Raw genomic sequence first — 110675 nt, 5'->3', positions numbered from 1 at the left:
GGGGTCCGCGCCGTGCCGCAGGAGGGCGGCCACGGTGGCGGCGTGGCCGTGGTAGGCCGCGAGCATGACGAGGGTGTCGCCCTTGTCGTTGGTGAGGTCGGCCGGCACACCGGCGTCCACGTACGCCGTCAGGGTCTGCGTGCCGCCCCGGCGGGCGAGGTCGAAGACCTCGGCGGCGAGTCGCAGGACGCCGGGGTCCTGGGCCGGGTCGTTCTGCGGGGTCGGCTCGCTCATCGTTCCTCACTGGAGGTGGCTGGTCGCCGTGCGCGGGAGGGGCCTTCGTGATCCACCCTAAGCGGCCTCAACGGCCCTGGCCTCGCCGGGCGGGCCGGCGCTGCGTGCCACGGCGGGGACGTGGACGGGACAAGAAGCCATGGCCGAAGCTTAACGATTTTGATCACTCGAACGGGCGACTTCGCTGCTCCGTCGGCGGGGCCTGCCACATGACACGCCGGACGACCGGCGAGGATCACACCGTAAGAAACAGTTCGGCAGAGCCGAAAGGGTGAACTTCCCTACAAATCACCCATTCGCCTCTTTTCAGAACATATTACTAACTGTAATTCTGGAACAACTCATGGTGACAGTCCCCATCACACAGGAGTAGCCCCCATGATCCTGTCCATCTCAGGCGTCGTCCTGCTCGGCATCATCGTCTTCCTGTTCTTCCGCAAGGACGGACTCAAGGCGTCCCACGCGCTCGTCTGCGCCCTCTTCGGCTTCTACCTCGCGGGCACCGCCATCGCCCCGAGCATCAAGGCCGGCGGGGCGAGCCTGGCGAGCCTCCTGGGCGGGATCAAGTTCTAGCGCGGCCGTTCCGCACGGCCGAACCACCACCGGGCCCGGCGCCGCTCCGCACCGGGCCCTTCCCGTCCGGTCCCGTCCCCTCCCTCCCGTCGTACCGTCCCCGCAACGATCCTCTGGAGCTCCCCGTGGTCCGGCGCACCCTCTCCGCCCTCCTGAGCAGCCGCCCCTCGCTCACCCGCGGCCGTGAGCTCGCGCGGGCCGCCGTCGACAGCACCACGGACGTCCTCCACCCGCTCTTCGTCATCGCGCGCGGGCTGCGCCGGCAGGCCGGCTGGGCACGCGAGTGGTGGGGCAGCACCCCCAAGGACCGCCGCGGACCGGCGCTGATGGCCTCCGTGGGCGCCGGGTTCCTCGTCCTGGTCCTGCTCCCCTACGGCGCCTACCTGCTGGTCGCCGCGCTGATGGGCTCCGCCGGCTGGATGGGCCGCGACCGCACCCCCGCACCGACCGGGCCGAGCGGCGCCGAGAACGACCGGCTGACCGCGCTGTACGAGGCCCTGGTGCCGTACCTGTCCGTGGCCGACGACCCCAGCCCGCTCTACGCCCACGACGGCAGCTGGGAGAACGCCTTCGGCGACCACGCCTTCGAGGACGGGCGGCTGGTCCGCCTGCACCTCAAGTACCCCGCCTACTTCACCGACGGCGAGCCCGCCGCCCGGGCCCGCGTCGAGCACGTGCTGCACGCCAAGGTGGGGCGGGGCCGCGAGTACCGCTTCGAGTGGAACGAGGAGGAGAACCACCTCACCCTCACCGCGCTCCCCCCGCTGCCCACGGACATCGCCGCCCAGCGCTTCGTCACCTCCCCCGGCGAGACGGTGCTCGGCTTCACCGACCCCGAGGCCGTGCAGCGCACCGTCCCGGTCGGGGACGGCGAGGACGTCAGGGACGCGCCGCCGGTGGTCTGGCGCACCGGACCGCGTTCCACCGAGCCGCACCTGCTCGCCCTCGGCCAGCCCGGCACGGGCACCACGACACTGCTGCGCTCCATCGCGCTCCAGGCCCTGCCGGAGGGCGACCTCGTGGTCGTCGACGGCAGCGGGACGGGCGAGTACGCGTTCCTGAGCGGGCGGCCCGGAGTGATGGCCGTCGAGAGCGGCCTCGCGGGGACGCTGGCCACCCTGGAGTGGGCGGCGCACGAGACCGAGCGCCGGCTGATCGCCGTCAACCGCGCCCGGCAGGCCGGCCGGACCGCTCCCGACGACGTACGGCGCCCGCTGTGGATCCTGGTCGACCGGCCGACGGTGCTCAGCCACCTCGCGCACGCCGAGAACCGCCCCGACCCGCAGGAACTGCTGGACACCCCGCTCCGGCACGGCCGCGCGGCCGGGGTGACCGTCGCCGTCGCCGACCACCTCGACGGCGCCGAGGCACTCGCCCAGGTGGTCGTCGCCCACACCAGGGCCCGGATGCTGCTGGGCGCGGTCACCGCGGAGCAGACCCAGGCGGTGCTCGGCGCGCCGCAGTGCTCGACGTCCGCCGCCGAGGTGCCGCCGGGCCGCGGTTACGTGCGGCTGGGCTCGGGCCCGGTGCTCCGGGTGCAGGTGCCGGCCACCCCGGACCCCTTCGACGAGGACGCCGGCGACGCGCACCGCCGGGCCGTCATGGCGCTGCTGCCGCCCGTGGACGCCGGCGGCGGCGCGGAACCCCGGGAGCGGGAGGCGGAGGCCGCCGAGGCCCCCGGTGCGGTCCGGCTCTCCGGGCACCCGGGCGCGGTCCGGCCGGCCGGCGACCCGGCGCTGGAGCACTAGAACCCCGGCGCCCCTGCCCGGGTCGGCGCCTCGGTCGGCGCCCCCGTCAGCGCCGCGGCAGTTCGTGCAGACGTACCTCGGTCAGCGCGCCCGCGGCCGCGACGGCGGTGAGGTAGGTGCCGTACGGCTGGCGCCTGCGGTCCGTCGGCGAACCGGGGTTGAGCAGCCGCAGCCCGCCCGGCGCCGTGCTGTCCCAGGGGATGTGGCTGTGCCCGAAGACCAGGACGTCGAGGTCGGGGAAGCGCTCCTCGCAACGGCGTTCGCGTCCCTGCGCCGGGCCGCTGTCGTGGACGACTCCGAAGCGCAGGCCGCCCAGCTCCGCCCGGGCGACCTCGGGCAGCCGCGCCCGCAGCCCCGGGCCGTCGTTGTTGCCGTACACGCCGATCACCCGGCGGGACCGCGCCTGCAGCAGGTCGAGCGTCGCGTCGTCCACCCAGTCGCCGGCGTGGAGGACGGCGTCGGCCTCGGGAATCCGGTCCAGGAGTTCGGCCGGAAGCTCCTTGGCACGTTTGGGCAGGTGTGTATCGGACATCACAAGAAGACGCACACGTCCACGCTATCCGCGCGGGGGGACGGGAGCGGTGCCGGGCACGGCGGCCGGAAGGGAGGCCGACGTCGCGGCGTGCCGCGCGGGGCGGCGTGGCCGGTGGGGCGACCCCGCGGTCGCCGGGACCGCGGGCCTCATCGATGAAGGGCCCACACGTCATGTGCGGTGACACCACCCCCACCCGTTCGGCGGAACTCGTGCAGCCCGCGGAGGCCGCCTACGTCGGCGCCGCGCGCCACTTCGCGTCCGAGCTGCTGGGGCTCTGGGGACTGGCCGCGGAGGACCGCATCGCCGCCGAGCTGATCGTCGACGAGCTCGCCGCGAACGCCGCGCGCCACGGCAGGGCGCAGATGTCGGTCCGGCTGTGCCTGCACGACGACGGCCTGGTCATCACCGTCACCGACAGCGGCGAGGCCCGGCACCACGACGGGGCCTCGCCCGACAGCACCCCGCCGGACGAGCACGGCCGCGGGCTGGAGATCGTGCGCAGGCTGGCCGGGTCCACCTGCATCCACGACGACGAGCGCGGCCGCCGCGTGGTGACCACGCGCCACCTCGCCCCGCTCCAGCGGTCCGTCGCGGGGGTCACCAGCCCGGCGTCGTAGGTGCCGGTGGACATGGGCGAGAATGACGGGCCGGACAGCGACGGGCGGTCCCAACGTGCCCGGGACGCGGCCCACATGGGTGCCCGCGGCCGTTCCGCCGGACACCCGCCCGCTCCAGGAGGAACGACCGTGACGTCCCGTGTGAAGCCGTCGGTGCCGCCGGGGGCCGCGTCGGTGGTGGCGCCGCACCGGGTGCTGGTGCTGCTGTTCGAGGGCCTGCAGTTGATGGACGTGACGGGTCCGCTGGACGTGTACACGGCGGCAAACGAGTACGGCGCCCGGTACGTGACGCGGACGGTGTCGCTGGACGGCCGGCCGGTGACGACGACCGCGGGGCTGCGGCTGGTGCCGGACCTGTCGCTGGAGGAGGTCGACTTCCCGGTCGACACGCTGCTCGTCCCCGGCCGCCCGGACTGGTGGGCGGCGGTGGCCGACACCGCGCTGGTGGACGGCATCACCCGGCTCGCGGACCGCTCCCGTACCGTCGCCTCGGTCTGCGCGGGCGCGTTCCCGCTGGCCGCGACCGGGCTGCTGGACGGACGCCGGGCCGCCACCCACTGGCGGCTGGCCGACGACCTCGCCGCCCGCTACCCCAAGGTGGAGGTCGACAGCGACGCGATCTTCGTCAGGGACGGCCGCTTCATCACCTCCGCGGGCATCAGCGCGGGCATCGACCTGGCCCTGTCCCTGGTCGAGGCCGACCTGGGACCGGACATCGCCCGCAAGGCCGCCAAGTTCCTGGTCGTCTTCATGGCACGTCCCGGCGGCCAGTCGCAGTTCAGCGTCCGGCAGAGCCCCCGGCACCCCGCCCACTCGGTGCTGCGCCGGGTCCTGGACCAGGTCGCCGCCGACCCCGCCGCCGACCACAGCCTGCCCGCCCTGGCCGCCCGGGCCGGGGTCAGCTCCCGCCACTTGACCCGGCTCTTCCGCACCGAGACCGGCGGCACCGCCGCCCAGTACGTCGAACGCGCCCGCGTCGAGGCCGCCCAGGCCCTGCTGGAGGCCGGCGACGAAGCCCTCGACACCGTCGCCCGCCGCAGCGGCTTCGGCTCCGAGGAGACCATGCGCCGCGCCTTCCGCCGCCGCCTGGGCGTCAGCCCCGGCGCCTACCGCGACCGCTTCCGCACCACCCGCCCCCACGGCACCCGCGAGTGACGGCCGCGGGCACCGGGGGACACCGGCGCGGGGTCACTCCGCCCAGGGGGACTGCAGGATGGTGTCCACGAAGTTCCCGCGGACGAAGCCCGGCACGAAACGCTCCAGCACGTCGGCCTTGACGTTGCCGAACGTCGTGTCGGGGCGCGGCGCGATGCCGTGGGTGAACTCCTTGAGGATGTTGTTCTTGAAGTCGGGCCGCGGGTGGACGGCCACGACCGCCTCGCGCTCCTCGGGCGTGATCTCGTCGTACCCGATGCCGAGGACGTCGACCTCGACGCCCGAGGTGACCAGCGCGATCTCGGGCGCCATGTGCCACGGGATCTCCGGGGTGGTGTGCAGCGCGATCGCCTCCCACACCAGCCGCGCGCGGTCCGCGGGGACGTCGTGCTCCAGCAGGAAGCGGCGGGCCTCGTCGGCGCCGTCGATCTCGAAGCGCTGGTCGGTCCTGGCGTAGGTGTCGGTCAGCCCGAGGTCGTGGAAGAGGGCGCCGACGTACAGCAGCTCGGGGTCGACGTCCCACCCGCGGTTGCGGCCGCGCATCGACGCCCAGAAGTACACCCGGCGGGAGTGGTGGTAGACCACCGGGTCGGCGGCCTTCCGCACCAGTTCGGTCGCCTCCGCCACGAGCCGGGTGTCGGGGACCTCGATGTCCGCGATGATTTCAGCCACGTCGAATCTCCTGACAGGATTCCGGGTTCCGCCGGCCTCCGGGCGGGGCGCCCGGTGCCGATGGGTCCATCCTCGGACGGGACGGCCGGGCCCGCCGGACGCGGTACGGACGCGCGACCCTCGGATCGGGACACGCGGCCGCCGGGGCGGAATCAGGCGGCGTCGGCGAGTTCCGCGATGACCTGCGCGTGGCACGGTTCGGGCACGCACCAGCAGCCGAGCCTGCGGCCGCGCAGCGCGGGCAGCATCGCGAGCAGGTCGGGGCGGCCCAGCAGGTGTTCGCGGTACTTCTCCAGCACCTCCCGGCGGGTGCCGTCGGGCCCCGGCCGGTAGGGGCTGGCCAGCGGGGATCCGGGCAGGTGCCATCCGCCGCGGTGCATCGGGCGGCCGACGTAGACGACGTCCGCGTACGCCGGGTCGTCGCGGTGGCCCTTGAGGTTGACGACGGTGGTCCGGGGCTCGGTGTCGCTCATGGCCTGTTCCTTCCTGGGCGCCGGGTCCCGGGCGCCGGTGCGGGCCGCGTCAGGGGCGGACGTAGCGCAGCACGCCGAGCATGGCGTCCTCGGCGAGTTCCTCGCCCGGGCCGGCGACGCACGCGTCGAGCCCCTTGCGCAGGGCGCCGGCGTCGAGCCCCGCACCGATCATGACCAGGCGGGTGGCGCGGGACTCGCCCCGCGACCACGGGGACGGCAGGAAGCGCAGGAAGCCACCGACGGCGTGCAGCGTGTACTTCTGCCGGTGGGCGGGCGGGGCGAAGCGCACGAAGCCCTTCATCCGGTAGAGCCCGGCGGGCCTGCCGTCGAGGAACTCCATCAGCCGGCGCGGGTGCAGCGGCGCCTCGGAGGTGAACTCCACGCTGTCGTAGGCCGCGTGGAGGTGGCCGGTGTGGTCGCCGTCCGCGGGGTGCCCGTGCCCGTCGTCCGCGTACAGCTCCTCGAAGGTCAACTGGCGGGCGGCCGTGCCGTCCTCCGTACGCGGCCGGGGCTCGAAGAGGAGGGCGGGGTCCACCCGTCCGTGGGCGGCCTCGACGAGTGGCGTACCGGGGGCGAGGGCGGTCAGCGCCTCGCGGACCCGCCGGCGGCCCGCGGCGTCCACGCGGTCGCCCTTGTTGAGGACGACGAGGTCGGCGGCCCGCACGTGGCGGTCGAGTTCGGGGTGGCGGGCGCGCACGGCCTCGAACTCGGCGGCGTCGACGACCTCGACCAGCCCGCCGTAGGTGACGGCGCTGCCGGTGCCCGCGAGCAGCAGCCGGATCATGCCCTGGGGCTCGGCGAGGCCGCTCGCCTCGATGACGATGACGTCGATGCGGGCCTGCGGGCGCGAGAGCCGGGCGAGCATCTCGTCCATCTCCGTGGCGTCCACCGCGCAGCACAGGCAGCCGTTGTCGAGGGCCACCATGGAGTCCACCTGGCCGGCGACGGAAAGCGCGTCGATGTTGATGCTGCCGAAGTCGTTGACGATCACGCCGATGCGGGTGCCGCCGCTGTTGCGCAGGAGGTGGTTGAGGAGCGTGGTCTTTCCCGAGCCCAGGAATCCCGCGATGACGACGACCGGAATCCGTTGCTTGGCCAAGGCTTCCTCTCCGGGTCGGGCTGCCGGGCCCCTCATCGTAAGCCCCGCGCACCCCGGGATGCTTCGTGCGGGTGAACCGGCGCCGGGCGCAGAACCGCGGCGGGGGCGGTGGGGTCTTCCGACGCGTCCACGGGGATGGCCTGACGACGAAGGAGGCGCCCATGGCGGAGCAGGAGGCGGACCGCGGCACGGTGCTGGTGTGCATCGCGGCGGAGGACGAGGAGACGGCCTACCGCATCGTCGACCTGATCTCCGGGCGGCACCCGGCGACGGAACCGCAACTGCGGCACACCCGCGAGGGCGTGGTGGCGTGCGCGCTGCGGGCCCAGACGCTGCGGGTGCTGGGCGACGCGTGAAAGGCTCGGCGGGCCGGTCCGGCCGGCCCGCCGAGCGAGGGGAACGACACGCCCTAGCCGAACTCGCCCTCGCGCACACCCTCCCGGAACGCCGTCCACTCCCGCGCGGTGAACCGCAGGGGCGGCAGGTCCTTGTTCTGGGAATCACGGATGGCGACGGCCCCGTCGCCGAGGTCCGCGACCTCGACGCACTCCGGCAGATAGCCGCTCTTGCTGCTCTTGACCCAGCGCGCTGCAGTCAGGTCCCGCGCGTACAGGTCGGCCTTTCGGTCGTGCATGGGGAACCTCCGTTCGAGGTTCGGTCTCGCTTACCCTCCCCACCCTCGCCCCGGCCCCTCCCGTGACGCAACCGCCGAAGCAGGTGGTTGCCTGAGGCAACCGTATGCCCGAGGCTCCGCGGTCCGCGACCGGCCCAGTGACCGCATCGGCCCGGCCCGCCGGAGCGGTCGTGCGACCCCGGCGGACCGGCCCGTCAAACCGGTGTCAACGCGGCGGCCTAACCGAACTCACCGTCGCGCACACCCTCCCGGAACGCCGTCCATTCCTCCGCGGTGAACCGCAGCGGCGGCAGGTCCGTGTTCTCGGAGTCACGGATCGCGACGGCTCCGCCGGCGAGTTCCGCCACCTCGACGCAGGTTTCCCGGTAGGGGCTCTTGCTGCTCTTGACCCAGCGCGCCTCCGCGAGGTCGCGCCTGTACAGGTCGGCCTTTCTCGCTTGCATGAGAAGCTCCGTTCGATGCCCGATCGGATGTTCCCCCTTCCCACCCTCGTCCCGCAGCACCCGCCTCGCAACCGGCGCCGCGCCCGGGATCGGCGCGGAGCACCGTGTCGGTTCAAGTGCGCACGGGCACAGGCATTCTGACGGTCCGTCGAGCACCGGTTGCGCCCTGTCGCGAAACGCCGCGACGCGGCAGTATCGAACGCATGGCGGCATCATCGGGGTGCGAGGTGTGCGGGCGGGAGGACGACACCGTCCGCGACTGCGGCATCCGTCATCTCCCGCTCGCCGTGTGCGACGCGTGCTTCGGGGACATGGCACGAGCCCGGCGCGGACCGCTGCCGCGTCCGCTGGACGGCGCGGAGGTCATGGCCGCCGTACTGGAGGCGCTTCACGAGGACAGCCGGCGCTCCTCCTGAGCGGTGCCGGGCGCGGGCGGATCCGCGAAGGTCGACGGCAGCACGGCCCGGCCGCGGCCCGCACCGACCGGCACGGCGCGCGCCCGGTACGGATCGGCCGCGGACAGCCCCTCGGCGCGCAGGGCCACGGCCCGCACGGGGGCGCCGTGCGGGCCGAGGGCCTCGTGCATGGCGAAGGCGGCCTCGGCGAGTTCGCCGGGGTCGGAGGTGGGCTCCGGCAGGGTGCGGCTGCGGCTGACGGACGAGCCGCCGGCGAGCCGGACGGTCAGGGTGAGCGCGGTGGCGGTACGGCCGGTGCTGCGGAGCCGGTCACCGAGGCCCAGCCCGAGTTCGAGCACGGCCCGGCTCAGCGCGCCGCGGTCGATGGGGTCGGTGGTGTCGGCGGTGAAGAGCCGGTCCGCGGCGAGTGAGCCCGGCGGGTGCTCCGGGGTGATCGGCGCGGGGTCCAGGCCGTGCGCGCGTTCCCACACGCCACGCCCCGGAACGGCGCCGAGGAGGGCCTGGACGTCGGGCAGCGGCGCGGCGGCGACCTTGCCGACCGTCTCCAGCCCGGCCGCGGCCAGCGTCCGGACGGCCTCCGCGGTGATCCCGGGAAGGGCCGCGACCGGCTGGACGCGCAGGAAGTCGGCGACGGCCCGCGGATCGGAGTCGACGGCGCGGATCCGGCCGGCGAGGACGTCGTGGGCGGCCATGGCGGCGACCGTGCGGCTCCCGGCGACGCCGATCGTCGGGCTCACGTCGTACAGGGCCGAGGCCCGGGTGCTGATCATGAGGGCCAGCTGCTCGGGCAGCAGCCCGTAGAAGCTCACCGCGGAGCGCACGTCCGCCACGACCGCGTCCGGCGGCTCGGCGCGGACGACGGGGGTGAACTGGCCGACGAGAGCGGTCAGCGCCGCGAGCGTCGCCGGGTCGGCCCCGCCGCAGCGGATGTACAGCACGCAGGGCCCGGGGTCCTGGTGCGGCTCGGCTTCGACCATGGTGTGTCCGCCTCCACCTCGTTCGAACAACTGCTCGATTTCGAGTGTAGGGCATTCCGGCTGCCCGCGTCCGGCTCATAGGGTGCTTCGCATGACACTGACCGCCGTCCAGCGCCGCGCCCTGCTGGAGTCCGACGCCGACACCGGCCAGCTGAGCGCCCGCGAACCGACCTGCGCCGCGCTGACCAGGCAGGGTCTCGCCGTGCGCTACGGCCGTACCGGCGGCTACTACCTCACGCAGGAGGGCCGCCGGGTCCGCACCGAACTGGCCCGCGGGGAGATCCCCGAGGCGGGGACGGGGACGGCGGCGGAGGAGGCGCCGGCGGAGGCGCCGGCCCGGGACGCCGAGCGCGGCTTCGCCGCCGACGACGGGCACGGCACGGCCGGCGCCGCCCCCGGCCGTGCCGCCGAGGTCGCCTCCGCCTGGTCGGGGCTGCTGGAGATCCGCCGCGTCCTGCAGGACGGCGACACCGCGCGGCCCGCGCCCTGGGAGCGCGAGCGCCTCGTCCACGCCGTCGCCCTGGCCCTGGAGGCGGACGGCCGGCCCCCGTCCGCGCGCGACGCCGCCGGGCGCCCGTCGGTCACCGGCTACGCCGTCGGGCCCTCCGCCCAGAGCGGGGTCGCCGAGGTCTCCTGGCACTCCCCCGCCGGGGCCGCCCCGGGCACCGCCGAGGCCGAACTGGACCGGTGCCGGCGCGTCCTGGAGGCGTACGGCTGGCAGAGCACGCTCCACCACGACCGCCGTCGGAGGGCGTTCCTGCTGGTCTCGCCCCGCCGGGCCTGAGGGAGCAGGATGGAGGCAGCGACCGTAGGAGGTCCGCCATGAAGTCCACGTCCTCGGACGCCGATCCGTACCTGTACGCCGGGACCCCCTCCCAGGCGGAGGGCGAGCGGATCTACGACGACGCCGAGCGCAGCACGATGGAGATCCACCCGGACGTGCCCCGGACGACCCCCTCCCAGGCGGAGGGCGAGCGCACGGACGACCTCCCGCCCGGATGACCCGGGGCGGGGCGCGGCCGCCGGGCAGGCCCGTGCGTCAGCGATCCCTGCCGGAGAGCACCGCCAGGGCGAGGACGAGGACGGCCAGTCCCGCCCAGGACAGCGGCGTCGGCCGCTCCCCCAGCACGGCCACCCCGAGCAGGGCGGCCACGGCGGGCTCGGCGAGGGTGAGCGTGGTGGCGACGGACGGCGGTGTGTGCCGCAGGCCGTGCCCGAAGAGCCGGTAGGCCAGGAAGGTCGTCAGCACCGCGAGGTGCAGGACGACGCCTGCGCCACGGGGTGTGGCGAGCCAGACCACACCCGTGATGACCACCACCGGCAGGGTCAGCAGCCCGGCGGAACCGAAGAGCACCCCCATCACCGCGCCCGGCGCCTGCCCGCGGCCGATGAAGTGGCCACCGACCAGGGAGTACACCGCGTACGAGAGCCCGGCCAGGGCTGCCAGGGCCACCCCCGCGGCGTCCGTGCGCGCCGCGGGGCCCGCGTCCGCGCCGCCCAGCACCAGCAGCCCGCAGCCGAGCACGGCCACGGCCGTCGCGGCGGCCCAGCGGCGGCTGGGGCGGTGTGCGCCCGCGGCCCAGGCCAGCAGTCCGGTGAAGACCGGTGCGCTCCCCAGGGCGATGACCGTGGCCACGGCGACCCCGGTACGGGAGACGGCCGGGTAGAAGGCGAGGGGGTAGCCGGCGACGGCCAGGGCGCCGACGGCCAGCAGCGCGGCTCCGGAGCGGCCCGCGGCGCGCAGCAGGGTCCGCGCCCCGCGGGCGCCCGCCAGGAGCAGGAGCCCGCCGAGGGTGAGCCCGGCGCCGCCGACCGCCGCGGGCGGGGCGCCTGCGGGCGCGAAGGAAGCGGCGGTCCCGGTGGTGCCCCACAGCAGGGCGGCGGTGAGGATCGGCAGCGCGCCGTGGACGGAGCGCTGCCGGGCGGCGGCAGCGGGCGCGAGCGGGCGTCCGGGGGCGAGGGAGGGGGTGTGGTCCGGCACGGGGGCGGCCTTTCGTCACGTCACGCATCGAGGGAAGCGGATCCGGGACGGGCGCACCCTGGACCGCCCCTGGTGGCCGGGCGGCCTGCCGGGGACGGTGGGTCGGGTCCTTCAGTGAGTGCGCCCGGTCAGGCGCACAGCGGCGGAAGGACGACGTGCCAGTGGGAATTCACCCGACGATCCTACCGAAGGGCGGGCATGGCAGGGTGAACGCATGCCGATCACTGATGTCACCGATGAGCAGCCCGGACGGGTCATCGACCTGCGGAGCGACACCGTCACGCGGCCCGGCGCGGCCATGCGCCGCGCCATGGCGGAGGCCGAGGTGGGCGACGACGTCTTCGCCGACGACCCCACCGTGAACGCCCTCCAGGACCGGATCGCGGAGCGGCTCGGCTTCGAGGCCGCGCTGTTCGTCTCCTCCGGGACGCAGAGCAACCTGTGCGCGCTGCTGACGCACTGCGGCCGCGGTGACGAGTACATCGCCGGGCAGTCGGCGCACGTGTACCGCTGGGAGGGCGGCGGCGGTGCCGTGCTCGGCGGGATCCAGCCGCAGCCGCTCCCCCACCGGGCGGACGGGACGCTGGACCCGGCCGACATCGCGGCCGCGGTGAAGCCGGACGACCCGCACTTCCCCCGCACCCGGCTGCTGTGCCTGGAGGACACCATCGGCGGCCGGGTCGTCCCCGTGGACTACCTGCGGGCCGCGACGGGGCTGGCGCGCGAGCACGGGCTGGCCACGCACCTCGACGGCGCCCGGCTGTTCAACGCCGCGGTGGCCGCGGGCGGCGACCCGTACGAGCAGGCGCGGCTGATCGCCGGCCACTTCGACAGCGTCTCGGTCTGCTTCAGCAAGGGCCTGGGCGCCCCGGTCGGCTCCGCGCTGCTGGGCAGCCGGGAGTTCGTGGCGCGGGCGCTGCGCTGGCGCAAGGCGCTCGGCGGCGGGATGCGGCAGGCGGGCATCCTGGCCGCGGGAGCGCTGTACGCGCTGGAGCACCAGGTGGTGCGGCTCGCCGAGGACCACGCGAACGCGGCGCTGTTCGCGGAGGGGATCAAGGGCGTGCCGGGCCTGCTGGTGGGCGACGCCCAGACCAACATGGTCTTCGCCGAGCCGGCGCCGGGGGTCTCCGCCGAGCAGGTCCAGGAGCGCCTCGCGCGGCACGGGCTGCGCTGCGCCGGCTACCCCGGACTGCTGCGCTTCGTCTTCCACCTGGACGTGTCGCGGGCCGACACCGAGGAGGCCGTCCGCATCGTGCGTGCGGCCCTGGAGGACGCCCCGCGGGGCTGACGGGCCGTCACCGCCACTTCCCGCACCGGCCGTTCCGCAACCTCCGGTGCCTCCCGGTTGTCCTAGGGGGTGAGGCCGTCGCGCGACGGCCTCACCGGGGAAGGGGAAGCGATGAGAGCGGGAGCGTCAGCGGGACGACGGGCGGGGGCCGCCCTCGCGGTGGCGGTGATGGCCGTGACACCGGTCGTGGCGGGGGGCGGCACGGCACAGGCCGCGTCGTGCACGACGAGCAAGGGGCCCTACCAGAAGCAGGTGGAGAAGTTCCTGGGCCGGCCGGTGGACGGCAAGCAGTCGGCGGCCGACTGCAAGGCGACACGGGCCTTCCAGACGAAGTACGGGATATCCCCGAACATCGGCTACGCGGGCCCGGTGACCTGGGGCGTCATGAAGATCATGAACTCCCAGAAGGCCGCGGGCAGCAATCCCAACAAGGCCGGCAAGTGCCCCACCAACAAGGGGCGGATCGCGTGCGTGGACCTCACGCGGCAGCTGAGCTGGATACAGGACGGCAAGAAGCTGACGTTCGGGCCGGTCCCGGTGCGGACGGGCCGCAACGGCTACGAGACCCGCACCGGTTCCAAGAAGGTCTACTGGCGCCACAAGGACCACTGGTCGACGCTGTACAACGTGGCGATGCCGTACAGCCAGTTCTTCGACGGCGGGCAGGCGTTCCACTCGATCGCGGGGAGCGTGTGGTCGCCGCCGGGGTCGCACGGCTGCGTCAACATGCGCAGCGGCGACGCCAAGAAGTACTGGAGCCTGCTGAAGAACGGTGACGACGTGTACGTGTACGGGCGCAAGCCCGGTACGTGACGCGTCGCGGCGCCGGCGGGTGGGGGCGGGCGGGACCGGGCCGGGGGGATCCCCGGTCGGGACCGCCCGCCCCTTCTTGGTCCAGACCTCTTGACGGGGTCAGGGGGCGGCAGTTCAATCACGGCGTGAACTAAGGCTTGAACGAAGGCGGACGGGAATCCTCGCGCCCCCACGCACGAGGGTTCAAGACATGTCAGGTGCATGACTGACATAGCGCACCCCGTCCGCCACCCCCCGCGACCGCCCCGAAAGGCAGCGCCCTGTGAAGGCACTCCCCCCACGCCCCCGCCCGCTCCGGCGCCCGCGCGCCCGCGGCCTGTTCGCCGCCGCCACCGCCGGGCTCCTCGCCCTCGCGGCCCTGACCACCACCGGCCCCGCCGACCACCCCCTGCCCGCGGCCCCCGCCGCCACCGCCGCCGTCACCACCTTCGCCGACGAGTTCGACGGCGCGGCCGGCAGCGCCGTGGACGGCGGCAAGTGGCAGGTCGAGACCGGCGACAACGTCAACAACCACGAGCGGCAGTACTACACCGCCGGGAACCGCAACGCCGCCCTCGACGGCCAGGGCCACCTCGTCATCACCGCCCGCAAGGAGAATCCCGCCGGCTACCAGTGCTGGTACGGCAGTTGCCAGTACACCTCCGCCCGGCTCAACACCGCGGGCCGCTTCACCACCACCTACGGCCACGTCGAGACCCGCATGAAGGTCCCGCGCGGCCAGGGCATGTGGCCCGCGTTCTGGATGCTGGGCAACGACATCGGCGACGTCGGCTGGCCCGCCAGCGGCGAGATCGACATCATGGAGAACGTCGGCTTCGAGCCCGGCACCGTCCACGGCACGATCCACGGCCCCGACTACTTCGGCTCCGGCGGCATCGGCGCCGGCTACACCCTGCCGGGCGGCCAGGCCTTCGCCGACGCGTTCCACACCTTCGCCGTCGACTGGAACCCGGACTCGATCACCTGGTCCGTCGACGGCACGGTCTACCAGCGGCGCACCCCGGCCGACCTCGGCGGCCGCCGGTGGGTGTTCAACAAGCCGTTCTTCGTCATCCTCAACCTCGCGGTGGGCGGCTACTGGCCGGGCGACCCCGACGGCAGCACCGCCTTCCCGCAGCAACTGGTCGTCGACTACGTCCGTGTCACCACCTCCGACGGCGGGAGCGGGGGCGGCACGACCGGCCGCATCACGGGCCTGGCCGGCAAGTGCGTCGACGTCGCCGGGGCCGGCACCGCCAACGGCACCCCCGTCCAGCTCTACGACTGCAACGGCACCGCCGCCCAGCAGTGGACCGCCGCGTCCGACGGCACCCTGCGCGCCCTGGGCAAGTGCCTGGACGTCAAGGACTTCGGCACCGCCGACGGGTCCCAGCTGCAACTGTGGGACTGCGCCGGGAGCACCAACCAGAAGTGGGTGCTCAGCGGGGCCCGGGACATCGTCAACCCGGCGGCGAACAAGTGCCTGGACGTCGCGGGCAACAACTCCGCCAACGGCACCAGGCTGCAGCTGTGGACCTGCACCGGCGGCGCCAACCAGAAATGGACGCTGACGCCCTGACCTCCTGACGCCCTCGCGCCCGGGGCCCGGGCCCAGAACCCCCGGGCCCCTGACGTCGACCCGCCGGTTCCCGGTACCACCCCTGGAAACTGACGGGCCGTCATGGGACCGTCGCCCCATGACGGATCCCCTCCCGCTCGCCGGACGCGCGGCGCTGGTCACCGGCGCGTCCGGCGGCATCGGACTGGCCGTCGCCGCGGAGCTGACCGCCGCGGGCGCCCGCGCCCTGCTCACCGCCCGCGACCCGGTCCGGCTGGAGGCGGCGGCCGCAGGGCTGCGGGCCGCCGGGCACACCGTGGTCACCCTGGCCGGCACGGTGGCCGATCCCGGCCACCTCGCGGCATGCACGGCGTTCGCGGTCCGCGCCCTCGGCGGCCTGGACGTACTGGTCAACAACGCCGCCACCAACCTCCCGTACGGGCCGCTCACCGAGGCGGACCCGGACCTGTGGCGCACCGCGTTCACGGTCAACGTCGAGGCGCCCCTGCGGCTGACCCAGCTGGCGTGGCGGGCCTGGATGCGCGAGCACGGCGGCGCGGTGGTCAACGTCTGCACCGAGGGCGCCGGGCACGTCGGCCCGAACGTCGGCGCCTACGGCACCAGCAAGGCGGCGCTGCTGCACCTGACGAGGCAGCTCGCGGGGGAACTCGGCCCGGCCGTGCGGGTCAACGCGGTCTCCCCCGGCCTGGTGCGCACCGAGATGGCGCGCTTCGTCTGGCAGGACGCCGAACACGCCATCGCCGCCGGGCTGCCGTTGGGACGGATCGGCGAGCCCCGCGACGTGGCCCGGGCGGTGCGCTGGCTGGTCTCGGACGAGGCCGCCTGGATCACGGGCGCCGAGCTGGTGGTGGACGGCGGGACACGGGTCCGCGCCGCCCACACCGGCGCCGCGGACGCCCCGGGCGGCACGGGGCGTCCGGGCGGCACAAACGCCCCGCGCGTCGGCCCCGGCGGAGGTGCCTCCACCGCCGGGGCCGACGCCGTGCGGGAGCGGCTGCTCGGCGGCCGGCCCGCTCCGGAGGGCTAGGCCGTGTCGTCAAATGCCCGCCTGCTCGCTGTCTCCGGAGTTGTGCGTCAGAACTGCACGTCGGAGCAGGCGTAGAAGGCGTTGCCGGTGTCCGCGACGGACCAGACGGCCAGGATGATGTGCCGCCCGGTCCGGTTGGGGATGGTGCCCTGGTGGGTGACCGTGGCGGGCGGCCTGGCGCCGTTGTAGTTGACGGTCAGGAACGGCGTCAGGGTCAGCGCGGAACGGGTGAGCGGCCGGCTGGGGTCGAAGCCCTGCTTGGTGATGTAGTACTTGAAGTCGCTCGTCGCGTGGGAGGCCGTGAACTGCCACCGGAAGCTGTAGTTCTGACCTGACGTCACCTTGGTGGTGGGCCATCCGGTGCCGCCGCGCGGGTTGTCGAGCTGGGCGAACCGGCTGTTGCCGCCGGCGCAGAGGGTGCCGTCGGAGGGACCGGAGGACGGGAAGCCCTTGGGGCCCTCGACGCTCTGCGGCTCCCACTGGATGTCGCCGCAGTTGGTCACGGTGCCGTTGGCGCAGAGCTTCTGACGGCTGATGGGGGCGTCGGTGTAGCCGTGGCTCCAGGCGCTGCCGGTGCCGAGCACGGACAGCCCGACGAGGCCCAGGCCGATGGCGGCGGCACGGAATTTCCTGTGCATGCTTCGCTCCTCGGAGAACGTGGGGGAGTTCTGAGAGCAGTGCGCAGCCCGCGGGCAGTAGGTCTAGACCAACAGCGAAGGTACTCCCATGAATTGGTCATGTCCAGACCAAGAACAAGGGAAAGCCCCGGCCAGGACGGGGGGATCTGGCCGGGGCAGCAAGGGAGTTCGTCGCGGACGCTCAACCGGGTCCGCCGGACGATCTGGAATTAGTTTAACAGTGAAAGAGGACTGCTCCTCACCACTCCAAACCTGTCAGCGCTGTGGTGTCCCGCACATGCGCGGGTCCAGGACGCGCTGCAACCGGTACGCCACCGGCCTGAAGCCCACCGCCGGCCAGTGCCCGGCCGACACCGGCGAACCCGCGGGCCAGCTGGCCGTGATGTGCCGGTAGCCGCTGTCGTACGCCCACGCCAGCGCCGTCGCGAGCAGCACCCGGCTGATGCCTTCGCCGCGCGCCGCGTGCGTCACGTACGCCTCGACCAGTTCCACGCACCCGTCGGGCACCACCGGGCCCGGCGCCGCGGGGGTCAGCACCACCATGCCGATCTCCTCGCCCCGGCGGGCCGCGACCCACGCCCCGCAGCGGCCGTCGGTCAGGGCGTCGGCGTAGTGCGTCCGCAAGGTCGCCAGCGCGCCCTCGGGTTGGGGCCGGAACACCGCCGTACCGCGGTCGGCGCGTGCCGCCTCCGCCGCCATCCGCCCGATCCGGTCCAGGTCTCCGGGTCCCGCGCGGCGCACCGACAGCGCGTCCACCCCGCGCGGCTGCCGCCCGCGCGGCCGCACGGCCATCAGGCCCCGCACCCGTTCCAGGCCGAAGCCGGAGCGGAACCACGCGGAGGCCACCGCCTCGTCGGCCGGGAGGTCCACGTAGTGCACGTGGCGGCGCTCCGCGACCAGGCGCGCGGCGACCGCCGCGTACAGCCCGCGCAGCACGTCCTCGCGCACCCCCTCCCGGCCGCCGCGCAGCGCGTGCCCGCCGTAGGCGACCAGCGCGGAACGCGGATGGGCACGCAGCACGGCCCGGTCGTCGTCGGCGAGGTCGAGCGGGGTGGTGACGAGGTAGCCGGTGACCGACCCGTCGCCGTCCCGGGCGAGCACGGCCTCCACGCCGGGCCCGGAGAGGATCTTGCCCAGCAGTTCCTCCCCCGGCGGCGGCGCGGTGCTCCGGCCCGACTGGTGGGGCAGCGCCTTGCGGGCCCTGGCGTACCAGCGGTCGAGGAGGGCCGCTGCCTCGGGGACGTGCTCGGTGGTCAGCGGAGCGATGGCGACAGTCATGGTGCTCCGGGACGCTAACGGTCGCGGCGGGGCGGCGGCAAGGGCCGCCGGGTCACCCGGTCCAGGCCGGGTGCCGTGGGTCGTCGGTGTGCACCAGGACGTCCGCGGTCCCGCCGGGTGCGGTCTCCCGCTCGTAGCGGGCGTACGCCGGGAGCGTCCAGCGCTCGTCCTCAGGCGTGCGGCGCGCCAGGGCCGCCCCCGACATCCTCAGGTGGACGCAGAGGTCGAAGGGGAAGCCGTAGCCCTGCAGCAGCGCGCCGTCCAGCAACAGCACTCCCCCGGGCGGCAGTTCCTCGTAGGCCGCGCGCGTCGCCCGGTCGGTCAGCGGGTCCCACAGCGAGGGCAGCACGCGCCCGGTGCCGCCCGGGGCGAGCGGGTCGAAGACCTCCCGCCACAGGGCGCCGGTGTCCAGCCAGCGCTCGTAGAAGGCGTCGGGGTCGTGGCGTCCCAGCTCGTAACGCTGCGAGGCGGGCCGCCAGTAGGTCTCCGCCCGTACCCGGACGACCGGCCGGCCCCTCAGCCGCAGCGCCTGCGCCAGGGCCTCCCCCAGCGCGTCCGGGCGCGTGGCCGGTGCCCCGTCGACCGCGACCCGCGGGCGCTCGCCGCCGTCGTCCGGCTCCAGTTCGAGCACGCGGTCCGCCACGGCGTCGGTCAGCCGTTCCCAGGTCACAGGCGTGAGTCGCACGCCCCCATACTGCCGGTCGGGATCCGCGCCCGCGCAGGCGGCCCGTGCTCACCCGGCCCGTGGTCAGTCAGCCCCTGATCACTCAGCCCGTGGTCACCCGGCCCGCGGTCACTCCTCGCCGGTGACCCGCCCCGGCGCCAGCGGCACCCGCAGGTCGACCGTGGTGCCCTCGCCCGGGGCGCTGCGGACGGCGAGCCGGGCGTCGATCAGCTCGGCGCGCTCGCGCATCGCCGACAGGCCCATGCCCCGGGTCTGCGGCGAGGACGGCTCGGCGGCGCGCGGGGTGCCGCGTCCGGCGGCGGTCGCGGCGGCCATGCCGTGCCCGTTGTCGGTGATGGCCACGTGCACGGCGCGCTGGTCGCTCTCCAGGCTGACCACCACCCGGGTCGGCTCCGCGTGCTTGGCCGCGTTGGTGATGGCCTCCTGCACGATCCGGTACATCTGCGCCTGCGTCTCGGCGGTGAGCCGGCCGCATTCGGTGTCCACCTGCGGGCCGAGCCGCAACTCGGTGCGGATGCCGTACGTCTCGAACGAGCGCCGGCACAGCGCCTGCAGGGCCGGCTGCAGGCCCAGTTCGTCCAGGACCACGGGCCGCAGGTCGACGATCAGGTGCCGCAGCGAGGCGATCTGGTTGCCGACCAGGCCGCGCGCCTGGTCGATGGCCTCCCGCATGGCCTCCTGCCGGCCGTCCGCGGCGGCGGTGGACAGCACCACCTGGACCGCGCCGAGTTCCTGCAGGGTGTCGTCGTGCAACTCGCGCGCCCAGCGGCGCCGCTCGCGCTCCTCGCCGTCGTGCCGTGCCCTGACCCGCTCCCGGCGCAGGCCCGCCTCCCGGCGTGCCGAGGAGCGGACGGCGAGGAGGGCGTAGGCGACCAGCAGCAGCGGCAGCACGTGCAGGACGTTCAGCGAGGGCTGCTGGGCCATGCGGACCGTCCCGGCCACCGTCAGCATCAGCGCGAACGCGATGGCCACCACGAGCCACACCCGCTGCCGCGGCGGCACCATGGGCGTGAGCGGCAGATAGCAGACGGCCGCTGCCAGCGCCAGGGCGAGCTCCCAGCTCTGCGAGCGGTCGGTGACCTCCATGACGGTCGCCGCCGCCAGGAGACAGGTGCCCAGCCCCTCCAGGGCCAGGCGCGTCCCGGTCCTTCCTGGGCCGGACGGCGTCATGCCACCAGCCCTCGCTCTCTGGCCGCGGCGATCAGCTCGGCCCGGCTCTCCTTGCCGAGCTTGTCCCGCAGCCGCGACCGGTGGGTCTCCACGGTCCGTACGGAGACGAACAGGCGCCGGGCGATCTCCTGGTTGGTGTGGCCCAGCGCCAGCAGGGTCAGCACCTGCGCCTCCCGGTCGGTGAGCGGCTCCTCGTGGTGCCGCTCCGCCAGATCCAGGTCCTCTACGGCCAGCCGCGCCCCGAGCGAGGGCTGCACATAGGTGGCGCCGCCGGCGACCTGGTGGGCGGCGGCGAGCAGTTCCTCGGCGGCGGCCTCCTTCAGCAGGTAGCCGGCCGCTCCGGTGCGCAGCGCCTCACGGGCGAACGCCGGGTCCTCCTGCATGGTGAGCACCAGGATGCGCGTCCTGGGCGAGGCGTTCAGCAGCGCCGGGATCGTCGGCAGGCTGGACCTGCCGGACATCGTCAGGTCCAGGACGAGCACCCGCGGGTGGTGGCGCTCCACGGCCTCCAGCGTCTCGGGAACGGAGCACGTCTCGGCGACGATCTCGAAGGCCGGGTCCGCGGCCATCAGCAGCCGCATGCCGGCCCGGACCACCAGGTGGTCGTCGGCGAGTACGACGGAGATGGCAGGGTGCGGCTGACTGCCGTCGGGGCGGCTGAGGACGTCCATAGCACACACGGTAGATCGGGCGCGCGCGGGGGGCAGCCCGCGCCGGCGGTGTTGCGGGAAACCCGCAGTCACGTCTACGGCACATCCCTGGTGACGTCTGCGGCGGTGCAGCGACCCGTTCGCCCTGGTGGGGAGGCAGCCTCGGAAGTGAGTGCTTGAAAGGCACACCAACCGCCGACCCCGAACCTCACCCGAGGCGAATCCCATGCTCTGTGCCACCCTCCCGCCCCAGGCCGGCCCCGCCGACCGGCCGTGGTCCTACGACGCAGCCCAGCAGCTCGTGGATTCAGCCGTGCCGACGGTGGCCGACTTCGCCGCCGTCGAGGTGTCGGACGCCACCGTCTCGGAGCGGGCCGCCGTCTCGGGGCTGCCCGCCACCGGGCTCGCCTTCCGCCGTGGGGCGTTCCGCGCGGCCCGCGGCTCCGCGATCCCGCGGGCCTACGAGGTCGGCGAGATCAGCACCCTGCCGGCCAGGACGCCCTACCACGCGTCGCTGACCGACCTGCGGCCGCACCTGGTGATGAACCTCCGCCCGCAGACGGGGTGGCTCTCCCGGGACCCCGTGCGCGCGCCGCTGCTGCGGATCAGCGGCACCCACTCCCTGCTGGTGATGCCGCTGGACGTCAGTGGTGTCGTCCTCGGCATCGCGGCCTTCTACCGCACGGCGGGCTCCCCCGCCTTCTCGCGGGCCGACCTGGTGGCGGCCGGTCACCTGGCCCGCAGGGCCGCCCGGCTGCTGGACTGCGCCCGCCGGCGCCTGATCCAGAACGCCGCCGGGCGGATCCTCCAGGAGGCCCTGCTGGCGCCGCAGGGCCCGCCGGTCAGCGCGATCGAGGCACCCCGGGGGCACCTGCCGTCGTCCGCGGCCCCGGGCGCCTGGGTCGACGTCATCCCGCTGCCCTGCGCGCGGGTGGCCCTGGTGACGGGCGCGGTGCGCGGGCACGGTGTCACCGCGGCGACCGCGATGAGCCAGCTGAAGGCCGCGGTGCGGGCGCTGGTGCTGCTCGACATGAGCCCCGGCGAGGTCCTCTCCCGGCTCCACCGGCCCACCGCGACCCCCGTCGGCGACGAGGCCGACCAGTGCCTGATCGTCGTCTACGACCCGGTGGCCTGCCGCTGCACGGTGGCGTACGTCGGCTGGACGGCGGCGCCCCGGGCGCTGCCCCCGGCGCCCCCGGCGGCGGACGACGACGTCCCCGCGCCGGGCGAGCCGGAGGTCCTGGAGTGCGACGTGCCGCCCGGCAGCGTGCTGCTGCTGAGCTGCGGCACGGACGGCGTCCCCGACGGAGCGGAGGCCGCCGGCCGGGTGACCGGGCTGCGCGTGCTGCCCGCCGACGGCGCGCCGGCCGCCGAGCCGGCGACGGTGCTCGACGGCGTCCTGCGCACGCCCGCGTGCGGCGCGGACCCGGTGCTGCTCGCCGCCCGCACCCGCGCCCTGGCCGCCGACGACGTCGCGACCCGCGAGGTGCCCAACGACCCCGCCGCGGTGGCGGAGGCGCGGGCCTGGACGGACCGTCTGCTGACCGAGTGGAAGCTGACGCAGCTGGCCTTCACCACCACCCTGGTCGTCAGCGAACTCGTCACCAACGCCGTGCGGTACTCCACCGGACCGATCCGGTTGCGCCTGATCCGCGACCGGGTGCTGGTGTGTGAGGTGTCGGACTGCTGCAGCGCCGCCCCGCACCCGCGCCACGCGGCGCCCAGCGACCAGGACGGGCGGGGGCTGTCCATCGTCGCCCAGCTGACCGACGCCCAGGGCACCCGCTACACGGAGACGGGCAAGACGGTCTGGGCGGAGCAGCTCATCACCCCGCCGCTCGCCGCGTAGGCCCGGACGCGCCGGGCCCTACGCGGCGCGGACGTCAGGCGGGGTTCTCCGAGCGGTCGCCGCCCCACAGCGTGTGGAACGAGCCGGACTTGTCGACCCGCTTGTAGGTGTGCGCCCCGAAGAAGTCGCGCTGCCCCTGGACGAGCGCGGCCGGCAACCGCTCCGCGCGCAGGGCGTCGTAGTACGCGAGCGCCGCGGAGAAGCCGGGCGCGGGGACGCCGAGCTGCGCCGCGGTGGACACGACCCGCCGCCAGGCCGCCTGCGCGTCGCCGAGTGCCTCGGCGAAGTGGTCGTCGGTCAGCAGCGTGGGACGGCCCGGCTCGGAGTCGAACGCCTCCTTGATGCGGTTGAGGAAGCGTGCCCGGATGATGCAGCCGCCGCGCCAGATCGTCGCCATCGAGCCCGCGTCGATGTCCCAGCCGAACTCCTTGCTGCCCGCCTGGATCAGGTTGAAGCCCTGGGCGTACGCGACGATCTTCGAGGCGTACAGCGCCTGCTCGACGTCGTCGGCGAAGCGGTCGCCCGCCGCGCTGTCCAGCCAGGTCTCGGCCGGCCCCGGCAGCCCGTGCGAGGCGGCCCGCAGCTCCGCGCTGCCGGACAGCGAGCGCGCGAACACCGCCTCGGCGATGCCGGAGACGGGGACGCCGAACTCCAGGGCGTTCTGCACGGTCCAGCTGCCGGTGCCCTTCTGCCCGGCCTGGTCCAGCACCACGTCGACGAACGGCTTGCCGGTGTCGGCGTCCGTGTGGGCCAGCACCTCCGCGGTGATCTCGACGAGGTACGACTCCAGGCGGCCGGAGTTCCAGGTGCGGAAGATCTCCGCGATCTCGCCCGGCCGCTTGCCGGCGGCGTGCCGCAGCAGGTCGTAGGCCTCGGCGATGAGCTGCATGTCGGAGTACTCGATGCCGTTGTGCACCATCTTGACGAAGTGTCCGGCACCGTCCGGGCCCACGTGGGTGCAGCAGGGCACCCCGTCGACCTTGGCGGCGATGTCCTCCAGGATCGGGCCCAGGGACTCGTACGACTCCACCGAGCCGCCCGGCATGATCGAAGGGCCGTTGAGGGCGCCCTCCTCGCCGCCGGAGATACCGGTACCGACGAAGTGCAGGCCCTGTTCGCGCAGCGTCTTCTCCCGGCGCCGGGTGTCGCGGTAGTCGGCGTTGCCGCCGTCGACGACCATGTCGCCGGGCTCCAGCAGCGGCACCAGTTCGTCGATCACCGCGTCGGTGGGGGCGCCGGCCTTGACCATGATGATGATGCGCCTGGGCCGTTCGAGCGACTCGACGAACTCCTTCAGGGACTCCGCCGGATGGAACTCGCCCTCGCCGCCGAACTCCTCCACCAGGGAGCGCGTCCTGGCCGGGGTGCGGTTGTACAAGGCCACGGGGTGGCCGTGCCGCGCGAGGTTCCGGGCCAGGTTGCGGCCCATGACCGCGAGTCCGGTGACGCCGATGCGGGCCTGCTCCGCCATCTGCGGGTCCTCTCTGTGCTGTGGTGCGGGGGGCACGTACGGCGTCCAGCCTGTCAGCGAACCGGCCGGGTGGCCGGGATTCCGGCGGATCCGTCAGCTGCCCGTGCCGATCCGGCCCTGACCTGCTACACGGGCCATCGCACGGCGCAGCCCCCTGGCCGGCGGAGCGGGAACGGCTCCGACCACCTCGGCGGCCGGTGCCCTGGGCTGGGCCGCCCGGAGCGCGCCGGTGGCCGGCGGAGGTGGTGGCGGAGACGGCAGCGGGGGCGGCGCGGCGATGCTGTGGTCGCCGAGGGCCTCGCGCAGCCGGCGCGCGTCCTCCGGGAGGTCGCGGCGCCAGGCCCAGCCCAGGAACGGGCCCAGCAGCAGCATGCCGCCGCCGAGCTGGCAGGTGACCTGCAACTGGACGAACGCGCCCCCCGAGTGCGGCAGCATCCGGAACGCGAACTCGGGCGTCTGGGTGCCCAGCGGGCTCCACATCCGCCGGCCGCGGTAGGCGATCCGCCGGCAGGGCTGGAAGACCGAGCAGACCAGCCGGTGCTCCCGGTGGCGGCCCGGGTAGTGGTAGCGGTAGACGGCCCGCTCGCCGGGGGGTACGGCGTCCGCCGAGACGGCGGCGATGCCGGAGTTCCACGACGCGAGGTTGCGGGCGTCGGCAAGGAAGTCGAAGACCTCTTCCACGGTACGGGTGACGATCACGCTCGTAGACACCGTCGGCATCGCAGACCTCCCCGGTGCCGGCGCGGCCAGCATGTGAGCAGAGTGGCTTCTTGGCTCCTCACCGACAGCCTGCGTCCAATCGGGCGGTGTGTCGTGGCGGGTGAGCCGTCCGGGTGAATCCGGGGTGCGTGACCGGCGCGAACGGCATGTGGCCGGGCCCTCGCGGTCAGTGTCCGTGGGGCTCCGAACCGCTCCTGCGGTCGCGGAATTCGCACCAGACTGCCTTGCCGGAACCGTGCGGCTCGACACCCCACGCGTCCGCGAGCCGGTCGACCAGCAGCAGACCGCGTCCGGACACCTCACGCTCGCCGGGTTGGCGGCGGCGCGGCCAGTTCGCCGCGAGGTCGTGCACCTCGATGCGCAGCCGCCGGGTGACGTCCGGCACGGCGTGCGCCAGGGACGGGTCGGGCAGCAGGCGCAGGGTGAGCACGGCGCCGCCGTCGGTGTGCACCAGTGCGTTGGTGATCAGCTCCCCGGCGGCGAGTCCGGCCTCGTCGACCCGGTCGGGCAGGCCCCAGCCCGCCATGGCCTCGCGGACCATGGCCCGGGCCTCGGAGAGCGCCTTCGGGTCGCCGGGGGCGATGTGGCGGTGAAGCCGGTGGGGCGGGTGCGGGGAGGCGTCGCTGTCGCGCCGGAGCAGCAGCAGGGCCATGTCGTCGTCGGTGGCCTGCTCGGCCATGACGGCGGTGAGGTGGTCGGCGAGGTCCCCGACCTCGCGGGGGCCCTCGCAGAGCGCCGCGGACAGCCGGCGCACCCCGACGTCCAGGTCCGCGCCGGGCCGCTCGACGAGTCCGTCACTGAACATCAGGAGGGTGTCGCCGGGGGCGAGTTCGGCGGGGGTCACGGGGTAGTCGGGCCTGCCGAACTGGGCGGACAGGCCCAGCGGAAGCCCGCCCGCGGTGGACAGCGCCCGGACGGTGCCGTCGGACTGCCGCACCAGCGGGTCGATGTGCCCGGCGCGCACCAGCAGCGCGGATCCGGTGGCGGGGTCGACCTGGGCGTACAGGCAGGTGGCGAAGCGGTCGGTGTCCAGCTCGTACAGGAAGGCCGAGGCCCGCGCCATGACGCTGGCGGGCGGGTGGCCCTCGCCGGCGTAGGCGCGCAGCGCGATCCGCAACTGGCCCATGACGGCGGCGGCGTGGGTGTCGTGGCCCTGGACGTCGCCGATGATGACGGCGACCCGGCCGCCGGGCATCGCCACGACGTCGTACCAGTCGCCGCCGATGTCCCTGGCCAGCCGGGCCGAGCGGTAGCGCACCGCGATCTCGGTGCCGGGGATGCGCGCGATGGTGCGGGGCAGCATCGCGGTCTGCAGGCCCTGCGCGATGTCGTGCTCCTGGTCGAAGAGGATCGCGCGCTGCAGGCTCTGCGCGATGCTGCCGCTGAGCGCGATCAGCAGGTGCCGCTCCTGGGGGGAGAAGCCCTGCTTGTGCCGGTAGAGCAGGCCAAGGGCGCCGATGGGCTTGCCCTGCGCTATCAGCGGCAGATAGGCGGCGGCCGACGCCCCCAGCGGCTCGATGTGCGGCCACAGCTCGGGGTAGCGCCGGGCGAACTCCTCGCCGGAGGTGATGAAGCGGGGTACGAGGGTCCGTACCACCTCGCTCATCGGGAGCTCGTCCTCGATGCGCGTGTACTGCAGCGACGGCACCCAGCTGCTGGCCTTGGCGTCGCTCACCACGTGGACGCGGCCGGCCTCGACCTGGCCGAGGAAGAGGCTGGCTATGCCGAGCCGGTCCATCCTGCGGTTCCCGGTGAGGGCCGCGGTCACGTCGCGCACGGTCACCGCCCGGGCCAGCGACGCGGTGACCTCCATGACCAGGTTGCTCTCGGTCGGGCGGTCCCCGTCCGCGCGCAGGCACTCCGCGGCCTGGGCGATCTCGTCGGTCGCGTCGCTGACGAGCCCTATGACCCGGTTCGCCCGGCCGGCGTCGTCGCGGACGATGCGGCCCTGGAAACGGATCCAGCCATGCCTGCCGTCGCCCCGGGTGAGCCGGCTGAAGGCGAGGAAGGAGGAGTGGCCCTCGCCGAGGGCCTGGGTGATCGTCCGGGTGACGTCGCCGGCCTCGTCGGGTGTGAGCCGCGAGAACAGCGCCTTCGGGTCGCCGTCGAAGTCCTCCGGGCGCAGGTCGACCGTCCGCAGGGCGTTCGGGTCGAGGTGCATGCGGTCGCGGTCGAGGTCCCAGTCGAAGCCGCCGATGTCGTTGAGCGACATGCTGGCGGCGGCGGGAGCCGGCCAGGCCACCGTCGCGGGCGCAGGGGGCGCCCACTCCCGAGACTCCGCCATCACGCCCTCCGGACCCGCTCCCCGCTGCGCCGAGCCGCACCGGAACGGGGACAGCGTACCCATACTCCGGTGGGGGGACATGCTAGTGCCGTGACGCGTGGGAGAGCCGGGTTCCGGCGGTACCGGGAACGCTCCCGGAGGCCGCCCGGCTCTCCTCGTTCCGCCCGGCCCCACCGCTCAACGGGTCCCCGGCGGAGCGTACTTGTAGCCGACCCGGCGCACGGTGACGATGCTGCCGCGGTGTTCGGGCCCGAGCTTGCGTCGCAGCCGGGCGATGTGGACGTCGACGGTGCGCCCGTCCCCGACGTGGCCGTACCCCCAGACCGTGGTGACGAGCTGGTCGCGGGTGTGCACGCGCTGCGGGTGCGCCACCAGGTGGGCGAGCAGTTCGAACTCCAGGTAGGTGAGGTCGAGGGCGCGGCCCGCCACCCGCGCGACGCGGCGTTCGGCGTCGACGGTGACCGGGGGACGGCCGGCGGCCGTGGCAGGGGACTCGGGCGGCTCCTGGCCCTCGACGGGGACGAGGACGAGGTAGCCGACCATCGGCGGCCCGCCCACGCCCGCGGGCATCAGGTGGCCGGGGGCGGGCAGCCAGGTCGCGCCGGGCGGCAGGAAGTCCGGTACCGGGGGGACGCCACCGGTACGGACGCCACCGCCGCGGACGGCGCGCAGGTGCTGACGGTTGGCGGCGGGCAGGGCGAAGGACTGGGTGCTGGTGCTGGAGGACATGCTGGTCTCGGCTCTCGCGCGAAGGGTCGTCGGACGACGTGTTGCGCGGGACCACCGGGAGGCCGGCAGCGGGCGGCGACCGGGGACGGCGTCAGCTGTGGGCCGGGGTCCGCGCGGGGACCGCGCGACAACACTCCCGGTCGAACTGGTACTCCTGCCTGGACGGCCAGAACGGCTCGAGGTCGCTGCGACCTGTCGCGGTGTCAATGAGGCTGGCCATGGGATCCATTGAACCAGACGTCGTGCCCGCCGGGACAGGGACGGCCGGGAACAGGGCCCGACCAGGCCGCGAACAGGCCCGGGCCAGGGGCCGGCCGGCCCCTGGCCGGGGCCTGGGCCGTGTCGTCAGATGAGCTCCCCCGGCTGCCACTGGGAGGTGCCCCCAGGTGCGGTGCATCGCAAGGCGCAGGATCGTCCTCGTCGTGGGCTACTCGGACGATGCGACAACGCAGCGTGGGGGCCACCTCCCAGCGGAGCCAGGGGAGCTGTGGGGTGGGGGCACCCCCGGCCGGGGGGGGTTGGCGGAGGGCATGTGCCGACACGGCCTACAGCGGCTGCGGCTCGGGCTGCGGCTCCGGGTCGGGCTCCGGCTGCGGGGGCGGCTGCGGCACGGGGTCGGGGGTCGGACCGGGGACGGGGTGCGGGGAGGGCGGCACGGGGTCCGGCGGGAAGGGCGGCACCGGGCTCGGGGCGGGCGGCACGGGCGGCACCGTGGCACGGTGTGCGGGGGCGGGGGCGGTCATGACGTTCTGCCTCCTCGGACTCGCCGGAACGGATCTTGCGCTGCGCTTACCCGGCCCTCCCCGTCCTACCCGTCCTATCCTCAGCCTCATGACCTGGTTGCGCGCCCTGCGCCGCAGTGCCCGCGAGGGGCTGCGGATCGAGCGCACCGGGCTGGAACCGCTGGTCGCGCTGCGCGCCGCCGCGGGCGTCGCCATCGTCATCGGCCTCTCGCTGTGGCTGGCCACCCCCTTGGTCGCCGCCTCCTCCGCCTTCGGGGCCTTCGCCTCCGGCATGGCCACCTTCCAGCGCAGCTGGCGGCCCCGGCCGGTGCTGGCGCTGGTCGCCGGGGCCGGGCTGGCCGTCAGCACCTTCCTGGGCTACCTGGCGGGGGCGCACTGGTGGATGTTCGTGGCGCTGCTGGCGGTCTGGGCGTTCCTCGCGGGCATGGCCTGGGCGCTGGGGCCCACCGCGGGCATCGTCTCGTCCCTGACCATCGCGGTCATGCTGGTCGTGATCACCCTGCCGACCTCGGTGCTGAGCGCCTTCGGCCACGCCCTGGTCATCGCGGCGGGCGGGGTCGTGCAGGCGGCGCTGATCCTGCTGTTCCCGGTACGTCGCTGGGGCAGGCAGCGCGACGCGCTGGCCGACGCCTTCGCGGCGGAGGCGGACTACGCGCGGCGGCTGCGGCACGATCCGGTCGCGCCCTTCGACCCCGAGCCGCTGATGACCGCGCGCAGCGCGGCCGTCATCACCGACCGGCAGGCACGGCGGCGCCCGGCCGCGCTGCGCGGCAAGCGGGTGCTGGCCGAACGCATCCGGCCCGTCCTGGCCTCGCTCGCCGATCCCGCGGTCGGCGCCGCCGCCGAGGGGCCCGAGCGCGACCGGGCCCGCGAGTTGCTGGCCGCGGCGGCCTCCGTGCTGGACGCCGTCGCGCGCGCCGTGCGCGAGGCCCAGCCGGTGCGCGTACCGCCGGAGGCGGATTCCGTGGTGCTGGTCGAACCCGCCCCCGAGGAGCAGCTCACCGGCCCGGCCCGGCGCACCGCGCTGAGGCTCGTCGCGCTGCTCAGCGAGGCGGTCTCCTCCGCCACCGGACGCGGCAGCTCGGTCGGCGGTGACACCGCCCACCTGCGCCGCCCCAGCGTGGCCGAACTCCTTCCGCTCGCCGTGCGGACGGTGCGGCGCGAGGCCCGCTTCGACTCCCCCGTCTTCCGGCACGCCGTCCGGCTGGCCGCCGTCGCCCCGGCCGGCTACGCACTCGGCGCGGCCCTGCCGCTCGGCCACGGGTACTGGGCGCCCCTGACGTCGGTGCTGGTGATGCGGCCGGACTTCTCGCAGACGTACGGCCGCAGCGTGGCCCGCTTCGTCGGCACCCTGGCGGGCGTCACGGTGGCGACCACCGTGATGCAGTCCTTCGCCCCGGGGCCCTACCCCTGCGCCGTGCTGGCGGTGGTGTCGATCGCCCTGATGTACGGGCTGATGCGCACCGGCTACCTGGTCTCGCAGGTGGCCGCGTCGGCGTATGTCGTCTTCCTGCTCGGCATGGCCGGCTCCAGCTGGACGCAGACGGTGCCCGACCGCGTGCTGCTGACGATGCTCGGCGGGGTGCTGGCGATGGCCGCGTACGCGCTGTTCCCGGCCTGGGAGACCCCGCGGCTGCGGAACCGGCTGGCCGACCGCATCAAGGCCACCGGGCGCTACGCCGCCGCAGCGATGGAGGCCCACGCGTCCCCCGCCAAGGGACGGCGCGAGGCCGTGCGGGCGGCCCTGCTGGACGCCCGCGCGGCCGCGCTCGCCTGGGACCAGGCGGTCGCCCGCGCCGACGCCGAACCCGTCCGGGGCCGCGGCCTGTCCCGGCGTGCCGCCGACGGCGCCGACACGGCCCTGTCGGCCATGGGCCGCGTCCCCATGCTCATGGAGGCCCACCTCCCGGCCCCCGACGCGGCTCCCGTCCCGGATGCCGCGCCCTTCGCCCGGCACCTGCGCGCGGCCACGGCGGACGCCGCGACCGCGGTCCGCGAACGGCGCTCCCCGGACTTCGCCCCCGTCCGCGCCACCCTCGACGCCTGGCCCCGTTCGGACGCCGACCGCATCGTCCGCCGCAGCGCCGAACTCCTCATGGAGACCCTCGACGACCTCGAGACCGCCCTCCGCCCCCGGCCCCGCACCCGCCCCGCCGCCCGCCGCCGCTGACGCCTCCGGCAGCGCGCACGACGCCTTCCACCGGGCGGCTGCGCTGCACGGTCGCCGCGGGCCGACGGTTCCCCGCGCAGTCGGATGACCGATGTTCGGCCCCCGGGGACCCGCCGATGCTGGTCGTACATCCGATCAGGCCGCATCCGGTGATGCGCGGCATGCCGGGGAAACGACCGGAGAATTTCCGATCCCGCAGAAATGCCGCCGAGCCGTCGCGGCCGGCTCGGAACTCCGGAACAGAGCAAAAGATCCACGCGGGGAAGAAGAAGGAATCATGCACGCCTCACAGACACCTCCCGAGAATTCACTGGAGGTCGTCGCAGCCGACTTCGACGCACTCCGCCCACGTCTCTTCCTGATCGCGTGCCGCGTGCTGGGAAGCGCGTCCGAGGCCGAGGACGTGGTCCAGGACACCTGGCTGCGCTGGCAGGGCACCGACCGTGCGAGAGTGCTGAACCCGCCCGCCTTCCTGGCCAGGACCGCCACCCGGCTGGCCCTCAACGCGGCGCGGTCCGCCCGTCTGCGCTACGAGATCGGCGGCGGAACGGGGGCGGCCGCGGACATCGACTCCGGCTTGGACCTGGTCACCGCGGCCGAGAGGGCCGAAGCGCTGGAACTGGTCCTCCGGCTGATCCTCGAGAAGCTGAACCCCACGGAACGCGCCGCCTTCGTCCTCCGTGTCGCGTTCGACTACCCCTACAGCGAGATCGCCGAGAATCTCCGGATGAGCCAGTCGAACACGCGCCAGATCGTCAGTCGCGCGCGCAAGCACCTTTTCGGCGGACCGGGAAATCCGGTATCCAGATCCGAGCACCGGAGATTCCTCAAGACCTTCACGACGGCGGCACGGTCGGGGAATCTCACCGTCCTGGAGGATCTCCTCGCCCAGGACGCGGGCGGGGAACGGGACAAGGTCCGTCACGCGGGGTACGGACGCTGGAAATCGTCCGCGCCCCGGAGCAATACGGACGTGTTCGCGCGGTCCGGGGAGTCGTCACCCCGGAAGAGCCTGCCGTAGCGCGGCCGCCGGCGTCGGCTTCCCGCCGTGCACGAGCCGCACCTGAGTGCGCTCGCCCGGGGGGAGCGAACCGGAGTCATTCTCGAGTCATCGTGCCCGTCCCACCGAGGCAGGCGCCGGGGTTCCCGCCGGACACCCGCAGGTAGCATCGGAAGGGACGTGGCCGGTTATCAGAGGAAGCTCCGCATGTTCAGCCCTGTACGCGCACTGCCGGCGACCGCCCGAAGGCGGGCCGGCGGGCAGCACGGGGCGGACGGCGGCACCGGGTCCAGGACGCCGGCGGCCGGGAACGGGCCGGCATGAGTCCGCACGCGGTGATCGGCCGGGACGAGGAGCTGCGGAAGCTGCGCGCGCTGCTGGCGGAGACGGCGGCCGGCAGCGGTACGGCGTTCCTGATCCACGGCACCGCCGGCGTCGGGAAGTCGGCTCTGCTCCGTGCCCTCGGCGCGGAGGCCGCCGAGGGTGGTTTCCGGATCCTGCGCACCTCAGGGGTGGAGACCGAGCAGTGGCTGCCCTTCGCCGCGCTGCAGCTGCTCCTGCAGCCGGCCGTCCGCGGCATCGAGGACCTGTCGCCCGCGCACCGCGAGACCCTGGGCCGCGCGTTCGGCTCCGCGGAGACCGAGCCGCAGGTCTTCCACGTCGCACTGGCCGTGCTGGAACTGCTCGCCGATTCCGCCGACCGGCAGCCGCTGCTGCTGCTCGTGGACGACCTGCAGTGGATCGATGCGTCCACGAAGGACGTGCTCAGGTTCCTCGCCCGGCGAACCCGTGATCTGCCGATACTGATCGTCGCCGCCGCACGGGTCCGCACGTCGGACACGTTCCGGCCGGACCCCGCCACGCCTCCGGACGTCCATCTGGAGCCTCTGGGCCGGGAGGCCGCCGCCGAACTCCTCGACGCCGGCGCACCCCGGCTGCCCGCCCGGCTGCGGACGCTCGTCCTGGAGCGCGCCGCGGGCAATCCGCTGGCCCTGATCGAACTGCCCAAGGCCCTGGAGGACATGCCGCCGGCCCACACGGACGACCTGCCGCTGACCCGGCGACTGGAGATCGCGTTCGCGGCGCGTACCGATTCGGCGAGCCGCGAGTGCCGGGCGCTCCTCCTGGCGCTGGCGGCCGAACCGACAGCGCCCATGGGGAGGCTGCTGAAGGTCGCCACGCACCTGACCGACTCGCCCGTTTCCCCGGACGCGCTCCAGGAGGCGATCGACGCGGGTCTGGTCACCCTGGTCGGCCGTGCCCTGGAGTTCCGCCATCCCCTCATGCGCTCGGCGATCTACACGCGGGCGTCGGTCACCGACCGGCTGGCCACCCATCGCGCCCTCGCCGCGGTGATGGCGGACACGCCCGACCGGCAACTCGCCCACCAGGCCGCGTCCGCGATCGGTCCGGACGACGAACTGGCTGACCGGCTGGAGCACTTCGCCGACGCGTTGCAGGCCGCGGGCAAGCCGGCCGCCGCCGTCCCGGCGCTGCGCCAGGCGGCCGACCTGGTCCACGACGCCCACCGCCGGACGGGCCTGCTGATCCGGGCGGCCGAGCTGTCCAGCGAGGTCAACGACCGCGTCCACACACAGATGCTGCTGGACCGGGCGGACATGCGCGCCGTCGGCCCGCTGGAACGCGCGCGTCTGCTGCTCGTCTCCGACAAGGCCGCCTTCGAACCGGACGAACCGCACCGGCGGATCCAGGACATGGTCACGGCCGCGGCCGGGGCCAACGACGCGGGCGCCGCGGACATAGCGGAGGACCTGCTGTGGCGCGCCGCCGCAAGGTGCTTCTTCCAGGACGGCGACGCGGAGGTGCGCGCCGAGGCCACCGCCGAGCTGAAGCGGTGGAACCCCGACCCGGACACGCCCCTCGTGCTGACGGTGCGGGCGTACACCGAACCGTACCGTCACGGGGCGGAGGTGCTCGCGCGGCTGGACGGCTTCGAGCCGGACCGGGCGGACGGCCGGGTCCTGCACTACCTGGGCAGCGGCGCCATGGTCATGGGTGACTGCAGCCGGGCCGCGCGCTACCTGGCGCTGGCGGCCGCGGTGTGGCGTTCGCAGGGCCGGCTCGGGCTGCTCGCCCGTGCGCTGGCGGGCAGTTGGCCACGGTTGTACCTCGGTCAGTTCGACCGGGCGCGGCAGGAATGCGGCGAGGGGCTCGTCCTGGCCGAGGAGACCGGGGAGTGGATCGTCTGGCTGGGTCTGAAGGCGACGTCCGCGCTGCTGGCGGCACTGCGCGGCGAGACGGAGACCGCGGCGCGGACGATCAGGGAACTGCGGAACCACCGCCTGTTCCCGGGAATGCCGTTCGCCGCGGTGATGGCGCAGCAGGTCGACGGCCTGCTCGCGCTCTCCGACGGCCGTACCACCGAGGCCTACGAACTCCTCGCGCGCGCCTTCGACCCCGCCGACCCGCACCACCACTCGGTGAGCCGCTGGTTGCTCGCCCCCGACCTGGCGGACGCCGCCGTCGCGGCGGGCACCGTCGAGGACGCCCGGGAGGTGATGGCGCGGCTGCCGGAACTGGCCCGGCGACTGCCCTCGGAGATGATGGTGGTGGCGCACGCCTACACCGCGGCGGTGCTGGCTCCCGACGAGACGGCGGAGCAGCGCTACGCCGAGGCCCTCGCGGCGATGCCCGCCGGCTGGGCGCCGGCCCGCGCCCGGCTGCACCTGCACCACGGCCGGTGGCTGCGCCGGCAGCGCCGCCACGTGGACGCCCGGACCCCGCTGCGCGTCGCCCGCGACGAATTCGACCGGATCGGCGCGGAGACCTGGGCCCGGACGGCCCGCGAGCAGCTGCGCGCCGCCGGCGAGTCGAGCGGCCGGCGGCGCGCGAACAGCGCGGAGCAGTTGTCCGCCCAGGAGATGCAGATAGCGGTCCTGGCCTCGAAGGGACTGAGCAACCGCGAGATCGGACAGCGTCTGTTCATCTCGCACCGCACCGTGGGAGCCCATCTGTACCGGATCTATCCCCGCCTGGGCATCACCAGCCGGGGAAAGATCGCCGAGGCGCTGGCGAACCTCCACGGGACGCCGCCCTCCCCCGGCCCCACCGATGCCCCTGACTGAGGCACCGGCACGGCCGCGGTCAGAGCACGATCTTGCGCGGGTTGAAGTTGCCTCCCGGGTCGGCGGCGTCGAAGAGTCCCGACATCACCGCGACGCCCTGCGGGGAGATGTCCTCCTCCAGCCAGGGCGCGTGCTCCAGGCCCACGCCGTGGTGGTGCGAGACGGTGCCGCCGGTGTCGGCGAACGCCTGCTGGATCGCGCGCTTGACCGTGTCGTACTCGCCGAGCGGGTCGTCGCCCAGCACGAAGGCGAACGTGAAGTAGAGACAGGCACCCGAGTGGTACGAGTGCGAAAGGTGCGACATGATCCAGCCCCTGCGGCCGATCTCCTCGTAGGCCTCGTCGGCCGCCTCGTAGACCGCGGCGTGGAGGTCGCGGAGCCGCGACCAGGGAGCGGCGGTCTCGCTCACGTCGCCGGCGGCGCCGTGGTCGAGCAGGAAGTCGCGAATGTACGGCGTGTCGAACTTCTTCTGGTCGTAGAGGGCACCGGGTCCCTTGCCGACGCCGATGCCCTGGTGCCGGCGCACGATCCGGTCGACGATGGACTTCTGCCGCTTGGCGTGCGCCGTGCCGCCCTCGAAACCGATGAACGACAGGCACATCTCGTCGAGGTTCCAACCGCGCTTCTTGAGGTAGGCCATGAGGCCGGCCTGCAGCATCTTGGCGACCCCCTTGGACCCCTTGCTGGTGGCCAGCGAGAAGCCCGTCTCGTGCGCGTCCGAGACGCGGGTGACGGAGGGCGAGGCGTCGCTCTCGGCGATCGCCTGCATGGCGGCGAGGCCGTGGTCGAGGTCCTTGAAGAAGTAGGCGTAGATGCCGCGTGCTTCGGGGAGCCGGTGGATCTGCGCGGTGACCTCGGTGATGACGCCGAGCCGCCCCTCCGAGCCGACCACCATCTCCCGCACGCTCGGCCCGGTCGACGCGCTCGGAACGGCGCGGATCACCAGGACCCCGCCGGCCCGCACCACGCGCAGGCCCTTGACGATGTCCGCGATGTCGCCGTACTTGTCCGACTGCATTCCGGACGAGCGCGTCGCGACCCAGCCTCCGAGCGTCGAGTGGGTGAACGAGTCGGGGAAGTGCCCCATCGTCCAGCCCTGCCGGTTCAGTTGCGACTCCAGGTCCGGCCCCAGGGCTCCCGCCTGGACGCGCGCGAGTCCGGAGTCCGCGTCGATCTCGAGCACCCGGTTCAGGCGGCCGAGATCGAGTGAGACGACCACCCGTGACTCCCCGGCGTGCGGTTCGAGGCTGCCGGCGATGTTGCTGCCGCCCCCGAAGGGGATGATGACGGCGTCCGACCCGACGGCCGCGTCGACCACCGCCTGGACCTCGGCCTCGTCGGCCGGGTAGACGACGACGTCGGGCGTGCGCGCGAACTCGCCCGCCCTGACGCGGACGAGGTCGCGCAGGCTCTTGCCGTAGGTGTGCACCACCCGCGACAGGTCGTCGGTGACGACGTTCTCCGCCCCGACGACGTCACGCAGGAGCGCGACGAACTCCTCCGGTGCCCGCGAGTCCGGCACCTTCAACTCCGAGAGTTCGGGCTGTTCCGCGAGCTTGCCCGCCCGGAGGTCGAGACCGACGGCCGCACGTACGAACGGCGCGAAACCGGGCTTGTCCTCGTGGTGGAAGCCGACGCCTTCGACGCCCCAGCCCCACCACTTCATGTGCTTCACCTCACCGGCGCGCGGTGCCCCGGTGCGGCGGGTCGATTCGGCGGTCACGGGCGCTCTCCTTCGGCTGCGGCGTGGTGGTGCGGGGCGACGAGCACGGGGAGGCCCGGGGCGGTGTGCTCCTCGGCCAGCTTGACCACGGCCGAGCGGATGCGTTCGGAGAACTCGCCGACCCCCTCCCCCGGCAGGGCGGTCAGCGGGTCGCCGAAGACGACCGTCACCGGGAGCCTGCCGCGTTTGGGCCACTTCGATCCGCAAGGGTGCACCGTGTGCGCGCCGACGATCGCGGCGGCCAGCACCGGCACCTCGGTCGAGGAGGCGAGCGCGGCGGCTCCCGGTTTGAAGGAACCCAGTGATCCGTCGCGCGACCGGGTGCCTTCGGGGAAGATCAGCAACGGCACTCCGCGGTCGAGCAGCGACCGGGCGCTGACGCGGCGCGGGTTGGTGCCGGTCCGGTCGACGGGGAAGGCGTTGAAGAACAGGGCGGTCAGGCCCCGGCGCCACCACACGTCGAAGAAGTAGTCGGCGGCGGCCCCGACCGCCAGGTGCCGCGCCAGCCGGCGGGGCAGCGCCCCCATGATGAGCGGGGTGTCCAGGTGCGAGGTGTGGTTGGCGACGACGACGTAGGGGCCCCCGACGTCCCTCAGGCGCTCCCGTCCGAGGACCGTCACGCTCGTCTCGCTCCAGACGACGGCCTTCAAGAGCCCCCGCTGCGCCACGAATCGGGCCACGGCGAGGGAGCGGGAGGTGAAACGGTCGCGCGTTCTCGCGGGCATCGTCTGCCTTCCTGTTCGGCTGGGTGACTTCGCACGCCGGGTGGCGTGCCCGTGGCTCCGGCGCGGCGTCGCGTGCCGTCCGGCGACGGCGCGGGGACGGACGCGTCCCGGGGCGGGGCTCATGCGGCGATGCCGCGCTGGTCCATGGACTCCTCGACGATGCGCAGGCCGTCCATGCCTGGCAGTTTCGCGATGTGGGAGTCGATGTCACGGATGAGCTTGCGCCCCTCGGGGCCGGCGAAGAGGTGCGTCATGACGTGCTTGACCTCGCTCTCGGGCATGACGCCCGAGCCGACGGGCCCCCACGCCTTCTCGAGCGCCATGCGGGCGATCACACGGGCCTTCTTGCTGGCCGCGAGACGGTCGCGCGCCTGCGACGCGTAGAACGCGACGTGCCGGGTCTCCTGCTGGGCGATCCGCTGCAGCAGGGGCGTCAGCACCGGGTGGCTCTCGAGTGCCGCGAGCCGGTGGTAGGCCGCGTTCGCCGACCATTCGTTCGCGGCTCCCCACGCCATGTGCACGGCCACGAAGTCGTGTCCGACGAGCCGGCTCACGAGCGTCTGCTGCACGGTCCCCAGGCGGTCCTTCCAACTGAGCTTCAGGCGCGTCGCCTTGAGCGCGTCGAAGTCGACGACGATGCCGTGGCGCGCCAGCACGGCCGCGAGCGCCTCGCCGTGCCAGAACTCCTCGCGGTTCCACATCGTCATGAAGGCGCCGACCGCGGGCTCGTTGTGGGAGGGCGTCGTCAGCAGATCACGCAGGTAGCACACCGTGTGGTACTCGATGTCACACATGTAGCGCAGCGTGCGGAGTGTCTCCTCGGGCAGCGGATTCCGCTCGAACTCGTCGAAGTCGAGGTCGGACCACTGCACGGCGGCGGAGGTCTTGGTGTACTTGTCGATGTCGAAAGCCATGAGACGTTCTTTCCTTGCACGTTCCGAAGTCGTTGGCCGGGACCGGGTTCGGGCCCGGACGCGGGCGCGGGTGCGGGCGCAGGGCGGGCCGGGCCCGCCGGCAGCCCCCGGGGCGCCGTGCCGCGGCGTCCGTGGCCGTTCCGCCCGCGCGGGACGAGGTCCTAGGTCGTCCTCCGGGGGCGCGCCGCACGGGCCGCCCCCGCCGTGACGGCGTCGTGGTGCACGCCCGGCCCGCACTTCCAGCGGTAGACGTTCCAGTTCCTCTGGTGCGACTCACGTGCCAGCGCGGCATCGGGGTTGATCGCCGAGGGCTTGCCCAGCAGGGACAGCCACGCGAGGTCGGAATGGCTGTCGCCGTAGCCGTAGGACGCGCCGAGGTCGTAGCCCCCGTCCTTGGCGTACTGCACGAGCCACGCGGCCCGTGCCTCGTCGACGAGCGGCGGCTTGGCCAGGTAGCCGGTGAGCACGCCGTCCCTCTCGTGCATCGAACTGCCGACGACCTCGTCGAACAGGCCGGCTATCGGCGCGGCGAGCAGCCCGATGGAGCCGGTGACCAGGACGGTGCGGTGACCCGCGGCACGGTGCTCACGGATGCGCTCGACCGCCGCGGCGCTCGTCCGCCGCAGCATCATGCCGGCGTAGCCGCGCTGCACGATCTCCTCGAGACGGGCGACGGGCAGGCCGCGGTAGCGGCGCAGGAAGGAACGGATGAACTCGCCGCGGTCGCGCTTCTCGGCCCGCAGGTAGCCGGGCAGCGAGGCGAGCAGGTCCGCGGCTTCCGCGGCCCAGACCGACTTGCGAAGGCCCAGGGTGCTGATCCACAGGTACTGCTCGACGATGTTGGAGTCGACGACCGTCCGTTCGAGGTCGAAGACGGCGAGCACGTCCGTGCGCTGCGGCAGTTCGCGTCGCGTGCCGGCGCTCGGCTGCCGGCTCTCCTTCCGCCGCCGGTAGGCCGCCGTCAGTTCGTCGATGGCGGGGAGGTGCACCTTCTGCAGGTACTCCTCCCAGTCGATGCCCTTGACGTCGAAGCCGCGGTCCTCGCGCGCCTCGGCGGGGAGGGCGTCGTGCAGCGCCCGCGTGTTGCGGTCGTCGAAGATGATCTCGCTCTGTGCGTACGCGCGGTACAGGTCCGTGAAGTTGCCGAGGGTGGCGAGGTCGGCCCGCAGTTTGGTGTTGGCGGTCGCGAGTTCGTTCCTGCGGTCGCTGTTCGGCATCAGCCGCAGGGCGAGGTCCGTCACGTCGGCCTTCTTCCTCGCCAGCAGCAGCCCGCGGCTGAACTTGCGTTCGCCGGCGAACTTCCAGTCCGGCACCTCGACGAAGCCGTCGCCCTTCGGCATCGGATGCTGCGTGTAGTACTCCCGCACGTTGCCGAACATGCGGTGGAAGGGCAGCGGGTTCGAGGCGCCGGAGGCGACCTGGAAGTACGCGGGGGCGTCCGCGGGGGCCGGGTTGGCCGCCGCGGCGAGGATGGCGTTGACGACGAAGTCGACGGGGATGACGTCCAGGATCGAGTCGGGCAGGCCCGGGAACTCCGGCAGCTGGCCGCGGCCGTAGGCGAAGATCAGCGGGTCGGCGACCTTGAAGCCGTCGATCCAGCCGGGGAACGGATGCCGCAGGGCGCTCTCGATGATCGAGGGACGGACCACCGACAGCCGGTGCCCGGCCTCGCCCCACAGTTCCTCCGCGGCCCGTTCGGCGAGAGCCTTCGTCAGGGTGTACACGTCGGTCCAGCCCAGGCTCTGCGCACGACGCCGGCCGGCGTCGACGAGTTGGGAACGGACCCACTCGCACCGCCCGTCCTCGCTCGCGCGGGCGGCCGCGGTCGGGCCGACCTTGCCGTGGCGCCCGCGGGCCCGGGACATGAAGCGCTCCAGCATCGCCGGCTCCCGTGAGGTGAGCTCGGTGCGCTCGTGCGCCTGCGCGGCCGAGCGCCATTCCACGCGCCAGTCGACGTCGTGCTCGAGCCTGGCCTCGGGCACCGCGCCGCGGCGCAGTCCGCCGACGTAGCAGGTCGACACGTGGACGACGTGCGGGTCCGATCCGGAGGCGAGCAGGGCCTGGTAGAGGCTGACGGTGCCGTTGACGTTGGTGTCGAACGCCTCGTGGATGGGCGGGTCGAAGGAGACCGTGGACGCCGAGTGGATGACGACGTCGAGGTCGGACGGCAGCTCGGGGACGCTGGTCATGCTGCCGTCGAGCACCGTGATCCGCTCACGGACGGCACGTTCGGCCGCCTCGGCTCCCACGGCGTCCCGCCAGCGCTTGAACACCGGCTTGCGCAGCAGGTGCCGCAACCGGTCCTGCCCGGTCTGGCTGCCCTTGCCCCGTACGAGGAGCGCGATGCGGGTGGCGGGGTGGTCGCTGAGCAGCCGCTCCAGCACGGCCTGCCCGACGAAGCCGGTGGCACCGGTCAACAGGACGTGGGCGGACCCGAGTTCGGTCGTCGCACTGCGCGCTGTCATGGGAGGAGCCTCGATTCCACGGTGGATGCGACATCGGTGCCGATGCCGGGGAGCGCGGCGACCATCGCGCGGATACGGCCCGCCTCGGCCCGTCCGCTGCGGTCACCGAAGACACGGCGTTCGAAGAAGGTGCGCTCGTGTCGTGAGCGGGCGACCGAACCGAGCGGCCACGCGGCGGACCGCAGGGCCCGGCGGGTGATGCGCCGGGCCCGGGCGGAACGGCGCAGCCGCCGCTCGGCCTCCTCGGCGAGGAAGGAGATGTGGCGTTGCTTGATCTCCATGACCGGGGCGACCACGGACGCCATCGCCGGAGAGGCCTCGGCCAGCCGCCGGTAGGCCGCACAGCTGATCCACTCGTCCACGAGTCCCGTCGTGACGTGTTCCGCGACGACGTCCGGACCCGTGATGTTGGCGATGAGGGAACGGCGGATCGGGCCGCGGCGCTCACGGCGCTCCGCCAGTGCCCACCGTGCCGGACCCGTGCTCGGAGGGAGGTCGCGGGCGGCGGGGGAACTCTCCAGGACCGCGTCGAGGGCGTCGGCGATCCAGAACCGCTCGAACATCCAGGTGGTGAGGAAGGCGGTGACCCGCGCGTCCTTGTGCGTCGCCGTGACGAGCAGGTCCCGGACACGGTGCAGGGTCGCACCCTCGATGTCGCGCAGCGCCCGGACGAGGCGCACCGATTCCCCGTCGAGCGGCTCGTCGGAGAACGACGCGAGGTCGAGCGTCGCGCGGTGACTTCCGTGCGCCGTGCGGGCGAACTCCCGCACGTCGAATCCGGTTGTCGAATCCTTGTCCCTCACTGTGCCGTACCTCCTCGATCACCTGGAATTCCCGCCGGGACCGGCCCTCCGTGAGCCGTCGCGATCCCTTGTTCCCGGTGACCGCGCTTCCGGGCAGCACCCGATGTGCTCCCCTTTGAAGACACCTCCCGGACCCTTCCTGTGACACGCTGTACTTCGCCGTCGCGGAGAACCGGCCGGCGCCGGGACCTCTTGATTGCCTTCGCACCGTCTTCGACCAGCGAAAACTGGCTCCGGAAGGCCTGTTTCGACGTGGGCCGACAACACCCGGTGTCGCGTGTGTTTCCATGCCACCTACCGTTGTGCGCATGGGAATCGCACTGATCACCGGTGGGACGTCGGGCATCGGCGCCGCGTTCGCACGTGCGCTGGCGGACCGCGGCTGGGACCTGGTCCTGGTGGCGCGGGACAAGGACCGGCTGGGCCTGATGCGGGCCGAGCTCGAGGCCCGGGGCCGCTCCGTGGAGGTGCTGCCCGCCGACCTGTCCGACCGCGCCGACGTCGAGCGTGTCGCGGCACGGCTGCAGGACCCGGCCCGTCCGGTCGGGATGCTCGTGAACAACGCCGGTTTCGGCGTGCACGCGCCGGTGACCTCCGCGGACACCGCCCCGCACGACCGGGCCGTCGAGGTCATGGCCCGTGCGGTGCTGGTGCTGTCCGGCGCCGCCGGGCGGGCCATGCGGGAGCGGGGACGCGGCGCGATCGTCAACGTGTCGAGCACGGCCGGCTTCGTGACGATGGGAAGCTATTCGGCCGTGAAGGCCTTCGTGACCTCGCTCACCGAAGGGCTGGCGAACGAGCTGCACGGCACGGGCGTGACCGTGACGGCCCTGTGTCCGGGGTGGGTTCGCACCGAATTCCACGAACGCGCCGGAATCCGGTCGTCGAGCATTCCGGAGTTCCTCTGGCTCGACGCCGACCGCCTGGTCGAGACGTCGCTGCGGGACGTCCGCCGCGGTCGCGTGATCTCCATGCCGAGTTTCCGCTACCGGCTGCTGATCTGGTTCACGCGTCACCTTCCGCGCCGCACGGTCCGGTGGATCTCGCGCCGGATATCGTCCAGCCGCAGCGGAACTCCCGCTCACTGACGGGGCTTTGAGCCGGGCCGTCCGGCACGCCCGAGGAAGGTTGCCGCGGCGCGACCGGCGGCGACGAGGGCGCGGGTGGGGGCTGTGCCGAGCGCGCAGCCCCCACCCGCCCGGTCCCGCCGGGTCCCGCCCGGTCCGGTGAACCGGCCCTGCCGGGAGAACCGACGCGCGTCCCATCGTCCGCGGCATTCCGAAGACGGTGTCACACCGTATGTCGATCTCCGGTCAAGCTGTCAACCCGTGAGAAGCCCGACGGAAAAGAAGAGAGCCCCGTGCGAGAACCTTCGTCCTCGACGTTGCCCAGGCCACTGCCCGCCATCGAGGAAACGTGCTGGTCGCAGTCTCCACGGAACACCGGCCGGGCACCGGTGCCGTGGCATCGCGGCGGGGCGCCGCGTGCCGCGGGAGGGAGGGTGCTCCATGGATCATGCACGTGAGACGGTGCCGATCGGCGAACTGATCGACGAGCGGCGGCATCTGCTGGACGTCGCCTACTGGATGCTGGGCAGCGGCAGTCAGGCGGAGAGCGTCGTCGACGAGACCTACCGTCGCTGGTACGGCTTGTCCGACGCGGCACGGATCGACATCCGGGCACCCCGTTCCTGGCTGACCAAGGTCGCCCGGGAGATCTGCCTGGCCTGGCCCGCCGATCCGGACGGGCGCCGGGCGAACGGTCCGGCGCTCATCCCCACCGGCACGGACGTGGCGGACGTGGCGGGCCACGCCCCGGCGGCACTCGTGGCACTCGCGCTCCAGCGGTCACGTGCCGGCACGCCGGCGGAGCACGACGCGATCGCGCATGCGGTCCGGCAGGCATGTGCGGCGGATGACGCGGCACGCCTGGCGTCCCTGCTCGCCCCCGACGCCACGGCGTTCTTCGACGGCGGCGGCAAGGTCCGCGCTCTGGTGCGGCCGGCGTACGGCGCCGAGTACGTCGCCCGCAGCCTGCTGACCCTGCTGGCACCGCGCCCCCGCACGGTGCTCACCACCCAGGCGGTCAACGGACGCAGCGGTCTGGTCGCACGCTACGACCACCAGGTGGCCGCGGTCATCAGTCTCGGCATCACCGGCGACCACGTGACACACGTCTGGTCCGTACTCAATCCCGACAAACTACGCGCATGGAACCGGCCCGGGGGTTCGATCCGGCAACGCCACCGCCGGGCCCATGTCGACTGACATCGACGGACGTATGGCCATCAGAGCGTCCGAATGCCGTGAATCGAAGGAAAGGTACATGTCCGGCCGTCCTGTCACAGGCCCGGGTCTTCGTCGGTCTATCACATGGATGCGATGGGGGCAGGCCGTGACTTCCGGTGACTGCCGAATCCGACGCAACTCAACGAGCACTGCGATACGCAACCGCGACGGCGCTTCGACGGTATTCCGGCGACATGCGGTGAAGCAGGCTCCCGAAGCTGCGTGTGACGAACGGTAGGCACCTGGTCGCGTGGCCGGACTGCGCGACGGGAGGAACGGAGACAACAGAACCATGTGTGTTGAGACGTCCCCCCAGACGAATACCCTTGAGCAGGCCGTTTCGGTTTTCGTGGAACTGCAGCCACGTCTCTTCGGTATCGCGTACCGCATGCTGGGCAGTGCCGTCGAGGCGGAGGACGTCGTCCAGGAAGTGTGGATGCGCTGGCAGAAGACCGACCGCTCGGCGGTGAACAATCCGTCGGCCTTCCTGACCACCGTCACGACCCGTCTCGCCATCAACGTCGGACAGTCCGCGCGGGTACGCCGCGAGACCTACATCGGGCCGTGGCTGCCCGAACCCGTCGACACCGGTGCCGACCCGTACGTGGGCGCGGAGCGCGCGGAAGCGCTGGAACTCGCACTGCTGCTGGTGCTCGAGAGACTGACCCCGGCGGAGCGCGCGACGTACGTGCTCCGTGAGGCCTTCCATTACGAATACGCCGAGATAGCGGAGATACTCCAGCTTTCCGTGGTCAATGTACGGAAGATCATCAGCCGGGCGCGGAAACACCTGGAAGCCGAGCAGAGGGAGACCGTCGACACCGCGGAACATCGGCGTCTTCTCGAGGCTTTCGTCTCGGCGGCGCAAACCGGCGATCTCGCCACGCTGCAGACGCTGCTCGCACCGGATGTCGTCAGCCTTTCCGACGGGAACGGAATTCGCGGTGCCGCCCGCGTCCCCGTCGTCGGTCCCGAGCGGGTGACGAACCTGGTCACCGCCAACCCGGGATTCTGGAGCGGCGACGACATGCGGTTCCTCGAGGCCAACGGGCTTTCCGGAGCGATGACGTTCAGGAACGGCAAACCCCTGACGTTCCTGAACCTGGCCGTGTCACCGGAGGGCATCCACCGGCTGATGTGGGTCTGGAGTCCGGACAAGATCGCCGCCTTCCTCGGCTCGCGGTCCCGCGCCACCGCCGTTCCCCGTCACGTGAGGAACGCCGCTCGTTCCGGTGCCGACGGCGACGCGCCGGCCGACCGCGGAACCGGGTGAGGGACGCAGGCTCGGATCCGCGCCCGTGGCGCACACCGACTGCCACACGAACGAGGAGACGCAGGATGGACTGGCGGCAGAGTTCCCGGTGCCGGTACGAGGACCCGGAGGTGTTCTTCCCGGTGGGGACCGGCTCCCTGACGCACGGGCAGATCGACCAGGCCAAGGCGGTGTGCCGCCGCTGCCCCGTGGTGGAGAAGTGCCTGCAGTGGGCCCTGGACGCCGGCCAGGTGGAAGGCGTCTGGGGCGGTACGACGGAGCGCGAACGGCGGGCGATGGTGTCGCGGGAGACGCGGCGGCGGACGTCGGCCCGCCTCCGCCGGACCGGCCTCGGCCGGGCGGCGCGGTGAGGCCCCACCCGGTCCGGGCACCGGCGGTCGTCCGCGGTGCCCGGGCGGGCCGGGGAAGAAGAGGGCGGTGGAGGGGCGGGGCGGGGTCAGCGGATGGGCATGCCCGACAGGGTGCGGGCGATGACGAGCCGCTGGATCTCGCTGGTGCCCTCGAAGATGGTGTAGATGGCGGCGTCCCGGTGCATGCGTTCCACCGGGTACTCACGGGTGAAGCCGTTGCCGCCGAGGATCTGGATCGCCTGGGCGGTGACCTTCTTCGCCGTCTCGCTCGCGTACAGCTTCGACATCGATCCCTCGGCCGAGCCGAAGGGTTTGCCCGAGACCGCCATCCAGGAGGCGCGCCAGACCAGCAGACGGGCCGCGTCGACCTGGGTGCGCATGTCGGCCAACTGGAAGGCGACGCCCTGGTTGTCGATGATGGGGCGGCCGAACTGGGTGCGGGTCATGGCGTAGTCGAGGGCGACCTCGTACGCGGCCCTGGCCGTGCCCACCGCCATCGCGCCGACGGCGGGGCGGGAGGCCTCGAAGGTGGCCATGGCGGCGTTCTTCACCCGCTCGCCGCCCCGGGCGCGTTCGCGGGCGCGCGCGAGGCGCTCGTCGAGCTTCTCCTTGCCGCCGAGCAGGCAGCTGCCCGGGACGCGGACGTCGTCGAGGACGACCTCGGCGGTGTGCGAGGCGCGGATGCCGTGCTTCTTGAACTTCTGCCCCTGGGACAGCCCGGGGGTGTTCGGCGGCACGATGAAGGAGGCGTGGCCCTTGGAGCCGAGTTCCGGGTCGACGACGGCGACGACGACGTGGACGTTGGCTATGCCGCCGTTGGTCGCCCAGGTCTTGGTGCCGTTGAGGACCCACTCGTCCTTGGCGCCGTCGTACACGGCGGTGGTGCGCATCGAGCCGACGTCGGAGCCGGCGTCGGGCTCGGAGGAGCAGAAGGCGGCCACCTTCACGTCGTTGACGTCGCCGTACATCTGCGGGATCCAGGTGCCGATCTGCTCGTCGGTGCCGTTGGCCAGCACGCCGACGGCGGCCAGTCCGGTGCCGACGATGGACAGGCCGATGCCGGCGTCGCCCCAGAAGAGTTCCTCCATGGCGATCGGGATGCCGAGGCCGGTGGGGTCGAAGTACTGCTGGGCGTAGAAGTCGAGCGAGTAGAGTCCGATCTTGGCGGCCTCCTGGATCACCGGCCAGGGGGTCTCCTCGCGCTCGTCCCACTCCGCCGCGGCCGGGCGCATGACGTCGGCCGCGAAGCCGTGGATCCAGTCACGCACCGATTTCTGGTCGTCGCCGAGCTCGAGCGAGAAGTCGCCCATCGTCCCCTCCACGTGCTTGTTACTTACGGTAACCCACAGTGTGTTACCGGTCGGTAAGGGATGTCAACCGGACCGGGGGTGTTACGTTGCGCAGGCGCGGGGAAATTCGAACGGGCGGGGAGGCTCGTGTGGACACCAGCCAGCGGACGGAGCAGCGGACGACATCCGCGGCGGAGGAGCGACGCAAGGAACTCCTCGAGGCCGCGGAACGCGTCGTGCTGCGGGACGGCCCCGAGGCGTCCATGAACGCCATCGCCGCGGAGGCGGGCATCACCAAGCCCATCCTGTACCGCCACTTCGGCGACAAGAGCGGTCTTTACCGAGCCCTGGCCAAACGGCACACCGACGCCCTGCTCGCCAACCTGCGCGCCGCGCTCGACGCGCCCAACGAGCGCCGCGACCGCGTGGAGGCCACGCTCGACGCCTACCTCGCGGCCATCGAGGCCCGGCCGCAGGTCTACCGCTTCCTGATGCACCCCGCCGAGCACGCCCCGGACGCCGACCGCGGTTTCGACATCGGCCGCCACTCCGCCCCCGTGCTGCGCCGGATGGGCGAGGAGCTGGCCGACGTCATCGCCGAGCGGCTCGCCCTCGGCCCGGAGGGCCAGGTGGCGGCCAGGGTGTGGGGGCACGGCATCGTCGGGATGATGCACGCGGCCGGGGACTGGTGGCTGGGCGAGCGCCCCGTCGCCCGTGACGCCCTCGTCCGGCACCTCGCCGACCTGCTGTGGGGCCGCCTCGCCGCCGTCGGCGACCGCCCGGGCGCACCGCGCCTGTAGGACGCGCCTTCAGGACGTGTCAGTCCCCCTGGGAAGCGCCCGTGCCGGGCGCCCAGGGGGCACGGCGGACGGCGCGCAGCGCGCGGCGGCGGCGCAGGCCGGTGAGCCGGTCGACGAACAGGCCGCCGCCCAGGTGGTCGCACTCGTGCTGGAGGCAGCGGGCGAAGAATCCGGTGCCCTCGATGCGCACCGGCCGGCCGTCCCCGTCGACGCCCTCGACGACGGTCTCGTCGTGCCGGGCGGTGCCCGCGTGGACGCCCGGCAGCGACAGGCAGCCCTCCTCACCGGAGACCACGACCCCGTCGTTGTGGACGACGCGGGGGTTGACGATGTACCCGAGGTGCCGGACGTCCTCGTCGTCCGGGCAGTCGAAGACGAACACCCGCAGCGGTACGCCGATCTGGTTCGCGGCCAGCCCCACCCCGTCGTGCGCGTACATCGTGGCGAACAAGTCCTCTACGAGGGAGGCGAGTTCGGCGTCGAAGACGGTCACGTCACGGCAGGGTTCCCGGAGCCCGGGATCACCCAGCAGCCGCATCGGGCGGACGGTCCCGGAGCTGCCGGGGATGGGGGCGTGTCGCATGCCGGTCAGCGTACGGGGGCGGCTCGTTTCAGCGCCGGTGGGGGAAGTGGATAGGCTGATCGGCGACCGATGCCTTCCGGCCGGTGCAACGGCCCGGGGCGCGCCCCCCGGCCGACGGCCGGGGAGCGAGCGGGGCCGGACGCGAGGAGGATGTGGAGACGATGGCAGGCAACGCAGAGCCACTGTCGCCGCGGGCGAAGCTGGCCGTGACGGCGGGCAAGGCCGCGGCGGCGGTGTCGCGGGCGGCGGGACGCGGCAGCGGATCGGTGATCGGCGGCCGGGTGGCGCTGAAACTCGACCCTGATCTGCTGGCCCGGCTGGCGACCCATCTCGACGTCGTGCTCGTTTCGGCCACCAACGGCAAGACCACCACGACGCGGCTGCTCGCCGAGGCGCTGCGCGCCAACGGCGAGGTCGTCTCCAACGCCCTGGGCGCCAACATGCCGGCCGGCATCACCTCGGCGCTCGCCGGCGGGTCCGAGGCCCGCTACGGAGTGATCGAGGTCGACGAGAAGTACCTGGCCGGCGTGGCCCGGGACGTCAAGCCCAAGGCGATCGCCCTGCTCAACCTCTCGCGCGACCAGCTGGACCGCGCCGCCGAGACCCGCATGCTCGCCGAGAAGTGGCGCGAGGGCCTGGCCGGTTCCGACGCCGTCGTCATCGCCAACGCCGACGACCCGCTGATCACCTGGGCCGCCTCCTCCTGCCCGACCGTGGTGTGGGTCGCGGCCGGTCAGGAGTGGAAGGACGACGCCTGGTCCTGCCCCTCGTGCGGCGGTGTCCTGCAGCGGCCCGCCGAGGACTGGTTCTGCGGCGAGTGCGGTTTCCGCCGCCCGACGCCGACCTGGGCGCTCTCCGGCGACCACGTGATCGACCCGTACGGGTCCGCGTGGCCGATCCAGCTGCAGCTGCCCGGCCGGGCCAACAAGTCCAACGCCGCCGTGTCCGCCGCCGCGGCGGCCGCCTTCGGGGTCGACCCCAAGGTCGCCCTGGAGCGGATGTACAAGGTGCAGGCCGTGGCCGGCCGCTACGACGTGGTGCAGTTCCAGGGCCGTGACGTACGGTTGCTGCTGGCGAAGAACCCGGCCGGCTGGCTGGAGACCTTCTCCCTGATCGACGGGCCGCCCACCCCGGTGATCCTCTCCGTCAACGCCCGGTCGGCGGACGGCACGGACACCTCGTGGCTCTGGGACGTGGACTACACGCGCCTGGCGGGGCACCCGATCCGGGTCGTCGGCGACCGCAAGCTGGACCTCGCGGTCCGCCTGGAGGTTGCGGGGCTGCAGTTCGAGGTGTGCCGGGACTTCGACGAGGCGGTCGGCTCCTCGCCGGCCGGCCGGATCGAGGCCATCGCCAACTACACCGCATTCCAGGACCTCCGCCGCCGCGTCGGCAACTGACCGAAGACCCGTTTCGACAGGAGAACACGCTGTGAGCGACTCCAGCCTGCGTCTGGTGTGGGTCTACCCCGACCTGCTGAGCACCTACGGTGACCAGGGCAACGTCCTGGTCACCGAGCGCCGGGCCCGCCAGCGGCGGGTGCCGGTCACCCGGATCGACGTGCGGTCCGACCAGCCGATCCCGACCTCGGGCGACATCTACCTGATCGGCGGCGGCGAGGACCGCCCGCAGCGGCTGGCCGCCGAGCGGCTGCGCCGCGACGGCGGGCTGAACCGCGCGGTCGACAACGGCGCGATCGTCTTCTCGGTGTGCGCCGGCTACCAGATCATCGGCAACGAGTTCGTCAACGACCTCGGCCGCCCCGAGCCGGGCCTGGGCCTGCTGGACGTGGTCAGCGTCCGCGGCGAGGGCGCGCGCTGCGTCGGCGACGTGCTGGCCGACATCGACCCCGAGCTCGGCCTGCCCCCGCTGACCGGCTTCGAGAACCACCAGGGCGTCACGCACGTCGGCAAGGCGGCCCGCCCGCTGGCCCGGACCCGCTTCGGCAACGGCAACGGAACCGGCGACGGGACCGAGGGCGCGTACAACGAGACCGTCTTCGGCACCTACATGCACGGCCCCGTCATGGCCCGCAACCCGCAGATCGCGGACATGCTGATCAAGCTCGCGATGGACGTCAGGGCGCTGCCGCCGGTCGACGACCAGTGGTACGAGGCGCTGCGCGCGGAACGCATCGCGGCGGCGACCCAGCCGGCCTGAGGCCCGCAGCGTCGCGGGCCGGACCGGGGGACGACGGGGCCGGGGCCGGGTGGTGTCCGCACTGCGGGCGGCGTTTCCGCCGCCCGCGCCCGGCTCGATAACGTAGGCACCAGCGGTGCGCGTAGCCGCGGGTCCATCCGGACGACGAGGTCCGGCGCCCGGATCGATCATTCAGGAGTAACCAGCAAATGCGTATTGGTGTGCTGACGAGCGGCGGCGACTGCCCCGGGCTCAACGCCGTCATCCGGTCGGTCGTGCACCGCGCGGTCGTCGACCACGGGGACGAGGTCATAGGCTTCCACGACGGGTGGAAGGGTCTCCTCGAGTGCGACTACCGCAAGCTCGACCTGGACGCGGTCGGCGGCATCCTGGCCCGCGGCGGCACCATCCTCGGCTCCTCCCGGGTGCGCCCCGAGCACCTGCGGGACGGCGTCGAGCGGGCCAGGGGCCACGTCGCCGACCTCGGTCTCGACGCGATCATCCCGATCGGCGGCGAGGGCACCCTCAAGGCCGCCCGGCTCCTGTCCGACAACGGCCTGCCGATCGTGGGCGTGCCCAAGACGATCGACAACGACATCGCCTCCACCGACGTCACCTTCGGCTTCGACACCGCCGTCACGGTGGCCACCGAGGCACTGGACCGCCTGAAGACCACCGCCGAGTCGCACCAGCGCGTGCTCATCGTCGAGGTCATGGGGCGGCACACCGGCTGGATCGCCCTGCACTCCGGCATGGCGGCCGGCGCGCACGCGATCGTCGTCCCGGAGCGCCCCTTCGACATCGGCGAGCTGACCAGGATGGTCGGCGAGCGCTTCTCGGCGGGCAAGAAGTTCGCGATCGTCGTGGTCTCCGAGGGCGCGAAGCCGCGCGAGGGCACGATGGACTTCGAGTCCGGCGTCAAGGACGTCTACGGGCACGAGCGCTTCACCGGCATCGCCACCCGGCTCTCGATCGAGCTGGAGGAGCGGCTGGGCAAGGAGGCCCGCCCGGTCATCCTCGGCCACGTGCAGCGCGGCGGCACCCCCACCGCCTACGACCGGGTGCTGGCCACCCGCTTCGGCTGGCACGCCGTCGAGGCCGCGCACAACGGCGACTTCGGCATGATGACGGCGCTGCGCGGCACCGACATCACGCTGGTCCCGCTGTCCGAGGCCGTCGAGCACCTCAAGACCGTCCCGGCCGAGCGCTACGTCGAGGCCGAGTGCGTGCTGTGACGCGCTGATCACGTTCCTGGAACCGCCCCCGGTCGCGAGCACGGCCGGGGGCGGTTCTAGTCTGGTGCGGGCGCACCCGCCCCAACCGGCACATTGCCGACGGCGGAGTGCGTGCGGCAGGCGCGACAGGAGAGTGACGGATGGACCACGGCGGACACGGGATGACGACGGAGCTCCCGCCGTTCACCCTCGGCCGCGGGCTCGAGTTCAGCGGGGATCCGGTCTTCCTGGCCGGCTGCGTGCTCGCGCTCGTGCTCTACGGCTGGGGGGTCGTACGGCTGTGGCGGCGCGGTGACCGCTGGCCGGCCGGCCGGGTCGTCGCCTTCGTCGCCGGGGTGCTCTCCATCGCCCTGGTGATGTGCACCGCGCTGAACGACTACGGCATGGCCATGTTCAGCGTCCACATGGTGCAGCACATGGTCGTCAGCATGGTCTCGCCCATCCTCCTGCTGCTGGGCGCCCCGGTGACGCTGACGCTGCGGGCGCTGCCGACGGCGGGACGCGGCCGCAGGGGCCCGCGTGAGCTGCTGGTGGCGCTGCTGCACAGCCGCTACCTGCGGGTGATCACGCATCCGGCGTTCACCATCCCGCTCTTCATCGCCAGCCTGTACGGGCTCTACTTCACCCCGCTGTTCGACACCCTCATGGGCAGCCGGCCCGGACACATCGCGATGATGGCCCACTTCCTCGCCGTGGGCCTGGTCTTCTTCTGGCCGATCATGGGCGTGGACCCGGGACCGAGCCGGCCGAGCCATGTGATGCGGATCCTGGAGCTGTTCGCCGGGATGCCGTTCCACGCCTTCTTCGGCATCGCCCTGATGATGGCGAGCGAGCCGATGATCGGCGCCTTCCAGCACCCGCCCGCCTCGCTGGGGATCGACGCGCTGGACGACCAGACCGCGGCCGGCGGCATCGCGTGGGCGTTCAGCGAGATCCCGTCGGTGATCGTCCTGGTGGCGCTGCTGATCCAGTGGTACACCTCCGACCAGCGCCAGGCCCGTCGCAAGGACCGCGCCGCGGACCGCGACGGCGACGCGGAACTGGCAGCCTACAACGCGTACTTGGCATCCTTGGAGGCACGGGGTCGCGGCTGACGGGGCCGCCCGCCGCGAAGGGAGGCCCGTGATGGGCGACCAGGTACGGATATCGGGCGACGCACTGCAGTTGCCGGGCGGCGTCACGGTGCGCTTCATGCGCACGCTGCGGCTGCCGGAGACGGGGACGCACCCGCTCCCACCCGGGCTCGGCACCTTCCCGCTGCGCCGGGTGTCGGACCACCCCGGCACCGCGCCCCAGGAGTGGCTCGCGCGGGGCGGCGTGATGCTCCCCGTCTACCAGCGCGAGGCCATGTGGCTCAGCTTCTCGGCCTCCGCGCCGGCCGCGCTCCAGGTGGGCGTCGGCAAGGTGTGCGCGGTGTCGGGGCGGCCGTGGAACGACCGGCTGTCGCAGGACACGCAGAACTACGTCGTACTGCCGCGGCAGCCGTGGCTGGACGGCATCAACTCCGGCTCCGGGACGATCCGGCAGTTCGTGGCCGTGCCGCTGGGCCTGGGCGCGACCGTCGAGGGCCAGGTCAGCGGCGAGGAGGTCTGGGGCGGGGTGCAGTTGCAGGTGACCGAACTCGGCGAGGAGCAACTCGCGGCGTGGCGGGCGGAGCAGCGGCGCCGGGAGAGCACCCGTCGCGCGGCCTTCAGCGGCTACAGCGGTGCGCCGGGCGCCATGCCGATGGCCGCCCCGGCGGCCGCTCCGCCGCCGGCCCCGGGGAGCGCGCCGCGTCCGGGCGGAGGGGGCGGAGGCGCCAAGCGCTCCCCCGTCTCCATGGGGCTGGGCGCGGGCGGCCGGATGCGGCAGGAGGTCTACCGGGACGACCGCAAGCCCTCCGACTGGCGTGCGGAGCCCTCGGGCCGGGTATTCGTCCACCTCACGACGGTGCCGGAATGGCGCCGCATCACCGGCGAGCCGGCGCCTCCCTCCCCGGTGAACCGCGCCGCGTACACCGCCGCCGGGCTGCCCTGGTTCGACTACTACGACGCCGACGCCGAGGACCTGGCGGCGCCGGGCACACTCACCCAGGTGAAGCCGGTCGGTGACTGGCTCGGCGAGGACGAGTCGCCTTGGGTGGCACCGCATCCGGGTCAGCTGAAGCAATTGGGCGACGAGGGACAGGTCACCGACGGCGACTGGTAGCGCACGGCGGGCGGCGGCGGGACCATGGAGTCCGGGCCGCCGCCCCGCGGCCCCGGGGAGGAGCCGTCCATGCCCACACCTGCGAAGGCGATGATCACGTGCACGGTGGCGTGTCTGGTCGCCGTGACCGCCTACACGGTCGCACTCGGCCCCAACGGCTGGGTGTGGTTCGCCTGGGTCGTCCTCATGCTGGCCACGATCGGGGTGTTCGCGATCCGGACGCCCCGGTAGGCGCGCTGCGCGGCGCCCGAGGAGGGGCTGCCGCCGCCCGCGCCCGGCTCGACGGCGTCGTCGACGTGGTGCGGTCGGCCCGGCGGACGGCGAAACGCTCGACGTCGGACTGCCCGCGATCCCGCGGCCGCGCCCGTCACCCGGGCACCTGGTACGCGTCATTACGGTCGGTGCGGGGGACGCGCTCGCCGTAGAGGCGACCCGCCAGTTGTGCGCGCCGACAGGACGGCAGGGCCGGTGCCGCCGCCTGTCGGACGGGCACCCGAAGCCGGGGCCTCTCGTCGGGAACCACGGCGCCACGGGGCTCGGTCCGGGGCCGCCGCACGTCACAGGCCTTCGCGCACAGGGCTCAGCCGGTAGCCCGGGCCCGGGACCTCACCTCTCGGGAGCCGTGCGGCGCCCCGCAGACACCGACCGAGCCCCGCGGGCCCGTGCGGGGCCGTACGGGGCCGACGCCCGGCGAGACGACGCCCGCCCCTCCGGGCGAACGCGAGCCGGCCCGGGGCCGACGGCACACCCCGGCCCTCGCACACAGGGCTCGACCGGTAGCCCGGCCCGACCCACGACCTCACCATTCGGCAACCGTGCGGCCCCCGCCGCCCCCGACCGGCCCCCGCAAGAACCCGAGCCCAGGCCGGGCGGGGCCGGCCGCGTCTCAGGGGCGGGGCGCGGCGGCGTGGGCGTCGCGGGCGGCGATCGTCCCGAGGCGGCGCAGGTCGCCCGTGAGGTCACCGCTGCGGTCGAGGTGGGCCGGGACCAGCCTGCCCACGAGCCACCGGAACCAGCGGGGCGTGCTCCGCATGCGGTAGGTCTGCACCACCCGCGTCCCCGCGCCGGCCGGCTCCAGTTCGATGGTCCAGTCGGTGCTGTCGGGGAACAGCGGTGAGGGGATCGTGCGCCAGGTGATCAGGCGTGGGGCCTCGAACGCCACCACCTCGCAGACCCGGCTCCAGCGCATCAGCCCCGACCGGTTGTACCCGCGGAAGCGGACGCCCGTCGCCGCCGTGGTCGCCCCCCGCAGCCGGCCGACCCGGTGGCACTCGTGGCTCCACTCGCTGTTCCGGGTGACGTCCGCGACGACGCGCCACACCGCCTCGGCCGGCGCGTCGACGACCACCTCGCTGCGGCACGTCCGGGCGACGCCCCGCTCCGGCCGGTCGTTCCCGCCGTCACCGTTGCCGCTCTCGTCGTGCCTCATGCTTCTCCCCCTCGGTGCCGTGCCCCGTCGTCGTCCGTGTCGAGCAGCCGGTCGATGACACCGGCCGCCCACTGTTCGTACTGCTGCGGCGTCCAGCCGGAGAGCCCGGTCAGCAGCTGGTAGACCTCGACGCCGAGGACCGCCCACACCCCGTCCAGCTCCTGCGGGGTCACCGCGCGCCCCGTGACGAGGGTCATGCCCTGCTCGATGCTGATGCGGCGGCGGCGCTGGTTGTCCCGCAGCTTCTCGGCCAGGTCGTCGTTCGAGGCGGCGGCCTCACGCAGCGCGAGGTGCACACCGGCGGTGCGCCGGTGGATCGCGGTGACCAGTCGCGCGGCGGCGGCGATCCGCTCCTGCCGCGTCCCGGCCGCGAGCCCGGCGAACTCCGGGCGTTCGGCGAGCGTTTCGGGGCGCGCGTCGCCGACGACGGCGACGTCGAGCGCGGCCATCAGCAGTTCGCCCTTGGACCGGAAGCCCGCGTACACCGTCTCGACCGACACCCCGGCCTCGCGGGCGACGTCGCGCATCCCGGTGGCCGCCCAGCCGCGCTCGCCGAACAGCCGGACGGCCGCGGCCAGCACGACGGCCCGTGTCTCCCCGGCCTGTTGCTCCCGTCGCGGCGAGCGGTAGGTGCGCCGCGCCCGGGGTGCCTCCTCCGTCATGAACGCGCCGTCCCGTTCGCCGCGGCACCCTGCGGGCGCCACCATTCCGCGCGCCGGCGCCGGTAGGCGCGGGCGAAGCCGTACAGCAGGATGAAGCGCGGGACGGGCGGCACCAGGCGGACCACGATCCGGTGCCCTTCGGGGTCGATGTCGTCGAGCAGCCAGTGCCCCTCGATGCCGAGCTGCGTGAACGACTTGGACTTGACGTTGTACCGCTGGTCCCAGGCGTGCCAGTCGTCCTGGGTGAGGGCGGCCGAGACGACCGGCATGGCCTCGGCGACCTCACGCTCCAGGTGCGGAACGAGGACGGCCGTCAACGAGTCCAGCGCGGCGAGGAGTCTGACGCGCGCCTCCTCCGAGGCCGTCTCCGCGTACCGCCGCGCCGCGTCCGTCACGGTCACGGCCGCCGGGGTGATCCGGCGGTGGTCGGCGTCCAGGGACTCCAGCAGCGGCCCGGCCGCCGGGTCGCGTTCGAGCACCAGCGGCCACAGGCCGTCGTCCTCACCGGTGTGGTGCGCGTGCAGGAACTCCATCAGCCACACGACGTGCCGGCCGAGCGCGCTCCCCTGCCGCAGTCCCGGATACGGCGCGGAGGCCAGCACCGTCCGCGTGCGCTCCAGGTCGCGGCGCAGCGCGCCGTGCACGATCCCCATCATCCGCGTGTCCGCGGGAGCGGAACCCGTCGTCCCCATCTCGCCCTCCCCATCGCCTTCCTGTTCGGAGACTAGGACCGGGGATGTTTTCATTACAAGGTCGTTCCGGTGAATTCTGGGACCGTGGGCACCACCACCCCTCACACCCCCGTCCCTCGTCCGCCTCCCGTCACGGAGGCGACCACCTTGGCGACGACGGCCGTCACGACGAGGCTCCCGGCGAGGACCATGCCGACGCCGACCACGAAGAGGCCGCTGGAGTCGTCCGACCAGTCGACGAAGGCGGCGACGGTCAGCCCGAGCGTGGTGCCGAGCACGGCGGCCGTGACGAGGCCGCGGGACGCGGCCCAGCACACGAGTACCAGCAGGGTCAGAACCAGTCCTGCGACCTGCCAGGCCTCGTAGGGACCGGTCACGGTGCCGTCGGGCCGCACGTCACGGTGCCGGTCCCAGCCCAGCCAGGCGGCCCAGTCGGCGGACGCGGCGACCGCCAGGAGGAGGAACGGCAACAACCGGGAAGCGGGATTCGCTGTCGATGGGCGCATGGGCCGAGCGTCCCGCCTCGCCCGCGCGCCGAACAGAGCGCGCGTACTCAGCTCCGCCCGAGTACCTGCCCCGACGTGGCGGCCGCCGGGGGCCCGGCCTCAGCCCGCCGCGGCGTGGCGTGCGAGACCGGAGACGAGGAGGTCGAGGCCGAACTCGAAGCGCTCGTCGCCCTCGTCGCGCATCAGGGCGTCGACCATGCCCGTGATGTGCGGGAAGCGCTCGGGGGGCAGTGAGCCGAAGTACTCGCGGATGCGGGCGATCTGCTCGTCGAGGGTGACGCCCGTCCCGCCCGGGCCCTGGTTGCGCAGGCTCTCCTCGACCGCGGTGGCGGTGACGAAGAGCGCGAGGGCGTCCACGCCGTAGGCGCAGACCTGGTCGGAGAGGCCGCCGGCCTTGAGGATCGCGAGCATCGCCTCGGCGTTGAGGAGGGCGTTGGGCCCGAAGGGGATGCCCTGGCCGATCGCGGCGCGCGCCAGGTCCCGGTGGGCGACGAGGACGCGGCGGCCCTGGCGGGCCATCTCCTTGATCTGCTCCTGCCACCGCGCCGGATCGGGCTCGGGGCGGACCACGTCGGCCTGGATGCGGTCCAGGAGCAGTTCGAGCAGCTCCTCCTTGTTGGCCACGTGCGCGTAGAGCGAGGCGGCGCCGGTGTCCAGTTCCTGGGCGACCCTGCGCATGCTCAGGGCGTCCAGGCCCTCGGTGCCGACGACGTGGAGGGCCGCCGTGACGATCGCCTCGCGGCTGAGGCTGCGGCGGGGGGCCTTCCTGCGCTCGGCGCGCCAGGGCGGGACGGGGACCGATGTCACGTGCTGCGTACCTCCGGGAGCGGACCACGGACAGCGTACTTGACACGAACACCGTTCGTTATCTAGAACACTGTTCGTTCGGAACGAACGGCGTTCGTTCGCCACGCCCCGGTCCCGTGGAGGCCTCCATGAGCACCCAGTCCCTCTCCCCGCCCGCTCCGCCGGCCACGGGCCATCCCCTGCGCAGGCTCGGGCTGGCCGTCATCCTCGCCGTCGAGATCATGGACCTGCTCGACGCGACGATCGTCGGCGTCGCCTCGCCCTCGATCCGCGCGGACTTCGGCGGCAGCTCCACGCAGATCCAGTGGATCACCGCCGCCTACACGCTGGCCTTCTCCGTGCTGATGATCACCGGGGCACGGCTCGGCGACATCGTCGGCCGCCGGCGGATGTTCCTCACCGGGCTCGCCGGGTTCACCGTGTGCTCCGCGCTGTGCGCGGCCGCGGGCTCCGCGGGGACGCTGATCGGCGGACGGGCCGCGCAGGGGCTGTTCGCCGCGATGATGGTGCCGCAGGGCCTCGGCATCCTGCGCCAGATGTTCCCGCCGAAGGAGCAGGGGGCGGCCTTCGGCGCGTTCGGGCCGGTCATGGGGCTCGCCGCGGTCGCCGGGCCGGTACTCGGCGGCTTCCTCACCGACGCGGACCTGTTCGGCTCCGGCTGGCGTTCGGTGTTCCTGATCAACGTCCCGATCGGCGTCGTCGCCTTCGCCGTCGCCCTGCGCATCCTGCCCGAGGGCCGCTCGGCGCACGCGGCACGGCTGGACCTGCCGGGTTCCGCGCTGGTCAGCCTCGGGGTGCTCATGCTGGTCTACCCGCTGGTGCAGGGCCGCGACCTGGGCTGGCCGCTGTGGACGTACCTGTCGATGGCGGGCGCGGTCCCGGTGCTCGCCCTCTTCGCCCGGTACCAGCGGCGGCTGGTGGCGCGGGGCGGTTCGCCGCTCGTGGAGCCCGGGCTCTTCCGCCACCGCGGCTTCTCCGCCGCGCTCCTGGTCGGCGTCGTCTTCTTCGCGGCGGTCAGCGGGCTGATGCTGGTGCTCACCCTGCACCTTCAGGTCGGGCTCGGCTACAGCGCCCTGCACGCGGGGGCCTCGATGATCCCCTGGTCCGCCGGCACGGTCGTGGGCGCGGTGCTGTCCGGTGCCGTCCTCGGCCCGAAGTACGGCCGGCGCACCATCCAGGCGGGCTTCGCGCTGTCGGCGGTGGCCGTCGCCGCGCTGGCACTCACCGTGCACCTGGCGGGCGAGGGCGCGACGACCTGGCAGCTGCTGCCGGCCCTGCTGCTGAACGGCTTCGCGATGGGCCTGGTCATGGCGCCGTTCTTCGACATCGCCCTCGCCGACGTCGAGGAGCGCGAGACCGGCTCGGCCTCCGGCGTCCTCAACGCCGTGCAGCAGCTGGGCGGTTCGATCGGCGTCGCGGTGCTCGGCACGGCGTTCTTCTCGTACGCGGCGGACGGCGGCACGGTGCCCGCGACCCAGTGGACGGCGCTCATGGCCGCGGTGGCGTTCGTCGCGGCGCTGGCGGCCGCCTTCCTGCTGCCCCGCCGCGCCCGCGAGGACGCGACGGGACACTGAGGGCCGCGGGGGCCCGGGGGCCTCGGGCGGTGTGCGGGGGCAGCCCGTACCGGGGAACCAGGTCTCGTCTCCGGAGGAGCAGTTGCCCCGGCCTCCGGAGGCGAGACCCTGGGCCTGGTCGCCGCTGATGGACGAGCCGCCGGAGTCGCCCGGTTCGGCGCACACGTTCGTCGTGGTCAGACCGTACGCGCTGCCCCGGCTGTCGTCGACGGTCGCGTTCCTCGCCACGACCGTGCCGCAGTGCCCGTGCGCGGTCGACCCGGCCGTACACGGCGGCGCCGGACCGGGCGCAGTGCCCGGCTGTGACGAGGCCCCCGTGGCCGGGGAAGCCGGCGGGCGTGCCGGCCCGGTGACGCACGGCGCCCGCCGCGCCTAGACTGACCATCCTCGAACCGCGTTGTGACCTGGCAGAACGCCGCCCCGGAGCCGATCGGCGCCAGTTGGGAGTCAGTCCGTGTTCTACTACGTGCTCAAGTACGTGGTCCTCGGCCCGCTGTTGCGGGTGCTGTTCCGCCCGAGGATCGAGGGCATGGAGAACATCCCGGAGGAGGGCGCGGCGATCGTCGCGGGCAACCACCTGTCGTTCTCCGACCACTTCCTGATGCCCGCGATCCTGCCGCGCCGGATCACCTTCCTGGCCAAGGCCGAGTACTTCACCGGCACCGGCCTCAAGGGACGGCTGACCGCGGCCTTCTTCCACAGCATCGGGCAGATCCCGGTCGACCGCTCCGGCGGCAAGGCCGGCGAGTCGGCGATCCGCGAGGGGATGAAGGTGCTCGCCAAGGGCGAACTCCTCGGCATCTACCCCGAGGGCACCCGCTCCCACGACGGCCGTCTCTACAAGGGCAAGGTCGGCGTGGCCACCATGGCCATCCGCGCCGGGGTCCCGGTGGTCCCCTGCGCGATGATCGGCACGTACGAGATCCAGCCCGCCGGCCGCCGGCTGCCCCGCATCAAGCCGGTGACCATCCGCTTCGGCGAGCCGCTGGAGTTCTCCCGCTTCGAGGGGATGGACAACGAGCGCTACGTGGTGCGCTCGGCCACGGACGAGATCATGTACGCCATCCTCTCGCTCTCCGGGCAGGAGTACGTCGACCGCTACGCCGCCGAGGTCAAGGCGGAGCAGCAGGGCCAGTCCGGCATCGGCTCCCGGCTGCGCCGCAGCGCCTGACCGGCCGCACCCTGCACCGGCCGCACCCGGCCGGTTGCGCCCTGCGCGGATCCGCGCAGGGCGAACGCCCCTGGCCCCGCCGTCACCGGCCCGCCTAGCGTCGCCGTCATGACGGGAACTGCGTTCGTGATCGGGGCGACGGGACAGATCGGCCGGGCGGCGGTGCGCGCCCTCGCCGAGGACGGCTGGGAGGTGCGGGCCGCCTCCCGCGGGGGCGGCGGTGAGGTGGAGTGGCCCGAAGGGGTCCGGCCGGTGGCCCTGGACCGCGAGGACACCGCGGCGCTGACGGCGGCGCTCGGCGAGGGCTGCGACGTGCTGCTGGACTGCGTCGCCTACGGCCCGGAGCACGCCCGGCAGCTGACGGGGCTGGCGGATCGCATCGGCTCGGCGGTCGTCGTGTCCAGTTGCTCCGTGTACGAGGACGGCCGGGGCCGCAGCCTCGACACCGACGGGGAGCCGGGCGGCGCGCCCCTCTTCCCGGTGCCCGTCACGGAGACGCAGCCGGTGCTGGCCCCCGGCGAGGGCGGCTACTCGGCGCGCAAGGTGGCGCTGGAGCGCGACCTCCTCGCGGCGGAGGGACGGTTGCCGGTCACCCTGCTGCGCGCCGGGGCGGTGCACGGCCCGCACAGCCTGCGGCCCAGGGAGCTGTACTTCGTCAAGCGGGCCGTGGACCGGCGGCCGTTCCGGGTGCTCGCGTACGGCGGGAGGAGCCGTTTCCACCCGGTGCACGCCGCCAACCTCGCCGAGCTGGTGCGGCTGGCCGCCCGGCGTCCCGGCTCCCGGGTGCTCAACGCCGGCGACCCGTACGCCCCGACGGTGGCGGAGATCGCCGACGCGATCGACACGGTGCTGGGCCACGAGGCGCAGACGTACGCCGTGGACGGACCTCCCCCGGCGAAGAACGTCGGCGACACCCCGTGGACCACGGCGCACCCCTTCGTGCTGGACATGTCGGCCGCGGAGCGCGAGCTGGGCTACCGCGCCGTGACCGGCTACGCGGAGTCGCTGCCGGAGAACGTGGCCTGGCTGGTGGAACGGCTCGGCGGGCGGGACTGGCGGGAGGCCTTCCCCGTCCTTGCGTCGACCTACGACCGCTTCGGCGACCTGTTCGACTACGAGGCCGAGGACCGCTGGCTGGCCGCCGGAAAACCCCTGGCCGGGCCCCGGGAGGCCGATTAGCCTCGGGGCGTGGGAAGGGAACGGACATGAGCGCGCGGCTGAGGGCCCTCGCCAAGGAGACGGAAGGCCTCGTCGCGACCGGCCGCTACCGGACGGCACGCGGTGTCGAAGTGGCGATCGGCGAGGCCGTCGAACGGGCCGTGCGGGGGACGCGGATGTACGGCCCCGGCCCCGTCGATCCCGGCCCCTGCACCTGCGCGCCAAGCGGCGGGCCCACGGCCTTCGCGGTGACCGGCGAGGACAGCCTGCGGGCGGCACGCCGTCTGGTGCGGGAGGCGCCGGGGACGCCGGTCGCCGTGCTGAACTTCGCCTCGGCGCGCAATCCCGGCGGCGGCTACGTCAACGGTGCGCAGGCCCAGGAGGAGGCGCTGTGCCGGGCGTCGGCGCTGTACACGACGCTGCTCACGGTGCGGGAGTTCTACGACTGGCACCGCGCCGACCGCAGCCCCTTCTACAGCGACCGGGTGATCCACTCCCCCGGCGTCCCGGTCTTCCGCGACGATCACGGCGTCCTGCTTGACGAGCCGTTCGAGGCCGGCTTCCTCACCTCCGCCGCACCCAACGCGGGGGTGATCGCCCGTCAGGACCCGGCGGCCGTGGAGCGGGTACCCGCCGCGCTGGTGTCGCGGGCGGGCAGGGTGCTCGAGGTCGCGGCGGCGCACGGCTACCCCTCCCTGGTGCTGGGCGCCTGGGGCTGCGGGGTGTTCCGCAACGACCCGGCGGCGGTCGCCGCCGCCTTCCGCGAGCACCTCGGGCCGGGCGGGCGGTTCGCCGGCCGCTTCGGCCGCGTCGTCTTCGCCGTACTGGACCGGCGCGCGGACTCGCCCACCCGGGCCGCCTTCGCCGCCGCCTTCCCCGGGTAGAGGAGTCACATGAACGACAAGCGCAACATCGACACCGTGATGGACGCCGTGGACCAGAAGTGGATGCCGCACGTCCTCGCCGAGGTCAACGAGTACGACGTCAAGGTCGCCGACGTCGAGGGCGACTTCCCCGAGCACGCGCACGCGGACACCGACGAGTTCTTCCTCGTGCTCGCCGGACGGCTGCACCTGGAACTGCCGGACCGCACCGTGACGCTGGGCCCGCACGAGGTGTTCACCGTGCCCCGCGGCGTCCCGCACCGGCCGCGTGCCGAGGAGGGCACCCGGATCCTGATGTTCGAGCCGCGCGGCACCGTCAACACCGGTGACGGCAACGAGGGTTCCGGCACGACCGGGGTGCGGCTCGGTTAGTCCCGGACGCGGGCCCCGAAACGCCGGACGGCCCCGCCGCGCCCCTCAGGGGTGCGGCGGGGCCGTCCGGCCTCGTACCGGGTGGGTCAGCTCGTGGGCGGCACCGGCGCGGCGTGCGGGGCGCACGTCACGTCGGACCGGTCGAGCCTGCCCGTCACGAAGTAGCCGGTGACGCGGTCGTTGACGCAGGGGTTGACCAGGCCGGTGACACCGTGCGAACCGGCGCCCTTCTCGGTGATCATCAGCGAGCCCTTGAGCCGCTTGTGCAGCTCCACGGCGCCCGTGTACGGGGTCGCCGCGTCACGGGTGCTCTGGACGATCATGACGCGCGGCAGGCCGTGGCCGGTCCGCACCTCCACCGGGGTCCGCTGCGGGACGCCCCAGGTGGCGCACGGCAGGTTCATCCACGCGTTGGACCAGGTCAGGAACGGGTACTTGGCGTGCAGCCGGGTGTTGTCGCGGTCCCAGGTGCGCCAGTCGCGCGGCCACTTGGCGTCGGTGCACTCCACCGCCGTGTAGACCGCGTTGCCGTTCTCCGAGGCGGCGTTGCCCGCGGTGTCCGACAGGTCGGGGGCCGCGGCGTCGACCAGCGCCTGGGTGTCGCCGCCGAGGTAGGCGCTCCAGATGCCGGCCACGGCCGCCCACGACGAGTCGTAGTACGGGGCGCTCTGGAAGAGGCCCAGCAGCTCGGCCGGGCCCACGACCCCGCCGATGGGGTGCGCCTTGGCGGTGGCCCGCAGCTTCTCCCACTGCGCCTGGACCTTCGCCGGGGTGTTGCCGATGTGGTAGACGGAGTCGTACTTCGCGACCCAGGCCTTCCAGTCGTTCCAGCGGCCCTCGAAGGCGACGTCCTGGTCGAGGTTGTTCTGGTACCAGATCTGGTCGCGGGACGGGTTCACGACGCTGTCGACGACCATGCGGCGCACGTGCGTCGGGAAGAGCGTGGCGTAGACGGCGCCGAGGTAGGTGCCGTAGGAGACGCCGAGGTAGTTGAGCTTCCGCTCGCCGAGGGCGGCGCGGACGACGTCGAGGTCACGGGCGGTGTTGGCCGTCGTCATCTGCGACAGCATCGCGGCGCCGGTGCGCTCCTTGCAGCCTTCCGCGTACTCGGCGGCCAGCTTGCGCTGCGCCCTCTTGTCGGCCTCGCTGTCCGGGACCGGGTCGGCCTTGGGGGCCTTCACGAACTCCTGCGGGTCGGCGCAGGAGATGGGGGCGGAGTGGCCGACGCCGCGCGGGTCGAAGCCGACGAAGTCGTAGGCCTTGGCGGTCGCCGCCCAGATCGGGTTCTTGGTCGTCACGCGGAGCGGGAAGCGCATGCCGGAACCACCGGGCCCGCCCGGGTTGTAGATGAGGGCGCCCTGGCGCTCGCCGGCGGTGCCGGTGTTGCCGACGCGGTCCACCGCGATCCTGATCGTCTTGCCGTACGGCTTGGCGTAGTCGACGGGTACGGTCACCCAGCCGCACTGGACGGGGCTCGCGATACCCCAGTCCGCGGGGCAGTCGGCCCAGTCGATGCCCTTCCGGGCCGCGTGCGCGGCGGCGATCCGTACGCCCTTGGCCTCGGCGTCACCGCTGTGTCCGTCGTGTCCGTGGGTCGCCGGCGCACTGTGGGCGACCGCGGTCTGCGGTGCCGCCGTGGCGACGGTGCCGGCTATGAGGGCCGCGGTCAGCCCGAGCACGGCGGTGCGTCTCACCATGAACTCCCCCTGCTGTTGGTGCCGCTCGTGGCGGCCCGATCACAACTGCAGGGGGATCCTTTCGCCCGGAAGGGCTCCGGGAGAAGATCCCATGAGCGTTTCTTTACCAACCCATAAGGTGGAAGAAGCGGTTGGCGGCCTGCTCGGGGCACCGGCGGCTCCGGCCGGAAGAGGCTCACCAGGTGACGGTGGCCGGGGAGTTCGGCGACGCGGGGTTCACGGTCAGGGTCGTGGACCGGTGAACGGCAGGCCGTACGCCGCCAGGTCGGCGAGCAGGTGCCCGGGCGCGGGAGCCCGGGGCGGGACGGAGGCCGCCCTCGTGACCGGCGAGCGAGCAGGCGAGCGCCGTCCTCGGCCGCGGGGTCGTCCTCCGCATGGCGGGCGGCGCCGTCGCCGCGAACGTACGGGGAAGGGGATGCCCCGTTCCGGCTCGCTGCGGTCGTACGGGCTGCCGGGCACCGCCCGCATCGCGCCGAAACCGTCGACGGCGGACTCCTCCGCCGCCGCGGCGGTGGGAGCGGACGGACTCGGAGCGGTCCCCGGCCGGCGATGCGGGCGGTGGACGCGGCCCGGGGGCCGCCGACCGCTTCGGTCGTGCCCCGCGTCCTCCGGCCCGGTGCGGCATCAGGACGGTGGTCGGGGCCGAGGAGCGCCCGCCGGGGAGGGCTTCGGGACGGGCGGGGGGCGCCACGAGGGGCCCGAGGCCCGCACCGTGGCCGGAACCCGTCAGGTCCGGGCTCGGCCCGGCGCTGCCGCCTCGTTCCGCGGCCGAGGGGGCGGCCGGCGTCGCCGCGGTGCCGCACAGCGTACGGAAGGGCCGCACCACGACGGCGCGGGCAGGGCGGCGGCGGTACCGACCGGCCTGCCGGCCGGGGCCCGGTGCCGTGGCCCCGGGTGCCGCTCACCCGATCGGCCCAGCGCCTTTTGCCCCGCCCGGGTGAGGGCCGCACAGTCGAGTGACGGCGGTAACCAGGCGCCCCATCCCCCGGGATGGACGAGGCGGTCCCCCGGGCGACCGTCCCGGGACCCGGCTCGACGGCCCTGCCAAGGCGGTCCCGTACCGCCCCGTGCGACCGAGGTCCCTTCCGGGCCCCACGCCACCGTCCCGAGCGCGGCCACGGGCCTCCGCCCGGCACGGCCCGCGGCGTGCGCACGGTCCTCGCGCCCCCCAAGGATCGAGGTCCCATGGACAGCACCCCGAAGACACGCGTCGTTCTGCGGATTCGGCTCCACGAGGGCACGGGCGATCAGTATGCGGCGGCATACGACCTCGTGCACCGCGGCATCGTCAACGCCGACGGCTTCATCAGCTCGCAGTTGTGCCGGTCCCACGCCGACCCCGACAGCTGGATCGTGACCAGTGAGTGGCGGTCGCTGGACCAGTACCTCGCGTACCTGGCGAGCGAGGACTTCAAGGCGCGGCGCGTCGGGCTGCGGGAGCTGGTCCTCGAGCACGAGTCGACGCAGTACTCGGTCGTCGCCGACGTGAAGCCCTGACGCGGCGCCGGTTCCGGCCCCCGGGGCGGCTGCTCGGGTTCAAGTGGCCGCCCCGGGGGCCGGTCCGCGGGCGCGTCAGCGCCAGCGGTACAGCTCCTTGAGCCGGTTCACGACGATGTTGAAACGGCCCCGGTCGAGCGCGCAGGCCTCGCGGCGCATGCCGTCGGGGTGGACGCGCAGCACCCGGTCGACGTTCACCCAGGACGCACGGCCGGACTTGTCCCACGGGCCGGAGCCGATGGCGACCCACTCGCGGTCGTCGTTGTGCTCCTTGCTGGAGAGCTGCACCGCGAGCAGCGTGTCGGTCCGCTCCCGCGCGACGACGAGGACCGGGCGGTCCTTGCCGCGGCCGTCGTTCTCCTCGTAGGGGACCCAGGTCCAGACGATCTCGCCCGGGTCGGGGTCGCCGTCGTGGGCGGGCGCGTACTCGGTGCGGACGGGGCCGACCTGCTCCGGCTGTGCCTCGGTGGTCGCGCTGGGGCCGTAGCGGCCGGGGTTCTCGGTGTCTATGGACGTCACGGGGCCACGCTAGCCGACAGCATCCGGCGCAGGCACAGCCCGTCCGGCGCGAGCGCGGTCAGCAGCGCGGCGGGACCGGCCAGCGGCGTCAGCACGGCCTCCCCGCGCTCCGCGTCCCGTACCGGTACCCGTGCCTGCGCCGGCTTGTCGGCGAACGCCGGGTCGACGACGAGCAGTTGGCCCACGGCACGGTGGGTGTGCAGGACGGCGGGCCCAGCCCACGCCCCCGCGCCCGGCCCGAAGGACAGCTCCTGGTCCAGCAGCGGACGGCCGCCGATCCGTACCGTGAGGCGGGTGGTGAGCCGGCCCGGCCGCTCCCCCGCGCGGCCGAGGATCTGCTCCTCGCGCAGCAGCAGGCGCGCGCCCGGGGCGAGTTCGGCCCTGGTGGTCATGTGCAGGTCGCTGCCCTGCGCGGCGATCAACGGCTCGGGCAGCCAGTGCAGTTCGGCGCCCTCCCCGACGGTGAGCCGTACGTCGTAGCGCGCTTGCTCCCCGTCGCGGCCGGGCAGCGCCACGGTGGCCGCCGCCGCGTCCACGTGCAGCACGGCGCCCGGCGCGGCGGTGACGTGCACGGCCAGCCGGTCGCCGCCGAGCGGTGCGGTCATGGCGCCGACGACCGTCACCCGGGCCGCCCGTCCGTCGGCGGACCGCGTACGGCGGAGCGCGAGCGGCCCCTCGCCGGTGAGTTCGGGCAGCGCGGTGCCGCCGCGGCCGTCCGGGACGGCGGTGATCCGCGCGGTGGCGTGGACGCCGCTCACGCGGGGACCGCGGCCCATGCCGCGAGCCGCGTACGGACCCACGCGGCGACGGGGGCGACGCCGTCCTCGGCGACCAGGGAGGTGAAGACCACCGGCAGGTCCCCGCGCTGCCGCTGTGCGTCGCGCGCCATGCGGCCGAGGTCGGAGCCGACGTAGGGGGCGAGGTCGGCCTTGTTGACCACCAGCAGGTCGGCCGTGGTGACCCCGGGACCGCCCTTGCGCGGGATGTCGTCGCCGCCGGCGACGTCGATGACGAAGACCTGGGCGTCGACCAGGCCCTTCGAGAAGGTGGCGGTGAGGTTGTCGCCGCCGGACTCCACCAGGACGAGGTCCAGCGGCCCGACGGTGTCCTCCAGTTCCTCCACGGCCTCGAGGTTGGCGGAGATGTCGTCGCGGATCGCGGTGTGCGGGCACGCGCCGGTCTCCACGGCGGCGATCCGCTCGGGCGGCAGGACGGCCTCGCGCAGGAGGAAGTCGGCGTCCTCGCGGGTGTAGATGTCGTTGGTGACGACGGCGATGGACAGTTCGTCGCGCAGCGCGCGGCACAGCGCGGCGACGGTGGCGGTCTTGCCCGAGCCGACCGGGCCGCCCAGGCCGATGCGCAGGGCGCGGCGGCTGCCGTCGGGGCGGGCGGTCGGGCCGGCCCAGGCGTGCCGCTGCGGGAGGACGGTGTGGTCGTGGTCGAGGTGCATGGGCTCCCCCTAGGAGGCGAAGAGGCGGACGGGCCACCCGGCGTGGGCCTCGGCGTACACGTCGAGCAGGGGCGCGCAGGCGGACGGCAGGGCGTCGGTGCCCTCGGTGAGGCAGCGGTGCGCGGCGTCGGCGGCCCGGGCGGCGACCTCGTCCAGGTCCGGGGCGAGCCGGGCGAGGACGGCGGTCACCGCGAACGGGTCGAGGCTCAGCAGGCGTAGGGCGGCGGTGGCCGGGCCGGTCACGGCCTCGTACGCCGCCGCGTGGGCGGCGTCCGGCGGGGCGAGGCCCGCGGCCCCGGCCGTCACGCCGAGGACGACGGGCTGGTGGGCGCCCCGCGGCCGGGCGGCGGCGAGCGCGTCGAGTCCAGGTGACGGCCAGGCGGCGCGGGCGGCGCGCATCATCTGGCGGCCGAGGCGGCGGGCGCTCCGCCGCAGCGCGGGCGAGGGGGTGCGGGCATCGGCGGCCTCGTCCAGGGCGAGCGGGTCGGCGCCCGCCGCGGCCGCGGCGGCGAGCGCCGCGGCCACCAGGCCCGTGGTGTGCAGCCTGCCCCGGCAGAACTCCTCCAGCGTGCCGGGCCCGGTGATCCGGCCCGCCTCGACGGCCGCCTCGGCCCCTCCGGAGTGGGCGTGGCCCCCGGCGGGGAAGCGGCCGTCGGCGAGCAGCAGCAGGGCGGCGCGGTTCATCGTCCCCGTGCTCCGCTCAGAAGAGGAAGTACCGCTGGGCCATGGGCAGTTCCACGGCCGGTGCGGGTTCGACGACGTCTCCGTCGATGCGGACGGTGAAGGTGTCGGGATCGACCTCGACCCGCGGCATGGCGTCGTTCTCGCGCATGTCCGCCTTGGTGACGCGCCGGGTGTCGCGGATCGGGAGGAACTGCTTCCCGAGGCCGAGGCGTTCGGGGAGGCCGTCGTCGAGGGCGGTCTGCGTGACGAAGGTGAAGGAGTTGGCGGCGGGGGCCCGGCCGGTCGCCCCGAACATCGGCCGCGGCATGACCGGCTGGGGGGTGGGGATGGAGGCGTTGGCGTCGCCCATCTGCGCGTAGGCGATCTGGCCGCCCTTGAGGACGAGTTGCGGTTTGACACCGAAGAACGCCGGCTCCCACAGCACCAGGTCGGCGAGCTTGCCGCTCTCGACGGAGCCGATCTCGCCGTCGAGGCCCTGGGCGACGGCGGGGTTGATGGTGTACTTGGCGACATATCGACGTGCGCGCAGGTTGTCGGCCCGCCCGTCCCCGGGCAGGGCCCCGCGCCGCCGTTTCATGACGTGCGCGGTCTGCCAGGTGCGCAGCACGACCTCGCCGATCCGGCCCATGGCCTGGGAGTCCGAGGAGATGATCGAGATGGCGCCCAGGTCGTGCAGCACGTCCTCGGCCGCGATCGTCCCGGGCCTGATCCGTGACTCGGCGAAGGCGAGGTCCTCGGGCACGGCGGGGTTGAGGTGGTGGCAGACCATCAGCATGTCGAGGTGCTCCTCGACGGTGTTGACGGTGTGCGGCCGGGTCGGGTTGGTCGAGGACGGCAGGACGTTGGGGTGCCCGACGACGGTCATGATGTCCGGCGCGTGCCCGCCGCCCGCGCCCTCGGTGTGGTACGCGTGGATGCCCCGTCCGGCGATGGCGGCGAGGGTGTCCTCGACGAAGCCGGCCTCGTTGAGGGTGTCGGTGTGGACGGCGAGCTGGGCGCCGGTCGCCTCGCACACCGTCAGGCAGGCGTCGATGGCGGCCGGGGTGGCGCCCCAGTCCTCGTGGATCTTGAAGCCGACGGCCCCGCCGCGCAGCTGGGAGAGCATCGCCTCGTGGGAGACCGTGTTGCCCTTGCCGAGCAGGCCGATGTTGACGGGGTACTGCTCCAGCGCGGCGAACATCCGGGCCAGGTGCCAGGACCCCGGCGTGATGGTGGTGGCCTTGGTGCCCTCGGCGGGACCGGTGCCGCCGCCGACGAGCGTGGTGACGCCGGAGGCCAGGGCTTCGTCCACGATCGTCGGGGAGATGAAGTGGACGTGCGCGTCGACCGCCCCGGCGGTGACGATCCTGCCGTTGCCGGCGATGACCTCCGTCTCGGGTCCGATGACCAGGTCCGGGTGGACGCCGTCCATGGTGTCGGGGTTGCCGGCCTTGCCCAGCGCCGTGATCCGCCCGTCGCGGATGCCGATGTCCGCCTTGACCACGCCCCAGTGGTCCAGGACGACGGCGCCGGTGATCACCGTGTCGGGGGTGCCCTCGGCGCGGGTGGCGCGGGCCTGCCCCATCGACTCGCGGATCACCTTGCCGCCGCCGAAGACGACCTCGTCGCCCGAGCCGTCGGCGCCTCCCGACAGGTCCCTCTCGACCTCGACCAGCAGGTCGGTGTCGGCGAGCCGTAGCCGGTCCCCGGTCGTCGGCCCGAACAGGTCGGCGTAGACCGCCCGCGAGAGCTCAGTCATCGAGGGCACCTCCGGTCTCCCCGCGCAGCCCCATCACGATCCGCGCGCCGCCGAGCGGCACGAGCTCGACCTCGACGGGGATGCCGGGCTCGAAGCGCACGGCGGTCCCGGCGGCGACGGCCAGGCGCTTGCCGTGGGCGGCGGCGCGGTCGAAGACGAGGCCGGGGTTGGCCTCGGCGAAGTGGTAGTGGGAGCCGACCTGGACCGGCCGGTCGGCGGAGTTCAGCACGGTCAGCCGGGTGACCGGCTTACCTGCGTTGAGCACGACGGGTTCGGCGGCGTGCAGGATCTCCCCGGGGATCACGCGGCGGCCCCTAGACGATCGGCTCGTGGACGGTGACGAGCTTGGTGCCGTCCGGGAAGGTGGCCTCCACCTGGACGTCGTGGATCATCTCCGGCACGCCCTCCATGACGTCGCCCCGGGTGAGCACCTTGCGTCCGGAGGCCATCAGCTCGGCGACGGTCCGGCCGTCCCGGGCGCCCTCGAGGAGGTGCGAGGTGATCAGCGCGACGGCCTCGGGGTGGTTCAGCCTCAGCCCCCTGGCCCGCCGTCTCTCCGCCACGTCGGCGGCGACGTGGACGAGCAGGCGTTCCTGTTCGTGGGGGGTCAGTCGCATGGCCACACCTCGCAGTCGTCCCGGGTGAACGGGCCCGCCGGGCGTCCCCGGCCCGCGGATCCGCTCTGCCGTTGTCCGGAGGGCGCAGGTTAGTCCGGCGGCGTTTCGTCCGCGTTAACCGCCGCCCTCCGGACGGACGGTGCCGGTCAGGGCGCGGACGCCCTCGCCGGGGCGGCGTCCTCCGGCAGGATGCCACGGCGTCCCAGCTCCCCTGCGTACGACACGGGTTCGGCACCCCCGGTGGCCTCGGTGCCTCGGCAGGACCGGCGCCGGGGGTTCCGCGCCCGCGACGGCGCCCGCTTCGACGGGGCGAGGGGACGCTCAGGTGCCGTCGTGGCCGGCGTTCGTCGTGCCGCGGTGCTCGGCTGCGATACCGAAGCGCCGCCGTTCGCCCGTGGCGGACACCGCTCCCCGCACCGAGGAGACCGTACTGACCACCGCCTCCTCGGGGGCGGCGTCCAGTTCCTGGAGTCGTTGCAGGTCAGCGGCGGAAACCAGGGCGACCAGCGGCTTGCCGTGACGGGTCACGACCACCCGCTCACCGCCGTAGACGACGCGGTTGATCAGTTCCGCCAGCTCCGCACGCGCTTGTGTCACCGGTACTTCGTGGGCCATGCTCCCCATCATAACGAGATGTACGTCCTGTACATTTTTTACAGCGACGGGCACCCCTGCCCAGGTGCCCACGGAGGTGCAGCGATGCTTCGACCGACCGCCCGCTACGTCCTGCCCGAGTTCACCGAGCGCACCAGCGAGGGCGTGCGTTCCATGGACCCGTACTCCAAGCTGCTCCAGGAGCGGATCGTCCTGCTCGGGACGCCCATCGACGACACCTCGGCGAACGACGTGATGGCGCAGCTGATCCACCTGGAGTCCGCCGCACCGGAGCAGGACATCTCGCTCTACATCAATTCCCCCGGCGGGTCCTTCACCGCGATGACCGCGATCTACGACACCATGCAGTTCGTCAGCTGCGACGTGTCGACGGTGTGCGTCGGCCAGGCGGCCTCGGCGGCGGCCGTCCTGCTCGCCGCCGGAGCGCCCGGCAAGCGGCTGGCGACCCCCGGCTCGCGGGTGCTGATCCACCAGCCCTCGTTCGCGGAGGTGATCCAGGGCACCACGGCCGACCTGGAGATCCAGGCCAGGGAACTGCTCCGGCGCCGTGATCAGTTGGAAGAGCTGCTGGTACGCCACACCGGCCAGGACTCCGAGCGCATCCGGGCCGACATCGAACGGGACACCATCTTTGACGCTCCGTCGGCCCTCGCCTACGGCCTGGTGGACCGGCTGACGCTGAGCCGCAAGGACGGCGCCGGCCGCGCCCCGCGCGCCGTGCGGTGACCGGCCGTGGTGCCCGAACTGCCCCCGCTCCCGGCCCTGACCCGGGCCGAGGGCGAGCTCGTCGACGCCTACCTTGGCGTCGTGGACCTGCTGGGCCGGATCAACCCGTCCCGTTCCCGGGACACCTACGGGGCGCTGCGCGCCGCGCAGGCCCTGGTGGGACGGGCGGCGGAGCTGCGTGACGCGCTGACGCTGATGCATGCGCGCGGGGAGAACGAGGTGCACACGGCGACCCTGGAAAGGGCGCTGCGGGTGCTCGACGGTGAACGGCGCGCGGGACAGGTCACCTTGCCGTCACCGCGACCTCGCTGACGGAGCGTCACGACACACTGGTCCGTTCGGGCGGCGCGAACTCGAACCGAATGGACTCGCCCGATCGTTGTATCTGCCGTGGACGGCCGGATGACCCCGAGTTGCGCGATGTGGCCGCACACAACCGGAATCTGACGCTCCATCCCAGGTGTTCGACTGCTTTCGAGTCGTCAGTTCATGGCTTGCATCCTGGAGTCCACCCGAATAGGTGAGTCGTGAACAGACTCACATTCGACCGGTTGCGCTGGGAATCGACCGCTTCGGTGGGTGATCATCCCTTCGACGACAAGCCCCCGTCATCCCGGCGGGGCGGTCCGCGCGGACGCCGAATCCTGCCGCCGCGCGGATGCCAGGTCGACGACGACGCATCGGCAGGAGCGGAGGACCCGAGCAAGACGGGTCCGGCGCCGGTCGCCGGACCCTTGGGGTGAAGCCGCAGCCGCGGCCGGGCATCTTCGCCTGCCCGAACCCGACAGGTCATCCTTCGCAGGCGGACGACGAAGGGTTGCGCATGAGTGCGCCGACAGCCATGTCCGGGGTCCTGTGCCGGCTGGGGGCGGTCTCCGCCCTCACGGCGGCCGCCGTGGCCGGTCCCGCGGTACTGCCCGAACTCGCCCAGCAGGCCGAGGCGGCGACCGTCTCCGCCAAGGCGCTGAAGATCGCGGCGTCCAAGAAGGGCGCCCTCTACCAGTACGGCGCGGCCGGTCCCGGCAGGTTCGACTGCTCCGGGCTCACCTTCTACTCGTTCAAGAAGGCGGGCAAGAAGCTGCCCCGCACCGCGGGGGCGCAGTACAACAGCGTCCGGCACATCCGGAAGTCCGGGCGGACCCGCGGTGACCTGGTCTTCTTCCACTACGGGAGCAACGTGTACCACGTGGGGATGTACGCCGGGCACGGGAAGATCTGGCACTCTCCCAGGCCCGGCGGGCGGGTGCGGCTGGAGAAGATCTGGAGCCGCAGCGTCTGGTACGGCCGGGTGAAGTGACCCCGGTCGCGTCGCCCGGGAGCCGGGGCTCCCGGGCGACGCGACCGGCGCCGCGCACGACCGGCACCGCGCCCGGCCGGCCCCGCACACGTGCCGGTAGCGTGCCTGCGTGTCCCTGATACGGATCCTCGCCGACGCCGCCGGGGGCGTCTTCCCGCCCGCCGACGGCTCGGTGACGGTGGTGCCGCAGCCGTCGCCCCGCGACGCGGGCGTGATCGCCTTCACCGCCCACAGCGTGGTCTTCGCCGACGCCGATCCGGAGGTGGTCCGCGCACTGCTGCCGCCCGGCGACCTGTCGGCGCCGCTCAACCCGCCCTTCCTCACCGCGCTGTGCGGGCTGCTGGACCGCACGGTCGACAACATCGACCTGCTGACCGCCGCGCCGGCCCTGCCGGGACCGCCGCCGGCCGCCCTGGACCTGCCCCTGCGGGAGACTGCCGACCGGGGCCGTCCACGGATCGCCCGGGCCCTGCGGCACCGTGACGGGGTACGGGCCTGGACGGTGCCCGGGGGAACGGTCCTGACGGGCTGCGGCGTCGCGGGCCGGTGGGAGGCGGCCGTGGAGGTCGACCCCGGGGCACGCGGTGCGGGCCTCGGCCGCCGGCTGGCGCTGGCGGCCCGTCATCTCGTCCCCGCGGGCGCGACGGTGTGGGCGCAGATCGCCCCGGGCAACGCGGCGAGCGTGCGGGCGTTCACGGCGGCGGGCTTCGTACCGATGGGCGCCGAGGCGCTGCTGGTCACCCGGGAGGACTGATGGCCCCGCGGGGGTCACTCGACGGCGGCGGTGGCCCAGGGCAGGCTGATCCACACCGTCTTGCCGCCCTCGGCGGTGGGGGTGACGAGGAGGGTGCCACCGGCCTCCGCCGTGAGGTGACGGATGATCACCATGCCGCGCCCGTTGTCCTGCTGCACGGCGGCGGGCAGCCGCTGGGGCCATCGGGGGTGACTGTCGGTGACGCCGATGCGCAGTTGCTCGTCCCGGTCCAGCTGGACGTCCAGGGTGAAGGTCGGCGACTGACCGAGGGTGTGCAGCACCGCGTTGGTCGCGAGTTCGGACACGATGAGCCGGACGGAGTCGGCCGGGTCCGAGTCCTCGGGCATGCCCCACTCCACCAGCAGGTCGCTCACGTAGCGACGTACCGCGCGGACCGAGGCAGGGTCGCTCGGCAGGGTGACGGATGCTTCCTGGTGGTCTGCCATGGCGACGCTGTCCCTTTCCCGCCGTGACCAGGACGCCGGCGCCTGCCGCGCCCGTGGCCGCGCGCGCGGCAGCCGAACGCGCCGTGCCCCGCCTTCCGCGCGGCACGTCCCCGTACGGCACTCACGCGCCAGAGTGTCACTCATCGTCCCCTTAATCGGGTGTCACCACAGCTATATGCATATATCTGTCGCCCAAAGCGGTGAACTCTGCTACGAGAGAACGTATTTGCGCGGCAGACTTCGCTCGGGGACCGGCGAGGGTGCCGGGAACCGGGAGGTGCACACACCATGCAGCAGGTGCCGGCGGTACGCCGCCGAAAGATCGGCTCGGAATTGCGCCGTCTGCGCGACACGGCGGGGCTCACGAGCGGTGAGGCCGCCCAGCGCCTGGGATGGCACCAGTCCAAGGTGAGCCGGATCGAGACCGGCCGCAGCGGAGTGCGCCCCGAGGACGTCACGGCGCTGCTGGACGTGTACGGGGTGCGCGACCAGCGGCTGCGGGAGATGCTCGCCGCCCTGGCCGGCGAGGGCGACCGGCGCGGCTGGTGGCACGAGTTCCGCGAGGAACTCCCCTCCGCCTACCGGGACTTCATCTCGCTGGAGACCGACGCCTGCCGGGCGCGGACGCTGGAGACGACGGTGGTGCCGGGGCTGCTGCAGACCCCGGACTACGCCCGCGAACTGACCCGCTCCGTCCTCCCGCAGCTCGGGCCGCGGCAGATCGCGACCCTGGTGCAGGTGCGGATGGCGCGCCAGGCGGTGCTGCGCGCGGACCCCCCGCTGGAACTGTGGGCGGTGCTGGACGAGGCGGTGCTGCGTCGCAGGGTCGGGGGTCCCGGAGTGATGGCGGCGCAATTGAGCCATCTTGTGGAGCTGGGTTCACTGCCTCATGTGCATCTGCAGGTGCTGCCTTTCTCCGCCGGTGGGCATATAGGCGTCACAGGGCCTTTCGTAATCTTCTCATTTCCGCGCATTGCTGATCTGGACGTGGTTGTTCTCGACCATTTGACGAGTAGTCTCTATCTGGATCAGCACGAGGACGTCAGGGCGTACGGTGCTGCCTTCAATCGGTTGCGCTCCCATGCCCTGTCGAGTGAGCAGTCGCTGTCCTTCATCTCCGGCATCGGCAAAGGCGCGTAAGGAGGCACACCCCCCATGTCCGACGCTCTGCCTCAGTACGTCACCTCAAGTGCGTCCCTCTTCGGCATGAACTGGCGACGCAGCAGCTACAGCACGGCGGCGAACAACTGCGTCGAGACGGCCCTCATCGGGGACGGGCCGCTCTCGGGACAGCTCGCCGTACGCGACTCCAAGGATGTGCGCGGCCCCGCCCTGCTCTTCCCCCCGGCGACCTGGGCGGAGTTCCTCGCCGCCGTGGCGGCGGGGAACCTGACCGAACACCCCTGAGCTCAGGGGCGCGGCGGCGCCGTACGGACGATCGTCCCCACGGCGTCGCCGATCTCCCGGTCCGTCAGGTCCGCCCGCGCGGTCAGCCGCAGCCGCGAGATCCCGTCGGGCACGGACGGTGGCCGGAAGCAGCCCACCGCGAGGCCCGCCCCGCGGCACGCCGCGGCCCACTCGACCGCCGCCTCGGGCGACGGCGCCCGCACCGACACGACGCACGCGTCCGGCTCGGTGGCGTCCAGCCCCGCCTCCACCAGCCGCTCGTACAGCTCGCGGGCGACCGCCCGGGCCCGTACGGCACGCTCCGGCTCCCGCCTCAGCAGGCGCAGCGCGCCCAGCGCCGCGCCCGTGGCCGCCGGGGCGAGGCCGGTGTCGAAGATGAACGTCCGCGCGGCGTTGACCAGGTGCTCGATGACCCGGGCCGGGCCGAGCACCACGCCGCCCTGACTGCCCAGGGACTTGGAGAGCGTGGCGGTGCAGACCAGTCCGGGCGCACCCGCCAGACCCACCTCCGCGGCCGCCCCCCGGCCCCCGGGGCCGAGCACCCCGAGCCCGTGGGCGTCGTCGACCAGCAGCGCGGCCCCGTGCTCACGGCAGGCGGCGGCCAGCGCGCCGAGCGGGGCGGCGTCGCCGTCCACCGAGAAGACCGAGTCGGTGACGGCCACGGCGGGCCCCTCGTGGCCGACGAGCGCCTTGCGGAGGGCGTCGGGATCGGCGTGCGGCACGACCTCGGTGGTGGCCCGGGACAGCCGGCAGCCGTCGATCAGCGAGGCGTGGTTGCCGCTGTCGGAGACGATCAGGGTGCCCGGCTCGGTGGTGAGCGCGGTGACGGCGGCGAGGTTGGCGGCGTAGCCGGAGGCGAGGACCAGCGCGGCCTCGAAACCGCAGAAGGCGGCGAGTTCGGCCTCCAGTTCGGCGTGCAGCTCGGTGCTGCCGGTGACCAGCCGCGAACCCGTCGAACCGGCGCCCCAGCGCAGGCAGGCGTCGGCGCCCGCCCGCGTCACCTCGGGGTGGTGGGCGAGCCCCAGGTAGTCGTTGGAGGCGAGGTCGAGCAGGGGCGAGCGCGCGGGGCGGGGCCGCAGGGTGCGCACCAGTCCGGCGGCGCGGCGCCGTTCGGCGTGCGCGTCGATCCAGTCGAACGGGTCGCGGGTCATGGTCGTCCCCTGGGGTCGGCGGAGGGTTCGGCGCCACCGTAGTGTGCCGGACCGGCTCGCACGGTGTGGTGATGCACACACCCTGAGCGAGCTGTCTTGTGGGGTGCCCCATTGGCCCGGGCCCGCGCGGTACGTCAGGATCGCGGCATGGATCTGCTGAATGCTTTGGTGGAGAAGGGCCTGCGCCGCGAGCTGCCCACCCGCGAGGAGGCGCTCGCCGTGCTGGCGACCTCCGACGACGAACTCCTCGACGTGGTGGCCGCGGCCGGGAAGGTGCGCCGCGCGTGGTTCGGCCGCCGGGTCAAGCTGAACTACCTGGTCAACCTGAAGTCGGGGCTGTGCCCCGAGGACTGTTCGTACTGCTCGCAGCGGCTCGGCTCGGAGGCCGGGATCCTCAAGTACACCTGGCTGAAGCCCGACGAGGCGGCGGCCGCCGCGGCGGCGGGGGTCGCCGGCGGCGCCAAGCGGGTCTGCCTGGTGGCGAGCGGACGCGGCCCGACCGACCGTGACGTGGACCGGGTCTCCCGGACCATCGAGGCCATCAAGGAGCAGAACGAGGCCGTCGAGGTGTGCGCCTGCCTGGGCCTCCTCTCCGACGGGCAGGCCGAACGGCTGCGCGGCGCGGGCGCCGACGCGTACAACCACAACCTCAACACCTCCGAGGCCACGTACGGGGACATCACCACCACCCACACCTACGCGGACCGGGTCGAAACGGTGCAACAGGCCCAGGCGGCGGGTCTGTCGGCCTGCTCCGGGCTGATCGCGGGCATGGGCGAGAGCGACGAGGACCTGGTCGACGTGGTGTTCTCGCTCCGCGAGCTGGACCCCGACTCCGTCCCGGTGAACTTCCTCATCCCCTTCGAGGGCACCCCGCTGGCGAAGGAGTGGAACCTCACCCCGCAGCGTTGCCTGCGAATTCTTTCGATGGTGCGGTTCGTCTGTCCCGATGTGGAGGTGCGCATCGCGGGCGGCCGCGAGGTGCACCTGCGGACCATGCAGCCGCTCGCGCTGCACCTGGCGAACTCCATCTTCCTGGGCGACTACCTCACCAGTGAGGGCCAGGCCGGCCAGGCCGACCTCGACATGATCGCGGACGCCGGCTTCGAGGTGGAGGGCGCCGGCGAGGTGACCCTGCCCGCGCACCGGGCGGACGTGGCGGCGGCCGCGGCCGGAAGCTGCGGCGGACAGGCCTCCGCGGGCTGCGGCTCGCACGGCGAGGGCGAGGGTGGCTGCGGTCCCTGCGGCGGCCACGCCCAGGGCGACGTCCCCGGTGACGTCCACCGCGACGCCGCGCAGCCGGCGGCCGCCGGTGCCGTCCGCACCGACCTGGTGGCCGTGCGCCGCCGCGGCACCGGGACGGACCTGCCCCCCAATGCCTGAGCCGCTCACCCCCGGCGAGCTGCTGGCACTTGACCGGGAGCACGTCTGGCATCCGTACGGGCCCATGCCGGGCCGTCAGGAACCGCTCGTCGTCGAGTCCGCGGCCGGGGTCCGGCTGCGGCTCGCCGAGCCCGTCGAGGGCGTGACCGACCTCGTGGACGGCATGTCGTCCTGGTGGTCGGCCATCCACGGCTACAACCACCCGGTGCTCAACGAGGCGGCCCGCGGCCAGCTCGACCGGATGAGCCACGTGATGTTCGGCGGCCTCACCCACGAACCGGCCGTGCGGCTCGCCGCCCGCCTGGTCGAGATCACCCCCGAGCCGCTGCGCCACGTCTTCCTCGCCGACTCCGGCTCGGTGTCGGTGGAGGTCGCGGTCAAGATGTGCCTGCAGTACTGGCGTTCGCTCGGACGGCCGGAGAAGCAGCGGCTGATGACCTGGCGCGGCGGCTACCACGGCGACACCTGGCAGCCGATGTCCGTCTGCGACCCCGAGGGCGGCATGCACGGCCTGTGGTCCGGCGTCCTGCCGCGGCAGGTCTTCGCGGACGCGCCGCCGGCCGCGTACGAGGAGGCGTACGCCGACCACCTGCGGGAGACGGTCGCCCGGCACGCGCACGAGCTCGCCGCCGTCGTCGTGGAGCCCGTCGTGCAGGGCGCGGGCGGCATGACCTTCCACTCCCCCGCCTACCTCCGGGTGCTGCGCGAGGCGTGCGACGAGCACGACGTGCTGCTGGTGTTCGACGAGATCGCCACCGGCTTCGGGCGCACGGGGACGCTGTTCGCCGCCGGACACGCCGGGGTCGCCCCGGACGTGATGTGCGTCGGCAAGGCCCTGACCGGCGGCTACCTCACGATGGCCGCCACCTTGTGCACCTCGCGGGTCGCCGACGGGATCTCCCGGGGCGAGGTGCCGGTGCTCGCCCACGGGCCGACCTTCATGGGCAACCCGCTGGCCGCCGCCGTCGCCTGCGCCTCCCTCGACCTGCTGCTCGGCCAGGACTGGGCGCAGGAGGTCAAGCGGATCGAGGCCGGGCTCCGCGAGGGCCTCGCGCCGGCCGCGGACCTCCCGGGGGTGCGCGACGTACGGGTGCTGGGCGCGATCGGCGTCGTCCAGCTCGACCACCAGGTCGACGTCGCCGCCGCGACGCGGGCCGCCGTCCGCAGCGGGGTATGGTTGCGGCCGTTCCGGGACTTGATCTACACGATGCCCCCGTACGTCACGGGGGACGAGGACGTCGCGCGCATCTGCGCGGCGGTGCGCGCGGCGGCGGAGGCGGCATGACGGTGTTGTTCGTGACCGGTACGGGCACGGAGATCGGCAAGACGGTGACCACGGCGGCCCTCGCGGCGGCCACGCTCTCCGCCGGGTACAGCGTCGCCTACCTCAAGCCCGCGCAGACCGGGGTGGGCCCCGGCGAGCCGGGCGACGCCGCCGAGGTCACCCGGCTCGCCGGTCCCGAGGTCACCAGCGTCGAACTGGCCCGCTACCCCGAGCCGCTGGCGCCCGCCACGGCCGCCCGGCGCTCCGGGATCGCCCCGGTGGGCCCGGCCGACGTAGCGGAGGCCGCGGCGAAGCTGGCGGCGGTGCACGACATCGTCCTCGTCGAGGGCGCGGGCGGACTGCTCGTCCGTCTCGACGACGCGGGGTCGACGCTGGCGGACGCGGCCCGGATGCTGGCGGCCCCGGTGCTCGTGGTCGCCCCGGCGGGACTCGGCACCCTCAACGGCGCCGCGCTGACGGCGGAGGCGCTGAAGGCGCGCGAACTGAAGTGCGTGGGCTTCGTCATCGGCAGCTGGCCGGAGGACGCCGACCTGGCCACCCGCTGCAACCTCGCCGACCTCCCCGAGGTGACCGGCGCCCCGCTCCTGGGCGCGCTGCCCGCGGGCGCGGCCGCCCTCGACCCCGCCACCTTCCGCCAGGCGGCGCCCGGCTGGCTCTCCCCCCGCATCGGCGGCATGTGGGACGCCACCGCCTTCACCACCCACTGGGCACCCCCGGTCCTGGCCTGACCCTCCGTCCTCCCCCCGCCCCGGGCCCCCTCACTGCAGCGGCGTCCGGGGCGGGGCGCGGGCGACCCCGCGGCGAAAGCCACACGGCACGGGCGCGCCGGCGCCGCCCGGACGGCGCCCACCCTCGGCCCGCCACCTCCACCTCAGCCCCTGGCCTGACCTTCACTTCCGGCCTCCATCTGCCTCCCACAATGCATCGGCGTCCGGGGCGGAGGACGGCGACCCCGCGGCGAAAGCCCCACGGCATCGGAGCGGGCGGCAACGCCGGCCCCTCGCAACCTCGTAGCGGTCACCGGCGCCCCGCTACCGGGCGCCCCGCCCACCCGGCCTGACGTTCGCCTCCGGCCGCCCCCTCGCTCCCCCGGCGCAACGCTGTCCGGGTCCCGCGGGCGGGCGGACCTCGCCGGGGGCGGCACGTCGCGGACTCACCGGGCTCCCCGAGGTGACCGGCGGCGGGGGCGCCCGCGCCCGGTCGTCCGCAGGGTCGGTCCACCCCGCGTGGGACGCACCGGAGGCGGACGGCGGGCGACACGTCCGAATTCACCCCGGTACGGGAAGGCTTGGGACGGGCTGCGGGGCGGCAGAATCGGAGGGAAGGGGACCCGAGGCGAAGGAGGTCCGGCGATGAGGAGCCATCCCGGCGTGCCGCGTGAATCCGTCCACCACCCGCTGTTCGCCCGCTTCTACGCCCGCTGCGGCCCGGTCATGGACGCCCGCGCCGGCTTCGGCGCGTACCGGGAGACCGTCCTCGCGGGGCTCACCGGCCGGGTCGTCGAGATCGGCGCGGGCTCGGGGCTGAACTTCCGTCACTATCCGCGCGGCGTCGCCGAGGTCGTGGCGATCGAGCCGGAACGGCATCTGCGCCGGCTGGCCGCCGACGCGGCGCGGCGTGCGGAGGTGCCGGTGGACGTCGTGCCGGGGGTCGCCGAGGCGCTGCCGGTCAAGAGCGACGCCTTCGACGCGGCGGTCGCCTCGCTGGTGCTGTGCTCCGTACGCGACCAGAAGCGCGCCCTCGCCGAGCTCCACCGGGTGCTGCGCCCGGGCGGGGAACTGCGGCTGCTGGAGCACTGCCGGGCCGAGGGCCGCGGGCACGCCGCGCTGCAGTGGGCCGCGGACCGCACGCTGTGGCCGCTGCTGTTCGGCGGCTGCCGGACCGGACGGGACACGCTCGCCGCGGTCGAGGCGGCCGGGTTCGAGGTGCTGGAGGTGCGCCGCTTCCGCGTCCCGGAGGGGGCGAAGGGCCTCACCCTGCCCCTGCCGAGCGCACCGCACGTCCTGGCCACCGCGCGCCGCCCCGGCTGAGCCGCCGGCGTCTCTGTACCTACTGGTATGTACACTGCTGCCATGGAGACGACGTCGGAGCGCCTGATCGAGAGCACCCGCGAACTGCTCTGGGAACGCGGCTACGTCGGCACCAGCCCGAAGGCCATCCAGCAGCGCTCGGGGGTCGGCCAGGGCAGCATGTACCACCACTTCTCCGGCAAGCCGGAGCTGGCGCTCGCCGCCGTGCGCCGGACCGCCGAGCAGATGCGGGAGACCGCCGAGCGCGAACTCGCCCACCCGGGCACGGCGGTCGAGCGGGTCTCGCGCTACCTGGGCCGCGAACGCGACGTGCTGCGGGGCTGCCCGATCGGCCGGCTCACCCAGGACCCGGAGGTCGTCGCGAGCCCGCAGTTGCGGGCGCCGCTCGACGAGACCTTCGAGTGGCTGCGCGGGCGGCTGGCGGACGTGCTCGCCGAGGGCCAGGCGCGCGGCGAGATCGCCCCGGGCCTCGACACGGGCGACATCGCGGCGGCGCTCGTGGCCGTCCTCCAGGGCGGCTACGTCCTCGCCCGGGCGGCCGGCACGGCCGCCCCCTTCGACCAGGCCGTCAGCGGCGCGCTGACCCTGCTGGCGCAGCACGCCTGAGCGCCGCGCCCACACCCGGCACCACACCCTGGGGGGACACATGTACGCGATGCAGTACGGGATCACGCTGCCCGCCGACTACGACATGAAGGTCATCCGCGACCGCGTCGCCGGTCGCGGCCGGCTCACCGACGCCTACGAGGGCCTGGGCTTCAAGGCGTACCTGATCCGTGAGCGCGGGGTGGAGGGCTCCCCCGTGAACGAGTACGCGCCCTTCTACCTCTGGGACGACACCGGCGGCATGAACCGCTTCCTGTGGGGCGGGGGCGGCTTCAGCGGGATCGTCGAGGACTTCGGGCGCCCGGACGTCAGTCACTGGACGGGGGTCGCCCACCGTCCAGGGTCCGCCTCCGGGGCCGCGCCCCGTGCGGCGAGCCGCCTCCGGCAGCGCATCCCCGCCGGTGCCGACCCGCGTGAGCCGGTCGCCCGGGCCCTGGAGACGTGGGAGGAACGCGCGGCCACGGCCGGAGTCCACACGGCCGTGCTGGCCGTGGACCCCCGCCACTGGGAGACCGTCCTCTTCACGCTCTGGGAGCGGACGCCGCCCGCCTCCGTCACCGACCCGGACCGCTACGAGGTGCTGCACCTGTCGGCACCGCACCTGGACGAGGTCCCGGTGGGACGCCAGTGGCGGTAGCCGCTCAGACGCACCAGGAGCGGAGTTCCCCGGCGATCTCCTGCAGCCCGGCGGTGCCGCCCTTGACCAGCCGGGCCAGGTCGCGGACCCGCTCGGGCGTGGTGGCGACCTTCAGGCCGCCGGCGACCAGGTAGGCGTAGGCGACCGCGGAGGCGAAGAGCGCGTTGGACCGCTCCAGGGCCGGCACGTGGACGAGCAGTTGCAGCAGGCAGGCGGCCCGCTCGTGGGGGTCGGTGTAGACGGGGACGCCGAATATCTCGGCCTCGTGGCGGCTGACGGCGGCCACCAGGGCGCCCCAGTCGGTCACCTGGGGGTCGCCGGGGGTGTTGTGCTCGGCGACCATGAGCAGCCAGGCGAGGTCGATCCGCAGGGTCAACGGCGGCCTTCGCGCTCCGGGCCGAACTCCTCGGCGAAGACGGACTCGTAGCGCTCCATGAAGTCGGCGGCGGCCTCGACGAAGCTGCGGCCCCGCTCCCCCGCGTCCTTGCGGACGAGTTCCTCGATGTACCGGTTGACGCTGACACCCCGCTGCGCGGCCCGCTCCCGGGCGGCCGCGGCGGTGGCCTCGTCCACCCGCACGTTCAACTGCGTCTTGGCCATACCGTCAAGCTAGCGCCGAGGCACTAGCAGTGACAAGCGGCCCCCGGGGGCGCATCCGCCGGCGGGCCCGTGCGCCCCGGAGCCGGGCCGGGCTCCGGAGCGGACGGGGCGCGCCAGGCGCACGCGGGGCGCGCGCCGTGGCGGCGGCGTGCCGGGGGCGCGGGCTCAGAGGCGGCCGGCCACCGTGCGCGCCAGGTCCTCGAGCGGCTTGTCCAGCCGGGACGGGTCCTCGTTGCGGACCACCCGGATCGCGACCCACTGCCCGGACACCCGCAGGAAGACCGATCCGTCCTCCAGCCAGGCCTCGTCACCGATGCCGTCGAGCGGCTTCAGCTCGTGGCCGATCCCGCGCTCGGCGTCGTAGTAGTTCTTCCCCGCCTCCCCCGCGAAGACCTCGACCTGGCCCGTCGGGCCGGACGCCGGCGCGACGTAGGTGCAGGTCCCCTCCAGGTCCCGGCCGGGCTGGAGGGCGATGCCCACGATCCCGTCGGCCTCGTCCTGCGTCACCAGGGCGCACGGGTCGCCGGCCGACGCGCCCGTCGGCGAGGCGGAGGGCGGCTGCGGGGAGGCCGCGGACGACCCCTCGGCGGCCGGGGCGCTCGGCGCGGTCGCGGACGGCTTGCCACCGGCCCCGTCGGCGCCGTCGTCCGCCGCGTCCCCCTGGCACCCCTGGAGCGCCAGGACCAGCAGCGCCGCCACGGGCACCGCCGCCCAGGCCCGCGTGCGCCGGTGGTCGCCGGCCCCGGTCCGGCTGCGTGCGTACACCATCAGTTCGGTCCCCCCTCGAAACGTGTCCTCGCCCCCGTCCCGGTCAGCGTGCCCGGCGCGGGTGCACCTACAGACGTACGGGGACGGCCGGCCGGTTTCGGCGGGACGAACTCCGAGGTCGCACGGATGCCGATGCCAGGACAAGACCTGAGCGCCTTTCAGCGTTTCCACCGTGCCGATCGACGGCACCCTGGGTCAGGCAGCCGCGATCCGCTCGCGGATCTCCACCGCCGTCTCGAGCATCTGCGGGGTGCTGGTGAACCAGTCCTGCAGGTTCAGATCCACGATGAGCTCGTCCGCACCCGCCTCCTCGACCGTATGGATGTCGTCCACGATCTGGTCGAGGGTGCCGACGAACGCCTTCCGGTCAGCTCCTGCCGGACGGTCGGTGAAGGTCACGTTGCCCACCGCCACCAACTCCATCCGGCTCGTGTCCCGGCCGTACCCGGACGCGATTTCCCGGATGCGGTCCCAACTCGCGCGCAGTTCCGCGGCTCCGGCGGGCCCGGTCGCGGTGAAGAACGGCAGCCAGCCGTCCGCGCGCCGGGCGATGCGCTCCACGGCCTTGGAACTCGTGCCGCCGCCCACGTTGCCGACACCGCCACCCAGCATCACGGGGATCTTCGACGCGGGCTTGGGCAGGACCGAGGCGTTGTCGATGATGACGCGGGGACTCCGGAAGGTCACGGGGTCCGGGCCCCACACGGCGTCGAAGACGTCCAGCGTCTCATCGAGGAATCTGCCCCGGTCCGCCCGGGTGGCACCGGTGGCCCGGAGTTCGTCGGTGGACCAGCCGGCGCCCATACCCGCGATCATGCGGCCGCCGCTGATCTGGTCGATGGTGGCCAGCGCCTTCGCCAGTTGGACGGGGGCATGGAGGGGGGCGATCAGGACGGCGGTCCCGAGGCGTACCCGTTCGGTCACCACCGCCGCCGCCGTGAGGACCGCCAGTGGCTCGGCGACCTGCCGCGCGATCTCCGGCCACGGCGCGTTCGGGGAGGCGTATGCGTAGGGTTCGACGGGCGTCTCCGGGAAGAGCAGCCGTTCCCACGCCCACACACTGGCGTAACCGGCCGCTTCGGCCGTTCTGGCTGCTTCGACCACGTCGTGTCGCAGGTCGACTTCCAGCCGCTGGGGAAGACGAAGTCCGAGTTTCATGTCGAGCCCTCGATGTCGTCGTGATGGTCGTGGCAGGGCGCAGGACCGAGCCGAACATCGGACACTTCTCCCGATTGACGACAGAGTGCGGATTTCGTCTGTTCTCGGCCCATCCCGTGCAAGTCTCAAACATTCACATTAGTGTGAGGGTCAAGTCGGAGGCTGAGGCACATGAGAATCGGAGAGCTCGCGGAGCGGACCGGCGTCTCCCGTCGGCTACTGCGCTACTACGAGGAGCAAGGGCTGATCACACCCAGTCGCGCCGTCAACGGTTACCGCGAGTACGGCGAGGTGCATGTGGACAGCGTGCGGCAGATCGAGGGGCTGCTCGAAGCCGGACTGCCGACACGCATCATCAAGGAGATCCTGCCCTGCCTGGACAAGCCGCAGACCATCTACACCCCCTACGTGACACCGGAAATGGTCGCCACCCTGCGACGTGAACAGGCCGGACTGTCCGAACGCATCGAGTTCCTGACCCGCAACAGGGACGCCATCGCCGACTACCTCGACACGGTTCTCCGCGTCACGTCCGCGACCGCCGGGAGCAGCGGCACGCCATGAGCGGGGCGCTCGGGCTGCGGGATGCGCTCACCCTCGGGGACGATGCGGCGCCGCATCCGACGACCTACGCTCGGGTCGCATACGGACAAGTGCGCACTTCCTCACGTTGGGGGGCAAGCGTGTCGACATGGACCGCAGCTGAATCAGAGGGCATCGAGGCGGGAGCGGGGGCCGCCGCACGGGCGACGGCACTGACGAAGTCGTACGGAACGGGCGAGACCCGGGTGGTCGCCCTGGACGCGGTGGACGTGGAGATCGCCCGCGGCCGCTTCACGGCCGTGATGGGCCCCTCCGGGTCGGGGAAGTCCACGCTCATGCACTGCCTGGCGGGGCTGGACTCGGTCACCTCGGGGCGGGTCTGGATCGGCGGGACCGAGATCACCCGTCTGGCGGAACGCGAACTCACCCGGCTCCGCCGTGACCAGGTCGGATTCGTCTTCCAGGCGTTCAACCTGCTGCCGACGCTCACGGCCGCCGAGAACATCACGCTGCCGATGGACATCGCCGGCCGCCGGCCCGACCGGGAGTGGGTGGACCGGGTGATCGACACCCTGGGCCTGCGCGACCGGCTGGGGCACCGTCCGGCGCAGTTGTCCGGCGGGCAGCAGCAGCGCGTGGCGTGCGCCCGCGCCCTCGCCTCCCGGCCGCAGCTGATCTTCGCCGACGAGCCGACCGGCAACCTCGACTCGCAGGCGGGCGCCGAGGTGCTGGGCTTCCTGCGGGAGGCCGTGGACGCGCTCGGCCAGACCGTGGTGATGGTCACCCACGACCCCACCGCCGCGGCCTGGTCGGACCTGGTGCTCTACCTGGCCGACGGACGGATCGTCGACGAGATGCACGAGCCGACCGCGGACGGCGTCCTGGAACGGCTCAAGCGGTTCGACGCGCTGCGGAAGCAGGGCTAGGCACCGGCGATGCTCCGGGCGACGCTGCGCAGCTTCCTGGCCCACCGCGGCCGGCTGCTGCTCAGCGCGCTCGCCGTCCTGCTGTCGGTGGCGTTCGTCACCGGCAGCATGATCTTCTCCGACACCGTCAACCGCACCTTCGACCGGCTGTTCGCGTCGACGTCCGCCGACGTGACGGTCGGTCCCCCCGAGGCCTTCAGCGAGGACCGGCGGTTCGCCTCCGGTGAGGTGCGCACCCTCCCGGCTTCGCTGCTGGAGAGGGTGCGGGCGGTCCCCGGTGTCGCCGACGCCCGCATCGACGTCACCGTGCACAACACCACCGTCGTCGACGCGCGGGACCAACCGGTGGAGCCCACCACCGGAGCCCTCACGGTGGCCACCGACTGGTCGGGCAGTCCGCGCAGCTCCGTCCGGCTGACCAGCGGTCACGCGCCGCACGGCGCCGGAGAGGCACTGATCGACGCCGACACCGCCGCCAAACGCGACCTGAGGATCGGCGACCGGCTGCGGGTGCTGGCGCAGCCGGGCGCCTTCTGGGTCCGGCTCTCCGGGATCGCCACCTTCACCACGACCAATCCGGGCGCCGCCCTGCTGTTCGTCGACACCCCCACCGCGCAGTCCCGGCTGCTGGGCAGGACCGGTGTCGCGACGTCGGTGCAGGCCGACGCCGCTCCCGGGGTCTCCGACGACGCCCTGAAGCGGCGGATCGCCGCCGCGCTCGGTCCCGGCTACACGTACACGACCCAGGCCGAGCAGGCGAAGTCGGCGGTGGAGAGCCTGGCGGGCTTCCTGGACGTGATCAAGTACGTGATGCTGGGCTTCGCCGGGGTCGCGGTGCTGGTCGGGGTCTTCCTCATCGTCAACACCTACTCGATGCTGATCGCCCAGCGCACCCGTGAGCTCGGTCTGCTGCGCGCGCTCGGCGCGGACCGCGGGCAGGTGCGGCGGTCGGTGCTCGTCGAGGCCGTGCTGCTGGGGGTGGTGGGCTCCGCCCTGGGTCTGGTGTGCGGGATCGGCACGGCCGCGGGGCTGATCGGGCTGCTCGGACTCTTCGGGATGAACATCGACGCCGCCGAGATGGTCGTCCGCTGGCGCGTTCCGGTGGCGGCGTTCACCGTGGGCCTGCTGGTGACGCTGGTCGCGGCCTACCTCCCGGCGCGACGGGCGTCGCGGGTCTCCCCCATGGCCGCGCTGTCCGACGCCGAGGCCGGCGGGACCGAACGCGGCCTGCGGTGGCGGGCGGTGGGCGGCGCCGTCGCGACGCTGGTCGCGGCGGGGGCGCTGAGCGGGGCCGCGGCGGCCGGGAGCACCGGGGACGCCGCGACGTTCCTGGGGGTCGGCATCGGGCTGTCGCTGGTCGCGGCGGTGGTCGTGGGCCCGTTGCTGGTGCGTCCGGTGATCCGGGTGCTGGGCGGGGCGTTCCCCCGGGTGTTCGGGCCGGTGGGGCGGATGAGCCAGCGCAACGCCCTGCGCAACCCGCGCCGTACGGGGGCCACGGCCGGCGCGCTGATGATCGGGCTGGCCCTGGTCACCGGCCTGTCCGTCGCGGGCACGTCGATGGCGGGCTCCTTCGACCAGGAGATCGACCGCGCCCTGGGCGCGGACTACGTCGTGCAGGGCACCCACTTCGCGCCGTTCGCCCCGGAGATCACCGACCGGGTGCGCGCGGTGCGCGGCGCCGGGGAGGTGGTGCCGGTGCGGTACGTCTCCGTCCTGATGACGCTGCCCGACCGGCGCGCGGTGGAGCTGACGGGGACGGCCATCGGCCTGGGGGCGGACCGGGCCCTCAACCTCGACTACGCCGCGGGCGACACGGCGGGCGCCCTGGCCCGCGACAGCCTGTCGCTGTCCGCGACGTACGCCGCCCACCACGGTCTGCGGGTGGGCAGCCGGATCCCCGTGCGCTTCGTCGACGGCAGTTCGGCGACGTTCACGCTGCGCGCGCTGACCACCAGCCAGAGCACCCTGCTGGGCGACGACGCGACCCTCACCATGGGCCTGGCCACCGCCGAGCGGTTCCTGCCCCGCGGCCAGGACGCCGCGCTGTACGTGAACGCCGCACCCGGCACCGACAAGCCGACGCTGCGGGCGAACCTGGAGCGGGCCCTCGACCGCTATCCGCAGGTGGAGGTCCGCGACCAGGCCGACTACAAGGAACTGGTGCGCACCCAGATCTCCGTGCTGCTGAACCTGGTGTACGCCCTGCTCGGGCTGGCGATCATCATCGCCGTGCTGGGTGTCGTCAACACCCTCGCCCTGTCGGTGATCGAGCGCACCCGCGAGATCGGGCTGCTGCGGGCGATCGGCCTGTCGCGGCTGCAACTGCGCCGGATGATCCGGCTGGAGTCCGTGGTGATCGCGCTCTTCGGCGCCGTGCTGGGGCTCGCCCTGGGGATGGTCTGGGGCGTGGTGACGCACGAGGTGCTGGCGCTGGAGGGCATGCGGGCGTTCGCCGTCCCGTGGACGACGGTTGGGGCGGTCATGGCCGGTTCCGTGGTGGTGGGCCTGGTCGCGGCGCTGCTGCCGGCCCTGCGCGCCTCGCGGATGAACGTCCTGGCCGCGATCGCCCACGAGTGAGCCGCCCGCGGACGGGGAAGGCCGATGACCGGCGGGCGGGTCGCGACGAGGGAGCGGTCATGGCACGACGGTTCCGGTTCGGTGTGAATCTGCTCGAGCCCGCGCAGGGCGACGCGTGGGCGCGCAAGTGCCGCCGGGCGGAGGCACTCGGCTACGACGTGCTCCAGGTGCCGGACCACCTGGGGTGGCCCGCGCCCTTCCCGTCACTGGTCGCGGCGGCGCACGCCACGCCGCGCCCGCGGCTGGGGACCTTCGTGCTCAACGCGGCGTTCTGGAACCCGGTGCTGCTGGCCCGCGAGGTCGCCACCACCGTCCGGCTCACCGGCGGCCGCCTGGAACTGGGGCTCGGCGCGGGCTACGTCCGCGAGGAGTTCGAACGGGCGGGCCTGCTCTACGGCACCGCCCGCGACCGGGTCGACCACCTGGAACGCACCCTCGGGACGCTGGCCGGGCTGCTCCCGGGACCGGACGGGGCCGGCTCCGCCGGCGCGGGCAGCGGGACCGGCGTGCCGCTGCCGCCGCTGCTCCTGGGCGGCAACGGCCCGCGCATGCTGCGGCTGGCGGCACGGCACGCCGCCGTCGTCGCCTTCACCGGCGCGGAGGCCGACCCGGGAGCGGACGACGGGTCGATGCGGCTGCTGCCCGCCGCGACCCTGGAGGAGCGGGTCGCGGCCGCGCGCGGGTACGCCGCGGCGTACGGCACCGACCCGGAGTTCAACGTCCTCGTCCAGCGGGTCGTCGTCACCGGGGACCGCCGGGCGGCGACCCGGGAGCTCGCCCCGCACGCGCCGCACCTGGACGAGGAGGAACTGCTCGACCTGCCCACGCTCCTGGTCGGCACGGTCGCGGAGATCGCGGAGCAGCTGCGGCGGGGCCGGGAGCGCTTCGGCTTCGGCTACGTCACCGTGCTGGAAGGCGCCATGGAGGCCTTCGCCCCGGTGATCGCGGAGCTGCGCCGCGGGGAACCGGCGGAAGGACCCGGAGGACACTGATCCGCTGGCCCCGCGGCCCGCCGGGCTGGTTGGCTGACCCGCATGGACGATCTGGGGATACGCAGCGCGGTACCGGCCGACGCCGAACGGGTGCTGGACTTCTGGGGCACGGCCGCCGAGGGCACCAGCATCAGCGACGACCCCGACGGCGTGGCGCGGCTGATCGCACGCGACCCCGGGGCCCTGCTGCTCGCCGAGGCCGGCGGCGTGCTGGTCGGCACGGTCATCGCGGGCTTCGACGGCTGGCGCTGCCATCTGTACCGGCTGGCGGTGCACCCCGGACGGCGGCGGCAGGGCGTCGCGCGGGCCCTTCTGGCGGCGGCGGAGGAGCGCTTCACCGCGCTGGGCGGGCGCCGCGGCGACGCCATGGTGCTGGAGCGCAACGAGCGCGCCCACCACGCGTGGCACGCGGCGGGCTATGCGCCCCAGCACGACTGGCGCCGCTGGACCAAACCGTTCCGGAGCACCCGGTAGCCCACGCCCCGGGAGGGCGCCTCGCGGGGCTCCCCGCCTCCCGGCCGGGACCGGCGGCGCTCCCGGCTGTCCGTTGTGCGCGGGCTTCCTACGATGGGCTTATGGACGACCCTGCGAGTCCGTCACGCCTCCGGTCCCGTCGCCCACGGCCACGTTCGCACGCGCGCCCGAGCTCGGGCACGCGACGACGGCGCGCGGTCCACCGGCGCCTGACCGATCATGGGACCGAGGTGTCCCGATGACCGAAGTGCTGCTCCTGGCCGTCGCCCTGCTGCTCACCCTGGCCTGCGCCGTCTTCGTCGCCGCCGAGTTCTCGCTGACCACGGTCGAGCGCGCCGACCTGGAACGGGCCGAGAAGGCGGGTGAGCGCGGTGCCTCCGCGGCGCTGCGGGCAGTGCGCAGCCTGACGGTCCAGCTGTCCGGCGCGCAGCTCGGCATCACCGTCACCGGACTGGTCATCGGCATGCTGGCGCAGGCCTCGATCGCCGAACTGCTGGCGGGGCCGCTGCGCGCGCTGGGGATGTCGGCCGGCGGGGCGGCGTCGCTGGGCCTGGTGCTGGGCACCGGCATCTCGACCGTGGTGCTGATGGTGGTGGGGGAACTCGTCCCCAAGAACTGGGCGATCTCGCGTCCGCTGCCGGTCGCCAAGGCCGTCGCCCCGCCGCAGACCGTCTTCACCACCGCCTTCGGGCCGTTGATCCGTCATCTGAACAACACCGCCAACCGGGTGCTGCACCGGCTGGGCATGGAACCCACCGAGGAACTCGCCTCGGCGCGCAGCCCCGAGGAGCTGGTGGCCCTGGCCCGGCACTCCGCCCGGGCGGGCGCGCTGGAGGCCGACACCGCCGAGCTGTTCGTGCGGACGCTGAGCCTGCCCCGGCTGACCGCCGAGAACGTGATGACCCCCCGCGTCCAGGTCGTCGCCCTGGAGGAGGGCGCCACCTGCCGGGACGTCGCCGACATCACCCGCGCCACGGGGCTGTCCCGCTTCCCCGTCCACCGGGGCGGCCTGGACAACGTCATCGGCATCGTCCACATCAAGGACGTCCTGGCCGTGCCGTACGAACGCCGGGAGGGCCACCCGATCACGCCGCTGCTGCGGGAGCCGGTGCCGGTCCCGGAGTCGCTCACCGTGGACCGCCTGCTGGACCGGCTGTCCGGCTCGATGAGCATGGCCGTGGTCATCGACGAGTACGGCGGCACCGCGGGCGTCGTCACGCTGGAGGACATCGTGGAGGAGGTCGTCGGCGAGGTGCGTGACGAGCACGACCCGCTGGAGACCCCCGACCTGGCCTTCAGCCACCAGGACCGCACCGGCCGCCGCGTCTACGACGCCGACGGGGCGGTGCGGACCGACCAGCTCGCGCCCATCGGCCTGCGGGTCACGGACGGCCCCTACGAGACGCTGGCCGGCCTGGTCGCCGAACGGCTCGGGCGGATCCCGGCCACCGGCGACACCGTCGAGGTCAACGGCTGGATGGTCGAGGTCACCGACGACTCCCACCACCGCGCGGCACACGTACGGCTGATCTCCCCGGCCCCCCGCACGCAGAACGGGCTCGCGCCGGCGCACGGCTCGGACGACGGGACGGCGGACGCGCGATGATCTTCCTGCAGTTGTTCGTCGGCTTCCTGACCCTGGTCGTGAACGCCTTCTTCGTCGGCGCCGAGTTCGCGATGATCTCCGTCCGGCGCAGCCAGATCGAGCCCCGCGCGGAGGCCGGGGAGCGCGGCGCGCGCCACGTCCTGTGGGGGCTACAGCACCTGTCGCCGCTGATGGCCGCCGCCCAGCTGGGCATCACGCTGTGCACCCTGGTGCTGGGCATCGTGGCGGAACCGGCCATCGAGCACCTGCTCGCGCCGCTCTTCCACCTGCTGCACGTACCGCAGGGCGCGATCCACGCGCTGTCGTTCGCGATCGCGCTGACCCTGGCGACGTACGCGCACATGCTGTTCGGCGAGATGGTCCCGAAGAACATCGCGCTCGCCGCGCCGGAGCGGACGGCGCTGGTCCTGGGTCCCCCGCTGGTGACCCTGGCGCGTGCGCTGCGCCCGGTGATCTTCACGGTGAACGCCTTCGCGAACGGTCTGCTGAAGCTACTGCGGGTCGAACCGAAGGACGAGGTCGCGGCGGTCTTCTCGGACGACGAGCTGGCCCGGATGGTCACCGACGCGGGCCAGGCCGGGTTGCTGGACGAGCGTGCCGCCATCCGCCTGCAAGACGCGCTGGAGCTGGGCCGGCGCCCGGTCCGCGCGGTCGTCGTCCCGTGGGAGCACGTGGTGTCGGCGCGCTTCGGCACCACCCCGGCGGGCCTGGAGCGCCTGGCCGCACGGTCCGGCTTCTCACGCTTCCCCGTCACCGACGACGCCTGCCGCATCCTCGGCTACCTCCATGTGAAGGACGCCCTCGCGCTCGGACCCAGCCGCCACGACCAGCCCTTCCCGCGCGGCGCGCTGCGCCGGATCACCCGGGTCGGCGCGGCCACCCCGCTGGACGACGTCCTGGCGGCGATGCGGGCCAGCGGCGCGCACCTCGCGGCGGTCGTCGACGACCAGGGCCGCGGCCTCGGTCTGGTCACCATGGAGGACGTGCTGAAGGAGCTCGTGGGCCGCGCACCGGCCGCCTGAAACAGCGCTCCGCGGGGCCGGTAGGATCTCGCCCGCCATGCAGATGAACGCCACCCACACCAGCTTCGTCGCGCTCGGCGACTCCTTCACCGAAGGCATGTCCGACGCGCTCCCCGACGGCTCCTACCGGGGCTGGGCCGACCTCCTCGCCGGGCGGCTCGCCACCCACGCGCCGGGCTTCCGGTACGCCAACCTGGCGGTGCGCGGGAAGCTCATCCAGCAGATCGTGGACGAGCAGGTGGAGACCGCGGCCTCCATGGAGCCCGACCTGGTCACCCTGGTGGGCGGCCTCAACGACGTACTGCGGCCCAAGTGCGACGTGGCGAGGGTGTGCGCGCTGCTGGAGGAGGCCGTGGAACGGCTGGCGCCGACCTGCCGGCAGCTGGTGCTGATGCGCAGCCCGGCCCGCCGGGGCCCGGTGGCGGTGCGCTTCCTGCCGCGCATGGAGCAGCTCTTCGGCTTCGTCGACGACCTGGCCGCCCGGCACGGCGCGCTCGTGGTGGACCTCTACGGCGCCGATGTGCTGGGCGATCCGCGCCTGTGGGCTGAGGACCGGCTGCACCTGGACGGCGAGGGGCACCGCCGGGTCACCGAGGCGGTCTGGCAGACCCTCGGCCACACCCCTCAGTTCGACTGGACCGCGGCCCTGCCCGACTCCGTCCCGCTGTCCTGGCCCGCCCGCCGCGCCGCAGACCTGCGCTTCACCCGCCAGCACCTCGTCCCGTGGATCGGCCGCCGCCTCTCCGGGCGCTCCTCCGGCGACGGCCTGCCGCCCAAGCGCGCGGAACTCGTGCCGTACGAGCTCTGAGCGCACGTCCCGGTGCCCCCGCCCACCTGACGTGGGGACGGGGGCACTCCGGTCCTGCTCGCGGGCAGGTCAGCCCCATCCGCCGAACAGGCCGCGGTTGGCCTGCGCGTGGCAGATGTTGTAGCCGCCGGCCGCGTGGGCCTTCTCGGTGTGGCCGTCGATGGTGACCGAGCAGTTGATGTCTCCGGAACCCTGCAGTTGGGCGGTCACCGTGTAGTACAGGGCGTCGCCGTCGAGGGGGAGGCTCGTTGTGAACCGGCCGTTCTTCCAGTGCCCTTCGCGGCTGTCGCTGTCGGAACCGTAGGTGATGTCGAGCGGGCCGAGGGCCCCGGACGGCGCGGTGCCCCACACCGTGAACACGACCTCCGGCTTCGCGGCCTTCTTGGACGGCTGGTCCGCGTCGGCCTTCGTGGCGCCCTTGGCGTCGTCCTTCGTGCCGCCCTTCCCGTCGTCCTTCCCGTCGTCCTTCGCGGCCGGACTGCTCGCGGTGACCTTGCCCGTGGTGTCGTCGCCGCCCCCGGCGAGGGCGCCGAACGCGCCGACGACGACGATGAGGCCGACTGCGCCGAGGCATCCGAACCCCGCGATCTTCCCCGCGCTGGACTTCTTCGGCGGCTGCGGTGGCCCAGCCCATCCCGGTCCCTGCCATCCGGCGGGCGGCTGCGGCGGTCCGGCCGGCGGTCCGGGTGGCGGCGGGTACTGAGGCGTCGACATGGCGTCCCCCTGAGTGTGTTGGTGGTGGGGACACCGTGGCAGGGCCATCACCATGAGCATCGCGTTACGCACCTGCTGTGACGTCGCCGTGACCAATTAGGGACGGATCGTGACTCTTCAGGATGGGTCGCGTTCTGCTCTCGCGGCCGCGCCACTGTCCCGCCGTCTCGCGCCCTGCGGGCGCAAAGCAGCGGGCTGCGGCGGGGAGGGTGGCGGTCCGGGTCTTGTCGGCGATGTGCGGGTGGGTGAGTGGCGGGCGTTCAGGCGCCGGAGCGGGGCGCCTCTCCGCTGGTGCCGGTCTCGTTGCCGTCCGCGGGTATAGATGGCCGGTTGCCACGCCTACTGCCGGTGGTGGGCGCGTCCGCCGTAACCCGCGTCTGCGGGTGCTTCGGGGTGCTGCCGGGGGCGGTCGGCGGGAGATCGGGCCCGCTTTCAGCGGTATAGCCGTCGGAACAGAGCCCGATGTCGGATCGGGGAAGCACCCGCAGACGCCGGTTACGGCGGGCGCGCCACCCACGGACCGTGGGCGTGGTCACCGGCCATCTGCACCCGCGGACGGCAACGAGATCTCCGCCGAGGGAGAGGCACCCCGCTCCGGCGCCTGAACCCGCGCCGCCCACCCACCCGCACACCGCACACAAGGCAGGCCCCCACCCTCCCACCCGCAGCCGGCGCAGTGCGCCCGCAGGGCGCGAGACGGCGGGACAGCCGAGGAACCGGCGCACCACCCGCCGGCAGCACCTCACACCCCACCCAGAGCCCTTTGACCTGGGCATTCTCGGGCGTAGTGGACGGCGGCGACCACCATGGACGGCGGGTAAACTATCGCTACGTGACTTCCAAGCCCCGCATCCCCAACGTCCTGGCCGGCCGCTACGCCTCCGCGGAGCTCGCCACGCTGTGGTCCCCCGAGCAGAAGGTGGTGCTGGAGCGCCGCCTGTGGCTGGCCGTGCTGCGGGCCCAGAAGGACCTCGGGATCGAGGTGCCGGACCAGGCCCTCGCGGACTACGAGCGGGTGCTGGAGGAGGTCGACCTGGCCTCCATCGCCGAGCGGGAGAAGGTCACCCGGCACGACGTCAAGGCGCGCATCGAGGAGTTCAACGCCCTCGCGGGGCACGAGCACGTGCACAAGGGCATGACCTCGCGCGACCTCACCGAGAACGTCGAGCAGCTGCAGATCCGGCTCTCCCTGGAGCACGTGCGCGACCGCACCGTCGCCGTCCTGTCCCGGCTCGGCCGGCTCGCCGCCGAGTACGCGGAGCTGGTCATGGCCGGGCGTTCGCACAACGTGGCCGCCCAGACCACCACCCTCGGCAAGCGCTTCGCGACCACGGCCGACGAGCTGCTGGTCGCCTTCGCCCGGGTCGAAGACCTGCTCGGTCGCTACCCGCTGCGCGGCATCAAGGGCCCGGTGGGCACCGCGCAGGACATGCTCGACCTGCTCGGCGGCGACGCCGGCAAGCTGGCGGAGCTGGAGCACCGGATCGCGGGGCACCTCGGCTTCTCGGAGGTCTTCACCTCCGTCGGCCAGGTCTACCCGCGCTCGCTGGACTACGACGCCGTCACCGCGCTGGTGCAGCTGGCCGCTGCGCCGTCGTCGCTGGCCAAGACGATCCGCCTGATGGCCGGGCACGAGCTGGTCACCGAGGGCTTCAAGCCCGGCCAGGTCGGTTCCTCGGCCATGCCGCACAAGATGAACACCCGCTCGTGCGAGCGCGTCAACGGCCTGGCGGTCATCCTGCGCGGCTACGCGTCGATGGTCGGCGAGCTGGCCGGCGACCAGTGGAACGAGGGGGACGTCTCCTGCTCCGTGGTGCGCCGGGTGGCGCTGCCGGACGCGTTCTTCGCCTTCGACGGCCTGCTGGAGACCTTCCTGACGGTGCTCGACGAGTTCGGCGCCTTCCCGGCCGTCATCGCCCGCGAGCTCGACCGCTACCTGCCGTTCCTCGCCACGACGAAGGTGCTCATGGGTGCGGTGCGGGCCGGCGTCGGCCGCGAGCTGGCGCACGAGGTCATCAAGGAGCACGCGGTCGCCTCGGCGCTCGCGATGCGCGAGAAGGGCGCCGAGCGCAACGAGCTGCTGGACCGGCTCGCGGAGGACGAGCGCATCCCGCTCGACCGCGCCGGGCTGGACGCCCTCATGGCCGACCGGCTCTCCTTCACCGGCGCGGCCGCGAACCAGGTCGCCGAGGTCGTGCGCCGGGTCGGTGAGGTCGCCGACCGCTACCCGCGGGCGGCCGCGTACACCCCCGGGGCCATCCTCTGACCACGGTCCGGCGGACCCGCCCCTCCCAGGACGAGCTGGAGGCCGCCCGCGACCGCGTCATCCCCGACGTGATCGCGGACGGCCTGCGGGTGCTCTTCTGCGGCATCAACCCGGGGCTGATGTCGGCGGCCACCGGTCACCACTTCGCCCGCCCCGGCAACCGCTTCTGGCCGGTGCTGCACGCCTCCGGCTTCACCCCGCGCCGGCTCGACCCCTCGGAGCAGGACGAACTCCTCGCGTCCGGGCTGGGGATCACCAACGTCGTCGCGCGCGCCTCGGCCCGTGCCGACGAACTCACCCGCGACGAACTGCTGGAGGGCGGGCGGCTGCTGTCGGAGCGGGTGCTGCGGTACGAGCCGCGCTGGCTCGCCGTGGTCGGCGTCACCGCCTACCGTGTCGCCTTCGCCGAACCCCGCGCCCGGATCGGCCCCCAGGAACGCACGATCGGCGGCACCCGGATCTGGGTCCTGCCCAACCCCAGCGGCCTGAACGCGGGCTGGTCGACCCAGGCCATGACGGAGGAATTCAGCCGCCTCCGCGACGCGCGAGGACAGGTTTAGCGTCCGGTGGTCGGCGTCTGCAGTTGTCCTGCGCCGACCCGACGCCGCGGGTGCGCCCGTCGGCAGTGGTCAGAGGGTGGCCAGTTCCTCGCGCGTCCCGATCGCATCCGGGTGGCCAAGGTCCTCCAGGATCTCCAGAGCCCGACGCAGCCGCTCCCTGGCCTCGGCCGTCCGGCCGCGGCTCTGATGGACGCGCGCGAGGATGCGCAACGTGGCCGCCTCATGCAGGCGGTTGCCCACTGACACGTGCAACGCCAGCGCCCGCGATCCAAATTCGGCGGCCTCGTCGAAATGCCCTAGGTTCAGATGGGTATCGGCCAATTTGTCGAGTACCAGAGCTTCCCCGAAGGGGTACCGCAGTTCTCGAAAGATCGCCAGAGCTCGGGTCAGCGACGCGACCGCTTCGTCGTGGCGCCCCAATGCGCTGTAGACGGGTCCGAGGTTCTCCAGTGAGTGGGCGGCCAAGATGTCGTCGCCCGTCCGCTCACCAACAGCGAGGGCTTCGGCAAGGATGTCGGCAGCCTCCTGCGACCGCTCGAGTAGCGCCAACGTAGCTCCGATGCTGTTGAGGCACCACCCCTCGTCCTCGCCGAGCTCGCGGCAGGCCACAAGTGCCTCCGTGTTGCTCCGCAGGCTCTCCTCGTACCGCCCGCAATAGGCGAACGCGGCACCGAGCGTGCGCAGCGTGTTCATCTCCGCGTGCCGGTCCTGGAGGCGTCCGGCCGCTCCCACGGCGATCTCGGATACCTCGATCCAGTCGGTGGTCGGACGCTGCAGTTGGAAGAACCATCTGAGAGCCAGGGGTAGTTGCCAGGCGACGACGTACTCACCTGCCTCGACCGCCAGTCGGCAAGCGGCGACGAGACCGAGGATCTCCGACTCGCACCACGTCGTCGCCGCGGCCCGAGTGGAGAACCTCTGCACCGGTAGGCCATCGGAGTCGTCCCGTGCGGAGGATCCACCCGCTGGGGATCCCGACCTGGGGGCAAGTCCGGGGGCAAGTTGTGTCGCCGCCTCCTGCGCGGACAGCAGGTACCACGTCAGGAGACGCTTCGCGGCTGCCGCACGGGTCGGCTCGTCGTCGTCCGCAGCGCATTCGCAGGCGTAGTCCCTGAGCAGGTCGTGGAAGCGGTAGCGATCCGGACCGACCGCTTCGATCAAGTGGGATCCGACCAGTCGGTTGATGTCACGAACGGCCTCACCCGACGAGCAGCCGGTGACGGCAGCGACCGCCAGGACACCGAAGTCCGGACCCGGGATGTGGGACAGCATGCGGAACGTCCGTGCTGCCTCCGGCGTCAGGTCACGGTAGGACCACGAGAAGACCACCCTGACCGCGGTCGACTCGTCCTCGTCGTACGTGGCCAAAGTGTCCAGTCGACGAGTGCCGGACTCGAGTTCGGTGGCGAGATGCTCCAAGGACAGGCCCGGGTGAAAGGCCACCCTTTCGGCAGCGATGCGAAGGGCCAGGGGAAGTTGAACGCACCGGGTGGTCAGCCTGGCCGACGCGTCAGGTTCCGCGTCCACCCGCTCCCGGCCCAGGATGGATCGCAACAGCTCAACCGACTCGGTGGACGTGAGGGTCTTGAGGTCGATCCGATGCGCACCCTCCCGGGCGCACAACCCGCCCAGTTGGCTGCGGCTGGTCACCAGAACGAGCGAGGACGACGCCCCTGGCAGGAGGGGCCGCACCTGGGCGGCGCTGCGCACGTTGTCCAGCAGGATGACGAGACGGCGCCCACTTGTCACCTGCCGGTACAGGGCGGTCCTGCCGTCCAGGTCGGCCGGGATGCTCGCCGCGTGCACACCGAGGCTTACGAGGAAGTACTCAAGGGCCTGGTGGGCGGAGAGCGGAGGCCCCGTATCGTAGCCCTGCAAGTTCAGGTGCAGGGCGCCGTCGGGAAAACGGTCCTGCACGGAATGGGCCCAGTGGACGGCGAGGGCTGTCTTGCCGACGCCGGCGAATGCCGAAATCACCAGAGTGGACTGAAGTCCGGCGCCGTGATGGGCCAACATCGCGTCGAGGTGCGCCAACTCCGCAACCCTGCCAGTGAAGTGCGTGGGCCTGGAGGGTAGTTGTCGAGGGACGACCACCGGACCACGTCGCGCTGAGTGGATGTGCACGTCTCCGACGATCTGCCGGGCCTGTATGACGTTGTCGGCCGTCCCTGGAAACTCATTGTGCATTCCTTGGGATGGACGTGGATCATTACGGTCTGCCATCGGCCACATCCATCTCAGAATGGTCCATCCAGGCTAGCGGCGATCGCATCGCTCTGTCCATGGTGAACAAGACGGGGGCATGAATTCCACCACTCCGGACGAATACTGCTGATGACAGCTCACGGGTACCGTGTTTCGAGATCCACGTCCGCCGGGTACCGGGGGCGGCTCGCCCGCCCGACCCACGCGAATCAGCCACAGGGAGGTTCTCCGGCGAGGGCCAGTGCGTCGGAGGCTTTCCGCCCGCCTCGCATCGAACCGTCGTGCGACGCGGTGCACGCCGGCAGAGCACGCTGACCCAGGCGCACGATCCTCGGTTCGGCCGGATGACCGGAGTTGCGTGGTGGTGGGTAGGTTGCCGCCGTGGTCCTGCCAGGGCCATGTCCGCTGGACCCGTACCCAAGTGCCGTCCTCACGATGGATGTCGGCCTCACGTCCCACGACCTTCTGTACGGGGCTTGAGCGTGACGATACCGTGGTGATTCGCAGAAGTGGAGGGCAACCCATGCCCGACGTGACGTCGGCCCAGGTAGTGGCCACGATGGTCAGCGCAGCAGCTTCTGGAGCCGCGACCGAGGCGGGCCGCGAAGCGTGGACGTCCCTCGTCGACCTCGTGCGTCGGTGCACAGGCCGCTCACGGGAGGTGTCCGAGGAAGCGGCTTCGGTCCCGGATCCTCGCGATCCGGAACAGGTCCGCGTACTCGTCGGAACGGTGCTGGAAGAAGCCCGACGGAGCCCGGAGTTCGCCGCCGCCCTGCGCTGCTGGCTGGACACGGCCGGTGGCGGCGTCGCGGCCGCGGCGCAGAGGGCGGAGGTGCGTAACGAGGTGAGCGGCAACGCCCGCGTGGGAAATGCCATCCAAACCCATTCAGTGAATGGGGGAATCAGCATCGGGAATGGCGCTGTCCCTGAGTCCAGGGAGCCTCGGTGACGCGTCGAACATCCACGAACCTTGAGTGCTGATCGAGGCCTCCGGTCGCAGGACCCCGAAATTCGCCTCTGGCCACAGGGCACGGAACCACCACCGCAGCCCCGGCGCGTGGGACGCCGCCGTGTGGGCCGCCGCTTCCTGAACCGGGGGTCCGGGCGGGGGGTCATGCCGTGCTTTCGGGTACGAGGGGGTCGGGGTGCGTGGCGAGGAGCCGGGTGAGGAGGGGGAGGGCGGCGGCTGTCGTGGGGGCCTGGGCAGCGGGGAGGTGGGCGACGTCGGGGGGCAGCGTCATGCCGCCCCGGGGGACGGCGAGGACGCGCATGCCGGCGGCGTTCGCCGAGCGGATGCCGTTCGGGGAGTCCTCGACGGCCAGGCAGCGGGTCGGCGGCACGCCGATCGCGGCGGCCGCACGCAGGTAGGGGTCGGGCGCGGGTTTGGCCCGCGCCACGTCCTCCCCGCACACGACGGCGCCCAGCCGTCCGGTCAGGCCCAGTCGTTCGAGGACCGCCAGGACGAAGCGGCGCGGGCTGGCCGTGGCGAGGCCGACGGGGCCGTGGCGTCCGGCCTCGATGACCAGGTCCACGGCTCCGGGCAGTGCCGGGACCCGGCCCGCGGCGACCTCGCCCGTCGCCGCGGCGGCGCAGGCGTCGGCCACCTCGGCGGGCCCGGCGGCGCCGTCGCACAGTCCGGCGACGTACACCGCCCAGCCACCGTTGCCGTGCAGGGCCGCGGTGTCCTCGGCCCGCCACCGGTGACCGTGGCGGGCGGCGAAGGCGGCGCAGACGCGGACCCAGGTGTCCGCGCTGTCGACCAGGGTGTCGTCCAGGTCGAAGATCGTCGCTCGGGTCATCCGGTCACACCGTCGCGGGATCCGCGGGCCGCGGTCCGCTCGCCAGTTGCTCGATCGAGATGAGCGACAGGCCGTGCCGGTCGGCGAAGGCCCGCAGCCGGTCGAAGCGGGCGACCGAGCCGTCGTCCTCGCAGACCTCGCTGATCACCCCGACCGGCGGCAGCCCGGCCAGGCGCATCAGGTCGACGGTGGCCTCCGTGTGGCCGCGCCGTTCCGAGACGCCCCCGGCACGGGCGCGCAGCGGGAACACATGTCCGGGGCGGTGCAGTTGGTCGGGCCGGGTGGTCTGGCCGGCGAGCGTCCGCGCCGTCAGCGCCCGGTCCGCGGCGGAGATCCCGGAACCGGCCCCGACCGCGTCGACGGAGACGGTGTACGCCGCGGTGTCGAAGCCGGGGCGGTGCGGGACCATCAGCGGCAGTTCCAGGCGGTCGGCGATCTCCGGCGCCATGGGCGCGCAGATCAGGCCGCTCGTCCAGCGGACGAAGAACCCGAGGGTCTCGGGGGTGGCGAACTCGGCCGCCATGACCAGGTCGCCCTCGTTCTCTCGGTCCTCGTCGTCGACCACGATGACGGGCCGTCCGGCCCTCAGGTCGTCGACGGCTCCGGACACGGTGTCCAGGCCGCCGGCCGGTCGTGGCGTCGGTGCTGACGTCACAGGAATCGTCCCTTCGTCGGATCCACCCCCCGGGGATGCATCGGTGTCCGAACGAGGGAGCTTGAGAAACCCGTACGCCGAACGGGCTTTCCCCTTGGCGCGGCACCGGATTCGGCAGCGCGCGGCCGGTGACGAAGCTCCGGGGGCGCCGTCGTGGCGGGCGACCCGTGCGCGTCGGGGCCTACGGCGTCGTCACGGTACGGCCGCGGCGTCGCCGACGGCGGCCACGAGCTGGAAGGGCAGCTCCGGGTCCCACTGGCCCACGCACACGCCGATCCAGCGGCCGTCGACGCGCCAGGCCCACGCCTCGTGGGCGTAGTTGCACAGGGTGCGCAGCGGCCCCGGCACGGGCTCGCCCTCGACGAGGCGTTCGAGGTGGGCGGTGAGGTCGACCGTCTCGGGGACGCCCCAGCGCTCGGTGAACACCTCGACGAGGGCCTGGCACTCGGCCTCCAGGTCCTCCTCGGCCTGCCGTCTGCGCGCGTGGTCCCCGTCCACGTCCCAGAAGTCCTCGCTGACGCGGAGGTCCGCTATGTGGTAGCCGGGGCCGCTGTCGACCGCGCCGCGGCGCTCGTCCCGCGCCGGGAAGGGGCGGGCGCGCAGCGCGTCGACGGTGGCCACGTGGCCGGGCAGGTCCATGGATCCAGTAAACCCCGCGCCTCTGACACTTGACATCGAGTCAGTAACCCTGTGCCGGTGCCACTCGCCGCGGGCCGCCGGGACGGGTACGATCCGGCCAACACGCGTGCAAGCAGGGAGGACGTACGTTGGGGCGGATCACCGGCGGGGACCCGTCCCTGCTCCGGCGGATCAATTCCGCGGTGGTGCTCCACGCGCTGCGCGGGGAGCCCGCCGTGAGCCTGACGGAACTGGTGCAGTCGACGGGGCTGTCACGGCCGACCGTCGAGGGCGTGATCGAGGGCCTGACGGAGTCGGGCCTGGTCGTGGAGGCGCCGCAGGAGCCCGGTGACGCGCGCAAGCAGGGCCGTCCGGCCCGCAGGTTCCGCTTCCACGCGGAGGCCGGGCACCTGCTGGGCGTGGAGATCGGGGCCCGGCAGATCCGCGCGCTGCTGTCGGACCTCAGCGGCCGTGTCCTGGGGTCGCTGGCGCACGACGTCGCGGACACGCTGCCCGCCGAGGAGCGCCTGGAGCGGGTCCGCGGCACCGTCGCCGAACTGCTGCGCAAGGCCGGTGTGGCCCGCAGCACGCTGTGGGCGGTCGGCGTCGGGAGCCCGGGGATCGTGGAGACCGACGGCGCGGTGCGGCTGAGCACGGCGCTGCCCGGCTGGACGGGACTGCCGCTGGGGGAACGGCTGCGCCGGTCCTTCCGCTGCCCCGTCCTGGTGGAGAACGACGCGAACGCCGCCGCCGTCGCCGAGCACTGGAAGGGCGCGGCCGTCGGCACCGACGACGTGGTGTTCGTGCTGGCCGGGCTGAGCCCCGGTGCCGGGTCGCTGATCGGCGGCCGGCTGCACCGCGGCTTCGGCGGGGCGGCCGGCGAGATCGGGGCGCTGCACCTGCTGGGCCGCGAGGCGAGGCCCGAGCGGCTGCTGTCCACGACCGGGACGCCGCTGCACCCGCTGGACGAGTCCGCGGTGGCCGACGTGTTCGCGCTCGCGCGGTCGGGGGACGTCCAGGCGCGGGAGGCCTTCGACCGCTTCCTGCAGCGCCTGGTGCACGACGTGGCGGCGCTGGTGCTGGCGATAGACCCGGAGCTGGTGGTGATCGGCGGCTGGGCGGCCGGGCTGGACGGCGTACTGGAGCCGCTGCGCACCGAGTTGGCGCGTTACTGCCTGCGGCCGCCGGAGGTCGCGCTGTCGGCGCTGGGGCACGAGGCGGTCGCGACGGGGGCGCTGCGGCTCGCGCTCGACCACGTCGAGGAGCAGTTGTTCGCGGTGGCCAGGACCTCGCTGCTCGGGCGCTGAGCGGCAGGGCGGCCGAACCGGGGGACGCGCCCGCCGAGGCCCGGCGACCTCCGGCGGGCCGTGCTCGCGGGCGGCGTCCCGGACGACGCCGCCGGGGGCCGCGGCACGGCGGCCGGGCCGACTTCGGCGCGGGGCCGGGCGGACGGCGGGCCGCCGGTCAGGGCAATCCGGGCGAAATTCCGCGGTCCACCGGCCTGCCTGCTTTGCCGGGTTGTCCGACCAGCCGACGATCCGTCGCATCGGCGAGCGTGCCGCGCGGGCGGGCGCGGCCGGCGAAAGGGCGTCCGCGTGCGGCGAGCAGTGGTCCTGGCAGGGTCCGTGGTCCTGACGGCCGGCGCGGCGACGGCCCCGGCCGCCGCGCACTTCCCGGAGCCCGTGGCCGCCGAGCAGGTGCGGATGGCGGGGGCCGCTGTGGCGGCCCGGGCGGCCGGGGCCACCGGCATCACCTTCGGGGCCTGCCCGGCCGACAGCGGGCTGAAGGCACCCGTGCAGTGCGGCACCGTCCGGGTGCCGGTGGACTACGCGGAGCCGGGCGGCGCGAGGATCGGCCTGCTCGTGAGCCGGCTGCGGGCGGCGGGCCCCGCCTCCGTCCGGCAGGGAGCCCTGGTGTTCAACCCGGGCGGCCCCGGGGCGTCGGGGCTGTGGTTCCCCGGGGTGGGCCTGCCGGGCGCCGGGACCGTCACCCGCAAGGTCTGGGAGACCGCGGCCAGGACGTACGACCTGGTGGGCTTCGACCCGCGCGGGGTGGGCCACTCCGCGCCCCTGTCCTGCCACGACCCGGCGGGTCACCAGCACGCCCCCAGCGCCGACCCGCGCCTGGCCACGGAGGCGGTCAAGGCCGACAAGCGCGCGCAGGCCCGGCGCAAGGCCGCGGACTGCGGTGCGCGCGGCGGCCCGCTGCTGCGGAACATGCGCACCGCGGACCTGGCACGCGACCTCGACGTCATCCGCGCCGCCCTGGGCGAACCCCGCCTGAACTACTACGGCGTCTCCTACGGGACGTACCTGGGCGCGGTGTACGCCACCCTCTTCCCCGCACACGTACGCCGCATGGTCGTGGACAGCGTCGTCAACCCCGACCCGCGCGGCATCTGGTACGGCGCCAACCTCGCGCAGGACGTCGCCTTCGAGCGCCGCTGGGCGGACTGGCGCGCCTGGGCGGCCGGGCACGACGCCGTGTACGGACTGGGCGGGACGCCCGGGCGCGTGCAGGCGAGCTTCGACCGGGCGATGCGGATGCTCGGCCGGCGCCCGGCCGGGAAGGTGGGGGCCGGGGAACTGCACTCGGCGGCGGTGCAGGCCGCCTACTACGACCAGCGCTGGGTCACCTTCGCCCACCTCCTCTCGCGCTACCTGCGCGGCGACGACGACCCGCTGGTCGCCGCGGCCGCCCCCGACCCCGGGGACGCGAAGGACCAGGAGAACGGCGACGCCGTCTACCTGGCCGTGGAGTGCTCGGACGCGGCCTGGCCGCGCGACTGGAGCGTGTGGGACCGCGACAACTCACGGGTGGCGCGCCAGCGTCCCTTCGAGACCTGGGCGAACGCCTGGCTGAACCTGCCGTGCGCTTCCTGGCCCGTCGACGGCGGGCGGGCGGTGGACGTAGGGGCGCGCCCCGGGTCGGGCCTGCCGCCGGTGCTGATCGTCCAGTCGGAGCGGGACGCGGCGACGCCGTACGAGGGCGCGGTCGAACTGCACCGGAGGCTGCCGGGCTCACGGATGATCACCGAGGCGGGACGTGGTTCGCACGGGCTGATCAGCTTCTGGAACGAGTGCGTGACCGCACGCGTCGACCGCTACCTGGTGTCCGGCGCCGTCGGCGACCGCGACGTCAGCTGCTCCGGGCACCCGCTGCCCGTGCCGTCCGGCGCAAAGGGCGCCGAGGACGCCAACACGGGCCGCTTCTACTGACCGGACGGTCCGCGGCGGCCGACGGCCGGCGTCCGGTAAGGACGCGCGGCCGCACCGCCGCACCCCGTCAAGAAGCGGCGGCGTGCCGCTCCTGGCCGTGGTGGGTGATCTCCATCGCGCCGCTGTCGCCGAAGGTCAGCCGGCAGGTGTCGGCACGGTAGGTGGCGACGGCCACCGCCACGACGCGTCCGCCGCTGAAGTAGCGGGTGGTGACGACCAGCACGGGGGCGCCGGGCAGCCGGTCGAGCTGCTTGGCGTCCTCGGCGCGGGCCGAACCCAGCTCCACCGCCCGGTCGTCGCCGTCGAGGTCGAGGGCGTGCAACTCCCGCAGGACGGCGGGGGCGTGGCCGGCCGGCGTCAGGTCGCGGGCGAGGCCGGGGACGGAGGTCCGCGGGACGTAGAGCAGTTCGGTGGCGACGGACTGCCCGCCCATCGACCGGACCCGGCGGACGGTGTGCACCGCCTCGTCGGTGCCGGTGCCGAGCGCCTCCGCGACGGCGGCCGGCGCGGCGGCCTCGACGCAGCCCACGGTGCGCCAGGCGTCACCCGTGGCACCGGGCCAGCTGCCGCTCGACGGGCCGACGGAGACACCCACGCGGGGCGGGGCCACCGTGGTGCCGACACCGCGGCGGCGCTGCAGTCGGCCCTCCAGCTCCAACTGCTCCAGCGCCTGGCGCAGCGTGGCCCGGGCGACGCCGAAACGGGCGGCGAGGTCACGCTCGTTGGGGAGGATCTCGCCGACCTCGAACTCGGAGTCGAGCGCGTCGATGAGCACGGTCTTGAGGTGCCAGTACTTGGGCTCCGGCACGTTCTCGAGCTGCGTGGTCCCCACCCTGTCCTCCGCAATCGGCCTGACGCCGTCCGGGGTTTGTTCAGCCTTGTTTCCGAACGGCTCTTTATTAAAGGTTCTTGCACTACTAGGCGACGATAGAGCTGCCCTCCGGCTTGGTCAAGACCAATGCTCAGGGGCCTGACGACGTGCGCCGGGCCCGGCCGCGAGCTGTTCACGAGGTGTTCGCGCCCGTCATGGCGCGTTCGCACGCTGGTAGCGTTCGTGATCACGTCGAGCGAGGGAGAGCTGCCATGGGTCCGGTCACGGTGGTCACCGGAGGCGGCCGCGGCATCGGCGCGGCGGTGGCCCTGAGGCTGGCCCGCGAGGGTCACGCCGTCGGCATCGGCTACGAGAAGGACGCCGACGCCGCCGAGGACACCGCCCGCAAGGTGCGCGACACCGGCGGCCGCTGCGTGGTGGTGCGCGTCGACACCAGCGACGCCGGGCAGGTGGACGCGCTCTTCGACACCGTGGGCGAGCAGCTCGGCACGGTCACGGGCCTGGTCAACAACGCGGGCGTCACCGGGCCGCTGGGCCGGTTCACCGAGACCCCGGTCGAGGTGATGCGCCGGGTGGTCGACGTCAACGTGATGGGCGCCCTCATGTGCGCCCGGCGAGCGGCACTGGGGATGTCCACCCGGCACGGCGGGCGGGGCGGCGCGATCGTCAACATCTCCTCCGGCGCCGCGACGCTCGGCGGTCCCGGGGAGTACGTGCACTACGCCGCGAGCAAGGCCGCGGTCGACGCGCTGACCGTGGGCCTCGCCAAGGAACTGGCGCCGGACGGCGTACGCGTCAACTCCGTGCAGCCCGGCATGATCGTGACCGACATCCACGCCGCGATGGGCGACCCCGAGCGGCCCTGGCGCAACCCGGACCGCGTGCCCATGCGGCGGCCCGGCGAGCCGGACGAGGTCGCCGGCGCGGTGGCGTGGCTGATGTCGCCGGACGCGTCGTACACCACGGGCGCGGTGCTGCGCGTCTCCGGCGGCCTGTAGCGCCGTCTGCGGCAGCTCGCGAGGCGCGCGGCGATCCGCTCCCGTCGCTACTCCGGGGCGTCGGCCCCGGCGTGCGCGGCCTCCCCGTCGTCCTCGGTGTCGATCATGCGGAGCACGTCCGTGGCGAGCGCCGCCACCTGCGGGATCAGCTCCGGGGTGGCGAGGGCCAGGTGGCACAGCGACCAGGTCAGGGTGACGACCCGGCTCTGCCGCGCCTCCAGGGCGTCCAGCAGACGGCGCCCGATCAGCTCGGCGGCGTCCTTGCGTACGGCGGGGTCGGTCCAAGCGGTCGCGACGATCGCGAGCCCGGCCGCCTCGCACACCCAGTCCTCGGCGTTGTTCAGCACGTCGACGAGGAGCGCGCGGCGCCGGGAGACGGCCCAGGGCTCGTCCGTGCGGTGGTGCGCCAGGCCCAGGCACGCCCAGACCTGCACGCACCGGATCCACAGGTCGGGAGCCTGGGCGGCGAGCGCCCGGCCCAGCTCGTCCTCGCGCGGGGCCGGCGGGTGCACCAGCACACCGAGCAGGTCCTCGGGGTCGAGCCCAGAGAGCGCCACCGCGTCGTCGTATGCGGCGACCAGGTGGGGCCAGCCGTGCCACGCCACACGGCGCACCGCCTCGGCCGCCTCCGGGGACGGCGGGCGGACGGCGGGCCTCGCGGTGGTTCCCTCGTAGGCCCACAGCGAGACCTCGACGGGGTGCGGCGCGATCCGCAGGTCCGGCTCGGGCACGGACTGGATCTCCGTCACCGCGTTCGGGTAGGCGGAGCGCAGCGCGAGCAGCGCGCTCGGCGGCTCCAGCGCCGAGACGGTGAGCGTCAGCCCAGCGTCGCCGGGCACGGACTGCCCGAGCGCCTGGTGCAGCAGGCTGACGACCGCCTCGCTGCCGCCGGGTATCCAGTTGAGCCACGGCGTGCCCTGGCTCAGCCGGGTGAGCAGGTCCGCGGCGTAGCCGTGCCCGGGTTCGGCCCGCAGGTGGTCGGCGAGCGCGACCAGGTGCCGCAGGCCGGGCTCCACCGCGTACCGCAGCGCGTGCACAGCCGCGGCCGCCTTGGGGTGCGCGGGGTCGGCCGACACGGCCCGCTCGGCCCACACCACGCCTTCGGCGGGACGGCCGAGTGAGTCCAGCAGCTCGGCGATGTCGACGAACAGGTCGAGGTCGGAGGGGTCACGGGCCACTTCGGCCTGCCACACCTCCAGCGCCTCCTCGGCACGGCCGGCGCTGCGCAGCGCGTAGCCGAGCATCACGGCGGCGGGGTGGGAGGGTTCGAGCTCGTACGATCGGCGCGCCCAGCCCACGGCCTCCTCCGTGCCGCCCATGCGGCGGGCGAGGGTGGAGCCGCACCACAGCAGCATCGTGTGGTCGGGGTGGTGGGCGGCGCTCGCGCGGACCAGGTCGAGCAGGGGCAGCAGGGGGCCGCGCCGCTCCTCGTCGACCGGGTCGGGCAGTTGGGGCGCGACGCGGGCCGCCGCGCGGGCCACGGTGTCCGGCGTGACGAGCTCCGCGATGTCGGGACGGCGCAGCCACGCCACGTCGAGCCAGGGCCGCTGCGGTTCGTGGCCGGCGCACTGGGCGAGCAGGCCGACGGCCTCGTCCCAGTGGCCCGCGACCGCGCAGAGGTGTCCGCGTGCCGCCACGGTGCCGATGAACGCCCGCTCCTCGGGGGCGAAGTACGTCAGAGCCGCCTCCGCGCCACCGACGCGCGCGGCGAACTCGGCCAGCGCCTCGTGGATCTCGGGCAGTCCCGGGTCGCGGGCCAGCGCGTCCTCCAGGTGCCGGGCCGCGTGCTCCAGGTCGCCCCCGGCCAGCGCGATGCGTGCGGTGGCCACTTCGCCCTCCGCCTCCAGCCGCGCCCCGCCCTCGTTCCCCTCCGGGTGATCCCGCACAACCGCTCCCCACCTCGTACCGCTCCTGGCGCCCCCGCCACCGGGGCACCCTAACGGACGCCGTTGAATCCGAGGCCGCGCGCCGGGCGGTGTCCGGCCGGCCGGACACCACGACCCGCGCCATAGTTTTGTTGGCCGGGGGGGGGGGGGGGGGGTGGGTGGGGGC

At 73.6% G+C, this 110675-nt stretch carries 112 protein-coding genes, 1 pseudogene and 1 riboswitch (1 of these 114 running past the window's edge); of the genes and pseudogenes, 58 read left to right on the top strand and 55 right to left on the bottom strand.

The features are described from left to right. Positions 1-234, bottom strand: partial view of an ankyrin repeat domain-containing protein gene (locus ABZ479_RS28600; RefSeq protein ID WP_500464241.1) — the 5' portion only. It extends 180 nt beyond the left edge of the window; only the first 234 of its 414 coding nucleotides appear in the window; it begins with the start codon at positions 232-234; its stop codon lies beyond the left edge, outside the window. Positions 235-612: 378 nt separating this feature from the next. On the opposite strand from ABZ479_RS28600, the gene ABZ479_RS28595 reads away from it, so the two are divergent. Together ABZ479_RS28595 and ABZ479_RS28590 are read left to right on the top strand one after the other, a co-directional pair. Then, on the top strand, positions 613-807 hold the full coding sequence (locus ABZ479_RS28595; RefSeq protein WP_018534760.1) for a hypothetical protein: 195 nt from the start codon (positions 613-615) through the stop codon (positions 805-807). A gap of 125 nt (positions 808-932) precedes the next feature. Beyond that, positions 933-2555 (top strand): hypothetical protein, encoded by a 1623-nt coding sequence (locus ABZ479_RS28590; protein WP_500464240.1) that lies wholly within the window; start codon positions 933-935, stop codon positions 2553-2555. Between the two features lie 46 nt (positions 2556-2601). Here ABZ479_RS28590 and ABZ479_RS28585 read toward each other — a convergent pair whose 3' ends face one another. Then, positions 2602-3102 carry a metallophosphoesterase family protein gene (locus ABZ479_RS28585; RefSeq protein ID WP_500464239.1) on the bottom strand — a complete coding sequence of 167 codons (501 nt, stop codon included), beginning with the start codon at positions 3100-3102 and terminating at the stop codon, positions 2602-2604. A gap of 158 nt (positions 3103-3260) precedes the next feature. On the opposite strand from ABZ479_RS28585, the gene ABZ479_RS28580 reads away from it, so the two are divergent. After that, positions 3261-3707 (top strand): ATP-binding protein, encoded by a 447-nt coding sequence (locus ABZ479_RS28580; RefSeq protein WP_500464238.1) that lies wholly within the window; start codon positions 3261-3263, stop codon positions 3705-3707. A 129-nt stretch (positions 3708-3836) separates the two neighbouring features. After that, positions 3837-4862, top strand: a complete 1026-nt coding sequence (locus ABZ479_RS28575; protein ID WP_500464237.1) for a GlxA family transcriptional regulator — start codon at positions 3837-3839, stop codon at positions 4860-4862. Between the two features lie 33 nt (positions 4863-4895). Here the strand turns inward: ABZ479_RS28575 and ABZ479_RS28570 are convergent, their stop codons facing one another. The 3 genes from ABZ479_RS28570 to ABZ479_RS28560 form a co-directional block, all read right to left on the bottom strand. Next, a complete protein-coding gene (locus tag ABZ479_RS28570) occupies positions 4896-5534 on the bottom strand; it encodes an HD domain-containing protein (RefSeq protein ID WP_499600618.1) in 639 nt (212 codons plus the stop codon). A gap of 152 nt (positions 5535-5686) precedes the next feature. Continuing rightward, positions 5687-6007 (bottom strand): DUF4326 domain-containing protein, encoded by a 321-nt coding sequence (locus ABZ479_RS28565; RefSeq protein ID WP_499600620.1) that lies wholly within the window; start codon positions 6005-6007, stop codon positions 5687-5689. A 49-nt stretch (positions 6008-6056) separates the two neighbouring features. Next, positions 6057-7106, bottom strand: coding sequence for a CobW family GTP-binding protein (locus ABZ479_RS28560; protein WP_500464236.1), 1050 nt, complete (start codon positions 7104-7106; stop codon positions 6057-6059). Positions 7107-7267: 161 nt separating this feature from the next. On the opposite strand from ABZ479_RS28560, the gene ABZ479_RS28555 reads away from it, so the two are divergent. Next, on the top strand, positions 7268-7462 hold the full coding sequence (locus ABZ479_RS28555; RefSeq protein ID WP_018561578.1) for a hypothetical protein: 195 nt from the start codon (positions 7268-7270) through the stop codon (positions 7460-7462). Positions 7463-7515: 53 nt separating this feature from the next. Here the strand turns inward: ABZ479_RS28555 and ABZ479_RS28550 are convergent, their stop codons facing one another. Together ABZ479_RS28550 and ABZ479_RS28545 are read right to left on the bottom strand one after the other, a co-directional pair. Then, positions 7516-7740 (bottom strand): DUF397 domain-containing protein, encoded by a 225-nt coding sequence (locus ABZ479_RS28550; protein ID WP_500464235.1) that lies wholly within the window; start codon positions 7738-7740, stop codon positions 7516-7518. A gap of 218 nt (positions 7741-7958) precedes the next feature. Beyond that, the gene (locus tag ABZ479_RS28545) at positions 7959-8183 is read right to left on the bottom strand and encodes a DUF397 domain-containing protein (protein WP_500464234.1); all 225 of its coding nucleotides are present in this window, start codon (positions 8181-8183) and stop codon (positions 7959-7961) included. Between the two features lie 203 nt (positions 8184-8386). On the opposite strand from ABZ479_RS28545, the gene ABZ479_RS28540 reads away from it, so the two are divergent. Next, a complete protein-coding gene (locus ABZ479_RS28540) occupies positions 8387-8599 on the top strand; it encodes a hypothetical protein (RefSeq protein ID WP_500464233.1) in 213 nt (70 codons plus the stop codon). Here ABZ479_RS28540 and ABZ479_RS28535 read toward each other — a convergent pair. Then, positions 8572-9576, bottom strand: coding sequence for a DNA polymerase Y family protein (locus tag ABZ479_RS28535; RefSeq protein WP_500464232.1), 1005 nt, complete (start codon positions 9574-9576; stop codon positions 8572-8574). The two genes, ABZ479_RS28540 and ABZ479_RS28535, sit on opposite strands and share 28 nt — an antisense overlap. A 91-nt stretch (positions 9577-9667) precedes the next feature. Here ABZ479_RS28535 and ABZ479_RS28530 point away from each other — a divergent pair, with 91 nt between their 5' ends. Beyond that, positions 9668-10360 carry a hypothetical protein gene (locus tag ABZ479_RS28530; protein WP_500464231.1) on the top strand — a complete coding sequence of 231 codons (693 nt, stop codon included), beginning with the start codon at positions 9668-9670 and terminating at the stop codon, positions 10358-10360. A 38-nt stretch (positions 10361-10398) separates the two neighbouring features. Then, complete coding sequence (locus tag ABZ479_RS28525; RefSeq protein ID WP_499600628.1) at positions 10399-10578, top strand: hypothetical protein; 180 nt, start codon at positions 10399-10401, stop codon at positions 10576-10578. A gap of 37 nt (positions 10579-10615) precedes the next feature. On the opposite strand, the gene ABZ479_RS28520 is transcribed toward ABZ479_RS28525, so the two are convergent. Beyond that, on the bottom strand, positions 10616-11557 hold the full coding sequence (locus ABZ479_RS28520; protein WP_500464230.1) for a DMT family transporter: 942 nt from the start codon (positions 11555-11557) through the stop codon (positions 10616-10618). A 214-nt stretch (positions 11558-11771) separates the two neighbouring features. Here ABZ479_RS28520 and ltaE point away from each other — a divergent pair, with 214 nt between their 5' ends. From ltaE to ABZ479_RS28500, 4 genes are all read left to right on the top strand, one after another. Next, positions 11772-12845, top strand: a complete 1074-nt coding sequence (gene ltaE / locus ABZ479_RS28515; protein ID WP_500464229.1) for a low-specificity L-threonine aldolase — start codon at positions 11772-11774, stop codon at positions 12843-12845. Positions 12846-13013: 168 nt separating this feature from the next. Continuing rightward, a complete protein-coding gene (locus tag ABZ479_RS28510; protein WP_500464228.1) occupies positions 13014-13658 on the top strand; it encodes a L,D-transpeptidase family protein in 645 nt (214 codons plus the stop codon). A 262-nt stretch (positions 13659-13920) separates the two neighbouring features. Then, positions 13921-15216 (top strand): RICIN domain-containing protein, encoded by a 1296-nt coding sequence (locus tag ABZ479_RS28505; protein ID WP_500464227.1) that lies wholly within the window; start codon positions 13921-13923, stop codon positions 15214-15216. Positions 15217-15334: 118 nt separating this feature from the next. Next, complete coding sequence (locus ABZ479_RS28500) at positions 15335-16243, top strand: SDR family oxidoreductase (RefSeq protein WP_500464226.1); 909 nt, start codon at positions 15335-15337, stop codon at positions 16241-16243. Positions 16244-16290: 47 nt separating this feature from the next. On the opposite strand, the gene ABZ479_RS28495 is transcribed toward ABZ479_RS28500, so the two are convergent. From ABZ479_RS28495 to ABZ479_RS28475, 5 genes are all read right to left on the bottom strand, one after another. Then, positions 16291-16881: a lytic polysaccharide monooxygenase auxiliary activity family 9 protein gene (locus tag ABZ479_RS28495; protein WP_500464225.1), complete on the bottom strand. Its 591-nt coding sequence runs from the start codon at positions 16879-16881 to the stop codon at positions 16291-16293. Between the two features lie 255 nt (positions 16882-17136). Further along, on the bottom strand, positions 17137-18159 hold the full coding sequence (locus tag ABZ479_RS28490) for a GNAT family N-acetyltransferase (RefSeq protein ID WP_500464224.1): 1023 nt from the start codon (positions 18157-18159) through the stop codon (positions 17137-17139). Between the two features lie 52 nt (positions 18160-18211). After that, complete coding sequence (locus ABZ479_RS28485; protein ID WP_499600636.1) at positions 18212-18844, bottom strand: nucleoside/nucleotide kinase family protein; 633 nt, start codon at positions 18842-18844, stop codon at positions 18212-18214. A 108-nt stretch (positions 18845-18952) separates the two neighbouring features. Then, positions 18953-20014, bottom strand: a complete 1062-nt coding sequence (locus ABZ479_RS28480; protein ID WP_500464223.1) for a sensor histidine kinase — start codon at positions 20012-20014, stop codon at positions 18953-18955. Continuing rightward, positions 20011-20685, bottom strand: coding sequence for a LuxR C-terminal-related transcriptional regulator (locus ABZ479_RS28475; RefSeq protein ID WP_500464222.1), 675 nt, complete (start codon positions 20683-20685; stop codon positions 20011-20013). The genes ABZ479_RS28480 and ABZ479_RS28475 overlap by 4 nt, the downstream gene beginning before the upstream one ends. 205 nt (positions 20686-20890) lie before the next feature. Between ABZ479_RS28475 and ABZ479_RS28470 the strand changes: the two genes are divergently transcribed. After that, positions 20891-22513 carry an ATP-binding SpoIIE family protein phosphatase gene (locus ABZ479_RS28470; RefSeq protein WP_500464221.1) on the top strand — a complete coding sequence of 541 codons (1623 nt, stop codon included), beginning with the start codon at positions 20891-20893 and terminating at the stop codon, positions 22511-22513. A gap of 34 nt (positions 22514-22547) precedes the next feature. Here ABZ479_RS28470 and gnd read toward each other — a convergent pair whose 3' ends face one another. From gnd to ABZ479_RS28440, 6 genes are all read right to left on the bottom strand, one after another. Beyond that, positions 22548-23984 carry an NADP-dependent phosphogluconate dehydrogenase gene (gnd, locus tag ABZ479_RS28465; RefSeq protein WP_500464220.1) on the bottom strand — a complete coding sequence of 479 codons (1437 nt, stop codon included), beginning with the start codon at positions 23982-23984 and terminating at the stop codon, positions 22548-22550. 93 nt (positions 23985-24077) lie between these two features. Further along, positions 24078-24704, bottom strand: coding sequence for an SRPBCC family protein (locus tag ABZ479_RS28460; protein ID WP_500464219.1), 627 nt, complete (start codon positions 24702-24704; stop codon positions 24078-24080). A gap of 166 nt (positions 24705-24870) precedes the next feature. Further along, entirely contained in the window at positions 24871-26988 is a 2118-nt protein-coding gene (locus tag ABZ479_RS28455) for a SpoIIE family protein phosphatase (protein WP_500464218.1), read from the bottom strand. A 177-nt stretch (positions 26989-27165) separates the two neighbouring features. Beyond that, a complete protein-coding gene (locus tag ABZ479_RS28450; RefSeq protein WP_500464217.1) occupies positions 27166-27717 on the bottom strand; it encodes a winged helix-turn-helix domain-containing protein in 552 nt (183 codons plus the stop codon). A 91-nt stretch (positions 27718-27808) separates the two neighbouring features. Next, positions 27809-27937, bottom strand: coding sequence for a hypothetical protein (locus ABZ479_RS28445; protein ID WP_500464243.1), 129 nt, complete (start codon positions 27935-27937; stop codon positions 27809-27811). Positions 27938-28262: 325 nt separating this feature from the next. Continuing rightward, a complete protein-coding gene (locus ABZ479_RS28440; protein ID WP_499600644.1) occupies positions 28263-28460 on the bottom strand; it encodes a hypothetical protein in 198 nt (65 codons plus the stop codon). 88 nt (positions 28461-28548) lie between these two features. On the opposite strand from ABZ479_RS28440, the gene ABZ479_RS28435 reads away from it, so the two are divergent. The 3 genes from ABZ479_RS28435 (at position 28549) to ABZ479_RS28425 (ending at position 34716) form a co-directional block, all read left to right on the top strand. Next, positions 28549-30630 (top strand): FUSC family protein, encoded by a 2082-nt coding sequence (locus tag ABZ479_RS28435; protein ID WP_500464216.1) that lies wholly within the window; start codon positions 28549-28551, stop codon positions 30628-30630. Between the two features lie 277 nt (positions 30631-30907). Next, positions 30908-31651, top strand: coding sequence for a sigma-70 family RNA polymerase sigma factor (locus tag ABZ479_RS28430; protein WP_500464215.1), 744 nt, complete (start codon positions 30908-30910; stop codon positions 31649-31651). 299 nt (positions 31652-31950) lie between these two features. After that, the gene (locus tag ABZ479_RS28425; RefSeq protein WP_500464214.1) at positions 31951-34716 is read left to right on the top strand and encodes an ATP-binding protein; all 2766 of its coding nucleotides are present in this window, start codon (positions 31951-31953) and stop codon (positions 34714-34716) included. Positions 34717-34735: 19 nt separating this feature from the next. Here ABZ479_RS28425 and ABZ479_RS28420 read toward each other — a convergent pair whose 3' ends face one another. From ABZ479_RS28420 to ABZ479_RS28400, 5 genes are all read right to left on the bottom strand, one after another. Continuing rightward, positions 34736-36439, bottom strand: a complete 1704-nt coding sequence (locus ABZ479_RS28420; RefSeq protein ID WP_500464213.1) for an FAD-binding oxidoreductase — start codon at positions 36437-36439, stop codon at positions 34736-34738. Further along, positions 36436-37164, bottom strand: coding sequence for a lysophospholipid acyltransferase family protein (locus ABZ479_RS28415; RefSeq protein WP_500464212.1), 729 nt, complete (start codon positions 37162-37164; stop codon positions 36436-36438). The genes ABZ479_RS28420 and ABZ479_RS28415 overlap by 4 nt, the downstream gene beginning before the upstream one ends. 119 nt (positions 37165-37283) lie before the next feature. Then, a complete protein-coding gene (locus ABZ479_RS28410; RefSeq protein ID WP_500464211.1) occupies positions 37284-38078 on the bottom strand; it encodes a ferritin-like domain-containing protein in 795 nt (264 codons plus the stop codon). 161 nt (positions 38079-38239) lie between these two features. Beyond that, complete coding sequence (locus tag ABZ479_RS28405; protein ID WP_500464210.1) at positions 38240-40543, bottom strand: SDR family oxidoreductase; 2304 nt, start codon at positions 40541-40543, stop codon at positions 38240-38242. Next, a complete protein-coding gene (locus ABZ479_RS28400; protein WP_500464209.1) occupies positions 40540-41346 on the bottom strand; it encodes a hypothetical protein in 807 nt (268 codons plus the stop codon). Before ABZ479_RS28400 ends, ABZ479_RS28405 begins: the two co-directional genes overlap by 4 nt. Before the next feature lie 308 nt (positions 41347-41654). Between ABZ479_RS28400 and ABZ479_RS28395 the strand changes: the two genes are divergently transcribed. The 4 genes from ABZ479_RS28395 to ABZ479_RS28380 all read left to right on the top strand — a co-directional run bounded on the left by ABZ479_RS28395 (position 41655) and on the right by ABZ479_RS28380 (position 45257). Beyond that, positions 41655-42434 carry an SDR family NAD(P)-dependent oxidoreductase gene (locus ABZ479_RS28395; protein ID WP_500464208.1) on the top strand — a complete coding sequence of 260 codons (780 nt, stop codon included), beginning with the start codon at positions 41655-41657 and terminating at the stop codon, positions 42432-42434. Positions 42435-42854: 420 nt separating this feature from the next. Continuing rightward, positions 42855-43613 (top strand): sigma-70 family RNA polymerase sigma factor family protein, encoded by a 759-nt coding sequence (locus ABZ479_RS28390; protein ID WP_500464207.1) that lies wholly within the window; start codon positions 42855-42857, stop codon positions 43611-43613. Positions 43614-43926: 313 nt separating this feature from the next. Continuing rightward, positions 43927-44907, top strand: coding sequence for an RNA polymerase sigma-70 factor (locus ABZ479_RS28385; protein ID WP_500464206.1), 981 nt, complete (start codon positions 43927-43929; stop codon positions 44905-44907). Between the two features lie 65 nt (positions 44908-44972). After that, positions 44973-45257, top strand: a complete 285-nt coding sequence (locus ABZ479_RS28380; protein ID WP_500464205.1) for a WhiB family transcriptional regulator — start codon at positions 44973-44975, stop codon at positions 45255-45257. An 86-nt stretch (positions 45258-45343) separates the two neighbouring features. Here ABZ479_RS28380 and ABZ479_RS28375 read toward each other — a convergent pair whose 3' ends face one another. Further along, positions 45344-46567, bottom strand: a complete 1224-nt coding sequence (locus ABZ479_RS28375) for an acyl-CoA dehydrogenase family protein (RefSeq protein WP_500464204.1) — start codon at positions 46565-46567, stop codon at positions 45344-45346. 128 nt (positions 46568-46695) lie between these two features. Between ABZ479_RS28375 and ABZ479_RS28370 the strand changes: the two genes are divergently transcribed. Beyond that, positions 46696-47346, top strand: a complete 651-nt coding sequence (locus ABZ479_RS28370; RefSeq protein WP_500464203.1) for a TetR/AcrR family transcriptional regulator — start codon at positions 46696-46698, stop codon at positions 47344-47346. Positions 47347-47365: 19 nt separating this feature from the next. Here ABZ479_RS28370 and def read toward each other — a convergent pair whose 3' ends face one another. Continuing rightward, entirely contained in the window at positions 47366-47929 is a 564-nt protein-coding gene (gene def, locus ABZ479_RS28365) for a peptide deformylase (RefSeq protein ID WP_500464202.1), read from the bottom strand. Positions 47930-48090: 161 nt separating this feature from the next. On the opposite strand from def, the gene ABZ479_RS28360 reads away from it, so the two are divergent. The 6 genes from ABZ479_RS28360 (at position 48091) to ABZ479_RS28335 (ending at position 53721) form a co-directional block, all read left to right on the top strand. Next, on the top strand, positions 48091-49329 hold the full coding sequence (locus ABZ479_RS28360; RefSeq protein ID WP_500464201.1) for a MurT ligase domain-containing protein: 1239 nt from the start codon (positions 48091-48093) through the stop codon (positions 49327-49329). 31 nt (positions 49330-49360) lie between these two features. Next, complete coding sequence (locus ABZ479_RS28355; protein WP_499600669.1) at positions 49361-50089, top strand: type 1 glutamine amidotransferase; 729 nt, start codon at positions 49361-49363, stop codon at positions 50087-50089. A 188-nt stretch (positions 50090-50277) separates the two neighbouring features. After that, positions 50278-51303, top strand: a complete 1026-nt coding sequence (locus ABZ479_RS28350) for a 6-phosphofructokinase (RefSeq protein WP_500464200.1) — start codon at positions 50278-50280, stop codon at positions 51301-51303. 140 nt (positions 51304-51443) lie between these two features. Continuing rightward, on the top strand, positions 51444-52397 hold the full coding sequence (locus ABZ479_RS28345) for a cytochrome c oxidase assembly protein (RefSeq protein ID WP_500464199.1): 954 nt from the start codon (positions 51444-51446) through the stop codon (positions 52395-52397). 28 nt (positions 52398-52425) lie between these two features. Further along, entirely contained in the window at positions 52426-53490 is a 1065-nt protein-coding gene (locus tag ABZ479_RS28340; protein ID WP_500464198.1) for a hypothetical protein, read from the top strand. A gap of 69 nt (positions 53491-53559) precedes the next feature. After that, on the top strand, positions 53560-53721 hold the full coding sequence (locus ABZ479_RS28335) for a hypothetical protein (RefSeq protein ID WP_499600674.1): 162 nt from the start codon (positions 53560-53562) through the stop codon (positions 53719-53721). Positions 53722-54376: 655 nt separating this feature from the next. Here ABZ479_RS28335 and ABZ479_RS28330 read toward each other — a convergent pair. From ABZ479_RS28330 to ABZ479_RS28310, 5 genes are all read right to left on the bottom strand, one after another. Further along, entirely contained in the window at positions 54377-54919 is a 543-nt protein-coding gene (locus ABZ479_RS28330) for an SRPBCC family protein (protein WP_500464197.1), read from the bottom strand. After that, entirely contained in the window at positions 54916-55581 is a 666-nt protein-coding gene (locus ABZ479_RS28325; RefSeq protein WP_500464196.1) for a TetR/AcrR family transcriptional regulator, read from the bottom strand. Before ABZ479_RS28325 ends, ABZ479_RS28330 begins: the two co-directional genes overlap by 4 nt. Continuing rightward, on the bottom strand, positions 55578-56273 hold the full coding sequence (locus ABZ479_RS28320; protein ID WP_500464195.1) for a hemerythrin domain-containing protein: 696 nt from the start codon (positions 56271-56273) through the stop codon (positions 55578-55580). The genes ABZ479_RS28325 and ABZ479_RS28320 overlap by 4 nt, the downstream gene beginning before the upstream one ends. Positions 56274-56374: 101 nt before the next feature. Beyond that, positions 56375-56779, bottom strand: a complete 405-nt coding sequence (locus tag ABZ479_RS28315; RefSeq protein ID WP_500464194.1) for a hypothetical protein — start codon at positions 56777-56779, stop codon at positions 56375-56377. A gap of 99 nt (positions 56780-56878) precedes the next feature. Further along, on the bottom strand, positions 56879-57586 hold the full coding sequence (locus ABZ479_RS28310) for a TetR/AcrR family transcriptional regulator (protein WP_500464193.1): 708 nt from the start codon (positions 57584-57586) through the stop codon (positions 56879-56881). A gap of 128 nt (positions 57587-57714) precedes the next feature. On the opposite strand from ABZ479_RS28310, the gene ABZ479_RS28305 reads away from it, so the two are divergent. Further along, complete coding sequence (locus ABZ479_RS28305) at positions 57715-59160, top strand: MFS transporter (RefSeq protein ID WP_500464192.1); 1446 nt, start codon at positions 57715-57717, stop codon at positions 59158-59160. 54 nt (positions 59161-59214) lie between these two features. On the opposite strand, the pseudogene ABZ479_RS28300 reads toward ABZ479_RS28305, so the two are convergent. Beyond that, a pseudogene (locus tag ABZ479_RS28300) lies at positions 59215-59451 on the bottom strand (trypsin-like serine protease); the annotation flags it as partial. Between the two features lie 163 nt (positions 59452-59614). Between ABZ479_RS28300 and ABZ479_RS28295 the strand changes: the two are divergent. The 4 genes from ABZ479_RS28295 to ABZ479_RS28280 all read left to right on the top strand — a co-directional run bounded on the left by ABZ479_RS28295 (position 59615) and on the right by ABZ479_RS28280 (position 62745). Next, the gene (locus tag ABZ479_RS28295) at positions 59615-60331 is read left to right on the top strand and encodes a lysophospholipid acyltransferase family protein (RefSeq protein ID WP_499600683.1); all 717 of its coding nucleotides are present in this window, start codon (positions 59615-59617) and stop codon (positions 60329-60331) included. A gap of 108 nt (positions 60332-60439) precedes the next feature. Beyond that, a complete protein-coding gene (locus tag ABZ479_RS28290; RefSeq protein WP_500464191.1) occupies positions 60440-61510 on the top strand; it encodes an NAD-dependent epimerase/dehydratase family protein in 1071 nt (356 codons plus the stop codon). 26 nt (positions 61511-61536) lie between these two features. Next, positions 61537-62373: a TIGR02452 family protein gene (locus ABZ479_RS28285; RefSeq protein ID WP_500464190.1), complete on the top strand. Its 837-nt coding sequence runs from the start codon at positions 61537-61539 to the stop codon at positions 62371-62373. Positions 62374-62382: 9 nt separating this feature from the next. Next, entirely contained in the window at positions 62383-62745 is a 363-nt protein-coding gene (locus tag ABZ479_RS28280; protein ID WP_500464189.1) for a cupin domain-containing protein, read from the top strand. A gap of 86 nt (positions 62746-62831) precedes the next feature. Here the strand turns inward: ABZ479_RS28280 and ABZ479_RS28275 are convergent, their stop codons facing one another. Continuing rightward, on the bottom strand, positions 62832-64442 hold the full coding sequence (locus tag ABZ479_RS28275) for an alpha/beta hydrolase (protein ID WP_500464188.1): 1611 nt from the start codon (positions 64440-64442) through the stop codon (positions 62832-62834). 1185 nt (positions 64443-65627) lie between these two features. Here ABZ479_RS28275 and ABZ479_RS28270 point away from each other — a divergent pair. Continuing rightward, complete coding sequence (locus ABZ479_RS28270; protein WP_499600688.1) at positions 65628-65939, top strand: antibiotic biosynthesis monooxygenase family protein; 312 nt, start codon at positions 65628-65630, stop codon at positions 65937-65939. 75 nt (positions 65940-66014) lie between these two features. Here ABZ479_RS28270 and ABZ479_RS28265 read toward each other — a convergent pair whose 3' ends face one another. From ABZ479_RS28265 to ABZ479_RS28230, 8 genes are all read right to left on the bottom strand, one after another. After that, on the bottom strand, positions 66015-66458 hold the full coding sequence (locus ABZ479_RS28265; protein ID WP_499600689.1) for a type II toxin-antitoxin system PemK/MazF family toxin: 444 nt from the start codon (positions 66456-66458) through the stop codon (positions 66015-66017). Further along, positions 66455-67234 (bottom strand): urease accessory protein UreD, encoded by a 780-nt coding sequence (locus tag ABZ479_RS28260; RefSeq protein ID WP_500464187.1) that lies wholly within the window; start codon positions 67232-67234, stop codon positions 66455-66457. Before ABZ479_RS28260 ends, ABZ479_RS28265 begins: the two co-directional genes overlap by 4 nt. Beyond that, positions 67213-67908 carry an urease accessory protein UreG gene (gene ureG, locus ABZ479_RS28255; protein WP_500464186.1) on the bottom strand — a complete coding sequence of 232 codons (696 nt, stop codon included), beginning with the start codon at positions 67906-67908 and terminating at the stop codon, positions 67213-67215. Before ureG ends, ABZ479_RS28260 begins: the two co-directional genes overlap by 22 nt. Positions 67909-67917: 9 nt before the next feature. After that, the gene (locus ABZ479_RS28250; RefSeq protein ID WP_500464185.1) at positions 67918-68592 is read right to left on the bottom strand and encodes an urease accessory protein UreF; all 675 of its coding nucleotides are present in this window, start codon (positions 68590-68592) and stop codon (positions 67918-67920) included. Positions 68593-68608: 16 nt separating this feature from the next. After that, entirely contained in the window at positions 68609-70330 is a 1722-nt protein-coding gene (locus ABZ479_RS28245; RefSeq protein WP_500464184.1) for an urease subunit alpha, read from the bottom strand. After that, positions 70323-70634: an urease subunit beta gene (locus tag ABZ479_RS28240; RefSeq protein ID WP_500464183.1), complete on the bottom strand. Its 312-nt coding sequence runs from the start codon at positions 70632-70634 to the stop codon at positions 70323-70325. Before ABZ479_RS28240 ends, ABZ479_RS28245 begins: the two co-directional genes overlap by 8 nt. A 10-nt stretch (positions 70635-70644) precedes the next feature. Then, on the bottom strand, positions 70645-70947 hold the full coding sequence (locus ABZ479_RS28235; protein WP_500464182.1) for an urease subunit gamma: 303 nt from the start codon (positions 70945-70947) through the stop codon (positions 70645-70647). Positions 70948-71268: 321 nt separating this feature from the next. Continuing rightward, positions 71269-71562, bottom strand: a complete 294-nt coding sequence (locus ABZ479_RS28230) for a type II toxin-antitoxin system Phd/YefM family antitoxin (RefSeq protein WP_500464181.1) — start codon at positions 71560-71562, stop codon at positions 71269-71271. 84 nt (positions 71563-71646) lie between these two features. On the opposite strand from ABZ479_RS28230, the gene ABZ479_RS28225 reads away from it, so the two are divergent. The 4 genes from ABZ479_RS28225 to ABZ479_RS28210 all read left to right on the top strand — a co-directional run bounded on the left by ABZ479_RS28225 (position 71647) and on the right by ABZ479_RS28210 (position 74339). Continuing rightward, entirely contained in the window at positions 71647-72288 is a 642-nt protein-coding gene (locus tag ABZ479_RS28225) for an ATP-dependent Clp protease proteolytic subunit (protein ID WP_499600697.1), read from the top strand. Between the two features lie 6 nt (positions 72289-72294). Further along, on the top strand, positions 72295-72600 hold the full coding sequence (locus ABZ479_RS28220) for a hypothetical protein (protein ID WP_500464180.1): 306 nt from the start codon (positions 72295-72297) through the stop codon (positions 72598-72600). Positions 72601-72951: 351 nt separating this feature from the next. Beyond that, a riboswitch (cyclic di-AMP (ydaO/yuaA leader) is annotated at positions 72952-73108 on the top strand. A gap of 3 nt (positions 73109-73111) precedes the next feature. Next, positions 73112-73585 carry a C40 family peptidase gene (locus ABZ479_RS28215; RefSeq protein ID WP_499600699.1) on the top strand — a complete coding sequence of 158 codons (474 nt, stop codon included), beginning with the start codon at positions 73112-73114 and terminating at the stop codon, positions 73583-73585. Positions 73586-73694: 109 nt separating this feature from the next. After that, positions 73695-74339: a GNAT family N-acetyltransferase gene (locus tag ABZ479_RS28210; protein ID WP_500464179.1), complete on the top strand. Its 645-nt coding sequence runs from the start codon at positions 73695-73697 to the stop codon at positions 74337-74339. 14 nt (positions 74340-74353) lie between these two features. On the opposite strand, the gene ABZ479_RS28205 is transcribed toward ABZ479_RS28210, so the two are convergent. Further along, on the bottom strand, positions 74354-74785 hold the full coding sequence (locus ABZ479_RS28205) for an ATP-binding protein (protein WP_499600701.1): 432 nt from the start codon (positions 74783-74785) through the stop codon (positions 74354-74356). 288 nt (positions 74786-75073) lie between these two features. Between ABZ479_RS28205 and ABZ479_RS28200 the strand changes: the two genes are divergently transcribed. Together ABZ479_RS28200 and ABZ479_RS28195 are read left to right on the top strand one after the other, a co-directional pair. Then, positions 75074-75925, top strand: a complete 852-nt coding sequence (locus ABZ479_RS28200) for a helix-turn-helix domain-containing protein (protein WP_500464178.1) — start codon at positions 75074-75076, stop codon at positions 75923-75925. 15 nt (positions 75926-75940) lie between these two features. Continuing rightward, entirely contained in the window at positions 75941-76192 is a 252-nt protein-coding gene (locus ABZ479_RS28195; RefSeq protein WP_500464177.1) for a DUF397 domain-containing protein, read from the top strand. Between the two features lie 2 nt (positions 76193-76194). On the opposite strand, the gene ABZ479_RS28190 is transcribed toward ABZ479_RS28195, so the two are convergent. After that, the gene (locus ABZ479_RS28190; protein WP_500464176.1) at positions 76195-77343 is read right to left on the bottom strand and encodes an 8-amino-7-oxononanoate synthase; all 1149 of its coding nucleotides are present in this window, start codon (positions 77341-77343) and stop codon (positions 76195-76197) included. 147 nt (positions 77344-77490) lie between these two features. On the opposite strand from ABZ479_RS28190, the gene bioB reads away from it, so the two are divergent. The 6 genes from bioB to ABZ479_RS28160 all read left to right on the top strand — a co-directional run bounded on the left by bioB (position 77491) and on the right by ABZ479_RS28160 (position 83284). Next, positions 77491-78726, top strand: a complete 1236-nt coding sequence (gene bioB, locus ABZ479_RS28185; protein WP_500464175.1) for a biotin synthase BioB — start codon at positions 77491-77493, stop codon at positions 78724-78726. Beyond that, positions 78719-80011, top strand: a complete 1293-nt coding sequence (locus tag ABZ479_RS28180) for an adenosylmethionine--8-amino-7-oxononanoate transaminase (protein ID WP_500464174.1) — start codon at positions 78719-78721, stop codon at positions 80009-80011. Before bioB ends, ABZ479_RS28180 begins: the two co-directional genes overlap by 8 nt. Beyond that, positions 80008-80739: a dethiobiotin synthase gene (gene bioD / locus ABZ479_RS28175; RefSeq protein ID WP_499600708.1), complete on the top strand. Its 732-nt coding sequence runs from the start codon at positions 80008-80010 to the stop codon at positions 80737-80739. Before ABZ479_RS28180 ends, bioD begins: the two co-directional genes overlap by 4 nt. Positions 80740-81363: 624 nt before the next feature. Then, a complete protein-coding gene (locus ABZ479_RS28170; protein ID WP_500464173.1) occupies positions 81364-82041 on the top strand; it encodes a class I SAM-dependent methyltransferase in 678 nt (225 codons plus the stop codon). A gap of 42 nt (positions 82042-82083) precedes the next feature. Further along, positions 82084-82647 (top strand): TetR/AcrR family transcriptional regulator, encoded by a 564-nt coding sequence (locus ABZ479_RS28165; RefSeq protein WP_500464172.1) that lies wholly within the window; start codon positions 82084-82086, stop codon positions 82645-82647. Positions 82648-82687: 40 nt separating this feature from the next. Next, on the top strand, positions 82688-83284 hold the full coding sequence (locus ABZ479_RS28160) for a DUF4865 family protein (RefSeq protein ID WP_500464171.1): 597 nt from the start codon (positions 82688-82690) through the stop codon (positions 83282-83284). A 4-nt stretch (positions 83285-83288) separates the two neighbouring features. Here ABZ479_RS28160 and ABZ479_RS28155 read toward each other — a convergent pair whose 3' ends face one another. The 4 genes from ABZ479_RS28155 to ABZ479_RS28140 all read right to left on the bottom strand — a co-directional run bounded on the left by ABZ479_RS28155 (position 83289) and on the right by ABZ479_RS28140 (position 85810). Next, positions 83289-83660, bottom strand: a complete 372-nt coding sequence (locus ABZ479_RS28155; protein WP_499600712.1) for a fic family toxin-antitoxin system, toxin component — start codon at positions 83658-83660, stop codon at positions 83289-83291. Continuing rightward, a complete protein-coding gene (locus ABZ479_RS28150) occupies positions 83657-83884 on the bottom strand; it encodes a toxin-antitoxin system HicB family antitoxin (RefSeq protein WP_500464170.1) in 228 nt (75 codons plus the stop codon). The genes ABZ479_RS28155 and ABZ479_RS28150 overlap by 4 nt, the downstream gene beginning before the upstream one ends. Before the next feature lie 165 nt (positions 83885-84049). Further along, on the bottom strand, positions 84050-84652 hold the full coding sequence (locus ABZ479_RS28145) for a hypothetical protein (RefSeq protein WP_500464169.1): 603 nt from the start codon (positions 84650-84652) through the stop codon (positions 84050-84052). A 195-nt stretch (positions 84653-84847) separates the two neighbouring features. Further along, positions 84848-85810: a TIGR03619 family F420-dependent LLM class oxidoreductase gene (locus tag ABZ479_RS28140; RefSeq protein WP_500464168.1), complete on the bottom strand. Its 963-nt coding sequence runs from the start codon at positions 85808-85810 to the stop codon at positions 84848-84850. Between the two features lie 171 nt (positions 85811-85981). Here ABZ479_RS28140 and ABZ479_RS28135 point away from each other — a divergent pair, with 171 nt between their 5' ends. The 8 genes from ABZ479_RS28135 to ABZ479_RS28100 all read left to right on the top strand — a co-directional run bounded on the left by ABZ479_RS28135 (position 85982) and on the right by ABZ479_RS28100 (position 94758). Further along, complete coding sequence (locus ABZ479_RS28135) at positions 85982-86374, top strand: MerR family transcriptional regulator (protein WP_500464167.1); 393 nt, start codon at positions 85982-85984, stop codon at positions 86372-86374. A gap of 119 nt (positions 86375-86493) precedes the next feature. Further along, complete coding sequence (locus ABZ479_RS28130; RefSeq protein WP_500464166.1) at positions 86494-87279, top strand: ABC transporter ATP-binding protein; 786 nt, start codon at positions 86494-86496, stop codon at positions 87277-87279. A gap of 9 nt (positions 87280-87288) precedes the next feature. Continuing rightward, positions 87289-89856, top strand: a complete 2568-nt coding sequence (locus tag ABZ479_RS28125; RefSeq protein ID WP_500464165.1) for an ABC transporter permease — start codon at positions 87289-87291, stop codon at positions 89854-89856. Positions 89857-89915: 59 nt separating this feature from the next. Beyond that, positions 89916-90848 carry a TIGR03621 family F420-dependent LLM class oxidoreductase gene (locus ABZ479_RS28120; protein WP_500464164.1) on the top strand — a complete coding sequence of 311 codons (933 nt, stop codon included), beginning with the start codon at positions 89916-89918 and terminating at the stop codon, positions 90846-90848. Positions 90849-90890: 42 nt separating this feature from the next. Next, the gene (locus ABZ479_RS28115; protein WP_500464163.1) at positions 90891-91322 is read left to right on the top strand and encodes a GNAT family N-acetyltransferase; all 432 of its coding nucleotides are present in this window, start codon (positions 90891-90893) and stop codon (positions 91320-91322) included. A gap of 238 nt (positions 91323-91560) precedes the next feature. After that, a complete protein-coding gene (locus ABZ479_RS28110) occupies positions 91561-92928 on the top strand; it encodes a hemolysin family protein (protein WP_500464162.1) in 1368 nt (455 codons plus the stop codon). Beyond that, positions 92925-93950, top strand: coding sequence for a hemolysin family protein (locus ABZ479_RS28105; protein WP_499600721.1), 1026 nt, complete (start codon positions 92925-92927; stop codon positions 93948-93950). The genes ABZ479_RS28110 and ABZ479_RS28105 overlap by 4 nt, the downstream gene beginning before the upstream one ends. 37 nt (positions 93951-93987) lie before the next feature. Then, positions 93988-94758 carry an SGNH/GDSL hydrolase family protein gene (locus tag ABZ479_RS28100; protein WP_500464161.1) on the top strand — a complete coding sequence of 257 codons (771 nt, stop codon included), beginning with the start codon at positions 93988-93990 and terminating at the stop codon, positions 94756-94758. Between the two features lie 69 nt (positions 94759-94827). On the opposite strand, the gene ABZ479_RS28095 is transcribed toward ABZ479_RS28100, so the two are convergent. Further along, positions 94828-95472 carry a hypothetical protein gene (locus tag ABZ479_RS28095; RefSeq protein WP_500464160.1) on the bottom strand — a complete coding sequence of 215 codons (645 nt, stop codon included), beginning with the start codon at positions 95470-95472 and terminating at the stop codon, positions 94828-94830. A gap of 832 nt (positions 95473-96304) precedes the next feature. Here ABZ479_RS28095 and purB point away from each other — a divergent pair. Together purB and mug are read left to right on the top strand one after the other, a co-directional pair. Then, positions 96305-97738 (top strand): adenylosuccinate lyase, encoded by a 1434-nt coding sequence (purB, locus tag ABZ479_RS28090; protein ID WP_500464159.1) that lies wholly within the window; start codon positions 96305-96307, stop codon positions 97736-97738. A 68-nt stretch (positions 97739-97806) separates the two neighbouring features. Then, on the top strand, positions 97807-98298 hold the full coding sequence (mug, locus tag ABZ479_RS28085; RefSeq protein WP_500464158.1) for a G/U mismatch-specific DNA glycosylase: 492 nt from the start codon (positions 97807-97809) through the stop codon (positions 98296-98298). 69 nt (positions 98299-98367) lie between these two features. On the opposite strand, the gene ABZ479_RS28080 is transcribed toward mug, so the two are convergent. The 4 genes from ABZ479_RS28080 to ABZ479_RS28065 all read right to left on the bottom strand — a co-directional run bounded on the left by ABZ479_RS28080 (position 98368) and on the right by ABZ479_RS28065 (position 103596). Beyond that, entirely contained in the window at positions 98368-100332 is a 1965-nt protein-coding gene (locus ABZ479_RS28080; protein WP_500464157.1) for a tetratricopeptide repeat protein, read from the bottom strand. Between the two features lie 1283 nt (positions 100333-101615). Next, positions 101616-102302: an HAD family hydrolase gene (locus ABZ479_RS28075; protein WP_500464156.1), complete on the bottom strand. Its 687-nt coding sequence runs from the start codon at positions 102300-102302 to the stop codon at positions 101616-101618. 4 nt (positions 102303-102306) lie between these two features. Next, entirely contained in the window at positions 102307-102957 is a 651-nt protein-coding gene (ribB, locus tag ABZ479_RS28070) for a 3,4-dihydroxy-2-butanone-4-phosphate synthase (protein ID WP_500464155.1), read from the bottom strand. A gap of 192 nt (positions 102958-103149) precedes the next feature. After that, entirely contained in the window at positions 103150-103596 is a 447-nt protein-coding gene (locus ABZ479_RS28065; RefSeq protein WP_500464154.1) for a hypothetical protein, read from the bottom strand. A 128-nt stretch (positions 103597-103724) separates the two neighbouring features. Here ABZ479_RS28065 and ABZ479_RS28060 point away from each other — a divergent pair, with 128 nt between their 5' ends. Both ABZ479_RS28060 and ABZ479_RS28055 read left to right on the top strand, forming a co-directional pair. Beyond that, a complete protein-coding gene (locus tag ABZ479_RS28060; protein ID WP_500464153.1) occupies positions 103725-104882 on the top strand; it encodes an ROK family transcriptional regulator in 1158 nt (385 codons plus the stop codon). A 288-nt stretch (positions 104883-105170) separates the two neighbouring features. After that, complete coding sequence (locus ABZ479_RS28055; RefSeq protein WP_500464152.1) at positions 105171-106793, top strand: alpha/beta hydrolase; 1623 nt, start codon at positions 105171-105173, stop codon at positions 106791-106793. Between the two features lie 67 nt (positions 106794-106860). On the opposite strand, the gene ABZ479_RS28050 is transcribed toward ABZ479_RS28055, so the two are convergent. After that, the gene (locus ABZ479_RS28050; protein ID WP_500464151.1) at positions 106861-107625 is read right to left on the bottom strand and encodes a GntR family transcriptional regulator; all 765 of its coding nucleotides are present in this window, start codon (positions 107623-107625) and stop codon (positions 106861-106863) included. Positions 107626-107876: 251 nt separating this feature from the next. Between ABZ479_RS28050 and ABZ479_RS28045 the strand changes: the two genes are divergently transcribed. Continuing rightward, positions 107877-108623, top strand: a complete 747-nt coding sequence (locus ABZ479_RS28045; RefSeq protein ID WP_500464150.1) for an SDR family oxidoreductase — start codon at positions 107877-107879, stop codon at positions 108621-108623. 47 nt (positions 108624-108670) lie between these two features. Here the strand turns inward: ABZ479_RS28045 and ABZ479_RS28040 are convergent, their stop codons facing one another. Then, a complete protein-coding gene (locus tag ABZ479_RS28040; RefSeq protein WP_500464149.1) occupies positions 108671-110509 on the bottom strand; it encodes a tetratricopeptide repeat protein in 1839 nt (612 codons plus the stop codon). Positions 110510-110675: the final 166 nt, after the last annotated feature.

This window comes from Streptomyces sp. NPDC005722 (assembly GCF_040630935.1).
GTDB lineage: Bacteria > Actinomycetota > Actinomycetes > Streptomycetales > Streptomycetaceae > Actinacidiphila.
This window is presented reverse-complemented; position numbering and strand designations above follow the sequence as displayed.

Excerpts from the sequence above, each read along its gene's own strand:
- ABZ479_RS28595 (WP_018534760.1), top strand. The coding sequence starts at position 613 with ATGATCCTGTCCATCTCAGGCGTCGTCCTGCTCGGCATCATCGTCTTC.
- ABZ479_RS28580 (WP_500464238.1), top strand. The coding sequence starts at position 3,261 with ATGTGCGGTGACACCACCCCCACCCGTTCGGCGGAACTCGTGCAGCCC.
- ABZ479_RS28565 (WP_499600620.1), bottom strand. The coding sequence starts at position 6,007 with ATGAGCGACACCGAGCCCCGGACCACCGTCGTCAACCTCAAGGGCCAC.
- ABZ479_RS28555 (WP_018561578.1), top strand. The coding sequence starts at position 7,268 with ATGGCGGAGCAGGAGGCGGACCGCGGCACGGTGCTGGTGTGCATCGCG.
- ABZ479_RS28550 (WP_500464235.1), bottom strand. The coding sequence starts at position 7,740 with ATGCACGACCGAAAGGCCGACCTGTACGCGCGGGACCTGACTGCAGCG.
- ABZ479_RS28545 (WP_500464234.1), bottom strand. The coding sequence starts at position 8,183 with ATGCAAGCGAGAAAGGCCGACCTGTACAGGCGCGACCTCGCGGAGGCG.
- ABZ479_RS28540 (WP_500464233.1), top strand. The coding sequence starts at position 8,387 with ATGGCGGCATCATCGGGGTGCGAGGTGTGCGGGCGGGAGGACGACACC.
- ABZ479_RS28535 (WP_500464232.1), bottom strand. The coding sequence starts at position 9,576 with ATGGTCGAAGCCGAGCCGCACCAGGACCCCGGGCCCTGCGTGCTGTAC.
- ABZ479_RS28530 (WP_500464231.1), top strand. The coding sequence starts at position 9,668 with ATGACACTGACCGCCGTCCAGCGCCGCGCCCTGCTGGAGTCCGACGCC.
- ABZ479_RS28525 (WP_499600628.1), top strand. The coding sequence starts at position 10,399 with ATGAAGTCCACGTCCTCGGACGCCGATCCGTACCTGTACGCCGGGACC.
- ltaE (WP_500464229.1), top strand. The coding sequence starts at position 11,772 with ATGCCGATCACTGATGTCACCGATGAGCAGCCCGGACGGGTCATCGAC.
- ABZ479_RS28510 (WP_500464228.1), top strand. The coding sequence starts at position 13,014 with ATGGCCGTGACACCGGTCGTGGCGGGGGGCGGCACGGCACAGGCCGCG.
- ABZ479_RS28500 (WP_500464226.1), top strand. The coding sequence starts at position 15,335 with ATGACGGATCCCCTCCCGCTCGCCGGACGCGCGGCGCTGGTCACCGGC.
- ABZ479_RS28495 (WP_500464225.1), bottom strand. The coding sequence starts at position 16,881 with ATGCACAGGAAATTCCGTGCCGCCGCCATCGGCCTGGGCCTCGTCGGG.
- ABZ479_RS28490 (WP_500464224.1), bottom strand. The coding sequence starts at position 18,159 with ATGACTGTCGCCATCGCTCCGCTGACCACCGAGCACGTCCCCGAGGCA.
- ABZ479_RS28480 (WP_500464223.1), bottom strand. The coding sequence starts at position 20,014 with ATGACGCCGTCCGGCCCAGGAAGGACCGGGACGCGCCTGGCCCTGGAG.
- ABZ479_RS28475 (WP_500464222.1), bottom strand. The coding sequence starts at position 20,685 with ATGGACGTCCTCAGCCGCCCCGACGGCAGTCAGCCGCACCCTGCCATC.
- ABZ479_RS28470 (WP_500464221.1), top strand. The coding sequence starts at position 20,891 with ATGCTCTGTGCCACCCTCCCGCCCCAGGCCGGCCCCGCCGACCGGCCG.
- gnd (WP_500464220.1), bottom strand. The coding sequence starts at position 23,984 with ATGGCGGAGCAGGCCCGCATCGGCGTCACCGGACTCGCGGTCATGGGC.
- ABZ479_RS28460 (WP_500464219.1), bottom strand. The coding sequence starts at position 24,704 with ATGCCGACGGTGTCTACGAGCGTGATCGTCACCCGTACCGTGGAAGAG.
- ABZ479_RS28455 (WP_500464218.1), bottom strand. The coding sequence starts at position 26,988 with ATGGCGGAGTCTCGGGAGTGGGCGCCCCCTGCGCCCGCGACGGTGGCC.
- ABZ479_RS28450 (WP_500464217.1), bottom strand. The coding sequence starts at position 27,717 with ATGTCCTCCAGCACCAGCACCCAGTCCTTCGCCCTGCCCGCCGCCAAC.
- ABZ479_RS28445 (WP_500464243.1), bottom strand. The coding sequence starts at position 27,937 with ATGGCCAGCCTCATTGACACCGCGACAGGTCGCAGCGACCTCGAGCCG.
- ABZ479_RS28440 (WP_499600644.1), bottom strand. The coding sequence starts at position 28,460 with ATGACCGCCCCCGCCCCCGCACACCGTGCCACGGTGCCGCCCGTGCCG.
- ABZ479_RS28435 (WP_500464216.1), top strand. The coding sequence starts at position 28,549 with ATGACCTGGTTGCGCGCCCTGCGCCGCAGTGCCCGCGAGGGGCTGCGG.
- ABZ479_RS28430 (WP_500464215.1), top strand. The coding sequence starts at position 30,908 with ATGCACGCCTCACAGACACCTCCCGAGAATTCACTGGAGGTCGTCGCA.
- ABZ479_RS28425 (WP_500464214.1), top strand. The coding sequence starts at position 31,951 with ATGAGTCCGCACGCGGTGATCGGCCGGGACGAGGAGCTGCGGAAGCTG.
- ABZ479_RS28415 (WP_500464212.1), bottom strand. The coding sequence starts at position 37,164 with ATGCCCGCGAGAACGCGCGACCGTTTCACCTCCCGCTCCCTCGCCGTG.
- ABZ479_RS28410 (WP_500464211.1), bottom strand. The coding sequence starts at position 38,078 with ATGGCTTTCGACATCGACAAGTACACCAAGACCTCCGCCGCCGTGCAG.
- ABZ479_RS28405 (WP_500464210.1), bottom strand. The coding sequence starts at position 40,543 with ATGACAGCGCGCAGTGCGACGACCGAACTCGGGTCCGCCCACGTCCTG.
- ABZ479_RS28395 (WP_500464208.1), top strand. The coding sequence starts at position 41,655 with ATGGGAATCGCACTGATCACCGGTGGGACGTCGGGCATCGGCGCCGCG.
- ABZ479_RS28390 (WP_500464207.1), top strand. The coding sequence starts at position 42,855 with ATGGATCATGCACGTGAGACGGTGCCGATCGGCGAACTGATCGACGAG.
- ABZ479_RS28385 (WP_500464206.1), top strand. The coding sequence starts at position 43,927 with ATGTGTGTTGAGACGTCCCCCCAGACGAATACCCTTGAGCAGGCCGTT.
- ABZ479_RS28380 (WP_500464205.1), top strand. The coding sequence starts at position 44,973 with ATGGACTGGCGGCAGAGTTCCCGGTGCCGGTACGAGGACCCGGAGGTG.
- ABZ479_RS28375 (WP_500464204.1), bottom strand. The coding sequence starts at position 46,567 with ATGGGCGACTTCTCGCTCGAGCTCGGCGACGACCAGAAATCGGTGCGT.
- def (WP_500464202.1), bottom strand. The coding sequence starts at position 47,929 with ATGCGACACGCCCCCATCCCCGGCAGCTCCGGGACCGTCCGCCCGATG.
- ABZ479_RS28360 (WP_500464201.1), top strand. The coding sequence starts at position 48,091 with ATGGCAGGCAACGCAGAGCCACTGTCGCCGCGGGCGAAGCTGGCCGTG.
- ABZ479_RS28350 (WP_500464200.1), top strand. The coding sequence starts at position 50,278 with ATGCGTATTGGTGTGCTGACGAGCGGCGGCGACTGCCCCGGGCTCAAC.
- ABZ479_RS28345 (WP_500464199.1), top strand. The coding sequence starts at position 51,444 with ATGGACCACGGCGGACACGGGATGACGACGGAGCTCCCGCCGTTCACC.
- ABZ479_RS28335 (WP_499600674.1), top strand. The coding sequence starts at position 53,560 with ATGCCCACACCTGCGAAGGCGATGATCACGTGCACGGTGGCGTGTCTG.
- ABZ479_RS28330 (WP_500464197.1), bottom strand. The coding sequence starts at position 54,919 with ATGAGGCACGACGAGAGCGGCAACGGTGACGGCGGGAACGACCGGCCG.
- ABZ479_RS28325 (WP_500464196.1), bottom strand. The coding sequence starts at position 55,581 with ATGACGGAGGAGGCACCCCGGGCGCGGCGCACCTACCGCTCGCCGCGA.
- ABZ479_RS28320 (WP_500464195.1), bottom strand. The coding sequence starts at position 56,273 with ATGGGGACGACGGGTTCCGCTCCCGCGGACACGCGGATGATGGGGATC.
- ABZ479_RS28315 (WP_500464194.1), bottom strand. The coding sequence starts at position 56,779 with ATGCGCCCATCGACAGCGAATCCCGCTTCCCGGTTGTTGCCGTTCCTC.
- ABZ479_RS28305 (WP_500464192.1), top strand. The coding sequence starts at position 57,715 with ATGAGCACCCAGTCCCTCTCCCCGCCCGCTCCGCCGGCCACGGGCCAT.
- ABZ479_RS28290 (WP_500464191.1), top strand. The coding sequence starts at position 60,440 with ATGACGGGAACTGCGTTCGTGATCGGGGCGACGGGACAGATCGGCCGG.
- ABZ479_RS28285 (WP_500464190.1), top strand. The coding sequence starts at position 61,537 with ATGAGCGCGCGGCTGAGGGCCCTCGCCAAGGAGACGGAAGGCCTCGTC.
- ABZ479_RS28280 (WP_500464189.1), top strand. The coding sequence starts at position 62,383 with ATGAACGACAAGCGCAACATCGACACCGTGATGGACGCCGTGGACCAG.
- ABZ479_RS28275 (WP_500464188.1), bottom strand. The coding sequence starts at position 64,442 with ATGGTGAGACGCACCGCCGTGCTCGGGCTGACCGCGGCCCTCATAGCC.
- ABZ479_RS28270 (WP_499600688.1), top strand. The coding sequence starts at position 65,628 with ATGGACAGCACCCCGAAGACACGCGTCGTTCTGCGGATTCGGCTCCAC.
- ABZ479_RS28260 (WP_500464187.1), bottom strand. The coding sequence starts at position 67,234 with ATGGGCCGCGGTCCCCGCGTGAGCGGCGTCCACGCCACCGCGCGGATC.
- ureG (WP_500464186.1), bottom strand. The coding sequence starts at position 67,908 with ATGCACCTCGACCACGACCACACCGTCCTCCCGCAGCGGCACGCCTGG.
- ABZ479_RS28250 (WP_500464185.1), bottom strand. The coding sequence starts at position 68,592 with ATGAACCGCGCCGCCCTGCTGCTGCTCGCCGACGGCCGCTTCCCCGCC.
- ABZ479_RS28245 (WP_500464184.1), bottom strand. The coding sequence starts at position 70,330 with ATGACTGAGCTCTCGCGGGCGGTCTACGCCGACCTGTTCGGGCCGACG.
- ABZ479_RS28235 (WP_500464182.1), bottom strand. The coding sequence starts at position 70,947 with ATGCGACTGACCCCCCACGAACAGGAACGCCTGCTCGTCCACGTCGCC.
- ABZ479_RS28230 (WP_500464181.1), bottom strand. The coding sequence starts at position 71,562 with ATGGCCCACGAAGTACCGGTGACACAAGCGCGTGCGGAGCTGGCGGAA.
- ABZ479_RS28225 (WP_499600697.1), top strand. The coding sequence starts at position 71,647 with ATGCTTCGACCGACCGCCCGCTACGTCCTGCCCGAGTTCACCGAGCGC.
- ABZ479_RS28215 (WP_499600699.1), top strand. The coding sequence starts at position 73,112 with ATGAGTGCGCCGACAGCCATGTCCGGGGTCCTGTGCCGGCTGGGGGCG.
- ABZ479_RS28205 (WP_499600701.1), bottom strand. The coding sequence starts at position 74,785 with ATGGCAGACCACCAGGAAGCATCCGTCACCCTGCCGAGCGACCCTGCC.
- ABZ479_RS28200 (WP_500464178.1), top strand. The coding sequence starts at position 75,074 with ATGCAGCAGGTGCCGGCGGTACGCCGCCGAAAGATCGGCTCGGAATTG.
- ABZ479_RS28195 (WP_500464177.1), top strand. The coding sequence starts at position 75,941 with ATGTCCGACGCTCTGCCTCAGTACGTCACCTCAAGTGCGTCCCTCTTC.
- ABZ479_RS28190 (WP_500464176.1), bottom strand. The coding sequence starts at position 77,343 with ATGACCCGCGACCCGTTCGACTGGATCGACGCGCACGCCGAACGGCGC.
- bioB (WP_500464175.1), top strand. The coding sequence starts at position 77,491 with ATGGATCTGCTGAATGCTTTGGTGGAGAAGGGCCTGCGCCGCGAGCTG.
- ABZ479_RS28180 (WP_500464174.1), top strand. The coding sequence starts at position 78,719 with ATGCCTGAGCCGCTCACCCCCGGCGAGCTGCTGGCACTTGACCGGGAG.
- bioD (WP_499600708.1), top strand. The coding sequence starts at position 80,008 with ATGACGGTGTTGTTCGTGACCGGTACGGGCACGGAGATCGGCAAGACG.
- ABZ479_RS28170 (WP_500464173.1), top strand. The coding sequence starts at position 81,364 with ATGAGGAGCCATCCCGGCGTGCCGCGTGAATCCGTCCACCACCCGCTG.
- ABZ479_RS28165 (WP_500464172.1), top strand. The coding sequence starts at position 82,084 with ATGGAGACGACGTCGGAGCGCCTGATCGAGAGCACCCGCGAACTGCTC.
- ABZ479_RS28160 (WP_500464171.1), top strand. The coding sequence starts at position 82,688 with ATGTACGCGATGCAGTACGGGATCACGCTGCCCGCCGACTACGACATG.
- ABZ479_RS28150 (WP_500464170.1), bottom strand. The coding sequence starts at position 83,884 with ATGGCCAAGACGCAGTTGAACGTGCGGGTGGACGAGGCCACCGCCGCG.
- ABZ479_RS28145 (WP_500464169.1), bottom strand. The coding sequence starts at position 84,652 with ATGGTGTACGCACGCAGCCGGACCGGGGCCGGCGACCACCGGCGCACG.
- ABZ479_RS28140 (WP_500464168.1), bottom strand. The coding sequence starts at position 85,810 with ATGAAACTCGGACTTCGTCTTCCCCAGCGGCTGGAAGTCGACCTGCGA.
- ABZ479_RS28135 (WP_500464167.1), top strand. The coding sequence starts at position 85,982 with ATGAGAATCGGAGAGCTCGCGGAGCGGACCGGCGTCTCCCGTCGGCTA.
- ABZ479_RS28125 (WP_500464165.1), top strand. The coding sequence starts at position 87,289 with ATGCTCCGGGCGACGCTGCGCAGCTTCCTGGCCCACCGCGGCCGGCTG.
- ABZ479_RS28120 (WP_500464164.1), top strand. The coding sequence starts at position 89,916 with ATGGCACGACGGTTCCGGTTCGGTGTGAATCTGCTCGAGCCCGCGCAG.
- ABZ479_RS28115 (WP_500464163.1), top strand. The coding sequence starts at position 90,891 with ATGGACGATCTGGGGATACGCAGCGCGGTACCGGCCGACGCCGAACGG.
- ABZ479_RS28110 (WP_500464162.1), top strand. The coding sequence starts at position 91,561 with ATGACCGAAGTGCTGCTCCTGGCCGTCGCCCTGCTGCTCACCCTGGCC.
- ABZ479_RS28105 (WP_499600721.1), top strand. The coding sequence starts at position 92,925 with ATGATCTTCCTGCAGTTGTTCGTCGGCTTCCTGACCCTGGTCGTGAAC.
- ABZ479_RS28100 (WP_500464161.1), top strand. The coding sequence starts at position 93,988 with ATGCAGATGAACGCCACCCACACCAGCTTCGTCGCGCTCGGCGACTCC.
- ABZ479_RS28095 (WP_500464160.1), bottom strand. The coding sequence starts at position 95,472 with ATGTCGACGCCTCAGTACCCGCCGCCACCCGGACCGCCGGCCGGACCG.
- ABZ479_RS28075 (WP_500464156.1), bottom strand. The coding sequence starts at position 102,302 with ATGACCCGAGCGACGATCTTCGACCTGGACGACACCCTGGTCGACAGC.
- ABZ479_RS28065 (WP_500464154.1), bottom strand. The coding sequence starts at position 103,596 with ATGGACCTGCCCGGCCACGTGGCCACCGTCGACGCGCTGCGCGCCCGC.
- ABZ479_RS28045 (WP_500464150.1), top strand. The coding sequence starts at position 107,877 with ATGGGTCCGGTCACGGTGGTCACCGGAGGCGGCCGCGGCATCGGCGCG.